The sequence below is a fragment of the Mesorhizobium sp. P2_D5 genome (assembly GCF_056404355.1).
The window spans coordinates 1-115,343 of the sequence record NZ_JBFUEE010000010.1 but is presented as its reverse complement, the minus strand read 5'-3'; the positions used below and the strand labels follow the sequence as shown (position 1 = coordinate 115,343).

Annotated in this window: 96 protein-coding genes and 8 pseudogenes (1 of these 104 running past the window's edge); 65 read left to right on the top strand and 39 right to left on the bottom strand. The window is 60.0% G+C overall.

All coding sequences use genetic code 11. The features are described from left to right. The 4 genes from AC1DYW_RS30515 to AC1DYW_RS30500 form a co-directional block, all read left to right on the top strand. On the top strand, positions 1–923 hold the 3' portion of the coding sequence (locus tag AC1DYW_RS30515) for an ABC transporter substrate-binding protein (RefSeq protein WP_126070459.1). 37 nt of this gene lie to the left of the window's left edge; 923 of the gene's 960 nt are visible here — the last part of the coding sequence; its start codon lies off the left edge, out of view; its stop codon occupies positions 921–923. After that, the gene (locus AC1DYW_RS30510; RefSeq protein ID WP_126070458.1) at positions 902–2,932 is read left to right on the top strand and encodes an ABC transporter permease; all 2,031 of its coding nucleotides are present in this window, start codon (positions 902–904) and stop codon (positions 2,930–2,932) included. The genes AC1DYW_RS30515 and AC1DYW_RS30510 overlap by 22 nt, the downstream gene beginning before the upstream one ends. A 156-nt stretch (positions 2,933–3,088) precedes the next feature. Further along, positions 3,089–4,129: an agmatinase gene (gene speB, locus AC1DYW_RS30505; protein WP_126071189.1), complete on the top strand. Its 1,041-nt coding sequence runs from the start codon at positions 3,089–3,091 to the stop codon at positions 4,127–4,129. A gap of 42 nt (positions 4,130–4,171) precedes the next feature. Further along, positions 4,172–5,602, top strand: coding sequence for an aldehyde dehydrogenase family protein (locus tag AC1DYW_RS30500; RefSeq protein WP_126070457.1), 1,431 nt, complete (start codon positions 4,172–4,174; stop codon positions 5,600–5,602). Between the two features lie 315 nt (positions 5,603–5,917). On the opposite strand, the gene AC1DYW_RS30495 is transcribed toward AC1DYW_RS30500, so the two are convergent. Continuing rightward, positions 5,918–6,814, bottom strand: coding sequence for a LysR substrate-binding domain-containing protein (locus AC1DYW_RS30495; RefSeq protein WP_126070456.1), 897 nt, complete (start codon positions 6,812–6,814; stop codon positions 5,918–5,920). A 128-nt stretch (positions 6,815–6,942) separates the two neighbouring features. Here AC1DYW_RS30495 and AC1DYW_RS30490 point away from each other — a divergent pair, with 128 nt between their 5' ends. The 3 genes from AC1DYW_RS30490 to AC1DYW_RS30480 are packed head-to-tail and all read left to right on the top strand — an operon-like array spanning position 6,943 to position 9,213. Continuing rightward, positions 6,943–7,782 carry an ABC transporter substrate-binding protein gene (locus tag AC1DYW_RS30490; protein WP_126070455.1) on the top strand — a complete coding sequence of 280 codons (840 nt, stop codon included), beginning with the start codon at positions 6,943–6,945 and terminating at the stop codon, positions 7,780–7,782. 13 nt (positions 7,783–7,795) lie between these two features. Beyond that, complete coding sequence (locus AC1DYW_RS30485; RefSeq protein WP_126070454.1) at positions 7,796–8,473, top strand: amino acid ABC transporter permease; 678 nt, start codon at positions 7,796–7,798, stop codon at positions 8,471–8,473. After that, positions 8,473–9,213, top strand: coding sequence for an MBL fold metallo-hydrolase (locus AC1DYW_RS30480; RefSeq protein WP_126070453.1), 741 nt, complete (start codon positions 8,473–8,475; stop codon positions 9,211–9,213). Before AC1DYW_RS30485 ends, AC1DYW_RS30480 begins: the two co-directional genes overlap by 1 nt. A gap of 524 nt (positions 9,214–9,737) precedes the next feature. On the opposite strand, the pseudogene AC1DYW_RS30475 reads toward AC1DYW_RS30480, so the two are convergent. From AC1DYW_RS30475 to AC1DYW_RS30445, 7 genes and pseudogenes are all read right to left on the bottom strand, one after another. Beyond that, positions 9,738–10,883: pseudogene (locus AC1DYW_RS30475) on the bottom strand (IS91 family transposase). A 3-nt stretch (positions 10,884–10,886) separates the two neighbouring features. Then, positions 10,887–11,785: pseudogene (locus AC1DYW_RS30470) on the bottom strand (tyrosine-type recombinase/integrase). A 621-nt stretch (positions 11,786–12,406) separates the two neighbouring features. Beyond that, entirely contained in the window at positions 12,407–14,362 is a 1,956-nt protein-coding gene (locus tag AC1DYW_RS30465) for an acetoacetate--CoA ligase (RefSeq protein WP_126070451.1), read from the bottom strand. Between the two features lie 165 nt (positions 14,363–14,527). Beyond that, on the bottom strand, positions 14,528–16,585 hold the full coding sequence (locus AC1DYW_RS30460; RefSeq protein ID WP_126070450.1) for an oxidoreductase: 2,058 nt from the start codon (positions 16,583–16,585) through the stop codon (positions 14,528–14,530). Beyond that, positions 16,582–17,832: a Tm-1-like ATP-binding domain-containing protein gene (locus tag AC1DYW_RS30455; RefSeq protein WP_126070449.1), complete on the bottom strand. Its 1,251-nt coding sequence runs from the start codon at positions 17,830–17,832 to the stop codon at positions 16,582–16,584. The genes AC1DYW_RS30460 and AC1DYW_RS30455 overlap by 4 nt, the downstream gene beginning before the upstream one ends. Positions 17,833–17,869: 37 nt before the next feature. Next, positions 17,870–20,344: an FAD-dependent oxidoreductase gene (locus AC1DYW_RS30450; RefSeq protein WP_135867236.1), complete on the bottom strand. Its 2,475-nt coding sequence runs from the start codon at positions 20,342–20,344 to the stop codon at positions 17,870–17,872. Further along, positions 20,344–21,828: an aldehyde dehydrogenase gene (locus AC1DYW_RS30445; RefSeq protein WP_126070447.1), complete on the bottom strand. Its 1,485-nt coding sequence runs from the start codon at positions 21,826–21,828 to the stop codon at positions 20,344–20,346. Before AC1DYW_RS30445 ends, AC1DYW_RS30450 begins: the two co-directional genes overlap by 1 nt. 275 nt (positions 21,829–22,103) lie before the next feature. Here AC1DYW_RS30445 and AC1DYW_RS30440 point away from each other — a divergent pair, with 275 nt between their 5' ends. From AC1DYW_RS30440 to folD, 7 genes are all read left to right on the top strand, one after another. Beyond that, entirely contained in the window at positions 22,104–22,898 is a 795-nt protein-coding gene (locus AC1DYW_RS30440; protein ID WP_224673600.1) for an IclR family transcriptional regulator, read from the top strand. Continuing rightward, on the top strand, positions 22,891–23,544 hold the full coding sequence (locus AC1DYW_RS30435) for an HAD-IA family hydrolase (RefSeq protein ID WP_126070446.1): 654 nt from the start codon (positions 22,891–22,893) through the stop codon (positions 23,542–23,544). Before AC1DYW_RS30440 ends, AC1DYW_RS30435 begins: the two co-directional genes overlap by 8 nt. A 12-nt stretch (positions 23,545–23,556) precedes the next feature. Continuing rightward, positions 23,557–24,912 (top strand): aspartate aminotransferase family protein, encoded by a 1,356-nt coding sequence (locus AC1DYW_RS30430; protein ID WP_126070445.1) that lies wholly within the window; start codon positions 23,557–23,559, stop codon positions 24,910–24,912. 78 nt (positions 24,913–24,990) lie between these two features. Continuing rightward, complete coding sequence (locus tag AC1DYW_RS30425; RefSeq protein ID WP_126070444.1) at positions 24,991–25,740, top strand: electron transfer flavoprotein subunit beta/FixA family protein; 750 nt, start codon at positions 24,991–24,993, stop codon at positions 25,738–25,740. 24 nt (positions 25,741–25,764) lie between these two features. Beyond that, complete coding sequence (locus AC1DYW_RS30420; RefSeq protein ID WP_126070443.1) at positions 25,765–26,691, top strand: electron transfer flavoprotein subunit alpha/FixB family protein; 927 nt, start codon at positions 25,765–25,767, stop codon at positions 26,689–26,691. Between the two features lie 18 nt (positions 26,692–26,709). Beyond that, the gene (gene purU, locus AC1DYW_RS30415) at positions 26,710–27,561 is read left to right on the top strand and encodes a formyltetrahydrofolate deformylase (RefSeq protein ID WP_135867232.1); all 852 of its coding nucleotides are present in this window, start codon (positions 26,710–26,712) and stop codon (positions 27,559–27,561) included. 10 nt (positions 27,562–27,571) lie between these two features. Further along, positions 27,572–28,453 carry a bifunctional methylenetetrahydrofolate dehydrogenase/methenyltetrahydrofolate cyclohydrolase FolD gene (gene folD / locus AC1DYW_RS30410; protein WP_126070441.1) on the top strand — a complete coding sequence of 294 codons (882 nt, stop codon included), beginning with the start codon at positions 27,572–27,574 and terminating at the stop codon, positions 28,451–28,453. A 30-nt stretch (positions 28,454–28,483) separates the two neighbouring features. Here folD and AC1DYW_RS30405 read toward each other — a convergent pair whose 3' ends face one another. From AC1DYW_RS30405 to AC1DYW_RS30395, 3 genes are read right to left on the bottom strand one after another with little or no spacing between them, the layout of a single operon-like run. Continuing rightward, positions 28,484–29,275, bottom strand: coding sequence for an SDR family NAD(P)-dependent oxidoreductase (locus AC1DYW_RS30405; protein WP_126070440.1), 792 nt, complete (start codon positions 29,273–29,275; stop codon positions 28,484–28,486). Between the two features lie 53 nt (positions 29,276–29,328). After that, entirely contained in the window at positions 29,329–30,336 is a 1,008-nt protein-coding gene (locus AC1DYW_RS30400; RefSeq protein WP_126070439.1) for a phosphotransferase enzyme family protein, read from the bottom strand. An 11-nt stretch (positions 30,337–30,347) separates the two neighbouring features. Beyond that, positions 30,348–31,631, bottom strand: coding sequence for an aspartate aminotransferase family protein (locus AC1DYW_RS30395; protein ID WP_477228707.1), 1,284 nt, complete (start codon positions 31,629–31,631; stop codon positions 30,348–30,350). Between the two features lie 212 nt (positions 31,632–31,843). On the opposite strand from AC1DYW_RS30395, the gene AC1DYW_RS30390 reads away from it, so the two are divergent. From AC1DYW_RS30390 to maiA, 7 genes are all read left to right on the top strand, one after another. Beyond that, the gene (locus tag AC1DYW_RS30390; protein WP_126070438.1) at positions 31,844–33,283 is read left to right on the top strand and encodes an APC family permease; all 1,440 of its coding nucleotides are present in this window, start codon (positions 31,844–31,846) and stop codon (positions 33,281–33,283) included. Between the two features lie 161 nt (positions 33,284–33,444). Then, positions 33,445–34,785, top strand: coding sequence for a homogentisate 1,2-dioxygenase (gene hmgA / locus AC1DYW_RS30385; protein ID WP_126070437.1), 1,341 nt, complete (start codon positions 33,445–33,447; stop codon positions 34,783–34,785). A gap of 65 nt (positions 34,786–34,850) precedes the next feature. Then, positions 34,851–35,867 (top strand): fumarylacetoacetate hydrolase family protein, encoded by a 1,017-nt coding sequence (locus tag AC1DYW_RS30380; protein WP_477228652.1) that lies wholly within the window; start codon positions 34,851–34,853, stop codon positions 35,865–35,867. 59 nt (positions 35,868–35,926) lie between these two features. Next, positions 35,927–36,877, top strand: a complete 951-nt coding sequence (locus tag AC1DYW_RS30375; RefSeq protein WP_126070435.1) for an MBL fold metallo-hydrolase — start codon at positions 35,927–35,929, stop codon at positions 36,875–36,877. Between the two features lie 32 nt (positions 36,878–36,909). Beyond that, entirely contained in the window at positions 36,910–38,529 is a 1,620-nt protein-coding gene (locus tag AC1DYW_RS30370; protein WP_126071186.1) for an FAD-dependent oxidoreductase, read from the top strand. Further along, positions 38,526–38,729 (top strand): DUF2783 domain-containing protein, encoded by a 204-nt coding sequence (locus tag AC1DYW_RS30365; protein WP_126070434.1) that lies wholly within the window; start codon positions 38,526–38,528, stop codon positions 38,727–38,729. The genes AC1DYW_RS30370 and AC1DYW_RS30365 overlap by 4 nt, the downstream gene beginning before the upstream one ends. Further along, the gene (gene maiA, locus AC1DYW_RS30360; protein WP_126070433.1) at positions 38,726–39,361 is read left to right on the top strand and encodes a maleylacetoacetate isomerase; all 636 of its coding nucleotides are present in this window, start codon (positions 38,726–38,728) and stop codon (positions 39,359–39,361) included. The genes AC1DYW_RS30365 and maiA overlap by 4 nt, the downstream gene beginning before the upstream one ends. A gap of 349 nt (positions 39,362–39,710) precedes the next feature. On the opposite strand, the gene AC1DYW_RS30355 is transcribed toward maiA, so the two are convergent. After that, positions 39,711–39,983, bottom strand: coding sequence for a hypothetical protein (locus AC1DYW_RS30355; RefSeq protein ID WP_126070432.1), 273 nt, complete (start codon positions 39,981–39,983; stop codon positions 39,711–39,713). Between AC1DYW_RS30355 and AC1DYW_RS30350 the strand changes: the two genes are divergently transcribed. From AC1DYW_RS30350 to AC1DYW_RS30330, 5 genes are all read left to right on the top strand, one after another. Next, a complete protein-coding gene (locus tag AC1DYW_RS30350) occupies positions 39,976–42,423 on the top strand; it encodes an FAD-dependent oxidoreductase (protein ID WP_126070431.1) in 2,448 nt (815 codons plus the stop codon). The two genes, AC1DYW_RS30355 and AC1DYW_RS30350, sit on opposite strands and share 8 nt — an antisense overlap. After that, positions 42,420–43,481 carry an NAD(P)-dependent oxidoreductase gene (locus AC1DYW_RS30345; protein ID WP_126070430.1) on the top strand — a complete coding sequence of 354 codons (1,062 nt, stop codon included), beginning with the start codon at positions 42,420–42,422 and terminating at the stop codon, positions 43,479–43,481. The genes AC1DYW_RS30350 and AC1DYW_RS30345 overlap by 4 nt, the downstream gene beginning before the upstream one ends. 4 nt (positions 43,482–43,485) lie before the next feature. Next, positions 43,486–44,772 carry an aminotransferase class III-fold pyridoxal phosphate-dependent enzyme gene (locus AC1DYW_RS30340; protein WP_126070429.1) on the top strand — a complete coding sequence of 429 codons (1,287 nt, stop codon included), beginning with the start codon at positions 43,486–43,488 and terminating at the stop codon, positions 44,770–44,772. Beyond that, on the top strand, positions 44,772–45,791 hold the full coding sequence (locus AC1DYW_RS30335; protein ID WP_126070428.1) for a phosphotransferase enzyme family protein: 1,020 nt from the start codon (positions 44,772–44,774) through the stop codon (positions 45,789–45,791). Before AC1DYW_RS30340 ends, AC1DYW_RS30335 begins: the two co-directional genes overlap by 1 nt. A gap of 178 nt (positions 45,792–45,969) precedes the next feature. Continuing rightward, positions 45,970–46,749, top strand: coding sequence for an IclR family transcriptional regulator (locus tag AC1DYW_RS30330; protein WP_126070427.1), 780 nt, complete (start codon positions 45,970–45,972; stop codon positions 46,747–46,749). A 10-nt stretch (positions 46,750–46,759) separates the two neighbouring features. Here AC1DYW_RS30330 and AC1DYW_RS30325 read toward each other — a convergent pair whose 3' ends face one another. After that, positions 46,760–47,551, bottom strand: coding sequence for an SDR family NAD(P)-dependent oxidoreductase (locus AC1DYW_RS30325; protein ID WP_126070426.1), 792 nt, complete (start codon positions 47,549–47,551; stop codon positions 46,760–46,762). A 424-nt stretch (positions 47,552–47,975) separates the two neighbouring features. Between AC1DYW_RS30325 and AC1DYW_RS30320 the strand changes: the two genes are divergently transcribed. The 9 genes from AC1DYW_RS30320 to AC1DYW_RS30280 all read left to right on the top strand — a co-directional run bounded on the left by AC1DYW_RS30320 (position 47,976) and on the right by AC1DYW_RS30280 (position 60,042). Further along, positions 47,976–49,361 carry an aminotransferase class III-fold pyridoxal phosphate-dependent enzyme gene (locus AC1DYW_RS30320; RefSeq protein ID WP_126070425.1) on the top strand — a complete coding sequence of 462 codons (1,386 nt, stop codon included), beginning with the start codon at positions 47,976–47,978 and terminating at the stop codon, positions 49,359–49,361. A 113-nt stretch (positions 49,362–49,474) separates the two neighbouring features. After that, on the top strand, positions 49,475–50,890 hold the full coding sequence (locus AC1DYW_RS30315; protein ID WP_477228651.1) for an aldehyde dehydrogenase family protein: 1,416 nt from the start codon (positions 49,475–49,477) through the stop codon (positions 50,888–50,890). Next, positions 50,887–52,572 carry a thiamine pyrophosphate-requiring protein gene (locus AC1DYW_RS30310; protein ID WP_126070423.1) on the top strand — a complete coding sequence of 562 codons (1,686 nt, stop codon included), beginning with the start codon at positions 50,887–50,889 and terminating at the stop codon, positions 52,570–52,572. The genes AC1DYW_RS30315 and AC1DYW_RS30310 overlap by 4 nt, the downstream gene beginning before the upstream one ends. A gap of 42 nt (positions 52,573–52,614) precedes the next feature. Next, positions 52,615–53,664: an ABC transporter substrate-binding protein gene (locus tag AC1DYW_RS30305; RefSeq protein WP_126070422.1), complete on the top strand. Its 1,050-nt coding sequence runs from the start codon at positions 52,615–52,617 to the stop codon at positions 53,662–53,664. 60 nt (positions 53,665–53,724) lie between these two features. Further along, positions 53,725–54,936 (top strand): ABC transporter permease, encoded by a 1,212-nt coding sequence (locus AC1DYW_RS30300; protein WP_126070421.1) that lies wholly within the window; start codon positions 53,725–53,727, stop codon positions 54,934–54,936. A gap of 2 nt (positions 54,937–54,938) precedes the next feature. After that, complete coding sequence (locus AC1DYW_RS30295; protein ID WP_126071185.1) at positions 54,939–55,766, top strand: ABC transporter permease; 828 nt, start codon at positions 54,939–54,941, stop codon at positions 55,764–55,766. A 30-nt stretch (positions 55,767–55,796) separates the two neighbouring features. Next, on the top strand, positions 55,797–57,461 hold the full coding sequence (locus tag AC1DYW_RS30290) for an FAD-dependent oxidoreductase (RefSeq protein ID WP_135867216.1): 1,665 nt from the start codon (positions 55,797–55,799) through the stop codon (positions 57,459–57,461). Beyond that, positions 57,458–58,924, top strand: coding sequence for an NAD-dependent succinate-semialdehyde dehydrogenase (locus tag AC1DYW_RS30285; RefSeq protein WP_126070419.1), 1,467 nt, complete (start codon positions 57,458–57,460; stop codon positions 58,922–58,924). Before AC1DYW_RS30290 ends, AC1DYW_RS30285 begins: the two co-directional genes overlap by 4 nt. Further along, positions 58,921–60,042 carry an ABC transporter ATP-binding protein gene (locus tag AC1DYW_RS30280; protein WP_348639803.1) on the top strand — a complete coding sequence of 374 codons (1,122 nt, stop codon included), beginning with the start codon at positions 58,921–58,923 and terminating at the stop codon, positions 60,040–60,042. Before AC1DYW_RS30285 ends, AC1DYW_RS30280 begins: the two co-directional genes overlap by 4 nt. Before the next feature lie 530 nt (positions 60,043–60,572). On the opposite strand, the gene hpaH is transcribed toward AC1DYW_RS30280, so the two are convergent. The 5 genes from hpaH to AC1DYW_RS30255 are packed head-to-tail and all read right to left on the bottom strand — an operon-like array spanning position 60,573 to position 65,233. Then, positions 60,573–61,376, bottom strand: coding sequence for a 2-oxo-hept-4-ene-1,7-dioate hydratase (gene hpaH, locus AC1DYW_RS30275; RefSeq protein ID WP_126070418.1), 804 nt, complete (start codon positions 61,374–61,376; stop codon positions 60,573–60,575). Then, entirely contained in the window at positions 61,373–62,251 is an 879-nt protein-coding gene (locus AC1DYW_RS30270) for a fumarylacetoacetate hydrolase family protein (RefSeq protein WP_126070417.1), read from the bottom strand. Before AC1DYW_RS30270 ends, hpaH begins: the two co-directional genes overlap by 4 nt. Before the next feature lie 34 nt (positions 62,252–62,285). Continuing rightward, positions 62,286–63,266, bottom strand: a complete 981-nt coding sequence (gene hpaD, locus AC1DYW_RS30265) for a 3,4-dihydroxyphenylacetate 2,3-dioxygenase (protein ID WP_126070416.1) — start codon at positions 63,264–63,266, stop codon at positions 62,286–62,288. Positions 63,267–63,280: 14 nt separating this feature from the next. Next, positions 63,281–64,795, bottom strand: coding sequence for a 5-carboxymethyl-2-hydroxymuconate semialdehyde dehydrogenase (gene hpaE, locus AC1DYW_RS30260; RefSeq protein WP_126070415.1), 1,515 nt, complete (start codon positions 64,793–64,795; stop codon positions 63,281–63,283). 30 nt (positions 64,796–64,825) lie between these two features. Then, entirely contained in the window at positions 64,826–65,233 is a 408-nt protein-coding gene (locus tag AC1DYW_RS30255; protein WP_407067897.1) for a 5-carboxymethyl-2-hydroxymuconate Delta-isomerase, read from the bottom strand. A gap of 138 nt (positions 65,234–65,371) precedes the next feature. On the opposite strand from AC1DYW_RS30255, the gene hpaR reads away from it, so the two are divergent. The 6 genes and pseudogenes from hpaR (at position 65,372) to AC1DYW_RS30225 (ending at position 71,493) form a co-directional block, all read left to right on the top strand. Next, on the top strand, positions 65,372–65,827 hold the full coding sequence (hpaR, locus tag AC1DYW_RS30250; protein WP_126070414.1) for a homoprotocatechuate degradation operon regulator HpaR: 456 nt from the start codon (positions 65,372–65,374) through the stop codon (positions 65,825–65,827). Between the two features lie 218 nt (positions 65,828–66,045). Next, a complete protein-coding gene (locus tag AC1DYW_RS30245; RefSeq protein ID WP_126070413.1) occupies positions 66,046–66,507 on the top strand; it encodes a hypothetical protein in 462 nt (153 codons plus the stop codon). A 289-nt stretch (positions 66,508–66,796) separates the two neighbouring features. Continuing rightward, complete coding sequence (ligD, locus tag AC1DYW_RS30240) at positions 66,797–68,875, top strand: DNA ligase D (RefSeq protein ID WP_477228650.1); 2,079 nt, start codon at positions 66,797–66,799, stop codon at positions 68,873–68,875. Between the two features lie 162 nt (positions 68,876–69,037). Beyond that, a pseudogene (locus tag AC1DYW_RS30235) lies at positions 69,038–69,558 on the top strand (ArdC-like ssDNA-binding domain-containing protein); the annotation flags it as partial. Between the two features lie 346 nt (positions 69,559–69,904). Continuing rightward, positions 69,905–70,417: a TrbG/VirB9 family P-type conjugative transfer protein gene (locus tag AC1DYW_RS30230; protein ID WP_477228649.1), complete on the top strand. Its 513-nt coding sequence runs from the start codon at positions 69,905–69,907 to the stop codon at positions 70,415–70,417. Then, on the top strand, positions 70,417–71,493 hold the full coding sequence (locus tag AC1DYW_RS30225; RefSeq protein WP_477228648.1) for a TrbI/VirB10 family protein: 1,077 nt from the start codon (positions 70,417–70,419) through the stop codon (positions 71,491–71,493). The genes AC1DYW_RS30230 and AC1DYW_RS30225 overlap by 1 nt, the downstream gene beginning before the upstream one ends. On the opposite strand, the gene AC1DYW_RS30220 is transcribed toward AC1DYW_RS30225, so the two are convergent. Genes AC1DYW_RS30220 through sdhC form a run of 5 tightly spaced genes read right to left on the bottom strand, consistent with a single transcriptional unit; the run spans position 71,441 to position 75,659 of the window. Next, on the bottom strand, positions 71,441–72,205 hold the full coding sequence (locus tag AC1DYW_RS30220; protein WP_477228647.1) for a spermidine synthase: 765 nt from the start codon (positions 72,203–72,205) through the stop codon (positions 71,441–71,443). The two genes, AC1DYW_RS30225 and AC1DYW_RS30220, sit on opposite strands and share 53 nt — an antisense overlap. A 24-nt stretch (positions 72,206–72,229) precedes the next feature. After that, positions 72,230–73,009, bottom strand: a complete 780-nt coding sequence (locus AC1DYW_RS30215) for a succinate dehydrogenase iron-sulfur subunit (protein WP_477228646.1) — start codon at positions 73,007–73,009, stop codon at positions 72,230–72,232. 48 nt (positions 73,010–73,057) lie between these two features. Beyond that, the gene (gene sdhA / locus AC1DYW_RS30210; RefSeq protein ID WP_477228645.1) at positions 73,058–74,851 is read right to left on the bottom strand and encodes a succinate dehydrogenase flavoprotein subunit; all 1,794 of its coding nucleotides are present in this window, start codon (positions 74,849–74,851) and stop codon (positions 73,058–73,060) included. Between the two features lie 11 nt (positions 74,852–74,862). Then, positions 74,863–75,255, bottom strand: a complete 393-nt coding sequence (gene sdhD / locus AC1DYW_RS30205; protein ID WP_477228644.1) for a succinate dehydrogenase, hydrophobic membrane anchor protein — start codon at positions 75,253–75,255, stop codon at positions 74,863–74,865. Beyond that, positions 75,252–75,659 carry a succinate dehydrogenase, cytochrome b556 subunit gene (sdhC, locus tag AC1DYW_RS30200; RefSeq protein ID WP_477228643.1) on the bottom strand — a complete coding sequence of 136 codons (408 nt, stop codon included), beginning with the start codon at positions 75,657–75,659 and terminating at the stop codon, positions 75,252–75,254. The genes sdhD and sdhC overlap by 4 nt, the downstream gene beginning before the upstream one ends. Before the next feature lie 233 nt (positions 75,660–75,892). Here sdhC and AC1DYW_RS30195 point away from each other — a divergent pair, with 233 nt between their 5' ends. The 11 genes and pseudogenes from AC1DYW_RS30195 (at position 75,893) to AC1DYW_RS30145 (ending at position 89,000) form a co-directional block, all read left to right on the top strand. Continuing rightward, complete coding sequence (locus AC1DYW_RS30195; RefSeq protein ID WP_477228642.1) at positions 75,893–76,207, top strand: helix-turn-helix domain-containing protein; 315 nt, start codon at positions 75,893–75,895, stop codon at positions 76,205–76,207. After that, positions 76,204–78,219, top strand: a complete 2,016-nt coding sequence (gene hyfB, locus AC1DYW_RS30190; RefSeq protein ID WP_477228641.1) for a hydrogenase 4 subunit B — start codon at positions 76,204–76,206, stop codon at positions 78,217–78,219. Before AC1DYW_RS30195 ends, hyfB begins: the two co-directional genes overlap by 4 nt. Next, on the top strand, positions 78,210–79,166 hold the full coding sequence (locus AC1DYW_RS30185) for a respiratory chain complex I subunit 1 family protein (protein ID WP_477228640.1): 957 nt from the start codon (positions 78,210–78,212) through the stop codon (positions 79,164–79,166). The genes hyfB and AC1DYW_RS30185 overlap by 10 nt, the downstream gene beginning before the upstream one ends. Further along, entirely contained in the window at positions 79,166–79,828 is a 663-nt protein-coding gene (locus AC1DYW_RS30180) for a hydrogenase-4 component E (protein WP_477228639.1), read from the top strand. The genes AC1DYW_RS30185 and AC1DYW_RS30180 overlap by 1 nt, the downstream gene beginning before the upstream one ends. Continuing rightward, positions 79,825–81,276, top strand: a complete 1,452-nt coding sequence (locus tag AC1DYW_RS30175) for a hydrogenase 4 subunit F (RefSeq protein ID WP_477228638.1) — start codon at positions 79,825–79,827, stop codon at positions 81,274–81,276. Before AC1DYW_RS30180 ends, AC1DYW_RS30175 begins: the two co-directional genes overlap by 4 nt. A 5-nt stretch (positions 81,277–81,281) precedes the next feature. Then, entirely contained in the window at positions 81,282–82,814 is a 1,533-nt protein-coding gene (locus tag AC1DYW_RS30170; RefSeq protein ID WP_477228637.1) for a hydrogenase large subunit, read from the top strand. Positions 82,815–82,824: 10 nt separating this feature from the next. Next, a complete protein-coding gene (locus AC1DYW_RS30165; protein ID WP_477228636.1) occupies positions 82,825–83,364 on the top strand; it encodes an NADH-quinone oxidoreductase subunit B family protein in 540 nt (179 codons plus the stop codon). A gap of 5 nt (positions 83,365–83,369) precedes the next feature. Continuing rightward, complete coding sequence (locus tag AC1DYW_RS30160; protein ID WP_477228635.1) at positions 83,370–83,861, top strand: hypothetical protein; 492 nt, start codon at positions 83,370–83,372, stop codon at positions 83,859–83,861. A 20-nt stretch (positions 83,862–83,881) separates the two neighbouring features. Next, entirely contained in the window at positions 83,882–85,072 is a 1,191-nt protein-coding gene (locus AC1DYW_RS30155; protein ID WP_477228634.1) for a recombinase family protein, read from the top strand. Positions 85,073–85,533: 461 nt separating this feature from the next. Beyond that, positions 85,534–86,686, top strand: a pseudogene (locus tag AC1DYW_RS30150) (IS30 family transposase). Between the two features lie 196 nt (positions 86,687–86,882). After that, complete coding sequence (locus AC1DYW_RS30145; RefSeq protein WP_477228633.1) at positions 86,883–89,000, top strand: sensor histidine kinase; 2,118 nt, start codon at positions 86,883–86,885, stop codon at positions 88,998–89,000. Positions 89,001–89,138: 138 nt separating this feature from the next. Here AC1DYW_RS30145 and AC1DYW_RS30140 read toward each other — a convergent pair whose 3' ends face one another. The 3 genes and pseudogenes from AC1DYW_RS30140 to AC1DYW_RS30130 all read right to left on the bottom strand — a co-directional run bounded on the left by AC1DYW_RS30140 (position 89,139) and on the right by AC1DYW_RS30130 (position 92,349). Further along, complete coding sequence (locus AC1DYW_RS30140; RefSeq protein WP_477228632.1) at positions 89,139–89,591, bottom strand: hypothetical protein; 453 nt, start codon at positions 89,589–89,591, stop codon at positions 89,139–89,141. Between the two features lie 762 nt (positions 89,592–90,353). After that, positions 90,354–91,547 (bottom strand): IS91 family transposase, encoded by a 1,194-nt coding sequence (locus tag AC1DYW_RS30135; RefSeq protein WP_477228631.1) that lies wholly within the window; start codon positions 91,545–91,547, stop codon positions 90,354–90,356. Positions 91,548–91,549: 2 nt separating this feature from the next. Then, positions 91,550–92,349, bottom strand: a pseudogene (locus AC1DYW_RS30130) (tyrosine-type recombinase/integrase). A 35-nt stretch (positions 92,350–92,384) separates the two neighbouring features. Here AC1DYW_RS30130 and AC1DYW_RS30125 point away from each other — a divergent pair. The 5 genes and pseudogenes from AC1DYW_RS30125 to AC1DYW_RS30105 form a co-directional block, all read left to right on the top strand. Then, positions 92,385–92,804: pseudogene (locus AC1DYW_RS30125) on the top strand (DUF1403 family protein); the annotation flags it as partial. Between the two features lie 5 nt (positions 92,805–92,809). After that, positions 92,810–93,502, top strand: a complete 693-nt coding sequence (gene scpB, locus AC1DYW_RS30120; RefSeq protein ID WP_477228630.1) for an SMC-Scp complex subunit ScpB — start codon at positions 92,810–92,812, stop codon at positions 93,500–93,502. Positions 93,503–93,526: 24 nt separating this feature from the next. Then, positions 93,527–94,135 (top strand): hypothetical protein, encoded by a 609-nt coding sequence (locus AC1DYW_RS30115; RefSeq protein WP_477228629.1) that lies wholly within the window; start codon positions 93,527–93,529, stop codon positions 94,133–94,135. Beyond that, entirely contained in the window at positions 94,105–94,548 is a 444-nt protein-coding gene (locus AC1DYW_RS30110) for a hypothetical protein (protein ID WP_477228628.1), read from the top strand. Before AC1DYW_RS30115 ends, AC1DYW_RS30110 begins: the two co-directional genes overlap by 31 nt. A gap of 493 nt (positions 94,549–95,041) precedes the next feature. Next, on the top strand, positions 95,042–95,422 hold the full coding sequence (locus tag AC1DYW_RS30105) for a hypothetical protein (RefSeq protein ID WP_477228627.1): 381 nt from the start codon (positions 95,042–95,044) through the stop codon (positions 95,420–95,422). Positions 95,423–95,702: 280 nt separating this feature from the next. Here AC1DYW_RS30105 and AC1DYW_RS30100 read toward each other — a convergent pair whose 3' ends face one another. From AC1DYW_RS30100 to AC1DYW_RS30090, 3 genes and pseudogenes are all read right to left on the bottom strand, one after another. Then, positions 95,703–95,924 (bottom strand): hypothetical protein, encoded by a 222-nt coding sequence (locus AC1DYW_RS30100; protein ID WP_477228626.1) that lies wholly within the window; start codon positions 95,922–95,924, stop codon positions 95,703–95,705. A 252-nt stretch (positions 95,925–96,176) separates the two neighbouring features. Then, on the bottom strand, positions 96,177–96,368 hold the full coding sequence (locus tag AC1DYW_RS30095; RefSeq protein WP_477228625.1) for a hypothetical protein: 192 nt from the start codon (positions 96,366–96,368) through the stop codon (positions 96,177–96,179). Between the two features lie 255 nt (positions 96,369–96,623). After that, a pseudogene (locus AC1DYW_RS30090) lies at positions 96,624–97,554 on the bottom strand (IS3 family transposase); the annotation flags it as partial. Between the two features lie 65 nt (positions 97,555–97,619). Here AC1DYW_RS30090 and AC1DYW_RS30085 point away from each other — a divergent pair. Then, the gene (locus AC1DYW_RS30085) at positions 97,620–98,672 is read left to right on the top strand and encodes an IS110 family RNA-guided transposase (RefSeq protein WP_477228624.1); all 1,053 of its coding nucleotides are present in this window, start codon (positions 97,620–97,622) and stop codon (positions 98,670–98,672) included. A gap of 238 nt (positions 98,673–98,910) precedes the next feature. On the opposite strand, the pseudogene AC1DYW_RS30080 reads toward AC1DYW_RS30085, so the two are convergent. After that, positions 98,911–99,174 (bottom strand): annotated as a pseudogene (locus tag AC1DYW_RS30080) (transposase); the annotation flags it as partial. Between the two features lie 77 nt (positions 99,175–99,251). On the opposite strand from AC1DYW_RS30080, the gene AC1DYW_RS30075 reads away from it, so the two are divergent. After that, positions 99,252–99,440: a hypothetical protein gene (locus tag AC1DYW_RS30075; RefSeq protein ID WP_477228623.1), complete on the top strand. Its 189-nt coding sequence runs from the start codon at positions 99,252–99,254 to the stop codon at positions 99,438–99,440. Between the two features lie 2 nt (positions 99,441–99,442). Here AC1DYW_RS30075 and AC1DYW_RS30070 read toward each other — a convergent pair whose 3' ends face one another. The 4 genes from AC1DYW_RS30070 to AC1DYW_RS30055 form a co-directional block, all read right to left on the bottom strand. Beyond that, on the bottom strand, positions 99,443–99,616 hold the full coding sequence (locus tag AC1DYW_RS30070) for a hypothetical protein (RefSeq protein WP_477228622.1): 174 nt from the start codon (positions 99,614–99,616) through the stop codon (positions 99,443–99,445). Between the two features lie 132 nt (positions 99,617–99,748). Next, positions 99,749–100,201 (bottom strand): thermonuclease family protein, encoded by a 453-nt coding sequence (locus tag AC1DYW_RS30065; protein ID WP_477228621.1) that lies wholly within the window; start codon positions 100,199–100,201, stop codon positions 99,749–99,751. Positions 100,202–100,809: 608 nt separating this feature from the next. Continuing rightward, positions 100,810–101,166, bottom strand: a complete 357-nt coding sequence (locus AC1DYW_RS30060; protein WP_477228620.1) for a hypothetical protein — start codon at positions 101,164–101,166, stop codon at positions 100,810–100,812. 157 nt (positions 101,167–101,323) lie between these two features. Then, positions 101,324–101,590 carry a hypothetical protein gene (locus AC1DYW_RS30055; protein WP_477228619.1) on the bottom strand — a complete coding sequence of 89 codons (267 nt, stop codon included), beginning with the start codon at positions 101,588–101,590 and terminating at the stop codon, positions 101,324–101,326. Between the two features lie 12 nt (positions 101,591–101,602). Between AC1DYW_RS30055 and AC1DYW_RS30050 the strand changes: the two genes are divergently transcribed. Both AC1DYW_RS30050 and AC1DYW_RS30045 read left to right on the top strand, forming a co-directional pair. Next, positions 101,603–102,031 (top strand): hypothetical protein, encoded by a 429-nt coding sequence (locus tag AC1DYW_RS30050; protein ID WP_477228618.1) that lies wholly within the window; start codon positions 101,603–101,605, stop codon positions 102,029–102,031. 54 nt (positions 102,032–102,085) lie between these two features. Beyond that, entirely contained in the window at positions 102,086–102,376 is a 291-nt protein-coding gene (locus AC1DYW_RS30045; protein WP_477228617.1) for a hypothetical protein, read from the top strand. 368 nt (positions 102,377–102,744) lie between these two features. Here the strand turns inward: AC1DYW_RS30045 and AC1DYW_RS30040 are convergent, their stop codons facing one another. From AC1DYW_RS30040 to AC1DYW_RS30030, 3 genes are all read right to left on the bottom strand, one after another. Beyond that, positions 102,745–103,554 carry an alpha/beta hydrolase gene (locus tag AC1DYW_RS30040; RefSeq protein ID WP_477228616.1) on the bottom strand — a complete coding sequence of 270 codons (810 nt, stop codon included), beginning with the start codon at positions 103,552–103,554 and terminating at the stop codon, positions 102,745–102,747. 928 nt (positions 103,555–104,482) lie between these two features. After that, a complete protein-coding gene (locus tag AC1DYW_RS30035) occupies positions 104,483–105,829 on the bottom strand; it encodes a chloride channel protein (RefSeq protein WP_477228615.1) in 1,347 nt (448 codons plus the stop codon). A gap of 453 nt (positions 105,830–106,282) precedes the next feature. Further along, a complete protein-coding gene (locus AC1DYW_RS30030) occupies positions 106,283–107,026 on the bottom strand; it encodes an ankyrin repeat domain-containing protein (RefSeq protein WP_477228614.1) in 744 nt (247 codons plus the stop codon). Between the two features lie 268 nt (positions 107,027–107,294). Here AC1DYW_RS30030 and AC1DYW_RS30025 point away from each other — a divergent pair, with 268 nt between their 5' ends. Next, complete coding sequence (locus tag AC1DYW_RS30025; protein WP_477228613.1) at positions 107,295–108,452, top strand: DUF4118 domain-containing protein; 1,158 nt, start codon at positions 107,295–107,297, stop codon at positions 108,450–108,452. Positions 108,453–108,530: 78 nt separating this feature from the next. After that, positions 108,531–110,453: a potassium transporter Kup gene (locus AC1DYW_RS30020; RefSeq protein WP_477228612.1), complete on the top strand. Its 1,923-nt coding sequence runs from the start codon at positions 108,531–108,533 to the stop codon at positions 110,451–110,453. 437 nt (positions 110,454–110,890) lie between these two features. Here AC1DYW_RS30020 and AC1DYW_RS30015 read toward each other — a convergent pair whose 3' ends face one another. Both AC1DYW_RS30015 and AC1DYW_RS30010 read right to left on the bottom strand, forming a co-directional pair. Further along, the gene (locus AC1DYW_RS30015) at positions 110,891–113,131 is read right to left on the bottom strand and encodes a relaxase/mobilization nuclease domain-containing protein (RefSeq protein WP_477228611.1); all 2,241 of its coding nucleotides are present in this window, start codon (positions 113,129–113,131) and stop codon (positions 110,891–110,893) included. Continuing rightward, positions 113,128–113,535 (bottom strand): hypothetical protein, encoded by a 408-nt coding sequence (locus AC1DYW_RS30010; protein ID WP_477228610.1) that lies wholly within the window; start codon positions 113,533–113,535, stop codon positions 113,128–113,130. The genes AC1DYW_RS30015 and AC1DYW_RS30010 overlap by 4 nt, the downstream gene beginning before the upstream one ends. Before the next feature lie 478 nt (positions 113,536–114,013). On the opposite strand from AC1DYW_RS30010, the gene AC1DYW_RS30005 reads away from it, so the two are divergent. Further along, positions 114,014–114,694: a nucleotide-binding protein gene (locus AC1DYW_RS30005; RefSeq protein ID WP_477228609.1), complete on the top strand. Its 681-nt coding sequence runs from the start codon at positions 114,014–114,016 to the stop codon at positions 114,692–114,694. Further along, entirely contained in the window at positions 114,691–115,098 is a 408-nt protein-coding gene (locus AC1DYW_RS30000; protein ID WP_477228608.1) for a hypothetical protein, read from the top strand. Before AC1DYW_RS30005 ends, AC1DYW_RS30000 begins: the two co-directional genes overlap by 4 nt. Positions 115,099–115,343: the final 245 nt, after the last annotated feature.

Below are 115,343 nucleotides of genomic sequence, written 5' to 3'. Positions count from 1 at the left end.
TGCTCTGCGCCAGTCTGTGCATTTCTTCCGGCGAGGCGCTCGCCGCCGCGCAATCCCAGGATCCGGTGCGGCTGGCGGTCGTTAGTGCGCCTGACGCGGACTTCATCACGAACGTGTTCGGGACCTTGCTCAAAAAGGCCGGATACAACATCCAGTACGTGCATACCGACTACACGGCGCAGTTCACGGCCATAGAGCTCGGCGACCTCGAGATCAGTCCCGCAATTTGGTCGTCTTCTCCCGAACTGATCGCAGCTGCGCTCGCGTCCGGCTCTGTGACGAAGGTGGGGTCGGTCGGCGTCAAGATCAGGGAAACCTGGTGGTACCCCAACTATGTCGCTGAGCTATGTCCGGGATTGCCGGACTGGAAGGCGCTCAAGAATCCTGCCTGCATCAAAGCGCTGTCCAACCCGGAGACGGACGGAAAGATCAATTATCTCGGAACACCGGCAGACTTTGATGCCGACGACGAGCGCCGCATCGCGGCGCTAGGCCTCGACGTCCACATAACGTTGCCGGGTACCATGGCGGCCATGGTCGCCACGATGCAGGGCGCAATCGAGAGGAAAAAGCCGATCATCGGATTTGGTTTCGTGCCTCACTGGCTGTACGGCTCCGGCGTGGGCACCTTTGTCGATTTCCCGCCCTATGAGGACGCGTGCCGCAGCGACCCCGCCTGGGGCGTCACCCCCGATCTCGTGGGTGACTGCGCTTTACCCACGGGAGATATCATCGAATTGATCAACAATGATTTCGCCAAGCGCGAGCCCAATGTAACGGATCTCTTGAAGAAGTTTGTTCTGACCAATGACGATGTTGCCTGGGGCATCCTCAAGCAGGATAAGGGCGGACTTACGCCCGAAGCTGCCGCGGCTGAGTGGATTTCCACCAACGAGAAAAAGTGGTCACCGTGGCTTCAATAACCTTCGGCGCGACATCTGTGGCGCCGCTCATCCGCCACAAATGGCTGCTGAGCAGCCGTTTGTGGGTGACATTCGGCCTCATTTTGCTCGTCGCTGCCTATGTTGGGCGGGAGGTGCTGCCCGAAGGGTTGTACGTCTGGCCGAAGCAATGGCTGCTGCCGTTGCTTAAGATGTCCAACGATGTGCTCAACCAGTTGCTTCGCCGATCCGAAATTTTTGGCGAGCCTCTCCGGGTCTGGACGCGTGCGGGTGGGGAGGCAGTCGGCCTTCCGATGCGGGGCCTGCAGAACCTTCTGACCACCGGCTGGTCCTTTCCGGGTCGCACTGCAGCCGAAACGGTTACTCTGCCGCCATTGTCGTGGGTGTCGGTCGTTCTTGCTGCAACCTACATGGGTTGGCTCGCCGGTGGGCGCCGCCTGGCTGTCCTGGCGTTTGCAACTTTTGCGTACTTTCTTGTTTTCAATCTTTGGGCTCAAGCGACATTGACGCTCGCTTCCGTGGCGTTTGCGATCGTCGTCGGCGTGATCTTTGGCCTGGTGCTTGGCGTGATGCTGTTTCGTTGGCGTTGGCTCGAAACCGTATTGAACCCCGTCTTCGACGTCATGCAAACGATTCCGCCATTTAGCTATCTGGTGCCAGTCCTGATCCTCTTCGGGTTCGGTCCCGTCGCGGCGTTGGTGGCAACACTGATCTTCGCCTTGCCGCCGATGGCGCGAGCGGTGGTGTATGGCCTGCGTCGGTTGCCGGACCATACGTTCGAACTGTCCAGCATGACCGGTGCCTCCCGCTGGCAGGGCACATCGAAGATCCTTTTGCCAAGCGCGAGGGACGACCTCCTTTTGGGCGTCAATCAACTGGTGATGATGGCGCTGGCTATGGTCATTCTGGCTTCCATGATCGGCGCAGGTGGTCTGGGAGCGGAAGTGCTTCGCGCGATCCAATCCCTCAAGATCGGTCGCGGGTTGGAGGCGGGGATTGCGATAACACTGCTGGCCGTACTGCTTTACGGCTACGGACATTCGATCGCCGTGCGTCGACCTTCTCATCTGTCTCGACCGCAACCGATAAGGCACCTCGCAATCCTGGCCGCCATCCTCGTCATTCCCACAGTCGGGGGAGTCGCAATCGCACCTCTGGCGCAATATCCGGTCGAGTTGACGATCTCGACCGCTGATTTCTGGTCACGCATCATCAGTTGGCTGAACGGCAACTGGGGCGATGGTTTCGAAACCGCCCGGCTGACCATCACGCTCGGCGTCATTCGGCCCTTGTTGACGATACTGAGAGATCTCGGCTGGGCGTCGATTGTTGCTTCCATGCTGTGTTTCGGCTTCGCGCTGCGGCGGCCTTCTCTTGCTGTCCTGTCTTGCGCCACGCTCATCCTGATCGCTGCCATTGGCTATTGGGACAAGTTGCTGATCACCTTCAATCTGGTGACGGTCGGAACGCTGCTCTCCCTTTTTGTCGGAGCGCCCTTGGGAGTATGGGCCGGATCTTCGCGCCGCGTGCACGCGGTGTCGGAGGTTGTCGTCACGACCCTGCAGACGTTGCCTTCCTTCGTATACCTGGTGCCCGTTGTCATGCTTCTGGGTCCCGGAGATGCAACCGCGGTGATCGCCATTGCGCTCTACTCCGTGGCGACGACGGTGCGATACACGGACCATGCCATCCGCAATGTCGATCCAACCACGATCGAAGCCGCGGTGGCGTTCGGGGCCACCCCACTTCAAACGTTCTGGAAGGTTCGTCTGCCTCTTGCCCGACCTGGTCTGATGCTGGGTCTCAACCAAACGATCCTCATGTGTGTTGGGATGGTGGTCATAACGGCGCTTGTTGGCTCACAGGGGCTTGAACTGGAGACCGTGGATGCCATCGCTCGTGTCGAGGCCGGCAGAGGATTGCTTGCAGGCCTTGCGATTTCCGCACTGGCAATCATTCTGGACCGCTATGTAGGCGCGGTCGCGGAGAAATTGAACGCCCCCGGCTCGCCCCGCGCCAAATCATCATGATCATCTATGTTCCGGCTGCCCGCTACGGCTGCGGAATTGTGAACATTGAGGGTGGCACGTTGAAGTCATTCAGGGCCTCGGCGGCGGGACGCGCCGTCGGCCAATTCCATGTCTTCTGATTCCAGGAACAACGCGACACAAGGAGAGGGTTTCGCAATGGTTGACTTTAATGAGCGCCTTGCAGCGCTGCGGGCGAAGTTCGCCGACAGTCTCGAGTTTCATGATCCGAAATTTCGCAAGGTTGGTGAGAAGATATTTAGCGGCGGAACCCGTCTGGCGCCGTATTCCGGCATCTCAACCTTTGCCGGCTTGCCATTGAAGACAATCGATTTCAAAGCACCCGACTTCGGCGATCTCCAGGTAGCGGTAGTCGGCGTGCCAATGGACCTTGGTGTAAGCAACCGACCTGGATCGCGTTTCGGGCCACGTGCGATACGGGCAATTGAGCGGATTGGGCCGTACAATCACGTCCTCGAATGCGCGCCTGCGTTCGATCTTAGGATCGCCGACATAGGCGATATTCCTTTCGCAAGCCGCTACCGCCTGGAGCAAAGTCACGATGATATCCAGGCGGCGATTGCGGCGGTCGTCGCTGCGGGCGTAATTCCCGTCTCGGTTGGAGGTGATCACTCGATCACTCATCCTATCCTCAAGGCCGTCGGCCGCGATCGTCCGGTCGGGTTGATCCATATCGATGCGCATTGCGACACGGGCGGCCCTTTCGATCAGACGAAGTTCCATCACGGCGGCCCGATGCGTAACGCGGTCTTGGACGGCGTGCTCGATCCCGCTCGGACAATCCAGATCGGAATTCGCGGCTCGTCGGAGTATTTGTGGGAATTCTCCTACGCCTCGGGCATGACGGTCATCCACGCCGAAGAAATTTCGGGCCTTGGAATCGAAGCCGTGATCCGCAAGGCGAGGGCGATTGTAGGCGACGGCCCGACCTACCTTTCTTTTGATGTCGACAGCGTCGATCCGGCCTTCGCACCGGGGACAGGCACTCCAGAGATTGGCGGGCTCACGACGCGCGAGGTGTTGGAGCTCATCAGGGGACTGAAGGGCGTCAATCTTGTGGGCGCAGACGTCGTCGAAGTGGCTCCGCAATACGACGCGACAACCAACACAGCGCAGGTCGGCGCACAGGTGCTCTTTGAAATTCTGGGCCTGCTGACGTTTAGCCCTTCGCTCGCATGAGCGAGGGTGTGAGCCTTATCCGAATTGGGAAGGAGCATCGTTATGCTCGATAAGCGGAAGTTCTATATCGGCGGCGAGTGGGTATCGCCAATCGCCGGGCAGGATCTGGAAGTTCTGAACCCTGCAACCGAAAAGCCGATTGCCGTCATTTCCATGGGTACGCCAGAGGATATCGCCAAGGCTGTCGTAGCGGCAGAAAATGCCTTCGCTTCCTACAGCCGAACCACTCTTGAAGAGCGCCTCCGGCTGCTCGAAAGATTTCTGGCCATTTACAAGCGTCGCTACGACGAGATGGCTGAAACAATAACGTTGGAACTTGGCGCCCCGATCACCATGAGCCGGCAGCAGCAGGCCGATGTCGGTGTTGGCCATCTGCAGGGGTTCATCGATGCGCTGCGTGATCTGAAAGCTCGCGAGGAATTGCCGAATGGCGATATCATTCTGCGCGAACCTATCGGCGTCTGCGGTCTAATTACACCTTGGAATTGGCCGATCAATCAGATCGCACTGAAGGTGGTGCCGGCCCTCGCGACGGGTTGCACATGCATCTTGAAGCCTAGCGAATTCACGCCCCTCAACGCCATGTTGTATGCTGAGATGATTGATGAGGCGGGGTTTCCCCCAGGTGTCTTCAATTTGGTCAATGGTGGCGCTGACTGCGGCGCGGCGCTTTCCAGACATAGGGACGTCGACATGATGTCCTTCACAGGCTCTACGAGGGCCGGGATCGCAGTTAGCAAAGATGCTGCCGACACTGTGAAAAGGGTAACCCTGGAGCTTGGTGGCAAATCTCCGAACATCGTTTTTGAAGATGCAGATCTCGATGAGCGGGTTTCCGCCAGTGTTGCCGAATGCTTCAATAACTCTGGCCAGTCCTGCGATGCACCGACGCGGCTGCTCGTGCAGCGCTCTGTCTATCAAAGGGCAGTCGAGGTAGCGCGTCGCGCTGGCATGGCCGCCGAAGTAGGGGACCCAATGAAGGAAGGCGCGCACATTGGGCCTCTGGTGAGCGAAATTCAGTTCGCTCGTGTACAAACCTTGATTAATGCTGCGATTGATGAAGGTGCGCAGTTGCTCGTTGGCGGCCCCGGCAAACCGAAGGGTTTTGAAGCTGGTTATTTCGTAAGGCCAACTATCTTTATCGACGTCGACAACGAGATGCGCATCGCACGGGAAGAGGTTTTCGGGCCGGTTCTTGCGATCATTCCTTTTGACAGCGAGGAAGAGGCCATCACCCTGGCGAATGACACGACATACGGCCTTGCCGCCTTTGTGCAAACCGGTGATCCGAAGAGAGCAGAAAGGGTGGCTTCGCGTCTGCGGGCCGGCATGGTGCATATCAACGGAGCGCCGCACCGCTATGGAAGTCCATTTGGCGGCTACAAACAATCCGGTAATGGCCGCGAGGGCGGAAGGTTTGGCCTTGAAGACTTTCAGGAAGTAAAAGCAATTCACAAACCTGACGTAGCCTAACGTCCCTTAGGCCTTTCGCAGCTGCCAGGTCGACGCTGCTACCGTCGATGGGCACCGAGAAGCCAACCATAACGCGGCCATGACTTGCACAAAGGTGGTGGCGATCATCCACGAAGATCGCTTTGAATGTCCGATTAAGTTCGGGAGCTATGACCAGATCGGCGAAGCATATCCTTGCTGGGCGGGCCGATCTCGGATCCCGAAGGTGCCCCTCGAGTTCGAACGGGCGCTCAGATCGCACGAAACTTATGCATCGTTCACCCGACCACCGTTTTTCAAAACAGATCTGCATCGAGGCACGGTGCCACCGTGCCGTCAGCCTGACGGTCGCGATGCCTGGTCGACCAACCAGTCGACGAACCGGCCGATCGCTGGATTAGCCAAGCCTTCCTCATGGCATATGCAGTAATAGCTTCGGGATGCCGCAACACTGAGCGTCAAGGGTTGAACCAGTCTGCCCTCATCCAGGTCCCTGAAGGAAATGATGTCGTTTGTCAGGGCGACACCATGACCATCGCGCGCGGCCTGAAGCACCATGGCAAAGTTGTCGAAATAGATATCGGACTCCACGGAATGGGGTACGCGTGCTTCCGTTAGCCAACGCCGCCATTGGTCGCCGTCGTCTTCATGGAGCAAGCGATGTTTGAGCACATCGTGAGGCTCGCGAATTGCATTTGGACCTCGCAGCAATTGTGGGCTGCACACTGGTGACGCGTAGATGCTGTGCAGCATCCGCCACCAGAATCCAGCCCAAGGTGGATTCCCATAGACGATGGCGACATCGACTTTTCGCCAGTCCACTTCCTCGAAGTCCACTGCTGTGTGCATCTGCATGCGAAGATCGGGGTTTGCATCGAGAAACCGAAAGATCCTGGCCGTGAGCCAGGTCGTTCCAAAGACTGAAGGCGCCGATACGCGCAGCTCCGCCCTGTCTGACGTGGCGTAGGCATTGGCCGATATGTCGCGGATCGAATCCGCAATCTGATGCATGGCCGTGCCGACGCTTTTCTGCAGCGTCGCGCCCCGTTCAGTCAGCACGAGGCGGCGGCCGCTTTTCCTGAACAGGTCGATGCCAAGCGAAAGCTGCAAGGCACGCAGCTGCTGGCTTATGGCGCCTGGCGTCACATGCAATTCGGCAGCCGCGGCCGCGACATTGCCGAGCCGCGATACGCTTTCGAAGGCTCGCAGAGAATGAAGGGACGGAACGGCCACGTATCACCTTAGTTTAGAAAAACTGCTCTAACTAAATGCTAAAGATTTAGCTTGTCTCATAGTAATTGCAACATATGGTCCTCGGCAGCCACAAAACGGCATCGCAAAAATAAAATGGGGAACTGGATATGCTTCACGAACGCACTGCCTTCGCAGCGAAAATCGCCTTTGGCGGACTGGTCGTCGCCACCCTTGTCGCCACCGCGCCGGCGGCGCAGGCCGGAGGTGCGGATCTTGTCCATAACGGCGTGCTCAGCGTCTGCACCGGCGGCGATTTTCCGCCCATGCAATATTATGAGAATCCAGGCGACGAGAAGCTTGTCGGTTTCGAAGTCGATGTCGTGGATGCCATCGCAAAGCAATGGGGCGGCACCACCAAATATGTGGTCGGCGACTTCAAGGGGCTGTTGCCATCGCTCGGCGCCGAGCGATGCGATCTCGTCGCCAGCGGCATCATGGTGACCAAGGAGCGCCTGCAGGCCTATGACGCCGTTCCCTACTTCGTCTCCAATGTGGTGCTGGTGACATCGGCTTCGGATTCAGAGACCAAATCGCCGCTCGACCTCAGCGGCAAGGTGCTGGCGATCGAGGCGGGCACCACCTACGAGAAGACAGCTGCGGAGCTGAACGCCGAGCTGACAAAAGCCGGCAAGGCGCCCGCGCAGATACAGACCTATCCGTCCGCCTCCGCCGTCATCGAGCAGATCCTAGTCGGCCGGGCTGCGGCGACGATCACCCAGGACACGACGGCTGCATTCCGCATCAAGCAAATGCCAGGGCGGCTGCAGGTGCCATACAACTATGGCGATGGTGAAACTTACGGGATCTATCTGAGAAAGGGCGGCGACAACCGCGAGGCCCTGGTCAATGCCATCGAGACCTTGCAGGCCAGCGGCGAGATGAAGGCGCTGTTGCAGAAATGGAACCTTCCCGAGGCCGCCGCAGACGTCAAGCACGCGACCAATTAAGGGACGTGCCGAGGTGTTCGACAGCAAGCTCTTCCTGACGGCCCTGTTCGGCTGGCCCCTCGCCAAGGGGGCTTTGCTGACCCTCGTGCTTTCGCTTCTGGTGATGACCGTTGCCCTGGCGATATCGCTGGCAACAGCAGCACTGGCCACGTCGAAGCGGCGCTGGATCCGCCTGTCGATCGCCGCGTTTGTCTGGCTTTTTCGCGGCGCACCCGCGCTGCTCGTGCTGCTGTTCGTCTGGAATGGACTGCCGCAGATCTCGGCGGTGTTCCGCTCGGACTGGTTCAGTCCGTTCGTCGCGGCGTTTCTCGCCCTGACCCTGATTCAGATTGCCTATCTGACCGAGATCCTGCGCAGCTCCTATGCATCGATCGGCAAGGGGCAATCCGAGGGTGCGGCGGCCCTTGGCCTGCACCGGGGTCAGATATTCTTCCTGATCATCCTGCCCCAGGCGCTTCGCGTCGCGCTACCGGCCCTGGTCAACGAATTCATTTCCTTGCTGAAGGCAACCTCGCTGGCGACGGTCATCTCCTTGAAAGAGCTCATGACCGTCACCCAGTTCGCCATCGCCACCAGCTTTCGGTTCTTGGAATGGTATGGCGCGGCGCTGATCTACTACATGTCGATGGTTTCGGTTCTGACTGTCGTTCAGATCAAGCTCGAGCGTCTGCTTGCGCGAGGACATCGTTGATGCCGCTCACCCCAACTGGCGAAGTGCATCGTGCTGCCGACTGGTTCTCACGCGAAACTCTGGGTAGGGGAATCACGCGGATATGGGAGCCGCACGTTCATCCCTATTTCAGAAGCAACGTCTATCATGTTCGCGGGCGCGACGTCGATCTTGTCGTCGATGGGGGCATGGGGCTAGTGCCTCTCAGACCCGTGCTGAACCTGCCACCTGGCAAGCCGGTAGTAGCCGTTGCAACGCACATCCATGTCGATCACGTCGGCGCATTAAGCGAGTTCGAGATGAGACTTGGCCATCGCGAGGAGTCTTCGTTTTTCGACGACATGGCGGATGAACACACATTGGCTCATCTCTTTCGCGCGCAGCGCGACGCCGTCAGCAAGCCTCCGCATGAGGCATGGTCGCTGCTGCATTTCCAGATCAAATCGGCGCCACTGTCCCGAATTCTCGACGAAGGCTGCACCATTGAGACCGGAGACAGGTCATTTCTGGTCCTTCACCTCCCTGGTCATTCGCCAGGGTCGCTCGGTCTTCTTGATGAACGCAACGGCGATTTTTTAGCCGGCGATGCGATTTATCGCGGACGATTGGTCGATGATCTTCCAGGTTCGGACGTGCACGTCTATCGAAAGACAATGCTGCGTCTTTTGGAGATAGAGTTCAACAGGGCATACTGCGGACACGGTGAGATAATCGACGAGAATGAACTGCGATCGATTGCAAGAAGTTATTTAGCGAGCTGAACGTTACGGGCCGCGCATTCTAGCCGTGGCAGTGCAGGTCCCGCGATCTGGCCATCCGCCAAGCTGGATGCTGCTCCAGTGCCCCATCTGGCAAAGCTCTGCCTCGCAACCACACTCATTGAGAACCGCTCCTTAGGGTCAACCCGCCTCAACCTCGGCTTCAGAGGTCATCTGCCGAATGGCAGCTTTCCGTCGACCTCGCCCCGATAGCGGACCGTCCGGTAGCGTGAAGAGTTTCGGGCGCCGGCAGGCGTACGAAAGTCCCCGAGGAAGGAACCCGTGGGCCACAGGCGATGGCTATGGGGATTTCGATTTGCGGCTGGTGTCGGCGACGGCGCGACCGCTGCTGGGAAGGGTGGGGATGGATGCGGGGAGGCCGCTTCGTTGTGCCTCCGCGCGGTTTAGCCGATCCCGCACGAGGCTCGTTGCGACGCTGTGGGCGGCGATATTGATGATGGACACGCGTGGGGCCGTTGCCAGAGGCGGGGCGCCTGCGGGTGAAGGTTCGACCATGCCATGCCGGGTCATGGAGTTGTCTCCCGGTTCGTCGCGGTTGCATCGGGCGGACCGCGTGGCTGCCTCCGGCGCTCGAACGTCTCGATGATGATCATGCGTCCGCCGCAGCAAGGGCATGGCGGGCGGAAGTCTTGGCTGGCCTTGCGGGCGGAGCCGGCGAGCAGGCCGTAGTGCCGGATGCGATGGAAGCCGCGCAGCAGGACATGGAGCAGGAAGCGGCGGATGAACTCGTCAGCCGCCAGCGTCATGACCTGCTGCCGATCAACGCCGTCGCGGCGATAGTCCTTGTAAAGGGGCGATAGTCCTTGTAAAGGAAGGTGACGCCGTCGTGGTCGAACGCGATCAGGCGGCGGTTCGAGATCGCCACCCGGTGGGTGTAGCGCGACAGATAGGCGAGCACCGCCTCCGGCCCGGCGAACGGCGCCTTGGCGTACACCACCCAGCGCTTCTTGCGGACCGGCGACAGGTGCCGCACGAATGCCTGCCGCGCGGACAGGTGCGCCATAGATCCGAAGAAGGCGAGCCGTCCTGCGTCGTGCAGCGCGACCAGCCGGGTGAGGAAGAGCCTTCGGAACAGCTTGCCGAGAACCCTCACCGGGAGCAGGAAGGCCGGGCGCGACGATATCCAGCGGCTTCCGTCCGGCGCGGTGCCGCCGCCCGGCACGATCATGTGGGCATGCGGATGGTGTCATCGCCGATCCCCAGGTGTGCAGCACCGCGGTGATGCCGATCCTGGCGCCGAGGTGCTTCGGGTCGGCGGCGATAGTCAGCATCGTCTCCGCTGCCGCCTTGAACAGCAGGTCGTAGACGAGCGCCTTGTTCTGGAACGCGATGTCGGCGACCTCGGCCGGCAGCGTGAACACGACATGGAAGTAGCCGACCGGCAGTAGGTCGGCCTCGCGCTCGGCCAACCACGTCCGTGCGGCCGCGCCCTGGCACTTCGGGCAGTGCCGGTTGCGGCAGGAGTTGTAGGCGATCCGCCATTGGCCGCAGTCCTCGCAAGCCTCGACGTGACCGCCAAGGGCTGCGGTGCGGCAATACTCGATCGCCGACATGACCTTGAGCTGGGCGAGGCTCAGGTGACCTGCATGGGCGGCCCGGAAAGCGGGTCCGGCAGCACGGAAGATGTCGGCGACCTCGATCGAGGCGCGCACGGCTCAGATGTCGGGCGACTTGAACAGGCCGAGCTTGTCGAGCGGGCTCGTCACGGCACGCACCGTCCGGGTCGCCACCTTCGCGTAAAGGGCGGTGTTGTTGAGCTTGGCATGCCCGAGTAGGACTTGGATGATCCGGATGTCGGTGCCGTCTTCCAGCAGGTGGGTGGCGAAGCTGTGGCGCAGCGTGTGCGGCTCGACCCGCTTGGCGATGTCGGCGCGGCCTGCGCCGCCTCGACGACGATGTGATAGAGCTGCCGCGTGCTGATCGGCTTCATCGCGTGCTGTCCGGGAAACAGCCAGCCGTCGCGGTGCATCACGCCCTGCTGACGTCCGACCTTCCACCACTCACGCAGAAGCGCGAGCAGGTCCTGCGAGAGCATGGCGTTGCGATACCGCCCGCCCTTGCCACGCTCGACGCGCAGCAGCATGCGCTCGCTGTCGACGTCGGCAACCTTCAGCATCGACACCTCGGCGACGCGCAGGCCCGCGCCATAGGCAATCGACAGTGCGGCCTGGTGCTTGAGGCAGGTGGTGGCGTTGAGCAGCCGGGCGACCTCGTCGCGACTGAGCACCACGGGCAGGTTGCGCGGATGCGACAGCCGGACGAGCCGGCGCGCCAGGTCCGGGCGGTTAAGCGTTTGGGTGAGGAAGAACCGTAGCGCCGACACGATGCTGTTCATCGTCGGCACGGGAACGCCGTCTTCCTGCTGGTTGATCTGGAACCGGCGCAGGTCATCGGCGGTCGCTGTGTCTGGTGAACGCCCGAGAAATGTCGCCAGGCGTCCGATGTCGCGGAGATAGTTGCGCTGCGTCTCGCGTGAGAAGCGCCGCATGTTCATGTCGTCGATCAGCCGCTGGCGCAGCGGGCTGACGGGTGCATCGAGAACGGGATGGTGCATGGTCAGGCTCCTTGTTGAAGAAGCCCGCCATGCTCTGCTCCAGCCGAACGACGCTCAACGCGAGCGCGACGACCGGTTCTTGATCTCTACCTCAACCGCAGGCACCCCTCCCGCGCAGCGGGTTCGTTCATCGGCCCTATTGTGGACGTCAGACGGTCTACAATTGACCATCGACTGGGGTTCCTGGAAGCTTTTCGAACTTGCTGTCTTGCGCCTCCAGTCGAAATGCGCGCTTCTGAAGGAGGTTAGGGTCCCTGGATCGCTGTGATGCAACCTTGATTCAACCACTGTGGGGTTCGAGTCGGTATCGCGCTACCGTCTTTCCCCCCGCGCATCGAACTGCCAGTTTAAGCTTCGCTTACGGCTGAGCGAAGAGAGCCTCCACTCACCGCGCCCGCTGAGGGCTCAATCCTCTGCAATCGGCTCATCCCTTGACCCACGACCGACGCGCCATTCGTGAGAAAGATTATGTCCGACTGCTGGCCGCCATGGCTCATGTCGCTCTCCTCCGTCACGCCTCTCTATCTCCCGATGTCCACGAGATCCCCTGGCGCCACACCATGTGTCGGCGCTCACGTTTGCGCCCGATGATCCATGCTGGGAGGTTGTTTGCCGAGTCGATCAACCTAACTCCGGCAGGTTCCTGAACAACTCCAGCGCTTCTGGATTGGCGAGCGCTTCCTTGTTCTTGATGGCGCGGCCGTGCACGACGTCGCGCACCGCGAGTTCGGTGATCTTGCCCGATTTGGTGCGTGGAATGTCTGACACGGCGACGATCTTTGCCGGCACGTGGCGGGGGCTCGCCCCGGTGCGTATTTTCGACCGGATGCGCTTTTCCAGATCGGCATCCAGCTGCACGCCGGCGGCCAACCGCACGAACAGCACGACCCGGACGTCATTGTCGAAATCCTGGCCGATGCACAGCGCCTCCAGAATCTCGGGCATCTGTTCGACCTGGTTGTAGATCTCCGCCGTACCAATGCGCACGCCGCCCGGATTGAGCGTCGCGTCGGAGCGGCCATGAATGATCAGGCCGCCATGCACGGTCCATTCGGCAAAGTCGCCATGGCACCAGACATTGTCGAAGCGCTCGAAATAGGCCGCCTGGAATTTCTTGCTCTCGGGGTCGTTCCAGAAGCCGATCGGCATCGCCGGAAAAGCCCTGGTGCAGACCAGTTCGCCCTTCTCCTGCCTGATAGGCTTGCCGTCATCGTCCCAGACATCGACGGCAAGGCCGAGGCCCGGCCCCTGGATCTCGCCGGTCCACACCGGTTCGATCGGCACGCCGAGCACGAAGCAGGAGACGATGTCGGTGCCGCCGGAGACCGAGGCCAGGTGCACATCCTTTTTGATGCCGTCATAGACGAAGCGGAAATCCTCGGGCGAGAGTGGCGAGCCGGTGGAGGAGATCGCCCGCACGCTCTGTAGATCATGCGTGCCGATCGGCTTGAGGCCGGCCTTGCGCACGGAATCGATGAATTTGGCCGAGGTGCCGAAGAAGGTCATCTTCTCGGCATCGGCGAAACTGAACAGCACATTGCCGTCGGGATAGAAGGGCGAGCCGTCATAGAGTAGCAGTGTCGCGCCTGACGCCAGACCCGACACCAGCCAGTTCCACATCATCCAGCCGCAAGTGGTGAAGTAGAAGAAGCGGTCGCCATCGAGCAATCCAGCATGCAGCCGGTGTTCCTTGACATGCTGGATCAGCGTTCCACCGGCCGAATGGACGATGCATTTGGGAATGCCGGTCGTGCCTGACGAGAACAGAATGTAGAGCGGGTGCGCGAACGGCAATCGTTCGAAGGTCACGGGTTTTGCAGCGAAGGGCGCCAGCGCGTCTTCGAGCGCCGCAGCCTTGTCGACGGTTTCGGCTACGTCGGCTGAGGTGCCGAGATAGTCGACGATCAGGATCTTGCGGACGGTGGCAAGTTTCGTCGCGACCGCGGCGATCTTGTCGGCGACTTCGATGGCCTTGCCATTGTACCAGTAGCCGTCCGGCGCAATGAAGACGACCGGTTCGATCTGGCCAAAGCGGTCGAGAACGCCCTGCTCGCCAAAATCGGGAGAGCATGACGACCAGACGGCGCCGATCGAAGCGGTCGCCAGCATGGCGGCGATGGCTTCCGGCATGTTGGGTATCATGGCGGCGATGCGGTCGCCCTTTTTGACGCCGAGCGACAGGAAAAGCTGCTGCAGGCGCGACGTCAGCGCATGCAGTTCGTTCCAGGACAGCCGACGCTCGACCTTGTCTTCGCCATGAAAGACGATTGCGTCGCCCGAGCCGGTCTTCTTCAGCAGGTTCTCGGCGAAGTTCAGGGTGGCGTCGGGAAAGAATGAGGCGCCGGGCATCTTGTCGCCATCGACGAGTACGCGCTCGCCCTTGTCGCCAACGATGCCGCAGAAGTCCCAGACGAGGCTCCAGAAGCTCTCGCGATCCTCGACCGACCAGCGGTGAAGTTCGGCATAGGAGGCGAAGGATGCATCCGCCTGCGCCGCAGCGGCTTTCAGAAAAGCCGTCATCGGCGCGGCGTCGATCCGGTCCCGCGTCGCGGTCCACAAGGGTGTGTCTGCGGCCATAATTGTTCCTCCCAAAACTGTCGCGATCAGGGCAGCTGGTTCATGTCGACTGCGCGCGAGATCTCATAGTCGGTGCTCCTGCTGGCGGGCCCGCGTCGGACTTGAGACGAGAGAAGAGGGCCCAGCCAGGCCGACGCTCCTTGTTTTGCTACTGGAGGCTTCGATTCAGATGAACAAGGTCGGGACCTCGCGCTTGAAGATGCGGTCTGCCGGCTCAGTTCCCAAATACTCCCTGGCAGCCTTGTGTCCAGAAAACACCGCCGCTTGAATGATCCCCGGCGCGACCGCGTCGCCGATTGTTGTGTGCGGAACACCGGCCTCGCAAAGCCAGGAGGACAGATCGTCTTGTGGAAGTCTTGACGTAACACTCAGCAAGGCCGCTGCGGGGATAGCCGGCAACGGTTCGTAAGTGTCCGACCGATTGATATGCAGCGCACCGTCCTTCCACTCCACGGCCGTCGTGTTCGGATACATCTTGACGCCGGCCGCCATCAGGGCGCTGAGGACACGAGGCTGTTCCAGCGTGTAGCCCATCCAGCCCGCAATCGCGGGCTGAGGACAGACGAGGTGAACCTCGTGGCCTTTCGCCGCGAGATGTTCTGCAAGGACATTAGCCATGTAGTAATGATCGTCGTCATAGATCACGATCGGACCGGACAGGCTCTCGCCGTCCAGGATGCTGTCGGGCGTGAAAGCGCAACCGGAGAAACCTGGGATCGGCGTGTACCGGGTGCGGCCAAGTCCGTCATCCCTCCAGCGCGATCCAGTGGCCACGAATATGTGGTCGGCGCCAAACTCGCAGGCAATCTCGGGTGTGATTTCGCTGCCTAGGAAAAGCTCGACATTCGGCATCTGCTGCATCTGGTAGAGACGGTAGTCGCGGACCCGGTTCCAGGCTGACAAGCCCTTCAGCCTGCTTTCCTTGGTGACGCGTCCACCCATCACTTCCGACTTTTCGGCGATTGTCACCTGGTGGCCTGCCCGCGCCAGGGTGAGGGCGCAGTCCAGCCCGGCAGGTCCGCCGCCGACGACAAGGAGGTTCTTGTTGGTCTGAGCTTTGGGAACGCGTTCAGGATGCCAGCCGCGCCGCCATTCTTCACTCATCGTCGGGTTTTGTGTGCAGCGCAGCGGGATCGAGTACGCGTCGGAGGCCACGCAGATGTTGCAGCCTATGCACTCCCTGATCTCGTCCACCCGTCCTTCGCGGATTTTTTGGGGCAGGAACGGATCGGCGATAGACGGCCGCGCGCCACCGATCAGATCGAGGACGCCACGGCGGATCTGGCTCACCATTGCGTCGGGGGATGTGAAGCGGCCGACCCCGACGACCGGCTTTGTCGTCACTGTTTTCACGAAGCTTGTAAATTCTTCCTGCGCGCCCTCGGGGTCAAAGCGGGAGGTTCCGGAGTCGCGGCTCCAACCCGAGACATTGACGTCCCAAAGATCCGGGATTTCCGCCAGGAGCTCGACCACGTCGCGCCCTTCGCCGCTACTCGATATAGCTTTGGGCCCGGTGAGTTCATGCACCGCAAAACGAATGGCTACGGCTATATCGTCGCTGGCCTCTTCCTTGGCCTCCTCCAGGACCTCGCGTAGCAGCCGAACCCGGTTGGCGAAGCTGCCGCCATATTCATCCGTTCGGTGATTATAGGCCGGGGTCAGGAAGTGCCACAGGATCGACGCGTCGTGAGCGGCGTAGACATAGACGATGTCGTAGTTCGCCTGTTTCGCCCGTCGAACCGCGGCGCGATAGTTCTCGCGTAGCAACTTGATGTCGCTTTTGTCCATGGCTTTGCTTTGGACCGGGACCTCAGGCTTGAGAACGGGGAGACTGGATGGGCCGAGAACCGGATAGCCATTTGCCAGGCCCCGCGAACGCATGCCGCTGTGGCCGATCTCGATGGCCGAAAGCGCGCCATGCTCGCGGATCCTCTCGGTCAGCCGTGCATGGCTCCTGACGTCGACCTCATCCCAAAATTTCTCGATCGGCAGGTTGGAGATATCGGATGACGGATCGATCTCGGAAAGCTGCATACAGACGGTGCCCCAACCGCCTTCCGCCTTCATCGCCCTCATGCCGATGGAGCCGTTGGGCATGAGGGGAGAGTGGCCCGTCGCGTGCGGCACAGCGAAGAATCGATTTGGCGCCACCTTCGGCCCGATCTTGACGGGTTCAAACAGAACCGCATAGCGAGCGTCGATCGGGGTGGCGTGTATCGTCATTGTAGTGCCTTCTTGACGATGCCTCGATCGACCCAATCGTCGAATATTCCAAGCACCGTTTCAGCAAACAGCGCGTCGTTTATGTGCGCGTCGATCTCGGTCAATTCCACCGGATGCCGTATCGCTGAGCGCATTTCATCGAGGAACGCTGCTAGTCCAGCCGGGTCATGGGCAGGTTGCCCCTCCCGGTCCCATTCCTCGATACCTTGAATAGGCAGGATCACATGCACGGGAGCCAAGGCTTTGGCCAACCGATGGCCGATCTCGCGGGCGGTCTCGCGCCGCTCTTGCGCGTTCAACGCGGCGGAGGAGATCAAACGATTGTGCGCGTGGCAGGGTCTGCCGGCGAAGCGGGCGGGGATATCTTGCCAACTGGGAAAGTCTATCAAGTCGACGCAGCCCGGAGCGACGAGTTGTGGGACCTTGTTCTGTCCGGCTGACACAAGTCGGTCCTTGCCACCGTTGACGATAGAGCCAACCAGAAGGTTCCCGAGCTCGGGAAGCGCGAAATCCATGACGGCGCAGAAATATCCTTGCGCGGCCAGATTTTCAAAAGCCATTCCGCCCATGCCAGTCGCATGAAACACCGCAAGTTCGAACCCTCGCTCTTCCAAGGGGCCCTTGAGTAGTCTCATGTAGGAAAGGCACGAGCTGCCAAGGCTCATCATGCCAATGATGGGACGATCCCGCTTCGGCGTTTCGACCGATTGCGCGGACCCCAAAACCGCGCCCGCAGCCTGGCTTAAAGACGACTTGCATATGGAGTTCAATCCGAAGAGGCCTCCCGCCCACAGGATCATCTGGATGTCGGGCGCTAGTCTGTCCGCGGGGACGAGGGGGGAATACGCGACTGTAGAAATCACATATTTCGGTACGCCGAGTGGCAAGGCACGAGCGCAGTCGAGAGCCAGGTCCGTGCCCATGGTGCCGCCCATGGCAATCATGCCGTCGATCTTGCCTTCCGCGTGCAGCCTCGCTGTCAGGATTGACGCGCCGCGCGCCATGATCTGCATCGCGGTGTTCTCGTCGCCGGACGCGATCGCCGTCTGGATCGACGACCCGCCAGCCTCGGCGACATCGTGCTTGCTGATGTCGGTCGGCCGCATGGGACCACCGAGAACGCTTACGTCCATCGTGAGCGCTCGGCCGCCCTGTGCGACAATCCTGTCAGCGAGATAGATCAGTTCGTCCGACTTCGTATCGAATGTACCGATAACAAGGATCGTCTTCGTTTCTTTCGTCGTCATGGTTCCCACTCATTTTTTGTTTTTTGGTTAGTCGGTCTCAGCCACGCATCCGCTCTCCCTGCGGGTCGTAGAGGGGCTGAAGCTGGACCTGGATCGGATAGCGTTTGCCGGCGATCTGGACCTCGAAATCACCCTCTTCGAGCCATGCCTTCGAGACGCCATCCTCACGATGCAGGCTTGCAAGCCCCAGCATTTTGCCAACGCGGTAGCCCCATCCTCCGGAGGTGACGTGGCCCACAAGGTCATCGCCTTTCCAGATCGGTTCATTGTGCGCGAGATAAGGACCTGTTCTTCCGAGGCCGTTGACGGAGACCGATACCGTCCTGAAGAGCGTGGCTGCACCGCCTGCCTTCTGCCTTGCGAGAGGGCCTTTGCCGATGAACTCGCTCTTGTTGAGATCAACAGCAAATCCTAGGCCGGTTTCGTAAGGTGTGTCCTCCTCGGTGATGTCATGCCCGAAGTGCCTGAAAGCCTTTTCAAGGCGGCAACTTCCCATGGCAAACATTCCCATATGCCGCAGGCCGAGTGGCGTTCCGACCGTCAGGATGTTCTCGTAGACACCGTGCGTGAACTCCGTCGAAATCAGCAGCTCGTAGCCAAGTTCGCCTACGAACGATCTTCTGATGGCCCAGACCCGTGCATGGGCAAGGTCGATTTCCCGCGCGGCACCGAACGGAAATTTCTCGTTGCTGAGGTCGTCTATCGTCAGGGCGGAAAGTATCTCGCGAGACTTCGGCCCATGGATCGTCAGCAGCGCGTAGGACGACGTGGCGTCGAAGATTTCGAACCGCCACTCCGGGTCCGCATGCATTTCAAGCCAGGCGCGGTCGCGAACCTGGCTGGGGTGCCCCGTAACCACGAGGAATTTCTGTGGGCCGATCCGCGTGACCGTCACGTCGGCCTCGATGCCGCCGCGTTGATTGAGGAATTGGGTGTAGACGGAGGTTCCGACCGCCACGTCCATCTGGGCACCGCAGACCCTGTTCAACATTTCGACGGCATCCGGTCCCTGCACCAGGAGTTTGGCGTACATGGACTGGTCAAGGAGCACCGCCGCATCCCGGGCGGCGGCACATTCGTCGGCCACCAGGGAAGACCAGTATTGCTCGCCGACCGAAGGTTTGTCCTGCCATCCCAAGCCGGACGGGTCGTAATACATTGGAATTTCCCAGCCGATGCGCTCGGCGAAAACAGCGTTTTGCGATTTCAGCCTGTCGTGCAGTGGTACCCGACGTACCCCGCGTGCCGTTTCGATCTGGCGGCCCGCCCAGTGGATGCCGTAATGGAATCCGACGGACTCACCGACCCTGTCGGCATTGTATGTCGAGTTGGATTGAAAGGGATGGGCGCGAGAAGCCAGCATGGAGTTCATGCTGCGGCTCGGATATCCGTCGATCAGCCACTCCGCCATCGTTAAGCCGACGCCGCCGGAGTTCAGGATGCCGTTGGAATTCATGCCGGCGGCAATGAACAGGCCTGGCATTTCCGGCGCGGGGCCGAGGTAGGGCCGACCGTCCGGTGTGAAACTCTCGGGGCCGTTGAAAAACGTCTTGATCCCCATCTCGGCAAGCGCTGGCATGCGGGCGAAGATCGTCTCAAGCATCGGTTCGGTATGTTCCATGTCGAATGGAAGTTCGTCGAACTCGAAACCGTCTGGAATGCCCTCTTTGCCCCAAGCCTTGCCCAAGGCTTCGAAACCACCGATCAACAGCTTGCCCGCGTCCTCCTTCCAGTAGGTCCGTTCTTCGCCGACGACAAGGCAGGGCAGGGTGCGCGGGAGGCCGGCAATCGCTTCGGTGACGATGTAGAAATGCTCCGCTGCATGAAGGGGCACAGTCACCCCATGTGCCTTGGCAAAGCGGCTTGTCCACATCCCGCCGGCGAGAATGACTTTTTCGGTGGCGATCACACCCTGATCGGTTTCGACACCAATCACCCGGCCGTTCTTCGTCAGAATTCTTGTGGCCGAAGTGTTCTCAAAAATCAGCGCCCCGTTGTTGCGAGCGCCGCGGGCCATCGCCTGGGTGACGTCCAGGGGATTGACCTGACCGTTGGAGGGAACGAAGAAGCCGCCTTGGACGCCCCCATAGTCCACCAGGGGCCAGATTTCTTTCAGCTCCGGGATCGAGAGTATGTGGCTTTCGATTTCCATTCGTCCGGCATGGTCATGGTTGCGCAGCAACTGGTCCATCCGGATATCCGACAATGCGAGATGCAGCGTGCCGTTCTGCTTGTAGCCCGTTGCCTGTCCCGTCTCACTTTCGAGTTCCATAAAGAGCCGTGCGGTGTATTTCGAGAGCGCTGTCTGCGAGCCAGACTCACGCAGTTGCCCGACGATTCCTGCCGCGTGCCATGTCGTCCCACTTGCAAGCTGTTTACGCTCCAAGAGCACCGCACCCGCCATTCCGCGTTTCGCAAGATGGTAGAGGGACGATATGCCGATGATGCCGCCGCCGATGACGACTGCAGGAGCCCGTTCTGGGAGTGACCTTGGGGATCTGTTTTCGGTCATCAGAGTTGAATCCACGCTGTCTTGAGATTGAGGAATTTATCGAGGGCATGCGGCGACTTGTCGTGACCGTTGCCAGACTGTCCGACGCCACCGAGCGGCACGGTGATGTCCGGCCCTCCATATGTGTTGACGTGGACGACGCCGGCCCTGATCGCCCTTACCATGCGATGGGCGCGCGAGAGGTTGGACGTCCAGACGCCGGATGCCAGCCCGTAAATCGTCGAGTTTGCGATCCGAACCGCGGCGGCCTCGTCGTCAAAGGGCGTGATCGCAAGCACCGGGCCGAACACTTCTTCCTGGGCAAGGGCGGCGTCTGGAGCGACTTGGTCAAACACCGTCGGCGCCATGAAGAATCCCCCTGTTTCCTCGCGGATTCGGGTACCGCCGGTAAGCAGCGAGGCGCCATCGGCTGTGGCCCGGGCCACAAATTCCAGGTTCTTGAAAAGTTGGTCGGCGCTTGCAATTGCGCCAGCCTCGGTTCTGACATCAAGGGGATCGCCCAACCGCATCTGTGAAGCAAATTCGGCCACTTTTTGCGCAAAATCAGCGTGAATCGAGCGCTCTACCAAGAGCCGGGAGCCGGCTACGCAAACCTGACCGGAGTTGCGGAATATGCCATAGGCCGCGACCTTGGCTGCCTGATCGAGATCCGGTGCGTCCGCGAACACTACGTTCGGCGACTTACCTCCGAGTTCGAGATAGACGCGCTTGAGATTAGATCGGGCGGAATATTCGAGAAGCCTCCGCCCTACGGGACCGGAGCCCGTGAAAGCCAGCACATCGACGTCATTGTGGAGTCCGAGTGCGGCACCGACGACGGAACCCTGCCCGGTGACCACATTGAAGACGCCGGCCGGCAGGCCAGCCTCCGAACAGATCTCCGCCAAACGCAGCAAGGTAAGTGATGCGACCTCCGCCGGTTTTACGACAACCGAATTTCCGGCCGCCAGCGCGGGAGCGATTTTCCATGCTCCGATCATCATCGGGAAGTTCCACGGAACAATCACGCCAACAACGCCGACGGGGTCATGATGAACCAGGCCGAGAACCGAAGCGGCCGTCGGTGCGATCTCGCCGTAGACCTTGTCGATCAACTCGCCGTAGTAGCGGAACGTGTTGGCCGCGCTTCCAGGCTCCGCCTTTATCGCCATCGAGATTTCGGTGCCGTTGTCGCGGACTCCGAGCACGGCCAGTTCCAGCGCATTCTTTTCGATGAGTTCGGCGATGCGGTGCATCACCTTCTTGCGTTCGGCCGGCGCAGCCCTCGACCATAATCCACGGTCGAAACTCGCCCTGGCACTCGCCACCGCCAGGTCGATATCGCCTTCTTCGGCTTCAGCGAGGCGCGTAAGGATTGACCCATCAAGCGGCGATATCACCTCGCGCGTCCCGCCTTTCAGGGCCTTGCGCGCTTTTCCGTCGATGAAAAGCCCTTGCTCCGGAACTGAAAGCCCCCGAAGCTGGTCGATCTGGATTTGATCCATTGGTTGTCCTTACGGTCGGTTCCGAGTCGTTCTCAGTCACGCTAAATCGGAATGGTGTCGCGGGCTGCCTTCAGCGGTCAGATAGACCGAGCCAGCGGGACGAGCGTTTTGAGGCAAATTCATTCGGATTTCCCATTATGGCTTGACCGTCGATTCGCGGTTCATTATTGTCACCATCAGTTTAAAAAGCTTGCATTAGGTTTGAAGTTCTGTCAAGTAGCACTCATCGAGGAGAGGAAATCGTGCCGAAATCCGGACCTGGGGAAACAGTTCCAATGATGAAAAGCGTCGATAGGGCGCTTTATCTACTTTCATATTTTACCGTGCAGGAACCGGAATGGGGCCTGAGCGACCTCGCCCGAAAGTCCAAAGTCGACAAAGCAACGACTCTTCGGATCCTTGTTGCGCTTATTCGCAACGGCTTTGTGGAACAGCATGCGGAAACCAAGAAATACCGCCTGGGGATTGCCGTACTCAGGCTGGCTCGGGTTAGAGAAGCTAGTTTCCCGCTCCTGTCATTCATCAATCCCGTGCTCGACAGGCTTGCCGAGGAGATGGAAGAAACCGCGCACGCCACACTGGCGGCCGAGACCGCAATGATCACGGTTGCGGTGACGGAGCCGAAGAGATCGACCCGTGTCTGGGTGAACCCGTCGCAATTGCTGCCTTTTCACGCGACCGCATCTGGTCTGGCGTTTCTGGCGTTCGCCGCGCCTGAGGTCCGCGACGGGGTTTTTGCCGAGGGAGAATTGGTCAGGTACACGAAAAATACCGTGGTCGACGAAGAGGAACTGCGGGCGCAATTGGACCAAATCAGGAATCGCGGCTTCGCCTTTGCGCCTGGGTCTTTTGAAGTGGAATCGAGCGGTGTGGCCGCGCCGATCTTTTCCAGCAGTGGCGACGCTTTTGGATCGGTGGCGATCGCCGGTGTCGCATCTCGAATGATGAAGGACAGGCAGTTGAAAGCCGCACGGCTCGTAGTCGGGGCTTCGGTGGAAATATCTCGCGCAATCGGCGCTGAACCTCATCCGAGCATCCTGCGTGCAACGAAGGATCTTCTTGATGCCTGAACGCCGTAGTGCGCTTGTCCTCGATTTCGGCGGTGTGATCTCGAAAACGGTCTTTGAAACCCAGCGCCTGAACGAGGCCGCCTTGGGACTGCCTGCAGGCACCCTTGACTGGATGGGCCCCTTCGACACCGATGGCGACGCGTTGTGGCAACAGATGCAGTCCGGGGCAATCACCGAACGGGACTACTGGTACACGCGGGCACGCGAGACCGGCAAGCTCCTCGGTGAGACCTGGGATGAACTCCCCGTGTTCCTCCAGCGCATCCGGGGTGATGATCCGCAGCTGATGATCAGACCAGAGGCGTTGCGCGCGATTGAGGTTGCCAAGGACGCGGGTAAGAAGCTTGCCATCCTGTCGAATGAGCTCGATCTGTTCTATGGCGCGGGATTTCGGTCCAAGCTTCCATTCCTTCAGATGTTCGACCTGATCGTCGACGCGACGTACACAAAAATCCTGAAACCCGACCCGCGCGCTTACGGGTTCGTCTTCGACGGGCTTGGCCTTGCCCCTTCGGATTGCGTGTTCGTGGACGACCAGGCCAAGAACGTCAAAGGAGCGTCGGACGTCGGGATGCACATCGTGCACTTCGATGTTACCGGGCCAGGCGAAAGCTATGCCCAGGCAATCAAGATGCTGGGAATTTGAGAGGAACAGAGGGTGCGAGAGACGAATTTCCTTGTTGAGAACAACGCCCGCCACATGTGGCATCCCATGGCGCATCCCGCCGAGATGCAAGCGAACCCGCCGCACATCATCAATGCGGCCGAGGGGGTTGAGGTCACCGATATCCACGGCAGGAAGCTGCTCGATGCCGTCGGCGGCCTTTGGAATGTCAACCTCGGCTATTCTTGCGAGCCGGTGAAAAAGGCGATCCGCGATCAACTGGACCAGCTTCCCTATTATTCCGCGTTCCGCGGCACATCGCCGTCGCCGGCGATCGAGCTCTCATACGAGCTGGCGGAATGGTTCAAGGAAGACGGCCTCGTGCGTGCGTTCTTCACGTCGGGCGGTTCGGATTCGGTCGAGACCGCTTTGCGTCTGGCGCGTCAGTATCACAAGATCAATGGCCAACCCGAGCGCACCAAGTTTGTTGCCCTCAAGAAGGGCTACCATGGCACGCATTTCGGTGGCGCATCGGTCAATGGCAATGCCAACTTCCGCCGCAACTACGAGCCGTTGCTACCTGGGGTTTTTCATCTCGCCGCACCTTATGCCTACCGCAATCCCTTCGGCACCTCTGATCCGGCGGAGATTGCCCAGGCGATCGCTCGCCAGTTCGAGGATGAGATCGCCTTCCAGGGGGCCGATACGATCGCTGCCATGATCATGGAACCGGTGCTGGGGTCGGGTGGCGTTATCGTGCCGCATGAAACCTTCATGCCATTGATGCGTGCCATTTGCGACAAGCACGGCATTTTGCTGATCGCCGACGAGGTGATCACAGCGTTTGGACGCACGGGCGCCTGGACCGGCTCGCGTGGCTGGGGTGTCAAACCGGACTTCATGTGCACGGCCAAGGCAATCAGCAACGGATACTTTCCGTTCGGCGCGGTGATGATCTGCCAAAAGGTGGCAACGGTATTTGAGGCCTCCAAGGGCGCCATTGGCTCGATCGGCCACGGCTACACCTATTCAGGTCACCCAGTTGGAGCCGCCGCAGCGCTCGCGACGCTCGCCGAAACAAAACGTCTCAACGTCGCCGCGAATGCAAAGGCCCGGGGAGCGGAGTTGCTTGTGGGCCTTGAAGGCCTCAAGGAGAAGCATGAGCTGGTAGGGGACGTGCGGGGTCTCGGTCTGATGTGCGCGCTTGAACTGGTGTCGGACCGCAAGACGAAATCGGCAGCGGCCAAAGACGTCGTGCAGAAGGTTTTCGACACCGCATACGAAGAAAGCGTAATGGTCCGCACTTCCGGTGCCAACGTCATCATCTCACCCCCGCTCGTCATCACGGCGGCAGATGTGAAGCGGATCGTCGCCGCACTCGATGTGGGCCTCGCGCAAGCCGGGCGATAATTGATTGAGATGGAATATTGCCTGGGCCATGTGGTCCCGGAATAGGGAAACTCACCCCGAAAATAAGGGCACAATCAAGTGAAAATCCTTGTACCCGTGAAGCGAGTTGTGGATGCGAACGTCAAGGTTCGCGTCAAGGCTGACGGTTCGGCTGTAGAACTCGCCAACGTCAAGATGGCGATGAACCCGTTTGACGAGATCGCGGTCGAAGAGGCGCTCCGGCTGAAGGAAGCCGGCAAGGCGGAAGAGATCATCGTCGTCTCTATCGGACCGCAGCAGGCGCAGGAAACCTTGCGCACCGCGCTCGCCATGGGCGCCGACCGCGCCATCCTGGTCAAGACCGATGAGCAGACCGAGCCGCTCGGTGTCGCCAAGGTGCTGAAGGGCGTCGTCGACGCCGAACAGCCTGGCCTCGTCATCCTCGGCAAGCAGGCGATCGACGACGATTCCAACCAGACCGGCCAGATGCTGGCAGCCCTTCTCGGCTGGGCGCAGGGCACTTTCGCCTCCAAGGTTGTCATCGACGGCGACAAGGCCAAGGTGACGCGCGAAGTCGACGGCGGCCTGCAGACGGTGGAACTGAAGATGCCGGCGATCATCACCGCCGACCTTCGCCTCAACCAGCCGCGCTATGCCTCCTTGCCCAACATCATGAAGGCCAAGAAGAAGCAGCTCGACGAAAAGAGCCCGGCCGACTACGGCGCCGACGTCAAGCGGCGGCTGAAGGTGCTCAAGACCGAGGAGCCCAGCGGCCGCAAGGCGGGCGTCAAGGTCAAGTCGGTGGCCGAATTGATCGACAAGCTCAAGAACGAAGCCGGCGTGCTGTAAGCGATCGGAAAAGGAGACAACAACATGGCTATTCTTCTGATTGCCGAACACGACAACGCAACCCTTTCCGACCAGACCGCCAAGGCGCTTTCCGCGGCCCTGCAGATCGGTTCGGACGTGCATTTGCTGGTCGCCGGCAAGGGCGCCAAGCCGGCGGCGGATGCCGCAGCCAAGCTCAAGGGCGTCACCAAGGTGCTGCTGGCCGATGCCGATGAACTGACCGAGCGTCTCGCCGAACCGCTGGCGGCGCTGGTCGTCTCGCTGGCCGGCGCTTACGACACCATCATCGCGCCTGCGACCTCGTCGGGCAAGAACGTCGCGCCGCGCGTCGCCGCCCTGCTCGATGTCGCGCAGGTCTCCGAGATCATCGAGATCGTGTCGCCCGACACCTTCAAGCGGCCGATCTACGCCGGCAATGCCATCCAGACGGTGCAGTCAACCGACGCCAAGAAAGTGATCACCGTGCGCACCGCATCATATTCGAGCGCCTCCCAAGGCAATGCGGCTGCCGTCGAGCTTGCCTCGCCGGCAGCCGACCCGAGGCTCTCCATTTTCATTGAGAACAAGCTTTCCGACACCGACCGTCCGGAACTAACCTCGGCCAAGATCATCATCTCGGGCGGCCGTGCGCTGGGTTCGGCGGAAAAATTCAAGGAGGTCATCCTGCCGGTCGCCGACAAGCTCGGTGCGGCTGTTGGCGCTTCGCGCGCCGCGGTCGATGCCGGCTATGCGCCGAACGACTGGCAGGTCGGCCAGACCGGCAAGGTGGTGGCTCCCGATCTCTACATCGCGGTGGGCATCTCCGGCGCCATCCAGCACCTCGCCGGCATGAAGGATTCCAAGGTCATCGTCGCCATCAACAAGGACGAGGAGGCGCCGATCTTCCAGGTAGCCGACTACGGTCTCGTCGCCGACCTTTTTGATGTCCTTCCCGAACTTGCCAAAATTTGACACGAGGGGAATGAAAACGTGCCGCAATCCTACACGATTACCCTGTCCTGCGACGACCAACCCGGCATCGTCGCGGCGGTCGCGACGGAACTTTCCGCCCTGGGCGCCAATATAACCGAGAGCAACCAGTTCTGGGACCGCCTTTCCAACCGCTTCTTCATGCGCATCGCCGTCGAATTCAGGCAGCCCACAACCAAGGAACAGGTCGAACACGCCGTGAAGCCCGTGTTGGACCGCTTCGGCATGAAGGCCGATGTCGTCGACGCCGGCCGCAAGCTGAAGATCATCATCATGGTTTCCAGGTTCGACCACGCAATGTTGCATCTGCTCTACCAAATCCGTGTGGGATGGCTGCAGGTCGAGGTTGTAGCTATCGTGTCGAACCACGAGGACAGCCGCCGAACCGCAGAGATAGAGGGTATCCCCTATCACGTCTTCAACATCACCAAGGACAACAAGGCGGAAAAGGAGAAGGTGCTGCTCGATCTCGTCCGGGAGACGGAGGCAGATCTCGTGGTGTTAGCCCGATACATGCAGGTGCTCTCGGACAACCTCTCCACCCGGCTGTTCGGAAAAGTCATCAACATCCATCACTCGTTCCTTCCGTCGTTCAAGGGAGCAAAGCCTTATCATCAGGCCTTCGAACGCGGCGTGAAGCTGATTGGCGCGACAGCCCACTATGTGACGCCTGATCTCGACGAAGGGCCGATCATCGAGCAGGAAACGGAGCGTGTGACGCATACGATGACCGCCGACGATTTCGTCGCCACGGGCCGGGATATAGAAAGCAGGGTGCTGGCCAGGGCGGTGAAGATGCACCTGGAGCGTCGGGTCATGCTCAATGGCCACAAGACAATCGTTTTCGCGTGACCAGGGCCAGATGAGAGAACCAGTCATCATCTCTGGAGCAATCGTGGCGGCTTCAATACTCGAACGAGTAAAACTCGAAACTGAGGCCTTGAAGAGTTCCGGCATCAATCCTGGTCTTGCCGTGGTTATCGTCGGAAGTGATCCAGCCAGCCAGGTTTACGTCTCCTCGAAGGGGCGGAAGGCCGAAGAGTGCGGCTTCCTCTCACGAAAGTATGAATTGCCCGAAATCACGTCCGAGAAAGAACTTCTTGGCCTGGTGCACACATTGAACGAAGACCCGAAAATTCATGGACTCCTTCTGCAGTTGCCTTTGCCAAAACATCTGGATGCAGGAAAGATTATTCAGGCGATATCGCCTGACAAGGACGTTGATGGGTTCCATTATGTCAATGTGGGTATGCTGGGAACTGGCGAACTCGAGGGCGCGCTCGTCCCGTGTACGCCAGCAGGGGCGATGCTGCTGATTGAGTCGGTCCGGGGCAAGGACCTGTCAGGTTTGACGGCGGTGGTCATCGGGCGGTCCAACATCGTCGGCAAACCGATGGCCAATCTGCTGCTCGCGTCGAACGCGACCGTAACGATCGCGCACAGCCGAACAGCGGAAATCGAACAGATCTGCCGAGGGGCCGACATCCTGGTCGCCGCTGTCGGCAAGCCGGACTTCGTGAAGGGAGACTGGATCAAACCGGGTGCCACGGTTATCGACATCGGTATTAACCGACTACCCGCAGCCGATGGCACCGGAAAGGGACGTTTAGTCGGCGACGTTGATTTCGAGGACGCTTGTCGAATTGCCGGGGCAATCACTCCCGTGCCCGGCGGCGTCGGGCCGATGACGATCGCGATGCTCATGGCCAACACCCTTAAGGCCGCCCAGCGCAGCGCTCGGTGAAGAAGACTCTAGCAGCGACCAATCATTGCCTCAGCCTTGGTCGAATTCCACGAGTCCTCGATTGACCACGCTGCTGCCTCCGTCGACGTTGATCAGGGCGCCGTTGACATACGAGGCTTCCGGCGAAAGGAGAAACGCGGCGACATTTGCTATTTCGCTCGCGTCAGCTGCCCGCCGTTGCGGCACGAGCCGCGTGACACGGCGATATCCCGGCTCTGGGTCCCCGCCTTCGGTCAGCATGCTCATTTCCATATCGGCCATCTCCGTTCGCACCCAGCCCGGGGCAATCACGTTGGCGCGAAGACCATGGCGAGCGTATTCAAGGGCTATCGTCTGGGTTAGGAGCGTCACACCGGCTTTCGACGCACTGTAGGCGGCCAGCCCGGCACCGGCCGTTGCGCCCGCAACGGACGAGATGGTGACGATCGCTCCTTTTGTCCGCAGCAGATGCGGAATTGCAGCTTTCGCCATTACAAACGGCGCGGTCAGATTGACGTCGATTTGGGTTTGCCAGTCGACAATGGACATCTCCGAGACGGATGCGGCGATGACAGTGCCTGCGTTCAGGACCAGCGAATCCAGGCGACCGAAATGGGCAACGACCTTTTCAACTACGGCTGCCGCGTCAGCGGGCACGCTTATATCAGCCGCAATCGCCAGTCCGCCCGTCTGGTTGGCGACGGTTTGCAGGATTGCCTCTCTTCGCCCGCAGATTGCGACGAAATGCGTGGACGCCAATTTCAATGCGATGGCTGCACCGATCCCGGTGCCTCCGCCTGTTATCAGGGCTACAGGCCTGCTTTCGTCGACTGCCGAAGGCATCTCCGATTACCCTTTCCTAAGCCACCAAATTGCAGAAGGAACCGCGTTCAAGATCACCAGCCTGTGCCAAGATAGTCGTCCGCAAGACCGTATGAATCGTCGAGGTAGCGTGACAAGCGTGCGCCATTGTCGGCCAATTCCGGGCGTTCTCCGATCCATCCAATGTAAGTAAGACTACGCAGAAGCAGGAAGAGCGGCAGCAGCGATTCGGAACGTTCAGACAGTTCCCTGCTTTGCCTATAGCCATCGAGAACCGCCTTCTTGATTGCCGGGTAGTGGGGCTCCTTGCGGTTGCGCAATAGCGTCGTTGCGATATCGAAGACACGCCACCCGTAACCGGAGTCATCGAAATCTATGAACTGGACGGAGCTTGGCGTCACCAGGACGTTCTCCCTGACGAGGTCTGCATGGATCAGGCCGAAATCAAGGTTCTGGACGCCCTCGAGTTTGGACGACAAGATACCGCGAAGCCTACCGAGTTTGTTTTGGTCTGCCACCGACAGAGCGTCGAAATCCCAGAAACGTCCCCATAGAGGGGTCTCCCCGAGCAAACCGTCCTTGTCCCAGGATGGACGGTCGAAAGCACCGCCGCATACCCAGGCGTCGCTGATGTTGTGGAGATCGGCCATCTTGTTGCCGAGGGCGCTGAACAGGCGAACGAGATCTTGCGGTTCGTGCTCAAGCATCACGCCCGACTGGCCCAGCGGCGCTCCGGAGAGCCAAGACACGATGTCGGCGTTCTGTTCGGGAAAGTCCACGCTCGACGGCAGCGCTATATAGTCGCCGCCGTTGAGAGTGGGGAGAGGCGTCGGGACCTCGATTCCGCCTTGCCTCAGCACCTTCATCCACTGCAGCTCCGAACCAAGGGCCGCGGCGCTGTGGTATCCAGGACGGTGGAGCCTCAGGACCGCGGGGCGCCCGTCCGAAAGTGCAATCCTGAAGACTGCATTCTCACGGTACTTCAGAAGCTCCGGCTGCTGGGGCGAGAGTCCCCAGTGAGCGAGTGCTTCCTTGGCTCTGAGTGAAAGACGTGCAGATAGCGCCTCGGAAATGTCTCCCACGACAAATCTCCCTAGAGCGCTGTCAGCACGTCATCGAGGGTGCCGATCAACAGGTCGGCATTTTCCGTAGTGAAGGGCATCGGCGGGCGGATTTTCGTCGCGCACTGGTGGATGCCGAGCTTGCCCATCAAAACCCCGCGCTTGCGCATTTCGTTGATGAGCCGCGTTGCGAGTTCAGGCGCGGGCGTCTTCTCCGCCCTGTCGAGCACAAGTTCCGCCCCGAAAAACAGTCCGTTGCCACGCACGTCGCCGATGACGGAATGCTTTTGCGCCAACCGCACGAGGCCGTCCTTGGCATATTTGCCGACGTTTTTTGCGTTTTCGACCAGTTTCTCGTCTTCCAGCACGTCGAGTACGGCCATGCCCGCAGCACAGGAAACCGGATTGCCGCCAAAGGTGTTGAAATATCGAAACGCCTTGCGGAATGCGTTCAGGGTCTCCGATCCCGCCACGACGCCAGCAATGGGATGTCCGTTTCCCATCGGCTTGCCCAGCGTGACGACATCGGGAACGATGCCGGCGTGCTGATGTCCCCACATGTTGTCGCCAGTCCTGCCAAACCCAGGTTGGACTTCGTCGGCAATTAGAAGACCCCCAGCCTTTCGCACCGCTTCGGCCGCTCCCGTCAAGAATCCCTTGGGCAAATCGGGGAAGCCCTCGTTCGCGAAGAACGGGTCGACGATCAAAGCCGAGAACCCGTGTCCGCTCTCGTCAAGCGAACGGATCGCCTTCTCTACCTCAGCGGTGAAAGCAGCTGCAAACGGTTCGCCCGCAACCCCACCCAGTGGCCGGTAGCTGTCGGGTGCCGATACATGACGGACATGGCCGCCATAGCCTCCGACAGGTGGCATACGTGTCGACAGCTGGGAAACGGCCGTCGTGTTTCCGTGGTAGGTGAAGTCTGTTGCGATCACCCCCGTCTTTCCTGTGACGGCTTGTGCCATCCGAAGAGCGATGTCGTTCGCCTCGCTACCGGTACAGGTCAGGATGGCGGCATCCAGCGAATCGTCGAAGTAACCCAAAAGTCGTTCTACGTAGTTCAGGATGCCTTCGTGGAGATACCGGGTGTGTGTGTTCAGCGTTGAAGCCTGTCGGCAGATCGCATCCACTACATACGGGTGGCAATGGCCGACATGGGGCACGTTGTTGTAGCAGTCTAGATAACTCTTGCCGTCCGCGTCCCACAGCCAGACACCCTCTCCGCGGACGAGATGCACAGGATTCTCGTAGAAGATCGAGGTGTTCTTTCCGAGCAATTTCTCGCGCCTGGCGAGCAGAGCCTGCGTGTCGTCCATCATCCAGCCTGTTGTGGTTTGTTTGACCATCGGTTCATTATTGTATCCATCAGATAGATTATCGGTCCGAGGCTTGATCGATGTCAAGTATGCCATCGCAAAATAGCGTTGCTGCAGGCCGGTTGACATTTCCAAAAAAAATCACATGATAAAGAACCATCGGTGATAATAATGAACCAATGACGCCGATGAACTCTAGAAGGGGAATTTGGATGTCAAAGGAACAAACCTCAGCTGATCGTGGGCTGCGGGCAGGGACACTGGGAGCAGCGGCCATCACGTTGATGGTGGTGTCTGCCGTAGCCCCGCTCACCAATATGGCGGGCGTCTTGCCCGTCGCCATTCTCTTCGGCAACGGCACGGCGATCGTCCCGGCCTTCATGCTGATGATGATACTGGTACTGATTTTCTCGGTGGGCTACGTGACGATGGCCCGCCACGTGCACAATGCGGCTTCGTTCTACACCCTGATTACAAGAGGACTAGGAAAGACCGCCGGCGGAGCGGCCGCCATTGTGGCGCTTCTCGGCTACAATTGCATGCAGATCGGCATGTCGGGGATGTTCGGCCCTGTCTGCACCGATCTGGTCAAGACATTCACCGGTGTCACGGTGCCGTGGTGGGCATTCAGTCTTTGCGCGTCGGCTCTGATCGGGATCCTTGCCTATCGACGCATAGACCTTTCCGCGAAGGTGCTCGGTATTCTCGTCATCGCCGAATTCGCGGTGGTTTTGATCCTTGACCTGATGATCGTCTACAAAGGCGTTCCTGGTGGGTTCAATCTCGCCCCGCTTTCGCTGTCGGGTATGCCAAGCACGTCCGCACTGGGTGTCACATTCGTGTTTGCCTTCGGCTGCTACATCGGCATTGAAGCCACAACCCTCTACAGTGATGAGGCGAAAGATCCGAAGCGGACCATTCCGCTCGCCACATACGCGGCAGTCCTCCTGATCGGCGTTTTCTATTCCATCTCGACCATCTGGATCGTCGAGGCTGCGGGCACGTCAACGATTGTCACCCAGCTGCAGAACATCGGCGACCCGATCCAGTTCGTGTTCAACATCGCAAATCAATATGTCGGCAACTGGCTGGCTGTGTTGATGCGCGTGTTGTTCGTGACCAGTGTTTTCGCTTGCCTGCTGGCCTTCCACAATCATGTCGCCCGGTATTTCTACTTCCTCGGCAAAGAAGGTCTTGTGCCGGCCTGGCTCGGCCGCACTCATGACACCTATCAGAGTCCTCATCGCGCCACGATCGTGCAGACGGTTATCGCACTCGCGGTGATCTCGGTCTTCGCCATCGCAGGCCTCGATCCGCTACTTACCCTGTTCGCATGGATCGCGAACGTGGCCGTCATATGCATCATCCTTCTGATGCTCGCGGTCTGCCTCGCAGTCATAGCATTCTTCAACAAGAACCCGGAACTGGAACCGAACCAGCCGATCAAGACGAAGATCATGCCTGCTCTTGCTGCTGTAGGCTTTGCTGCCGTGGCATACTTCGGCATTAGCGGTTTCGACATCCTCACGGGCACTCCGGGCCCGTTGGCTGTCGCGCTGCCGTCCACGATCCTGGTGGCTGCCGTCATTGGGGCGGTGAGGGCAATGATGCGGCCTGGAGCCGTCGCTCGGTTAAACGCCGACAGAGTGTAACAACTTCAAGACAAGACGAGAGGGCTCGCCTAATCGGCTGGCCCTTTCGACCTCAATCGCGCCGGCTGCCAGCCCAGGTGCGACCGAGCCCTGATTGGTTCCAAACGTGACGGTTGGCAACGCTACCAGATTAGAATTTTCGCGGAACGGAGATTTCGAAAATGGCCCAGGCACGGATACACCGCGCAAACACTCCAAAATACATGCCGGGCTTCGGTAACGACTTCGAGACGGAGTCTCTTCCGGGCGCGCTGCCGCAGGGCCAGAATAGTCCGCAAAAGTGCAACTTCGGACTGTATGCCGAGCAGTTGTCAGGCTCGCCCTTTACCGCACCCCGTGGCACGAATGAGCGATCCTGGCTCTACCGCATCCGCCCCAGTGTGCGGCACACGCGCCGGTTTTCCAACGCCAGCTACCCGTTCTGGAAATCGGCGCCGTGCCTCGATGATCATTCCCTGCCGCTCGGCCAATTGCGCTGGGACCCGATCCCGGCCCCAACGGAAAAACTCAACTTTCTTGCCGGCATTCGCACCATGACGACGGCCGGCGACGTCATGACCCAGGTCGGCATGGCGGCGCATGTCTATGTTTTCAATGACGACATGGTCGACGATTATTTTTTCAATGCCGACGCCGAACTGTTGGTTGTGCCGCAAGTCGGCGCTATTCGCGTTATCACCGAAATGGGCATCATTGATGTTGAGCCTTCCGAGATCTGCCTGATCCCGCGAGGCATGATGTTCAAGGTCTCACGGCTCGGCGAGGGCTCCGATTGGCGCGGCTATGTCTGCGAAAACTACGGTGCCAAGTTCACCCTGCCGGATCGCGGCCCTATCGGCGCAAACTGCCTCGCAAACCCGCGCGACTTCAAGACGCCGGTCGCTGCCTATGAGGACAAGGAAACGCCATGCCGCGTGCATGTGAAATGGTGCGGCAAATTCTATGTCAGCGAAATCGGGCATTCGCCGCTCGACGTTGTTGCCTGGCATGGTAATTACGCGCCGTTCAAATACGACCTGCGCACCTTCTCGCCGGTCGGCGCGATCCTGTTCGACCATCCCGATCCATCGATCTTCACGGTGCTCACGGCGCCAACCGAGGAATCGGGAACGGCGAATGTCGATTTCGTCATCTTCCCGCCTCGCTGGTTGGTGGCCGAGCACACGTTCCGCCCACCTTGGTACCATCGCAATATCATGAGCGAATTCATGGGCCTCATCGAGGGCCAATACGACGCCAAGGAAGAAGGCTTCGTACCGGGCGGCATGAGTCTGCACAATATGATGCTGCCGCATGGCCCGGATGCCATGGGCTTCGAGAAGGCATCCAGCGTGGAACTGAAGCCGGTGAAGCTAGACCACACCTTGGCCTTCATGTTCGAGACCCGGTATCCGCAGCAACTGACTCGCTACGCCGCCGAGCTCGAGACTCTGCAGGATGACTACCTTGAATGCTGGGATCATCTGGACCGGAAATTTGACGGAACCCCAGGCATCAAATGATGCCTCAACTACGCATCAATTCATGAATCCTGATGCCACGTGGTGAAGAAGGACGGTTTGGCGGAATGAAACTCGCAACGATCAAAGACACAACCAGGGACGGAAGGCTTGTCGTCGTCTCAAGGGATCTAAGCCGCTGTTGCGAGGTCGGTCATATCGCGCGCACTGTTCAGGCAGCCCTCGATGACTGGCGAAATGCTGCTCCCCGACTTCGAGAGATCGCCGAAGGCCTCGAGGCAGGTTCGCAACCCTCTACGCCGTTTTATGAAGGTGACGTCTGCTCGCCACTTCCGCGTGCTTACCAATGGGCTGACGGCTCGGCTTACGTCAATCACGTCGAGTTGGTGCGAAAGGCCCGCAACGCCGAGATGCCGGAGAGCTTCTGGGGCGATCCTCTGATGTATCAGGGTGGCTCTGACAGCTTTCTTGGCCCTCGCGATCCCATCGTCATGGCCGACGAAGCTTACGGGATCGACATGGAAGGTGAGGTGGCCGTGATTGTGGATGACGTCCCAATGGGCGTGTCCGTCGATCAGGCCGGTGAAGCCATCCGCCTTGTAATGCTGGTCAATGACGTCTCTTTGCGTGGTCTCATTCCCGCGGAGTTGGCCAAGGGCTTCGGCTTTTTCCACTCAAAACCCTCGTCCGCTTTCTCGCCAGTAGCCGTGACGCTCGATGAACTCGGGAGCGCCTGGAGGGATGGGAAACTACACCTCCCCTTGCTTGTTGCCTTGAATGGCGAACCGTTCGGCAAAGCCAACGCGGGCATCGACATGACCTTCGACTTTCCTCAACTGATCGCCCATGCCGCCAAGACCCGGCCGCTCGCCGCAGGAACGATCATCGGCTCGGGGACCGTGTCCAACAAGCTGGACGGCGGCCCCGGCAAGCCTGTGTCCGAGGGCGGCATGGGGTATTCCTGCATCGCAGAGATCCGCACTATCGAGACTATTCAGAGTGGCGCCCCGAAAACCCCCTTCATGAAGTTTGGCGACACGGTGCGTATCGAGATGAAGGACATGGCAGGACAGTCGATCTTCGGTGCGATCAAGCAGAGCGTTCAGAAACGAGTTCAAACCTGAGGCGAGGTTACCGCCTTCCTCCACCAGCTCTCTACGAGCAAAAACAAGGAATTTTGACTATGGCAAAAGCATTTGCTTCGCAGGGCGACCTTGCGGAAAAGAAGATTTCCTTCACCGAAGTCGGTAAGGACCTCTGGGCGTTTACGGCCGAGGGCGATCCGAACACCGGCGTGATTATCGGCGACGACGCCGTGATGATCGTCGATGCGCAGGCCACCCCACGGCTCGCCGGCAAGGTTGTCGAGAATATCCGCCGCGTCACCGACAAGCCGATCAAATATGTCGTGCTCTCGCACTATCATGCTGTCCGGGTTCTCGGTGCCTCCGCCTACAATGCGGAGCAGATATTCATGTCGGAAAAGGCGCGCGGCATGGTCGCCGAGCGCGGCAAGGAAGATTGGGATTCGGAGTTCCAGCGCTTCCCGCGCCTATTCCAGGGACACGAAAGCATTCCGGGCCTGACCTGGCCAACCATGACCTTCAAGGAACGCATGACGGTCTATATGGGCAAGCGCCGGGTCGACCTGATGCATCTTGGTCGCGCTCACACCGCGGGTGACATCGTAGCCTATGTCCCCGACCAGAACGTCATGTTCACCGGTGACATCATCGAATATCACTCTGCTTGCTACTGCGGCGATGGTCACTTCAGCGACTGGCCGGCAACGATCGAGGCGATCCGTGCATTTGACGTCGACGCGATCGCGCCGGGGCGCGGCGACGCGCTGACCAGCAAGGAGCTGGTGAAAAAGGCTCTCGACAACACTGTCGACTTCGTGCGCTCGACCTATCGACCGATCGCCCGCGTTGCCCAGGGCGGCGGCACGCTGAAGGAAGCGTGGGACGCCTGCCGAGCCGAGTGCGACCCGAAATTTGCCGCCTACGCGATCTACGAACACTGCCTGCCATTCAACGTCGCACGCGCCTACGACGAAGCGCTCGGCATCGACACTCCACGGATCTGGACCGCCGAACGCGACCGCCAGATGTGGGACGCCCTGCAGCGATAAATGCTGTCGAAAGGTTCGATTGGGAGGCACACATCACCAAGATCTTCGAAACACCGCTCTATCCCTACCGGCGATCGTCTGACCAGGACGCCGAGAGACCCGTGCGCCGCCCTGTCGCCATCGTCGGGGCGGGGCCTGTGGGCCTTGCTTTGGCGATCGACCTGGCCAGTCAGGGCATTGCCGTCGTTGTACTCGACGAGAATGACAAGGTGAGCTTCGGTTCGCGTGCCATCTGCTTTGCCAAGCGCTCGCTGGAAATCCTGGATAGGCTCGGCTGCGCGGCTCCGATGGTGGAGAAGGGCGTGCAGTGGAGCGTCGGCAAGGTGTATTTCGATGAACGACAGGTCTTCGAATTCAACCTGTTACCCGAAGGTGGTCACAAACAGCCGGCTTTCATCAATCTCCAACAATACTACCTCGAGCAGTATCTGGTTGACCGTGCCTGCACGCTGGAGGCGGAAGGGCGACCGATCGAACTGCGCGGCAAGAATCGCGTGACAGGCGTCAATGATACCGGAAACGGTGTCCGTGTCTCCGTCGATACGCCGGATGGCCCGTATGATCTGATCGCCGACTGGTTGATCGCCTGCGATGGCGCAGGTTCCCCCGTGCGTAAGGCACTCGGCCTCGATTTCATCGGCAGGATCTTCGAGGACAACTTCCTCATCGCCGACATCGTTATGGAAGACAGTCCTGCTTTTCCGGTTGAGCGCCGCTTCTGGTTTGATCCGCCCTTCAACCGCGGCCAGTCCGCGCTTTTGCACAAGCAGCCTGACAATGTCTGGCGGGTCGACCTGCAGCTTGGCTGGAACATCGACAAGCAAGCGGAATCGACGCCGGCAAAGGTGGTCCCGCGCTTAAAGGCGTTTCTCGGCGAGCACGCGCAGTTCGAACTCGACTGGGTCTCGATCTACACGTTCCAATGCCGGCGCATGGAAAAATTCCGCCATGGTCCGGTGATCTTTGCCGGCGATAGCGCGCATCAGGTCTCGCCCTTCGGCGCCCGCGGCGCCAATTCGGGCCTGCAAGACACTGACAATCTTGCCTGGAAGCTCAAGCTGGTGATCGACGGCAAAGCGCCTGCGAGCCTGCTGGACAGCTATGACGCCGAGCGGGTGCAGGCAGCTGATGAAAATATCCTCAATTCGTCGCGCTCGACAGACTTCATCACGCCGAAGTCCGAGACCAGCCGCCTCTTCCGCGACGCCGTGCTCGATCTTTCAGAGCACCTTCCAGCCACGCGCCCCATGGTCAACTCAGGCCGCCTTTCGGTTCCATCGACCTATGAGGGCTCTCCGCTGAACGGGCCCGATTGTGACGGTTTGCCGATGCAAACCCGGCCAGGTTCGCCGGCTGTGGATGCGCCTGTGGGCGGAGGCTGGCTACTCGACCACCTTGGTGGCGGCTTCCAGCTTCTTACCATCAATGCCGGGGCGCCTGAGATGCTGGACATCGACGGCATTCCGATCGAACGCGTCGTCGTGGCCGCGACCGGCGACGACACCGAGGCTTTTCGCGCATGTTGGCTCGGGACCGCCACGAGCGCCGTTTACCTGCTTCGTCCAGATCAGCACGTCGCTGCCCGCTGGCACGCATTCGACGAGACAGCGGTGCGGAGGGCGTTGCTGAAAGCCATCGGGAGATTGCGATGACGGCACTGACAACCATGCCCAACATAGCTCGACCCGATGATTTCTATGCGGAACTGCTCGACGCTCATGAGGGGTTGAGCAAGGCTGAAAGCGATGCTTTGAACGCCCGTCTTATCCTGCTGCTCGCCAACCATATCGGTAACCGAATGGTGCTGAGTGAAGCGCTCAAAACCGCGTTACACTGCGGCAAACCGACGTGAGCGAGATCGTTCTCTATGATTACTGGCGCTCGTCTGCGAGCTACCGTGTGCGCATCGCGCTCAACAACATCGGCCTCGCTTATCGAGCAGTCCCCGTAAACCTCCTGGACAAGACCCATAAATCGCGGGACCATCTGGCACGCAATCCGCAAGGTCTCGTACCCGTGCTCGACATCGACGGCGTGGTGCTGACCCAGTCGCTGTCGATCATCGAATATCTCTGCGAAACCCGCGAGGCCACATTGCTGCCGAAAGATCCGCCCGGCCGCCAGCGCGTTAGGGCTCTCTCCCACGCGATCGCCATGGATATTCATCCTGTGTGTAACATGGGCGTCTGCGCCCATGTCATGGAACTCACTGGAGGCGGCGACGCAGTCCGCACTGCTTGGATGCGTAAGTTTATCGGGGAGGGGCTTCGCGCGTTTGAAACCCTGCTCACGCATCCGTCAACTGGCAGATTCTGTCATGGAGACAGCCCGACTATGGCAGATTTCTGCCTTGTGCCGCAGGTCTACAATGCTGAGCGATGGGGTGTCGATCTCAAGGACATGCCCCGCATTCGGGCCATCGATTCCACTTGTGCGGAACTGCCAGCCTTTCGCGCGGCCCATCCGGAAGCGGTAAAGACATGATTGCGAAAGTGCGCCCCGTGCACCTAGGGCGACCACTTGAACGCCAGCTCACGACATAAAAAGCAGCCCGATAGCCTTCCCATGAAGGCCGGTGCCGCGTCGGTCGCGGGCGCGCTGTCACAGGGCCAGAACTGAGCCTCACCAAAAACTTCTCCGGACCGGTGCGTCCGATTTGGCCTGCTTCGCCGGTTTCGGCGTCGGCAATCCTGCGCTTTGCAATTCTTCGCGTAAACACCGAACCGACATCGCATTGCTGGTCTGACTTCGCTTGCGCCGAGTTCTATCGGACGTCACCGCCGGCCGCAGGCTGACGAGCCTGATAACCGAGGCCGTGCAGAGGCGCTCTGGGTCAACGGCTTTGCACGACGGTCCAGCCTTCAATCGACTCCTTCACTGCTGGACGGGCATTGACACTCGCGTTTGCGCCGGAAATAGTAATGAAACGGCGTTGCGATATAATCAACGATTCACGATCGTATCGAACAAGCGTCGCGTATGGACCGATAGGCGGCAAGACAAACGCGGAGGGCTGATGCCTGAAGGCGATCACTTTTCCATCTTGTTCGAGCTTATCCAGATCGGCTTGGAAGCCGCTTTTTGAGGGGAGAAAGTCAGTGTCCAAGCAAATTCCCGCACGCGCCGATGTCGTAATTGTCGGGGGTGGAATCGTCGGAACCTCGATTGCCTACCATCTGCCGAAGTTCGGAAAACGTGACGTCGTCTTGCTGGAGCGCAAGAAACTGACATCCGGAACGACGTGGCACGCGGCCGGCATTGTCGGTCGACTGAGGCCGTCGCGATCAATGGCTGATTTAGCGAAATATTCGATAGATCTTCTGCGCCGCCTCGAAGAAGAAACCGGGCAGTCCACAGGATTCAAGCAGAATGGCGGCTTTATGATCGCCCTCGACGAAAATCGGCTGGAACTCCTGAGGCGCTCCTCTTCCTATGCCCAATATATTGGCGTTCTGGCCCCCATGGTGACGCCAGAAGAACTTCAAGAGGCGTGGCCGCTTCTGAACATTGATGGCATCCTAGGGGCGCTTCATATTCCCGAAAATGGTCAGGTCAATCCTGTGGACTATACCATGGCCCTGGCCAAGGGCGCTCGCCAAGGTGGCGTCAGCATCTTCGAGGATACAAATGTCACTAGACTCCTCAAACGCGGCGATAGGATCGTCGGCGTCGAGACTGAAGACGGGCAGATCGAGGCGAACACGGTTGTTCTGGCCTGCGGCATGTGGACTAGGGAACTGGCGCGCAAGGTCGGCGTGGCTGTGCCGCTTCACGCGGCCGAACACTTCTATATGGTTACGGAACCGATCGCCCAGCTCGACTCAAAAACGCCCATTCTGGTGATTTCGGAAGAACGATCTTACTACAAGGAGGACGCAGGCAAGTTGCTTGTCGGAATTTTCGAGGAGCGTGGCAAGGCATGGGCCACGCACGGCATTCCGGAGGAATTCGAGTTCGATAGTCTGCCGGGGAACTACGAGCACTACGAAAACGAACTTGCCATGGCAACAAAGCGCGTGCCGCGTCTAGAAAGCGCTGGTGTGCAGACCCTTTTCGTCGGGCCGGAGAGTTTTACCGCAGACGGCCGCTATCTCATAGGGCCGGCCCCCGAGGTCAGCGGATTATTTGTATCAGCTGGCTTCAATTCCAGCGGCATTATGTCATCAGGCGGCATGGGCAAAGTCGTGGCGGAATGGGTTGCCTCAGGCAACAGCCCGGTCGATATGCATGCGTTCGCCCTTACCCGCACAATGCCATTCCAAGCCAATCGCCACTTTATGGCCGAACGAGTGACCGAGTCGATTGGCATCTGGTCAAACATGCCTTGGCCCGGCAAGCAAATGAAGAGCGCTCGCGATGTGCGTCGGATGCCATTGCACCATGAACTGAAAGCGGCTGGTGCGCACTTTGGTGAGCGCGTCGGCTGGGAAATTCCGCTTTGGTACGCACCCAAGGATTCCAGCGAGTTCCGATACAGATTGGGGCGGCAGGATTGGTATCCGTTTGCGCGCGAAGAAAGCCTGGCTGTCCGCGACAATGTCGCGCTGATTGACCAATCGGCCTATGCCAAATTCGTCATCTCCGGTCCGGATGCACTCCGCGATCTCAACAGGCTCTGCGCAAACGAAATCGACGCACCGGTCGGAAAAGTGGTTTACACAGCTTGGTTGAACGAGAAGGGTGGGTTCGAGGCGGATCTCACGGTCACAAGATTGGCCGAGGATCGCTTCCTGGTCATTTCTGGTTTCGCCGATCAGAGGATCGATCTCGCGTGGTTGGATGCTAAATTGCCGAAAGGCGCGGCGACTGTCGTTCAGGATGTCACAAGTTCTTTTGGTCTCTTGGCTATAATGGGCCCCAAGAGCCGGCAGTTGCTACAGAGTCTGAGCGATTCTGACCTTTCGAACGATGCCCTCAATTTTGGGTATTCCGACGAAATCAACCTGGGACATGTAACAGTTCGCGCTTCTCGCGTGACCTTTGTAGGTGAACTCGGGTATGAAATCCTGGTGCCTACCGAGATGTGTGGCTATCTCCACGACCTGATCGTTGGAGCAGGTGCCGGCTTCGGATTGCGCTATGCTGGACTCTATGCGGTAGCGGCGTGTCGCCTGGAGCGCGGATATCGCCTGATGGGCTTGGACATCACTGCCGACGAAACACCGGTTGAGGCCGGTCTCGGCTTCGCGGTGGGCTGGCACAAGGTGGGCGACTTTATCGGCCGGGAAAGGGTCGAGGCGCAGCGGGGGCGCCCCCCAGAATCTCGGCTCGTTCAGTTCGCCTTGGAAGGCGACGACGCACCGATCCTGATCGGCAACGAGATCATCTGGCGCAACGGCGATCGGGTGGGCACCATCACCTCTGGTGGCTGGGGCTTTCGCATCGACCGATCGCTCGGCATGGGTTACGTATTCGCCCCCGGCGGTGCTTCTGCTGATTGGCTGAAACAGGGAAGCTTCGAGATCGAGGTGGCAGGTGCGAAATTTCCTGCCGTGGCTCAATTGGCTCCATTCTACGATCCGACTGGCGAACGGACACGTATGTGAACCCCCAGATGCCACGTTCGAGTAAGATAGAACCGTCGCGATTTGTGGTCGCAGTGCCGGAGAGCGCGATTCTGCGCGATGCACTCGATCATGCTCGAGCGATGGTGAAATCCGCCGGCCACGAAGTGGTTTCACCACGATTGCCACCGGAAGAGTGGGGAGACCTCACCACCCGCATCGACATTCTGGTGCTGACGCCGCGGGGTCGTTTCCCGGTCGCCTTGATGAAGAAGGCAGGGAGGTTAAGAAGCATTGTTTTTCCGACGATCGGCGTCGATCCACTCGACGTCAAGACGGCAACGCTCGCCGGCATAGCGGTCGGCCATGGAGCACCGGCTGAGAGTGTCTACAGCATGGCGGAAGCAACGGTGATGCTCATTGCGAGCTTGATGCACCGTGTTGCAGAAAAGCAAACGGTGTTGATGAATGGAAGTTGGCGCGAGCCGTTGGTGCTTGGCCGTATGCTACGAGGAAAGACAGTAGGGCTGGTCGGATTTGGCCGCATCGGTCGAGCGGTGGCTGAGCTTTTGGCGCCGTGGCAGGTGAGAATCCTTGTCGCCGACCCCGCAGTGACGGATGCAGACCTGGACGCGACCGCAGTGCCTCTAACAAATCTCCTTCGTGAGAGCGATGTCGTATCGCTCCACATGACGTTGACCGGTGCCAGTCGTAGCTTGATTGGGAGAGATGAACTTGCTCTGATGAAACCAGGCGCCGTGATCGTCAACACGTCACGAGGCGCGTTGATCGACGAAGATGCGCTGGCAGACGCGCTACAGGCAGGTCGCCTCGGCGGGGCGGCAGTTGACGTCTTCGCAATCGAACCCCTGCCAGCCGAAAGCCGGCTGCGTCATTGTGCCAACGCAATCCTCACGCCGCATAATGCGGGTCACACCGTTGAACTGATGCGCGCACTTACGGAGTCCTTGATCGACAATCTGCACGACTTGCTGGCCGGTAACCCTCCGCGCCATTTGTACAATCAAGAAGTCGCTGCCAATTGGCAAGGGCGCTTCGGCTCGGCAGCGCCCAAACTGCATACAACCGTTGACAGATAAGAACATGGCCCAGCAATCCGATCTGGTGGCGCGACGCGCCAAACTTTTGGGGGCCAAGTCTCAGCTCTTTTACGCCAATCCGATCCACCTCGTGCGTGGGGAGGGTGTTTGGCTTTTCGACTCGGACGGCAGGCGCTATCTTGACGCTTATAACAATGTGGCCCATGTCGGCCATTGTCATCCGCATGTCGTAGAGGCGATGCATCGACAGGCGTCGCTGCTCAACACCCACACTCGCTATCTGCACACGACCATTCTCGACTATGTCGAACGTTTGACAGCGACGTTCGCTCCGCCGATTTCGACAGCGGTTCTTGTGTGTACCGGCAGCGAGGCGAATGATATCGCGCTACGAATGGCGCAAGCTATTACCGGGCGCCTGGGCGTTATCGCTACGGACGCGACGTATCATGGAAACACCGCCGCGGTCTCACAGCTAAGCACGCGCATGCCGCCGATCGGCGGCCATGCTCAACATATTCGGCTCGTACCGGCACCGGATAGCCTTAGGCCAGGGGATGGGCAGGAAGGTGAGCGGTTCGCTGCCGACGTCCGCGAAGCTATCGGGTCGCTGCAGGCCGCTGGAATAGGCATGTCGGCCTTGATCGTGTGTCCGATGCTGGCCAATGAGGGATTTCCAAGTTTGGTCAACGGCTTCTTCGATGGCGCCATCGAAGCCGTGCGCTTGGCTGGTGGACTGGTGATCGCCGACGAGGTGCAACCTGGATTTGGTCGCACAGGCACGCATTTCTGGGGCCACCAGCGCGTCGGCTTCCTGCCCGATATCGTAACCATGGGCAAGCCGATGGGTAATGGCCACCCCGTTGCCGGCGTCGCGACATCAGAAGCGATTTTGGCATCGTTTCGCGAGGCCTTCCGCTACTTCAACACTTTCGGCGGCAATCCAGTGTCGTGTGCGGCAGCCAACGCGGTGCTGGACGTGCTAGAGGGCGAGAACCTCATCGACAACGCACAGCGAGTAGGTGAAGCGTCGCTGGCACTGATGCGCCCCTTGACCGAGAGTCATAAGTGCGTCGGTGATATCCGAGGTACGGGGCTGTTTTTCGGGCTGGAACTGGTCCGTAACCGCGCTATCCGCGACCCAGCGCCTGACTTGGCGACCGCCGTCGTCGATGAAATGCGCGAACGTGGCGTTCTGATAGGCAAGACCGGCATTCACGGCAACGTTCTAAAAATAAGACCACCAATGCCTTTTGGCATTGAGAATGCGACATTCCTCGTTGGTATCCTTGATGAGGTTCTTGCCGACCTTGCCTGCGAGGCGCTCTGATGACCGGGCATCAGAACAACGCCGATGAAGCCGTCGCGATGAAGAATCTGGCTCGTCAGGCGCTGATAGCCTGGGGGGTCGAAGACAGCGATCCAGTATTGCTCAAATACCGGGAGAACGTCGTTTTTCGTGTCGTCATGCCAAGTGGCCTGCCTGCGGCATTGCGTATCCACCGGTTTGGCTACCATTCCGACGCCGCGTTGCGATCGGAGTTGCAGTGGATGAACTACCTGCAAGCCAGTGGCATCCCGACGCCCCGGCCGATTGCAGCTTTGTCGGGTGAGTTGTTCGTGCATGCTCGGACGGAGGCTTCCTCTCAGTCGCGGCAAGTTGACTGCATGTCCTGGGTGGAGGGGCGGCCGCTTGGCCAGAGTGGCGTCCCGCTAAACATGTCAGGTGACGAAGCGAAGCGTTCTTTCTCAGCCTTGGGACGCACGATCGCGCGGATGCACAATCTGACTGAGGCGTGGCCTCTTCCCTGTGATTTTGAAAGGCACGCATGGGACTTCGGAGCTTTCTTCTCCGAAAATCTATTGTGGGGGCCTTTTACCAACTCGCCTCTGCTCGATCATGCCTTGCGTGACCTCGTATCGAAATCTCGGGAAAAGGCGATGGGTGCTTTAGTGGGTTTCGAGAAAAGCGCCAGGACTTTCGGATTGATACATGCAGACCTTGTGCGCGAAAATATTTTGATGAGCGAGGACCACTCGGCCCAAGTCATCGATTTCGATGATTGCGGCTTCGGATGGCGTATGTACGACGTTGCGGTGAGCCTCTATCAGAATCGAGAGGATCCGCTCTTTGACGTCATCGAATGCGCATTGCTGGAGGGGTATGCCTCCGAAAGGACGTTGACAGCGCGTGACATCAAGGCACTGCCATTGTTCACCGCCTTACGCGCTTTTGCAATGATAGGGTGGATGCAAAGTCGAGCCGACAGCGATGCGGCGCGTGAGACCGGAGCCAGAATGTCAAAGAAAGCGGCCGAAACGGCAACTTGGTATTTGGATCATGAATAGAAACGACAGGTTGGTTCGCATCGCGGTCATATTGGTTTGTGCGGCTCCGTCCGCACCGTGCCTTTTTCAAAGCCTGCTCTTTCCAACCGCGCGCTCCTGGTCCCATCGCACCATTGCAGCTACTTGACCGAGAGGTTGCGAGGGGACTAGTCACGAGGAGCATTTAAGTCAGGGCGCTATGAAAACGGCAAAGCTTACGATCCGATTGCTTCGAGAATTTAGTGTTCAGCATCCCGAACTCGGGGTCAGCGAACTCGCCCGCCGGCTGGTGCTCGACAAGGCAACAATACATCGACTCCTGCGATCGCTGTGCGAAGAAGGCATTATTGAGCAGAATTTGGCGACCAAGAGGTACCGCCTAGGGTTGGCGATTTTGGATTTGGCGGCTTCGCGTCTTCAGGCGCTTGGCTTTGTTGAGCTCGCCGCAGGCGAGATGCGCAGCCTTCGCGAAGAGGTTGGTGAAAGCGTTGGCCTACATGTACGAGATGGCCGCGATATGGTTTGCGTACACTATAACGAAGCGTCACACCCGCTGACTGTTCGTTTCACTTTGGGTGAGCGATCACCGGTCCACGTCACGGCTACAGGGCTCATCAGTCTCGCGGAGATGTCGGCGCAAGATTCGGCGAGCGTGGTCGAGGAGGCAGCCCGCGCATATCCGGCATTTCCCGCGCCAGACATCAACGATTTTTCGGAGAAGCTGGCCAAGGTACGGCAAGAGCAGCTGTCAGTTGCCGACCAAAGTTACCAGAAAGGCGTGCGGGGAATTGCGGTTCCTATTCGCGATGGGGATGGTTCGCTGGTTGCCACGCTTAGCATAGTTGCACCGGCCAGCCGGCTCTCGACAGTGGAACTGCTCAAGCACCGATCAGTGTTAACTGAAACGGCCCGGAGAATTGGTCGCAAAATTCCAGTCGGAATGGAGGTGTTGGCGGCGAACGCGGTGCAGACGTCCTAGTCAAGGCTTTCTAGACAGCGCTTCTACCGCCTTCGCAAGGTAAAATAGCGCCCGTCGTCCAGCGCGATTCATCCGACAACAGGAATAGCGCTGCGCGAGCCATGTCCTGAGGGTGCGCTACATAATTCATCGGGAATGCCTCTGCGAGTTGCTCGCGGTCCTCTTCAGATGGCTTCCAAGCATCGAACATTTCCGACCGCGTCGGGCCAGGTGCGATGGCGTTGACGCGAATTCCATCACGGGCATAGTCAAGCGCGGCGCAACGCGTTAGCGCGGTCAAGCCCCACTTGCTGGTAGCGTAGATGCTGTTGCCGGCGGCGCTGATCATGCCAGCAATGGACGAGGCATTGACGATCGACCCACCTCCCGATTGAAGCATAGTTGCGGCCTCGTGTTTCAAGCAAAGGAATACGCCACGCAGGTTGGTTTGCATGACCCGATCGAATTCCTCCACTTGTGCCATGTGAATTGGCAGCCGCGCGCCGCTCACTCCTGCACAGTTGAAAGCGCCATCCAGACGACCGAAATGTTCTGATGCGAAGCGTACGGCGTTCTCCACGGACACTTCATTACATACGTCACAGGCGACCGCGGCAGCCTGCAACCCCTCGGCACGCAATTTGGACATAGCGTCTTCAACACGTTCGGTACGTCGGGCCGCTGCTACGACTTTGGCGCCTTCCCGAGCGAAGAGCTCAGCCGCTGCTGCGCCAATGCCGCTCGAAGCGCCCGTTATGAAAATGACCTTGTCTTGCAGTCGCGTGTAGCAAGTCTCAAGTGGCGGTGGATTGAGATATCCCAAAGAGTTCCTCCGATTTTAGTTCTGTCGCTCGAACCACCCGAACCAGCTTTGCTGGTGCGGCACTCCTGGCGTTGATTTCGCGAGAGAATGCTCGCGGCCGCCGATGCGTTGGCGCACTACGCCGGTGATGGTGTGAACTCCTGTTGATACAGCGTTGACTTATTATCAATGACGTCTCGCGCGCAGAATGTAAATCATGCAATTGTTTAGGGAAAACTTCAGGCGTTCAGCCGGCACGAACGCCGTTCGCATGACGGTTTGGGATTTCGCCAGATAACAGCGCAGCCCCTAAGCCGAGCCCGTGGCAACGCGCCCGACAAAGTGGGCTCGATCCCCCGCCAGCTTTGTTGACACGAACTGCTTTTGACCATAGCGTATCGATATCGACACCGGTGTTGATTTATTTGAAACGAGACAGAATGCGATGAGCCCGGATTTCAAAAACTATGCTGCCTTCATCAAGGCCAACAACGCGCGGCACATTCTGCATCCGATGATTTCGCCTCAGGAGACGGCCAGGTCGGCGCCGTTAATCATCAGCAAGGGCAAGGGCGTGTTCGTCGAGGACATCGACGGACGGTCCTATCTCGATGCGGTCGGCGGTCTCTGGAACGTCAACATCGGCCATGGGCGTGAGGAAGTGAAACACGCAATCGTCGAGCAACTCGACCGCATCGCCTACTACACAACCTTCGGCAAGACCTCGAACCCGCCGCAGATCGAACTGTCGACGCGTCTGAGTGAAATGCTCGCGGCCGAGCAAATGGCCAAGGTGTTATTTTCATCCGGCGGCTCGGACGCAGTCGAGACCGCGCTCAAGCTCGCGCGCCAATATCATAAGCTGACCGGGCAGCCGGAACGCACGAAGTTCTTCTCGTTGAAATACGGCTATCACGGCGTCCATTTCGGCGGATTGTCGGCCGGCGGCAATCCGCCGTTCCGGCAGGCTTTCGAGCCGCTGATGCCTGGTTTCTTTCAGGTCGACAGTCCATTCCTGTACCGCAACCAGTGGACGACCGACCCGCAGGAACTGGGACGGATCTGTGCAGAGCAGTTGGAGCGTGAAATCGTCTATCAGGGCGCCCATACCGTGGCGGCCGTGATCGCCGAACCGATCCAAGGTGCCGGGGGCGTAATTGTCCCCCCAGAGAACTACTGGCCGTTGCTGCGCGATATCTGCGATCGTCATGGTGTGCTTTTGATCGCCGACGAGATCGTCACCGGCTTCGGTCGCACTGGCGAGATGTTCGGATGTCGGCTCTGGGGCGTAAAGCCCGACATCATGTGTTTCGCCAAGGGCATCACGGCAGGCTACATTCCCCTGGGCGCAACAATGGTCAGCGCCAAAGTCGCGGCGGCGTGGGATAACCCGGCCAATCCCGCACCGATCATGCATGGCTATACCTATTCTGGCCACGCGCTGGCCTGTGCGACGGCGACCGCGGTGCTGGACATCGTGGTGCGTGAAAAGCTTTCTGAAAACGCAGCCGCGCGGGGAGTTGAGCTCATGGACGGGCTCAAGGCCGTTGCAGAGCAGTCGACGATCATCGGTGATGTGCGCGGCCGCGGGTTGATGGTGGGCGTGGAACTGGCGCGCGACAAGGATACCAAGAAGTCTTTCGGGCCTGCTGATCCAGAGATGAGGGTTTTTGCCGAGACCTGCCTCACCAAGGGCGTCATCGTTCGGGTCATGGCCAGCAAGGTTATCCTGTCGCCGCCACTGACGATCAACGCCGAGCAGGTCACGACTATCGTCGAGACGATCGGTCAGGCAGTTGCCGCCGTAGAGCGGGTCCAGAAAGCCGCTTGATGAACACGAACCCCGATTTTCAACAACGCATCAATGCGGAAGCCGCCAAGTCCCTTTCGCCGGCCATGTCATTCGTGGACGGAAAGTCCTGTGAGGCCATTAGCGGCCAGCGCATGGACAGCATTTCGCCAATCGACGGACTGAGACTTACCGATTTTCCCGAAGGCGACGCGGCCGATATCGATGTCGCGGTTGAGTCGGCGCGGCGGGCCTTCGCGGGCCGGCGCTGGGTCGGGCTCGGTCGGCGCGAACGCAAGAAAATCCTCCTGGGGTTCGCCGATCTGATCGCCCAGCATCAATTCGAACTGGGTGTTCTGCAATCCAGAGACATGGGCATGCCGGTCGGGATGGCCATCCATATGGATGCCGGCGAAGCTGCCGGCACCATCCGCTGGTATGCCGAGGCGCTCGACAAGCTCAGCGATGAGATGCTGCCGATCTCGGATCGCGAGACCGGGCTCGTCGCCAAGATCGCGCTCGGAGTCGTCGGCGTCATCGTTCCATGGAACTTCCCGTTGATGATCGCAGCCTGGAAGTTGGGTCCGGCGCTGGCCAGTGGCAATTCCGTAGTCCTGAAACCAGCCGAAGACGCCTCGCTGGCGATCATCCGGCTCGCCGAACTTGCCAGTGAAGCAGGGGTACCGGACGGCGTTTTCAATGTAGTGACCGGGCGCGGCGACAAAGCAGGTCGCGCGCTTGCACTCCATCCCGACGTCGACGCGATCGCTTTCACCGGGTCGGGCCGGGTGGGCGGACGGATTCTACGCTACGCAGGCGAAAGCAATCTCAAGCGGGTCAGTCTCGAATGTGGCGGCAAGACCGCCAACATCGTGCTGGCCGACGCACCGGATCTGGAAGAGGCCGCCCAGACCGCCGCTCGCGCTATCTTTCGCAACCAGGGACAAATCTGCAATGCACCGTCCCGCCTCCTGGTTGATGCCGCCATTCACGATGACTTCGTCAAGCGCATCACGGAAATCGCCGCAACGCTGAAGACCGGATCCCCGCTTCATCAAGGCAATGATCTCGGCCCGGTGGTCAACGCTCGGCAGCTCGATGGCATTACCCGGGCAATCGCTGTTGCCGAGGGACAGGAGGGCGTGAGCCTGATGCTTGATGGACGCAAGGCGCAACGGCCTTCCGAGGGCTGCTTTATTGGACCGACGATTGCCGTCGGTGTCGAACCCGCCTCGAAGCTGGCGCAGGAGGAAGTGTTCGGGCCGGTGCTCGCCGTAATGTCTTTCACGTCGCTCGATGAAGCCATCGCGATCGCCAATGGCACACGCTACGGCCTTGGTGCCGCTGTCTGGACACGTGACATAGACAAGGCACTCCACGCCAGCGAGCGCCTGCATGCCGGCAGCGTCTTCGTCAACGCCGCCGGAGGCGTGAACATCGAAATGCCGTTCGGTGGCTTCAAGGAGTCCGGCTTCGGTCGCGATCGCTCGCTGCACGCCTTCGACAAGTTCACGGATATCAAGGCGACGCTCATTCGCCGTTCTGCCCGCGCTGTCGGAGCCGTCGTATGATCGTCGCCACGCAACCGGTGAAAGCGACGACTGCAGCCACGGCCTTTCTCGAAGCATTGAAGCGGCGTGGAGTCGACTACCTGTTCGGCAATGCAGGAACGGATTTTGCCGCGATCATCGAGGCCTATGCGACGCATCCCCAGCCATCCGCCCTTCCTCGACCGATCACCGTGCCGCACGAAAATCTTGCGGTGGCCATGGCGCACGGCGCCTATCTTGCCACTGGCAATCCGCAAGCGGTCATGGTGCACGTCAATGTCGGGACGGCTAACGCAATCTGCGGGCTCATCAACGCCTCTCGCGAACAGGTGCCGCTCATCCTTTGTGCCGGCCGCAACCCGATCACCGAAACGGGTTCCCTGGCATCGCGCAACGCTTTCATCCACTGGGCTCAGGAGATGTTCGACCAGGGCGCCATGGTTCGCGAGGTCGTCAAATGGGACTATGAGCTACGTCGGGCAGATCAAACCGACCTTGTCGTCGACCGGGCGATAAGCATTGCCACGGCCCATCCACGTGGTCCGGTCTATCTCACCTTGCCGCGCGAGACCTTTGGCGAACCCGTGTCTGTTGAACCGGCACGGACTTCACCACAGGTGGCGCCGCCCGCTCCTGACGAGAACGCCATCAACATTGCTGCAAAATGGCTGGCTGAAGCGAGGCGTCCACTCATCGTGACCGGCGCGCTTGGTCGTGAGGCGCGCGAACGCCAAGCATTGGCGGCCTTTGCCGGAGCCCACTCGATTGCGGTGGCGGCGCACCGCCCGCGCTTCATGCCGCTTGATATTGATAATGCAAGCTTCGTTGGTTTCGAACCCGGGCCCTTGGTTGAGGAAGCCGACCTGATCATCGTTGCGTCCTGCGACGTGCCGTGGATTCCCCTGCATCACAGTCCTGGTGCCAGGACGCGCGTGATCCACCTGGCCTTCGATCCGAACTTCTCGCGGTATCCCGTGCGTGGATTTCAGGCCGACCTGGCGATCGATGGCGATGTCGCCACAGCCATGCGTTTGATCCAGGCCGCAAGCCACGCCGAGGCAGATGTGGTCGAGGAAAGGATTGCCTGGCTCGATACCAAGCGGACTGCGTTCAGGACCCTGAGAGAACGAGCCGTAGCCGACGTCGAACTGCCAAGCTATGCTCAAGTGGCACGTTGCCTGGCCGACGTGTCGGGGGAAGGCGACACCATTCTCGCCGAGACGGCATTCCCGACTGAGCTTCTCGCACTCGATGGCGGTGGGGGCTATTTTGGCGCGCCAAGCTCCGGCGGTCTTGGCTGGGCACTCGGCGCGGCTCTCGGAATAAAACTGACCGCGCCGGAAAGACGCGTCATCAGCCTGGTTGGCGACGGCGCCTACATGTTTGGCAACCCGACCCCTGCCCATTTCGTTTCCCGGGCAAATCAATTGCCGACGCTGACCATCATAATGAACAACAGCATGTGGGCAGCAGTTCGGCGCGCCACGCTGTCCGTCTACCCGGACAGCGAAACCAGATTGAACAGAAATGCGGTCTTCACGTATCTCGAGCCAAGTCCCGAATATGAAAAGATCGTCGAAGCATCCGGCGGCTACGGCGAGCGGGTCGAGCAGGCGAAAGACCTGCCGGCAGCGCTTCGCCGTGCCCTGCATGCCGTAGAGCAGGAGGGACGTCAGGCCGTCCTCAACGTGTTGGTTGCCTGAACATAAAACCGGGGAATACTCAACAAAACGGAGGACTAAAAAATGTTCAAATCTCACATCAAGGCACTGTGTCTCGGCGCCGCTCTGGTCACAGCCACCGCCCTAAGTGTCAGTGCTCAAGAAAAGCAGATCACCGTCGCCAACTTCGGCGGTCTCGTTCAGGACATGGTCCGGGAGCTCTATTTCAGCCCCTTCGCGGCCACTGGCGTGAAGCTGGTGGAAGACAGCCGTGACTATGGCATCGGCGTCATCCGCACCCGCATCGAAGGGGGCAACAACACGTGGGACGTTGTTGCCGCGGAAGATGTCGAGGTGATCCAGGGATGCCAGGAAGGGCTCTTCGAAAAAATCGACTATAGCAAGATCAAGGAAGCCGCCAAGCTGATCCCGGATGCCAAGCTCGATTGCGGCCTTGGTGAGGTCCTCTACAACATGTCGATCGCCTACGATCCCGCCAAGACCTCAGAAGCACCTCAAAATTGGGCCGACTTCTGGAACGTCAAAAAATGGCCTGGCAAGAGATCTCTCTATCGCGACCCACGCGATACGCTGGAGGCAGCGCTGCTTGCCGATGGAGTTGCGCCGGCCGACGTCTACAAGACGCTCGCCACGCCGGAAGGCCAAGATCGCGCCTTCGCCAAGGTCAAGGAACTGATGCCCAACATCATCTGGTGGACCAATCCGGGACAGTCGCGGCAGTTTCTGGCAAGCGGCGAGGCGGTGTTCATTGCCACCTACGACAGCGGTATCAACGCCACCAATCTCGGCGAAGGGCTTAAGAACAAGGTCGTCAACAACAATTCGATCCGCCACATCGACTACTGGGCGATCCCGAAGGGGGCGAAGAATCTCGATACGGCCTATAGCTTCCTGAATTTCGCGACCGAAGCGGAGAGACAGGCGCAACTGGCATCCAAGATGGGGATCTCGGTTCCGAACACCGATGCTCTGCCCTTGGTCAAGCCGGAAGTGCTGCCGTTGTTGTCGGCCAATCCTGACAACATCAAGACGGCGATCCAGTCCAATGCAAGCTTCTGGCTGGACAATTACGATGCGCTGAACCAGCGCATGACGACCCTCATCGGCCAATGATAGAATGACACAGTATGGGCGCCTCCACAGGGTGCCCATACTGTGTGCATGTTCGGTTTCATGTTTACCAACCTCGCAAAGATAGCGGCCCCTCTCAGGCGGCTCGGGAACGCGCAGGCCCTTATCCTGGTCGCGCCGCTGTTCCTTTTCCTGCTCGTCACGTTCTTCGTGCCGATAGCGGCGACGCTGTGGCAGAGCGTTTCGGATCCGCTGGCCCGGCAGGCACTTCCGCGCACGATTGCCGCTCTTGGCGAGTTCGACGGAAGTTCGCTGCCGGACAGCCCAGCATTCGCCGGCTTGCAGCACGACCTAAAAACCACCGCTCCGGAAACACTGGCCAAGGCAGCCGTCCGCATCAATTCGGATCTGCCGGGTTTCCGGTCACTTCTGTTCAAGACGGTCACCGCCGTGTCGGCCGAGCCCGCTACGCTGACGGGGCCGGACTTCGTCGCCATCGACGCGCGGTGGGGCCAGATCGCGACGTGGGCGGCAATCAAGCGCGCCGGCGGTCCGCTGACGGACGCCAACCTACTTGCCGCGCTCGACTTGAAGCGCACCGATCAGGGCGCTATCGCCAAGGTGGCGCCTGACAAGGCGCTTTTCGCCGGCATGCTTGTCCGTACGGTGGTCATGGCCGCCTGGGTGACACTCATCTGCCTGATCGTCGGCTTCCCGCTCGCCTATTTCATAGCCAGCTCACCGCCACGGCGGGCCGGATTTCTGATGATCTTTATTCTCCTGCCGCTGTGGACATCCATACTCGTGCGAACCCTGTCCTGGACCGTCCTCCTGCAACGCGAGGGCATCGTCAACGCCGTGCTTGCGGGGCTCGGTGCAGGTGGCGCGCCGTTCGACCTCATGTTTAACCGTATGGCAGTCTATGTCGGAATGACGCACATTCTGCTGCCGTTCATGGTCCTTGCCATCTTCAGCGTCATGAAAGCGTTCCCCGACGGCTATCTGAGGGCGGCATCCTCGCTGGGTGCCAAGCCGTTCACGGTGTTTCGCCGCGTCTACCTGCCCCTGGTTATGCCTGGCGTGGTGTCCGGCTGCCTTCTCGTCTTCATCCAGGCTCTCGGCGCCTATATTACGCCGGTGCTGCTCGGCAATCCGAACGACCAGACGATCGCGCCGATCATCGCCTTTTACGTGACGAAGAGTTCCAATTGGGGGCTGGCTGCAGCTCTCTCGCTGATACTCCTTGTAGCAATCGTGCTGCTGTCCAGCGTCTATCGCTCGATTGCTGGCGGCAAAACAGTCGGGGTGGTCTGACCATGGCACACGGCATCCGGGCCACGCCACTGCAGATTGCCTGCCGATGGGGAGTTCCTGTCGTAGCCACGCTCGCCTGCATATTTCTTGTCGCCCCGATCCTGATTTTCCTGCCGCTGTCCTTCAACTCCGGCAGCTTCTTTCGCTTCCCCCTCGATGGGTTGAGCTTGCGCTGGTATCAGGATCTGTTCACCTCACCCTTCTGGATACGCTCTCTTTTCAACTCATTGCTGGTCGGCGCGTGTGCGACGGCGCTTGCCATGGCTCTGGGCGTGCCAGCGGCCTTCGGCCTGTGGAAAGCGACATTCCGCGGCAAGAGCCTGCTGGTCGGACTGCTGATCTCGCCCATGATGGTGCCGGTCATCATCACCGGCGTTTCTGTCTACTACGCGTCGGCACCGTTCCTGCTCAACAACACCTACATCGGCCTCATTCTGGCGCATACGGCGATCGCGGTGCCCTTCGTCATCGTGACGGTCTCGGCCAGTCTTTCTGGATTCAATCCGGATTATCTGCGTGCCGGTGCCAGCCTCGGCGCGCCGCCCCTGCTCATCTTCCGCAGGATCACCTTGCCACTCATTCTTCCGGGCGTGGTCAGCGGCGCACTGTTTGCATTTTCCGCTTCGTTCGATGACGTCGTCATCGCGCTGTTCATGGCCGGACCCGAACAGCGCACCCTGCCGCGCCAGATGCTCACCGCCAGTGTCGACGGCTTTCGCCTTACGATCACGGCGGCTGCCTCGCTGATGATCCTGATTTCGGTCGCTTTAATGGCTGTGATCCTGATGCTGCAGCGCCGCAGCCAGCGTCTGGCGGCGAAGATCGCCTGATCACTTCAATCCCATAGGTATTCATTCGCAATGACACGAACGATAGAAACACAGGTGCTTGTCGTCGGCGGCGGCCCGGTCGGCCTCACCCTCGGCATGGATCTCGCGTCGCGCGGGGTGGAGACGCTGTTGGTGGAAATGCGGCATGAGGGGGAGCCGCCGAGTGTCAAATGCAATCACATAGCAGCTCGTTCGATGGAGATTTTCCGCCGCTTGGGCGTTGCCGGAAAGCTGCGGCAAACCGGCTTGCCGGCCGACTATTCCAACGACATTTCCTACCGAGTGAGCTTCACCGGCAAGGAATTGTCGCGCATCGAAATTCCGTGCCGGAAGGACCGCTATACGGCGACCGGCGGCCCTGACACATGGTGGCCGACGCCGGAGCCGCCGCACCGGATCAACCAAATCTATATCGAACCGGTGCTGTTCGCCCATGCCGCGGCGATGCCGAATCTCTCCTTGCTCAACCGTGTCCAGATCAATGATTTCACCCAGGATGACGATGGCGTTCAGGCAACGGGGCGGCTGCTCGATACGGGCGAGACCATCTCCATTCGCGCTCGCTATATGGTTGGCTGCGATGGCTCGCGTTCCGGCGTGCGTAAGGCGATTGGCGCCAAGCTTTCCGGTACGGCGGTCGTGCAGCGCGTCCAGTCCACTTATATCAGAGCGCCGTCGCTGCTGTCGCTCAGCAACCTGAAGCCCGCTTGGGCGACATTCTCCCTCAACCCGCAGCGTTCCGGCAATGTCTATGCGATCGACGGCAAGGAGAAGTGGCTGGTTCACAACTATCTCAGGCCGGGCGAGGAAGACTTTGAAGCCATCGACCGCGACTGGGCGTTGCGAACCATCCTCGGCGTCGGTCCTGATTTCGCTTACGAAATTCTTAGCAAGGAAGACTGGATCGGTCGGCGCCTGGTAGCCGACAAGTTCCGCGACAGGCGCGTCTTTATCTGCGGCGACGCGGCCCATCTATGGGTGCCGATGGCCGGGTACGGCATGAATGCCGGCATCGCCGACGCTGCAAACCTCGCCTGGCTGCTCGCCGCTCACCTGAACGGCTGGGCGCCGGCATCCATTGTCGACGCCCATGAGAAAGAGCGGCTGCCCATCACCGAGCAGGTGTCGCATTTTGCGATGAACCATGCGCTGGCGTTGTCGAAGCAACGCGGCGACGTTCCTGACAACATCGATGATGACGACGCCGAGGGCCAGCGAGCAAGAGCCGCGCTTGGCAAACTCGCCTATGACCTCAACGTTCAGCAATATTGCTGCGGCGGGCTGAACTTTGGCTATTTTTATGACCAATCCCCCATCATCGCCTATGACGGAGAAAAACCACCTGCCTACGGCATGGCCGACTTCACACCGTCCACGGTTCCGGGCTGCCGGACCCCTCACGTCTGGCTCGACGATGGCCGCTCGCTCTACGACGCGATGGGTCCCGATTACACGCTGCTTCGCTTTGATCCTTCGATTGACGTGACCACATTCTTGGCCGCAGCGGACGCGATCGCTGTTCCTGTCCGGTTGCTCGATGTCACGGCGGAGGACGCTGCTGGCGTCTACGACAAGGCCTTGGTCCTCTCGCGGCCCGACCAGCATGTCGCCTGGCGGGGTGATACCGCACCGACTGATCCGCTCGGTCTTATCCAGCTTATTTGCGGAATGGCCATACAGCACGAGGCAGCATGACCAACAACCCTCAGAGGACCGTTTCAGCGGTTCAATCCTATCCCGATCTGCGCTTGCTGATCGGCGGCGAATGGCATGAGCGAGGCGATCGTGAGTCAATACCGGTCTTCAATCCCGCGACCGAGGCCGTTCTTGGCAACCTGCCCGTGGCAACTCAGGACGACATGGACGCCGCTCTAGCGGCGGCGGCAACCGGCTTCGAGCTATGGCGGAGACGTTCGCCCCTTGACCGTTCCGATATCATCCGCCGCGCGGCCGCAATCGTTCGGGAAAGGGGTGAGAGCATCGCGCGTCTGATCACGCTCGAAGAAGGCAAACCTCTGGCCGAGGCCCGTATCGAGGCGGAAGCCGCTGCGCAGACTCTGGAATGGTTTGCCGAGGAGGGGCGCCGGGCTTACGGCAGGATCATACCCTCGCGCATCGAAGGGATGCAGCAATTCGTGGTCAAGGAACCAGTCGGCCCGGTGCTGGCGATCGCGCCCTGGAATTTTCCAGCCGTTAATCCGGCCAGAAAGCTCGGCGCGGCATTGGCCGCGGGTTGCTCGTGCATTCTCAAACCACCCGAAGAAGCGCCAGCCAGTGCCATGTCGATCGTCCAGGCGCTCGACGATGCAGGGATTCCCAAGGGCGTGATATCCATGCTGTTCGGTATACCTGCCGAGATTTCATCGTATCTGATCGCCTCCCCGATCATACGCAAGGTATCGTTCACCGGTTCGGTGCCCGTCGGAAAACATCTGATGGCGCTCTGCGCCGCAGGCATGAAGCGGACAACGATGGAACTCGGCGGCCACGGTTCGGTCATTGTCGACCGTGATGTCGACATCGATGCCGTCGTGCGGCTTTCAGCGATGGCGAAATATCGCAATGCCGGCCAAGTGTGCGTGTCGCCGACCCGCTTTTATGTCCACAAGGCGATCTATGTTGAGTTTGTCGAACGCTTCGCTGCCATTGCGGATGGCGTTGTGGTCGGCGATGGCTTCCTGGAAGATACGGCCATGGGACCTCTTGCCCATTCGAGACGCGGGTCTGCGCTGGATGAACTCGTGGCCGATGCCGAAAAGCACGGCGCTAACCTGCGTGCCGGCGGCCATCGGCGTAACAGCCCCGGTTACTTCTTTTCACCGACGGTGTTGTGCGATGTATCAGAACATGCGCGTGTCATGAATGAGGAACCGTTTGGCCCCGTGGCTCTGATCAATCCGATCGACTCGATCGAAAGTGGAATCAAGCAGGCCAATCGGCTTCCCTACGGTCTGGCCAGCTATGGTTTCGGCGCGACCGCAGACGCGGCGAAGGCATTTTCCAGCGGGCTCGAAACGGGGATGGTCGGGATCAACAGCTTTACCATTTCCTTTCCCGAGACGCCGTTTCTGGGCATTAAGGACAGCGGACACGGGGCCGAAAACGGTGTCGAAGGCCTTGAGACCTGTCTCGTCAGCAAATTCGTGAGCCAGATATGATGAGCGACTTGTCGGCAAATCCCGCGCGAGCCCATGACGAGACCGCACTGGTCCGGTTCATCAATGTACAGAAATCGTATGGAGGCCTTGGCCTCGTCGTCAAAAACCTCAACCTCGACGTACTCAGGGGCGAATTCCTCACCTTGCTCGGCCCGTCGGGCTCCGGCAAGACGACCACCCTGATGATGCTTGCTGGCTTTCAGGATGCCACCTCAGGAGAAATCCTGCTGGACGGACGGCCAGTGACCCAGACGCCGCCGCATGAGCGCGGCATCGGCATGGTGTTCCAGAGCTATGCACTGTTCCCGCACATGACCGTGGCACAGAATCTCGCCTTTCCCCTTGAGGTGCGCCGCGTCGCCAAGGCCGACATCGCCAACCGGGTCAAACGCGCGCTCGATATGGTTGAGCTGCCCAATTTCGCAGGGCGACGCCCCTCGCAGCTTTCCGGCGGCCAGCAGCAGCGCGTCGCGCTAGCGCGGGCACTCATCTTCGAGCCGACAGTGGTTCTGATGGATGAACCGCTGGGCGCGTTGGACAAGCATTTGCGAGAGCAGATGCAATACGAAATCAAGGCGCTGCATGACCGTCTCGGCATCACAATGATCTACGTGACCCACGACCAATCCGAAGCCCTGACCATGTCGGACCGGATAGCCGTGTTCAACGATGGCATCATCCAGCAGCTTTCGACACCGCAGGACCTCTATGAACGTCCCGCCAACGCGTTCGTCGCCCGGTTCATTGGTGAGAACAATACACTGACAGGGAAGGTCGCCAAGTCCGGCAAGGACGGACTGTACGATGTTGCCTTGTCAGGCGGTGGCGTTGTGCGTGCAGTCGCCGATGAGTCTCTCGCGCCAGGCGATGGCGTGATAATTTCGGTCCGCCCGGAACGCTGTCTATTGGGCCATGACTTTCCAGACCCGATGAACCAATTCGATGGCAAGGTGCTCGATACGATTTATCACGGCGACCATATTCGGGTGAAAGTTCACGCGGCGGGCTCGGAGAACTTCATCATTAAGACAGTCAACGCAAGATCCGACCTGCCACTGCGGCCTGGCGTTGATGTGAAGATAGGCTGGGACCCAAAAGACTGCCGCGCCTTTCGGTGAGGTCTCTGTCAGCAAGCTACCGTCGTTCTTCGCTTCGACTAACAGCAATGTCTCCCCAGCATTTAATCAAAGCACGGGTAGAGACACGCGTATCGGATGCAAGGCGTGCGCCCAGGAAGTCCGCACTTTGTCCGGGCTTCAATTTCTCTCGCTCGTTCACGATCGGCCATATTCAAGTCCAGGTGCTGGGACTCCGAACGATCTCCGTCCGTTCATGCGGCGATTGGCGGCAAATACGCGTCATTCGGAGCCATTCTGCCTGACGTGGTCGCCCAGATGCGACGAAGGATGACCGCGAGCTTTCGGGCGAGTGCGATCTTGGCTTTTGCCGATTGGCGGCCTCACGGCCCAGACGCGCGGACCATCGACCATTCGTCTCATATGTCGTTTGCCACTTCTTAAGGTGAGGGCGGTCCGCACCATCTCGGCTTTGGCCTTGCTAATGCGGCCGGTGCGGACGAGTTCGACCGACTGAAGCTTGCTCATAGGCTGAAGTGACGAGGCACAGCGAGTCTGTTTCAAGCGCCGCTCTAGCGGGCGAACGCGATGCGGATTGTTCCATGAGGGCCGAAATCGGCGACGATGCTGTCGCCGTGGCGGGCTTCGACCGGGCGCACGAACGAGCCTGACAGCACGACCTGTCCAGCAGCGATCTGCATGCCGTATTGGTGCAGCCGGTTGGCCAGCCAGACGATGCCTTTGGCCGGATGATCGAGCACGCCGGCGCCAAGGCCGGTTTCCTCGACCTCGCCATTGCGCGAGACGATGGCACCGATCCAGCGCAAATCGGCTTCGCGCGGCCCGGCTGCGCGGCCGCCAATGACGATGCCGGCATTGGCGGCATTGTCGGAGATGGTGTCGAAGAAGGTCCTGACCTTGCCGGTCTCCTTGTTGATGCGCTCGATGCGGGTGTCGAGGATTTCAAGGGCAGGCGTGATGTAGTCGGTGGCGTCGAACACGTCGTCGATCGATACGTCAGGGCCTGCCAGCGGCGCCTTCATAACGAAGGCGATCTCGGCCTCGATGCGCGGCTGGATGAAGCGGTCGCCGGGAACGATGCCGCCGTCGTCGAAGAACATGTCGTCGAACAGCACGCCGGAATCGGGAATGTCGATGGCGAGCGCCGATTGCATGGCCTTGGAGGTCAGGCCGATCTTCCAGCCTTTGATTGTCAGGCCTGACGCGACCTTCCGCTTCACCAGTGCTGCCTGCACCAGGTAGGCGTCATCCATCGTCGCATCGGGAAAATCGAGGCTGAGCAGCCTGATCTGGCGACGGTTGCGTTCGGCCTCGTACAGCCGCGTGGCGGCGTCCTCGACTTGCTCGGGGATCATTGCGCTGTCCCTTCGTCGACGACGCCGTTGCGCAGCAGGCCAATGCCGTCGGCCTCGACCTCGATGACATCGCCCGGCTTCAGCCAGATCGGCGGCTCGAAACGGGCGCCGGCACCGGTCGGCGTGCCGGTGACGATGACGTCGCCGGGCACCAGCGTGGTGAAGGTCGAGACGTAGTTGATGATCTTGCGGAACGAAAAGATCATGCGGCTGGTGCGGTCCTGCTGCCGCAACTCGCCATTGACGCGGGTGGTCAGCGCGATGTCGGCGATCTGCGCCTCGTCGGTGTATGGCACCAGCCAGGGGCCAATGGCGCCGGTGCGGTCGAAATTCTTGCCCTGGGTGACATTGAACTTGGCGTGGCGGACCCAGTCGCGGATGGTGCCTTCATTGCACAACGACAGCGCCGCGATGTGGTTCAGCGCTTCCGTCTCGGCGATCCGCCGTCCGGCCTTGCCGATGACGATGACGATCTCACCCTCATAATCGAGCTGCGGCGATTCTGGCGGCCGTACCAACGGCGCGCCATGGCCGACGAAGGAGCGCGGGAAGCGGATGAACAGCGACGGGTTGGAGGGGGCTGCCTGGCCGTCCTTGTACTCTTCGTTGCGGTCGGGAAAATTGACGCCGACGCAGATGATCTTTTCCGGGGAGGGGACCGGAATGTCGTAGGCGATGTCGTCGAGGGAAAAGTCGGCAGCAAAGGCTTCCGCCTCTTCCGCCAGATGCTGCAAGGCGCCGGCCTCTATCACTTCGCGTAGCGTCGGCCACTGGCTGTGGCGCGCCGACAGGTCGACGACGCCCTTGCCGGTGATCGCGCCGTAGCGCTTCTTGCCGCCGACGGTGAAGGTGGCGAGCCGTGCCTGTGCCGTCATGCTGATTTCCCCATCACGCCTGTTCCAGCCATCGTCATGGCGCGATGATCGGCGAGGCAGAGAGATCGGGCTGGCGCGGCTCGATACCGGCAAAGACGCTGCCTTCCTCGAACCAGCTTTTGGGCGCCGGAGCGCCCCACAGCGTCTGCCGCTGCGGATCCTTGAGGTCCCACTTGATCGGCTCCAGATCGGGATCGACCGTCTGGTAGTCCGAACAATAGATCTCGATGCGGTGATTGTCGGGATCGCGGATGTAGAGGAAGAAGGCGTTGGAAATGCCGTGCCGGCCGGGACCGCGCTCGATGTTTGCGAGGTAGCCGGTCGTCGCCATCAGGTCGAGCAGATCGATGATGTTGAGCGGGGTCGGCACCCAGAAGGCGAGGTGGTGCAGGCGCGGTCCGACACCGTTGGTGAAGGCGATGTCGTGGACGCCACCCTTGCGGTGCGTCCACGCCGCCCACAGTTTTCCACTGCTGGCATCCTCGGTGTACTCGGTGACACGAAAGCCGAGCTCGTTGTAGAACGCCACCGATTCATCGACGTTGGGCGAGAAGCAGTTGAAGTGGTCGATGCGCAACGGCTTGACGCCCTTGTAGAGCGCGTATTTCTGGTGAATCGGCGGCAGCCGCTCCATCTTCGAGTAGAACTCCAGCGGAATGCCGTGCGGGTCGCGGGTGCGGAAGGTCCGTGACTGGTACGGCCGCTCGACCCATTCCACCGGCAGGCCTTTGCCTCTCAAGAAGTGCTCGGCCTTGTCGAGATCCTCGTCGGAGAACAGCTTGAAGCCGAGGTCGCGGGCTTCCGGCTTGGCAGCCTTCCGCAGCACGATGCAATGGTGGCCGCGCTCTTCCAGCGCGCGCAGATAGATCGCGTCCTTGCTCTCGTCGGTCACCTGCAGGCCGAGCGTGTCGACATAGAAGGCGCGTGATTTTGCGAGGTCGGTCACTGCCAGTTCGACATGGCTCAGCCGCACGATGTTGAAGGCCGGGTAGAGGTTGGGTGTGGGCAAGGGCATCTTGATGTCTCCGGTCAGCCGCCGAGCTTCTGGATCGAGTGTGGCGCGGTCGCGAACGCGATGTTCTTGGTTTCCATGTAGAAATCGAACGACCAGTCACCGCCGTCGCGACCGATGCCCGAACTCTTGACGCCGCCGAACGGCGTCGGCAGATGGCGCACATTTTCTGAGTTGACCCAGATCATGCCGGCGTCGAGCGCGTCGGTGAAGCGGAAGGCGCGGGTGACGTCCGAGGTCCAGAGATAGCCGGTCAGGCCGTACTGCGTGTCGTTGGCCAGCGCCAGCGCCTCGGCCTCGTCCTTGAACGGGATGGCGGTCAGCACCGGTCCAAAAATCTCTTCCTGGGCGATACGCATGCGGTTGTTGGCGCCGGTGAACAGCGTCGGGCTGACATAGCAGCCGCCGCCAGGACCATCGAACTTGCCGCCGCCGGCAGCGACGATGGCGCCTTCCGACTTGCCGATCTCGATATAGGACAACACCTTTTCCTCATGCACCGGATGGATCAGCGGACCGACCACGGTTTCCGGGTCGAGCGGATGGCCTATCTTGATGCGCCTTGCCTTCTCCGCCACCAGCGCGGTGAACTTGTCATAGACGCTTTCCTCGACCAGCAGGCGCGAAGACGAGGTGCAGCGCTCGCCGTTCAGCGAGTAGATCATGAAGACGGCGGCGTCGGCGGCGCGCTCCAGATCGGCGTCGGCAAAGACGATGACCGGGTTCTTGCCGCCAAGCTCGAAATGCACGCGCTTCAGCGTATCGGCGCCTTGCTTCATGATCATCGAGCCGGTGCGGCTTTCGCCGACGAAGCCGATCGCCTTGATGTCAGGGTGTTCGGTCAGCGCCTTGCCGGCATCCTCGCCAAAACCGTTGACGAGGTTCCAGACGCCCTTGGGCAGGCCGGCTTGCTCGGCGATCTCGACCAGCAGCCGCGCCGTCAGTGGTGACAGTTCCGCCGGCTTGTGGACGATGGTGCAGCCAGCGGCGAGTGCCGGCGCGATCTTCCACGTCGAAAGCATGAAGGGCGTATTCCATGGCGTGATGACGCCGACCGGGCCGATCGGCACGCGCGTGGTCATGTTGACCTGGTTCGGCGCGCGGATCGTGCGGCCATCGCGCGCTTCGGGCGCGCGATCTGCGTAGAAGCGGAAGTTCTCGGCACCACGCAACGCTGCCTTGGCCATGAACTTCAGCGACTGGCCGGTGTCCATGCACTCGACAAAGGCGATCTCCTCGGCGCGTGCGACGATGGCGTCGGCAATCTTGTGCAGGAGTTTCTTGCGGGCGTCGCCGGCAAGCGCCGCCCAGTCGCGAAAGGCCGCCTTCGCCGCCTTGGCGGCGCGGTCGATATCGGCTGCCTTGCCGCGCGCAACGGTGGCGATCGGCTTCAGGTCGATCGGCGAGATCGTCTCATAGATCGAGCCGTCGGCAGCGGGTACCGCCTCGCCGCCGATCTGGTTGAGCACGCCGCCCTTTTTGAAGCGGTCGAGATAGGCCTCGGCCTTCTTCAGATTGTCGTCTAGAGCCATGAGGTCTTTCCTGTCACTTGCCACGCCCTGTCACTTGCCTCGCAGGCGCGGGTGGATGGCATTCTTCTTCCAGCTCAGTTCGGCGTCGATCTCGCGGATCTCCAGCGACAGCGCGAAATGCGGCGTCGTGAACAATGAAGCGAGATGCTCGGACACTGCCGCGAAGATCGCTTCGCCGGTGCGTTTCTTCTCTTCGTCAGTGCGGCCCTTGCCGATGCGGAAGTTCAGGTCGATGAAACCGTTCTCGGGCAGACGGTCGGCGATGGCATAAGCATCAGCGCGAAAGGCGCGCACCCTGACCGCGCCCGGCTCGAACAGACCGGTTTCGAGGATTGTCCGCGAGACCAAAGCGCAGAGCTCCGTCATGTCGACCCTGGCGTCGAGATTCGCCGAATAGTCGATCACCATGTGCGGCAAGCTGTCGCTCCAGTCGGACATATACGCTGTCTTTAATTAACGTGCGTATTACATTTTGTTGATGTATTGTCAATTGCTTTGCAGTTGGGTCAACATCCTTTCCCGTGCGCTCGACATCCTAACTTGGCTGTGAGTTCGCGGGTGATTGCCAATGGGCTCATGCGCGCCTTCGTGGAGTCTTCCTTGCGAATAACGGAAACCAAACGCTCCCTGCCAATGGCCCTGCTTCGTGCCCGTGAAGTGATCATGGCGCACTTTCGACCGATGCTTGCCCGACACGACATCACCGAGCAGCAATGGCGCGTGCTGCGGGTGCTTGCCGAAACCGGGCCGCTCGAAGCAACCGAACTCGCCAATCGAGCCTCGATCTTGCCGCCTAGCTTGACCCGCATCATCAAGGCGATGGAGGAGCGGCAGTTCATCACCCGCAACAGGGTAAAGGATGATGGGCGTCGGGCACTGATCGCCATCAGTCCGGCCGGGCTGGCACTGATCGAGGACCTGTCGCCTGAGCGTGCCGCGATCTATGAGGCGATCGAGCAACGCTACGGTGCCCAGCAGCAGGACCGGCTGCTTGATCTGCTAGAAAGCCTGATCCAATCGGAATCCTCTTAACCACCGAAGCTACCAGTGCAGTCGGCAGCAAGCAGTTGCGACTGACATAGAGCAATGCCGCCTCTGCCTCCTATGGCCATTTCCGCCAATAGTGAACAAAAAGAGAACAAAGAGTCAAGCATGCCCCTTGACGGGGGAGGAATATGTTCCTTATTTCAGCGTGATCTGAAGCAGAAAAGGACCATGGCTCGGCGTCAATCGCGCTGGCCGGCGAAGCTATGGCAAAAACAGCGGAAGACAATTTTCGGATCGAGGTATGGGATCGAGAGGAGCAGGCCCTATCCGAAACCATTTCGCGTTCCCCCGATTCAACGGTGAGTCAGGCAGCCTGGCAAGCTGCCATCCGGCGCCGGCCAGGCATGTTGCTGATCCACTACAACAGTCGGCATGTGATGGAGAAAATCCTGACACCAGGCGAGGTCAAGATCCCACCGCAGGCCATCATTGATGGTAGCGTTCATGCGGGCCTCGACGTGGCGCTCGGCGATCTTCGCGAATGGCATGTGTTGCGGGCCTGGTGCAGATCCTGTTCGCACCATGCGACGGTAAAGCCTGCCGGGCTCATCGAACGCTATGGAAAAGGCGCTCTGTTCAGTTCGGTCGAGCGAGCGCTCTTCTGCACGAGTTGTGACAGGGGAGGGCCTGTCAGGCTGGAAATTCACAAGCTGCCACGCAATTGAGGGGCGAACGGATGCAAGACCTCATCGAATTCGTCCAGGCCCACTCGGCACTGGTTGGACAATCCTATCGCATCGTCGCCGATCAGCGGCCGGACTGTCGAGAACCGGGAATGCGAGCGGTCTCCGCCGGTCGGCTTCGACGCAAAACATGCGGACCACCGCGGGCGGGGACAGTCGGTCCCGCATCCCGTCCTGCGGCCGGCGCTATGCTGACGCTCCTACGGCTGGCCCGTTCACCGCCCGCGGCGGGGGCGAATTTCCTCCGTCCTACGTGCGACAATGATCCGCGGTGCGGACGCGCGCAGGACTGCGGCGTATACGCCGTTCTTCCTTAGAGCGCCGACGGTCGCCGGCGCGGAGATGCTTGGACATGGAACCGAATCCCAGGCAGGGTATTGAATCGGACTATGTATCCGAGTTCCGCATGTCGGCTGTAGATGGCACCCTCGGCATAAGCAAAAGGCGCACACGGCACCGAGACTCGGAATCTATCCCTAGATATCCGCTGCCGGGATTTCGGTCCTTCCAGCTCTGCACATTGACAGACCACATACCGGTCGGCGGGGATTGGCTCTTCGAGATGAAGTTCGACGGCTATCGTGCCCAAGTCGCCATCTCCGGCTCGAACGTCGTCGTCTATACCCGCAATGGCCACGACTGGACCCGACAGTTCAAGGTCATCCTGCCGCCGCTTCGGAGACTGACCAAGGGCGCGGTGCTGATCGACGGTGAGATCGTCGCCATCGACAGCCAGGGCCGCACGAACTTCTCCATGCTGAAAACCGGCATTGCCGCGGGTATGCCGCTCAAATTCTATGCCTTTGATCTGCTTGAATTCGATGGCGAAGATCTGTCGAACCAGCCGCTCCTTGAGCGCAAGGAGCGACTTGAGTCCCTGCTAGGGTCGCGCCGCCCTGAAGACAGCCTGCAATTCTCCAGCCACATCCTCGACCAGGGCAAAAGGGTGTTCGACGCCATGTGCGCGGGCGGCCACGAAGGCGTTATCGCCAAGCGCGCCGACAGCTCCTACGTCGGCGACCGCAACAGAAGTTGGCTCAAGATCAAGTGCACGAAGCGACAGGAATTCGTTGTCGGCGGTTATCGCCCAAGTGACACAGGACATGGCATGGCCTCGCTGATCCTCGGCACTTACGACAATGGCAAGCTCATCTATCGCGGCCGCGTCGGCACTGGGTTCACCGCAGCTATGCGCAAGGACATCCTCGCGAAGCTCGAGAAACGCCATCTTGAGAAACCGGCTTTCGCCTCCGTTCCGAGAGACATTGCCCGCCGTGCCCGGTGGGTGAAGCCCGAGCTTGTCGCCGAAGTCACCTATGCCGAAGTGACACCGGACGGCAGCTTGCGACATCCAAGCTTTGAGGGCATGCGCGAAGATAAGCGAGCCGACCAGGTAGTGATGGAAATGCCGAAGGCGCCGGCAACTCTTGGCTCCCCCAATCTCGATCCGGGAATCGGCAAGGAGATCGCCGTTGCTGTCGGCGTCAAGCTGACGCATCCGGACAAGGTCATGTATCCCGGGACCAAGGTGACCAAGGCCACGCTTGCCGCCTACTACGCCGTGGTCGCCGAGAAGATGCTGCCGCACATACAGGATCGGCCGCTGTCGCTGGTGCGCGATACCGACGGCGACCTGCAACAGACCTTTTTTCAGAAACACAGACTGCCAGGCATGCCCAAGGCCATCCATGACGGCCAGTTGGAGAAGATGTCTGGGAAGGAAAGCCGGATCTTGTGGATCGATGACCTGGCTGGGCTGATCGCAGGCGTCCAGATGAACGTGCTCGAATTCCACATCTGGGGAAGCCTGCGCCAGCAGCCGGATCTGCCACACCGCATGATCTTCGACATCGACCCCGACGAGGGCTTGGGCTTCACTGCCGTCAAGCAGGCAGCCCTCGACGTTCGGGGCATCCTGGAAGCGCTTGGACTGCAGTCGTGGCCGTTGCTGTCCGGCGGCAAGGGCGTTCATGTGGTCGTGCCGCTCGTCCCGGAGGCAGACTGGGACGAGGTCAAGAGCTTCTGCCAAGACTTCGCCGAACTGCTGGCCCGTACAGATCCGTCGCGCTTCGTCGCCAACATGAGCAAGGCCAAGCGCAAGGGCCGGATGTTTCTCGATTACCTACGCAACGGCCAGGGATCCACTGCAATCTGTCCCTGGTCCACTCGGGCACGCGAGGGGGCGGGGTGTGCGGTGCCCGTCAGCTGGGAGGAGTTGCCCTCCTGCGAAAGCGCCAACGGTTTCGATGTTTTCGCCGCCGCCGCGCGGGCTCAGCTGCCGGAAGCCTGGGAAGGCTATTTCGACGTCGAACAAACGCTTACCGAGCGCATCCGCCACGCAGTCCGGTAGGAATAAGCATTTGGCGCGGACCGCCTTTGCCCAAAATTCGAGAGCGTCCCTCTTCTGCGGGAGGCCCCCGCAACGCCGTCTATAGTGAGAGTACGGACCAGTTTGCCGTGACGGGTTGAGAGCTGGAGGAGAGGCCTCCGGCGCCCGTCGCGGAGAACCGCGATGTCCAGACATTACGCTCGCGCCGGCGCTGACCGGTCAAGCCTCTATGACGATATCACCAGCAAGATCATCGCCGAACTGGAAGCAGGGCGCTTTCCCTGGGTGCAGCCCTGGGGCACGGCGGCGGCGCAAGCGCCCCTTGCTATGCCGGCCAATGCCGCGACAGGCCGCGCCTATTCCGGGATCAACGTGCTGATCCTGTGGGGTGCGGTCGTCGAGCATGGCTTTCCCATCCAGGGCTGGCTGACTTTCCGCCAGGCGCTATTGCTGGGCGGCCATGTCCGCAAGGGCGAACACGGCACCACCGTCGTCTATGCTGACCGCTTCATCCCTGACGACGCGAAGAATCGCGCGCGGGAAACCGGCGAGGCGGCACAGGCCATACCGTTCCTGAAGCGCTTCATCGTGTTCACGTGGCGCAATGTGAAAATCTGCCCGACGATCTGGCCGCGGCTCCGCCTGCACCAGAACCCGGACTGATCGAGCCTACGGTCGAGGCCTATCGCTTAGCAAGTTCCATAAGATAGATTATGCGACTTTTATCAGTAATGGCAACTATTTTTCACGCTCTAAAAAAGTAACGAAACGGCTCAAGTAGAGCTTTAGTGATCCTCATCAAGGGACAATAGCCCCACCTCCTAACAGTAACGCCTACTCGACGTGTTGATTTGACAGACATGCGCTACTTAAGGCTGCGCCCGTCCTTTTTGATTAAATTTGACCGGAGACTCTCAACTCTTCTGAGCAGTCGGGCAGGCGTTCCAGATCAGGTCCTTCGTTCGCCTCCCCTCTCGGCGCACTCACTTGTGTGGCATGCAATAGACCCCCTCGGATTCCATCAGAACCGCGCCCCCCTTCAACGTCAACGTGGTCACCAACCGGCGCGTCTATTCCCTGCTGCTGCAGGCAACTGACAATAGCCGCGACCGGGCATCCTTCCAGGTCCGGTTCAAATATCCGGACGAGGATATCAACGCGCGCCTGCTCTCACAGGCCAGGGAGAGCGCCGCCGATCCGGATTTGAAGGACCTGAACTATGCCGATCTCAATTATGACTATGCGTACAAAGGCGATGACAGCTTGAAGCCGCGCACCGTATTCGACGACGGCACCAAGGTGTTTCTGGAGTTCAAGGGTGACATTCCGGCGATTTTCGTGGTCGACGACAAGCGCCATGAGTCGCTGGTCAACGTTCGCACTCAGGGCAAATACACCGTCATCGACAAGGTCGCACGGCAATTCACCTTGCGGGCCGATGGCAAGACGCTCTGCCTGTACAACCGGGCGCGACCCAACGCCATCGACCCAGTCGAGCAGGTCTACGGTCCAAAAAAACTGACACGCGGTTCCACCCTGTTCGGATCCAGCGGAGGACGGTGATGACGCAGATCGACTATAACCAGCTGGACGGCAGCCCGTCTGTCGCGCGCCGCGGTGCGGGCGTGGGAACCAGGATCGCCCTGGCCGGCCTCGCTGTGGTGCTGGTAGGCGCGCTGATATGGCTGAACTGGCCTCGGGAGCCGGTATCGCGCGATCTTCGCAGCGATGGCGAGGAAAACTTCAACCCGCCGGAGTTTCGCACGCCGGCGTTGAACGACCCGCCGCAACCTGCCGACGGCACGATCGACCAGATTGTTGTGCCGCCACCGGCCGCCGACCAGAGCGGCACGCAGCAAGCCGATAATGTCGATCAGACCGTGCAGGAGGGTGCGGATCTCGATGCGCAGCGGCGCGCACTGGAGGCGCAAATGGCGGCCGAGGAAGCTCGCCGCAAGGCCGAGGCGGAAGAAGCCCGCCGTAAGGCCGCGGCTGAGGACGAGGCTCGTCGCAAGGCTGAGGCCGCCGAGCATGAAAAGGCGGTGTGGGAACGCCTGCGGTCGAACCAGATGGTGACGAATGATGAAAATGGATCGACGAATGCCGGCGCCCAGGCGGCGCAGGTAGAAATCGCGCCCGACGGTCAGACCATCCCGATCCCGGGCGCCGACACCGATCCCAACAAGGCTTTCCTGGCACAGTCAGAGGCGAGTTCTTCTAGTATTGTCAAAGCCAGGGTCTTCCGACGCACCGATGCGTTGATCCCAGAGGGAACGATCCTTCGCGGCTATTTGGAAACCGCTGTTAACACCGACCTTCCCGGTGCCGTGCGCGCTGTCGTGCGTGATGATGTCTTTTCGCTCGACGGCAGGCGGATTCTCATCCCGAAAGGGTCGCGCCTGACCGGGGAATACCGCTCGGGGCTTGCGCGCGGTCAGAAGCGTGTTTTCATCGTCTGGAGCAGGGTCATCCGCTCGGACGGCATTTCCGTCGATATCAAGTCACCCGGTGCAGACGCGCTCGGTCGCGGTGGCATGGGCGGTCGTGTCGATAGATCATCAGTGTTTTCGCGCCAACCGCAGTATGTCAAAAGCCCGCTTTGCTTTGCTCCTCGCGACGAGGCAGGTGCCAAGGTCTGAACGCGAGTCGATTGAGATCCCAAGCGATTTCATCCGCGCCGACCAAGGGCGGCATCAACATTCTCGGCAGCACCAGTTCGCGAACATTGCCAGCCATCACGATGGCATTGCGGTCTGGCACACCGCGAATATCAAGCAATCTTACGTCACTCCAAACAGAGCTGAGCCTGGCAGCAACGCTATCCGGCAACGAATCCAAATCGTGGCGAGCATGAATATTTCCTATCAAGCAACCGGAAGAATTCTTTAGACGGCTACGCGCCAATCGAAAAAATGTTTCAGTCCGCAGATGCTCTGGGATCCGCTTTCCAACATAGGCGTCCAGGACGATTGCATCATAGCGTTGGCGTTCGGTTCGTAAAAAATCCTCCCCGTCGGCAACGCAACAGTCGACATGGCGGGGAAGCCCAAAATGTCGTCGGGCGATCTGAAAAGCCTGGGGATTTATGTCAACGATCGTCACCCGCGCTCCAACTCGATCGAGCATCGTGCCCAAGCTGCCGCCGCCGCCGCCGATCATGAGCACGTCGGTCACCTGCTTTTGAGCGAGAAGACCGAAGATGGCATGGACATAAGGCACGACGCTCACGCCGTCCTGGTCACACTCGCTTTGAAAGCAACCACCCTGACGGTAAATGAACGAGCCGGTGTCCTTGGCACGAAAGACTTCTATGTTGCCGAAATCGGAATGATATTTCGCAATTCGGATCATGATTTCATCACTGTGGCCAAGTTTCTAAATCCGCCGTTCCACCATCATGGTCTTGATCGCTGCAATAGCCTTTGCCGGATTAAGACCCTTGGGGCAGGCTTGGGTGCAGTTCATGATGGTATGGCAGCGGTAGAGGCGGAAAGGATCTTCAAGGTCGTCGAGACGGTCTCCCGTCATTTCATCACGGCTGTCGATCAGCCATCGATAGGCCTGCAGGAGCACCGCGGGTCCGAGGTAGCGATCACCGTTCCACCAGTAGCTTGGACAGGAGGTCGAGCAGCAAGCGCACAATATGCACTCATAGAGACCGTCAAGCTTTTCCCGGTCCTGATGACTTTGCTTCCATTCTCCCTGAGGCTTTGGCGTTACGGTCTGCAGCCAAGGTTTGATTGAAGCGTACTGAGCGTAAAAATGCGTCAGATCGGGCACTAAATCCTTGATCACTTCCATGTGGGGCAACGGGTAGATCTTCACATCACCAGCCACAACTTCGATGCTTTTGGTACAGGCAAGCGTATTGGTCCCGTCGATGTTCATGGCGCAGGAACCACAGACGCCTTCCCGGCAAGACCGTCGGAATGTCAGCGTCTGGTCGATCTCTTCCTTAATCTTGATCAGCGCGTCGAGCACCATCGGTCCGCATTTGCCAAGATCGACTTCATAGGTATCTATTCGTGGGTTCTGGCCATCGTCAGGGTTCCAGCGATAGATGCGGAATCTTTTGACCTTGGTGGCTCCGTCATCGTTCTTGAAAGTCCGCCCCGCAGTGATCGTGGAGTTTTTCGGCAATGTGAGCTGAACCATCGTCTCTTCCTTTGAAAACCCGTCATGCACCGCGACAGATATTGCCCATCAGTAGACGCGGGTTTTGGGTTCGATGTATGCGATGTCCGCTGTGAGGGTATATGCGTGGACAGGGCGATAATTCAGGCTGACATGGCCCTCGCCGTCGCTCCTGGCCAACGTGTGGGTCATCCAGTTTTTGTCATCCCTCTCGGGGAAGTCTTCGCGTGCATGAGCGCCACGGCTTTCGGTGCGCGCGAGAGCGGAATCGACAAGTGTTGTTGCCTGGAGAAGAAGGTTTTCGAGCTCAAGCGTCTCGACCAAGTCGGAATTCCAGATCATTGAGCGATCTGAAACGCGCAGGTCGGACAGGCCGTCCCACACCTCCCTCAGTTTTTCCTTGCCTTCTTGCAGGATCTCAGCCGTGCGAAACACGGTGGCATAGCTCTGCATGGTTTGCTGCATCCTGGCTCTCAGGCGAGGCGTCGGCGTGCCACCCTTGGCATTGCGCAACTTGTCGAAGCGGTCGAGGGTGGCTTCGCCTGCGTTGGATGGCAGCGCCGGCTGCGCGGCGCCAGGCACGAGGAGTTCGGCGCAGCGCAGTGCGGCAGCACGCCCAAAGACCACAATGTCGAGGAGCGAATTGCAGCCGAGCCGGTTGGCGCCGTGGACGGACACGCACGCCGCCTCACCGACGGCCATGAGACCGGCTACAATGGCGTCCGGATTGCCGTCGGCTCCGCTGATCGCTTCGCCGTGGTAATTTGCGGGAATGCCGCCCATGCAATAGTGGGCGGTCGGCAGGACCGGTATCGGCTCGCGCGTCACGTCGACCCCGGAAAAGATTTTGGCCGACTCCGATATGCCGGGGAGGCGCTCGTGCAGCATCGCGGGGTCGAGATGATCAAGGTGCAGATAGATATGATCTTTATTCGGCCCGACGCCCCGCCCCTCCCGAATTTCGACCGTCATTGCTCGAGAGACAACATCGCGGGAGGCGAGATCCCGGGCAGATGGCGCGTACCGCTCCATGAAGCGCTCGCCTTCTGAATTGACCAAATAGCCGCCCTCGCCACGCGCACCCTCCGTAATCAGGCAGCCCGCCCCGTAAATGCCGGTCGGATGAAACTGCATGAACTCCATGTCCTGGAGCGGCAAGCCGGCACGCAGAACCATGCCACCGCCGTCGCCCGTGCAGGTGTGGGCGGATGTGCAGGAATAATAGATCCTGCCGTAGCCTCCAGTCGCCAGGATGACTGTCTGCGCACGGAATCTGTGCAGCGACCCGTCGTCTAGAGACCAAGCGACGACGCCACGGCATTCACCATCCACCATGATGAGATCGAGAACGAAATACTCGATGAAGAACTGAGCGCCGAAACGCAGGGCCTGCCCATGGAGCGTATGAATCAGGGCGTGCCCGGTGCGATCTGCCGCGGCACAAGCCCTTGGCACGGGGCGCTCGCCAAAGTTGCTCATGTGGCCGCCGAAAGGACGCTGATAGATTTTCCCGTCCTCGGTACGCGAGAACGGCATGCCGGCGTGTTCCAGCTCCATGACCGTCGGAACAGCCTGGCGGCACATGTATTCTATGGCGTCTTGATCGCCCAGCCAGTCCGACCCCTTGACCGTGTCGTACATGTGCCATTGCCAGCTATCGTCGCCAAGATTGCCAAGGCTGGCTGCAATACCGCCCTGAGCCGCGACGGTATGACTGCGGGTCGGAAATACCTTGGTGATGCATGCCGTCTTTAGACCGGCTTCGACAGCGCCTTGCGTGGCGCGCAAACCAGCGCCACCGGCGCCAACGACGATCACGTCATAGGTATGGTCGGTAAACGTGTAAGCATTTGAAGGGCCCATTACATTCTCATTCACATAAATTGCGGGCTGAGGCTGATCTTCAACACCGCATAGAGGCACGTGACAGCGATCGTTGTCGAAAAGAGAATGTTGAGAATGAGCATAACAAATTTAATGCCCGGCCCATGCACGTAATCCTCGATGATCGACTGCATGCCCAGGCACATGTGCCAGACGCCGGAAAGAACGAGCAGCAAAAGTGGAATCGCCACCAACGGGTTAGCTATCGAGCTTCGGGCGGTTGCATAGTCTGCCTCGATGCGCGTCAACAACAACGCAATGAGGAAAAGCACGAGTGGCACGTTGGCCACCGCCGTCAAGCGCTGAACCCAGAAATGACCAGTACCGGCACCAGCCGACCCTGACCCGCGCACACGTTTCATCGGCGTTTGCATATTGGTCATGTCGCTCCCCCAATCAGGTGGCCCGCCACCCAGATCGCAGCGGTAAATGAGAGCGAGCCTATGAGGGTTGCGCGCGCCATGAAGTTTGCCGCTGGCACATCAAACCCCTTCCCCATGTCCCAGACAAAGTGCCGAAGGCCACCCAACAAGTGGTGAAGAAGCGCCCAGACATATCCAAGCAGGACGATCTCTCCGGCTGGGGAGCCGATGAAGGACCGAAAAGTGGCGTAAGCCTCCGGACTCCACGATGCCGCAACCAACCACCAGGTCAGCAAGAGCGTACCTAGATAAAGAGCGATCCCCGTGAGCCGATGAAGGATGGACATCGTCATGGTCATCGTCAGCCGGTAGATCCGCAAATGCGGTGCAAGAGGCCTTCGCGTCAGGCGCACGGTCGGCTTCATCCCATGTCTCTTCCAATCGAACCAGCTCGGACGGAAGCCCCGAAATGGCTACGCCAAGGCCCGTAGGCTCCGTGCATGCACCCTGGAACTGAGCACACTACGACAGACGGCATATCGAGATAACATCTATCAATATCGATATCCTACATATCAGTTATTGACCCTAGCACATTTTAATATATGCTGCAACGTGTAGAGATCATATCCTAAAGCTGACAAGGAGGATGCGACACGTGATAACTGCTCCACAGTTGCGCGCCGCGAGGGCGCTCCTTGGCATCGAGCAGCGCAAGCTTGCCGAATTGTCCGGCCTTTCAGTGCCGACAATTCAACGTATGGAGGCCAGCGAGTGGATGATCCGGGGCAATGTCGATTCCCTCGTGAAGTTGATTGGGGCGCTTGAACTCGCCGGCGTCGAACTGATTGCGGACGGCGCGCCAAGCCAGATCGGCGGGCGAGGTGTGCGGCTGAAGGCTGACTTCAATCCAGCCAAGATTTCCGGCACCGGCAATTCGGAAACCAAACTGAGCTTGGGGAATGTGGCGTGATCCCAAATGCCGCGGTTCTTCTATGGGGCGTCGCCGCGCTTTTAGGAACTGTCTTGCTCGCCATTTCTGCCAGTCGCCGCAACGCGGCAACGCGCCTGATTTATGGCGCAACACTTGGCATCTCAGCCATCTTGTTGGAGCTTGTCCTAACCCACTTCGCAGCGGATCCGGGCGTGTCGGTTGTCACGCTGCCACTCGGATTGCCTTGGATTGGGGCTCACTTCCGTCTGGATGCGCTCTCGGCTTTTTTTCTCGTCGTTGTCAACCTAGGCGGTGCACTCGCCAGTCTTTATGGACTCGGTTACGGCCGTCATGAGGCTTCCCCGCACCGGGTACTGCCGTTCTTCCCCGCCTTCCTTGCAGGCATGAACCTTGTGGTGCTTGCAGATGACGCCTTCACGTTCCTGCTTTCCTGGGAATTCATGTCCCTGACCTCGTGGGCGCTGGTCATGGCGCACCATCGCGAAGAGGGTACGACGCGGGCGGGATACATTTATCTTGTCATGGCAAGCTTCGGCACGCTGGCGCTGCTTCTCGCCTTCGGTCTGCTTTCCGGCTCGAGTGGAAATTACGCATTCGAGGCGATGCGTGCAGCCGAGCCCACCCGGTTTGTCACGGGTGCCGTTCTGGCCCTCATGTTGCTCGGGGCAGGTTCCAAGGCCGGTCTCGTCCCGCTGCACGTCTGGCTTCCACTCGCTCATCCTGCAGCGCCAAGCCACGTATCTGCCCTCATGAGCGGCGTCATGACCAAGGTCGCCATCTACGGCTTCATACGCGTTATTTTCGACTTGCTCGGCGAACCGCCATGGTGGTCTGGCGTCGTCGTGCTTTCCCTCGGAGGCATGACTGCTGTTCTCGGGATCCTGTACGCGTTGATGGAAAAGGATCTCAAGCGGCTCCTTGCCTACAGCACAATCGAAAACATCGGCGTCATCTTCGTCAGTCTCGGCCTCGCACTCGCCTTCAAGGCGAACGCGATGCCGTCGGCCGCCGCGCTGGCGCTCACAGCCGCACTCTTCCACGTTCTCAACCATTCCTTTTTCAAGAGCCTGCTGTTTTTCGGGGCTGGCGCCGTACTGACAGCGACCGGCGAGCGCAACATGGAGAAACTGGGCGGTCTCATTCATCGCATGCCGCTGACCAGTTTCGTCTTTCTCGTCGGCTGCGTTTCGATCTCCGCGCTGCCGCCCTTCAATGGCTTCGTCTCCGAATGGCTGGCTTTCCAGGCGATACTGCAGAGCCCGGATCTGCCGCAATGGGGCCTGAAGGTCATGGTGCCCGCTGTTGGTGGCCTGCTGGCGCTGTCGGCGGCACTTGCCGCCGCCTGTTTCGTAAAGGCGTTTGGGATTACATTCCTCGGCCKGCCACGGACCTCGGTGGTGGAACACGCGCACGAAGTTGACCGCTACGCCCTGGCGGCAATGTTCATCCTCGCGGCCCTTTGCCTGCTGGCAGGAATTCTGCCGGGCGTCGTGATAGACGGCCTTTCGCCGGTGACGCTTTCGCTCATCGGCAATCGCATGCCGGTGCAGATGGCACAGCCCTGGCTGTCGATCGTGCCGATCGCCGAGAGCCGCAGCTCCTACAATGGCCTGCTGGTGTTCCTGTTCATCGCTGCTTCCTCATCGCTTGCCGCACTCGTCATCCACCGCTTCGCCTCACAGGCGCTGCGTCGTGGTCCCGCCTGGGGCTGTGGCTTCCCGGACGTAACGCCGGCCGCACAATACACGGCGGTGAGTTTCGCGCAGCCCATCCGCCGCGTCTTCGGTACGTTCGCCTTCCGAGCCACGGAAAACGTGGATATGCCGGCGCCCGGCGCTACCGGTCCGGCGCGCCTGACTGTCGAAGCCCACGATGTGATCTGGGAGGCGCTTTATCAGCCGATCGCCGGGATTCTCAGTTTTGCAACCGAGAAACTCAACCATCTGCAGTTCCTGACAATCCGGCGCTATCTGACCCTCGTCTTCCTCTACCTCGTCACCTTGCTTCTGGTGCTTGCGCTATGGCCCTGATCCTACAACTGGTTGTCCAGGGTGCGCAGATGATGCTGGTGCTTTTGCTGGCGCCGCTGCTGACCGGCTTCGTGCGCAAAGTGAAGGCGAGACTACTGCGGCGCCAAGGACCTTCCCTGATCCAGCCCTACCGCGATCTCCTGCGGCTTATGCGCAAGGAAGTCGTCCTGGCCGACAACGCATCCTGGCTGTTTCGCGTGACACCTTATCTGATCTTCGCCGCCACTTGGGTGGCTGCCGCGCTTATCCCGACATTCGCCACCGGCCTCACCTTCAGCTGGACCGCTGATCTCATCGCCATTGTTGCCTTGCTTGGAAGCGCGCGCTTCTTCCTGGCGCTGGCGGGGATGGATGTCGGCACGAGCTTTGGCGGCATCGGCGCAAGCCGCGAGGTGATGATCGCCTCACTGGCCGAGCCGGCCATGCTCTTGATCGTGTTCAGCCTGGCACTGGTCGCTGGAGCGACGCAACTCTCTACGGTCGCTGCTTTCATGAGTTCGTCCGATGTTGGCCTGCGGGCATCGCTCGGGATGTCCCTCATTGCTTTGGTCATCGTGGCGCTCGCCGAAAACGCTCGAGTACCCGTTGACAACCCGTCAACCCACCTGGAACTCACCATGGTTCACGAGGCGATGGTGCTGGAATATTCCGGTCGCCATCTGGCAATGATCGAGTTCGCCGCCTTCCTCAAGCTACTGCTCTATATGTCGCTTATTTCCTGCGTCTTTGTTCCCTGGGGTTTGGTGACCGACGGGGGCGGACCAAAGCCGTATCTACTGGGATTGGTCGCCTATATCGGCAAACTGGCCACGGGTGGCGTCCTTCTCGCCCTGTTTGAGACAGCCATCGCCAAGATGCGTGTATTCCGCGTCCCGGATTTCCTGGGCGCAGCACTGATGCTGGCCCTGCTCGGCACGCTCCTCCTGTTTGTATCGCGGAGCCTGTGATGCACGGCCTGATCTTTGACATCGCCCATTTGCTCGCAGCTGGCCTGGTCTTGATCAGTTTCATGATGCTCTATCAGGATCGCCTGTTTGCGCTGATCAACGTTTTCGCGCTTCACGCGGTCGTCCTTGCCCTTTCCGTGGCCTGGCAGGCCTATATTCAGGACGCCCACCATCTCTACATCACGGCGGCGATCGCCCTCGTGTTCAAGGGGATCATTATTCCCGTGGGCCTTCACCGCATCATTCAGCGCCTCGGTATTCATCGCGACATCGAGACAGCCGTCGGGATCGGCCCAACCATGCTTGCGGGAATAGGCCTAGTGACCCTGTCCATGGTGCTGATGCTCCGGATTACTCCCGAAGCCGACCCGCTGGCCCGCGAGGATCTGGCCTTCGCCCTGTCCATCATCCTGCTCGGCCTCCTCGTAATGGTGACCCGCAGGAATGCTGTCAGCCAGGTTGTCGGGTTCATGTCGCTGGAGAACGGCCTGGTCCTTGCCGCCACCGGCGCCAAGGGAATGCCGCTGGTTGTGGAAATCAGCGTCGCATTTTCCGTCCTGATTGCGTTCATCGTCATCGGAGTCTTCCTCTTCCGTATTCGCGAACGGTTCGACTCGGTCGATGTCGGCGCGCTCGACGACTACAGGGGAGAACGCCGTTGACCGGGTTTTCCTTCGACGCGGTGGCCGCCATCTTGCTGATACCACCCTCGGCTGCCGCACTCATGGCCGTGCTGCCTAACTATCGGGTAACGGCACGCCTGAATGTCGTCGCCAGCTTCCTGACCATGCTCGCCGCACTGTCGCTTCTTGTCATCGACCGGCCGCCGCCGGGGCAGTATCTGCTCGTCGACGATCTCAACATCGTCTTCATAGTGCTCAATACATTCGTTGGCTTCACGACGAGTGTATTCAGCGCCTCCTACATTGCGCATGAGCTGGATACCGGCCGGCTGACCGCAACCAACTTGCGGTTCTACCACGCCATGTACCAGATCATGATGTTCGGCATGAATCTCGCCTTCGTCTCGAACAATATCGGCTTGATGTGGGTGGCGGTGGAGCTTGCCACGCTGACCACTGTGCTGATGGTCGGCATCTATCGCACGCATGAAGCGCTGGAGGCGGCCTGGAAATATTTCATTCTGGGAAGCGTCGGCATTGCGCTTGCCCTCTTCGGCACCATCCTCGTCTACATGGCCGCGCAACCGGTCGTCGGCGAGGGTACGAACGCCATGGTGTGGACCGTGCTTATCGAAAACGCGGCACGTTTCGACCCGGCTTTGCTCAACGTCGCCTTCGTCTTCCTGCTGCTCGGCTACGGCACCAAGGTCGGCCTTGCCCCCTTGCATGCCTGGCTGCCTGACGCGCACGCGGAAGGCCCGACGCCGATTTCGGCGGTGCTGTCGGGCTTGCTGTTGAACGTCGCGCTCTATGCCGTGCTCCGGTTCAAGCTGCTGCTTGCCGCAAGCCCGCTGGCGATAGCGCCTGGGCCGCTGATGATCACCATGGGGCTAACTTCGCTCATTTTCGCAGGCTTCATGCTCTACCGCCGCCGCGATATCAAACGCCTGTTCGCATATTCCTCGATCGAACATATGGGCATCATCGTCTTCGCCTTCGGCATGGGCGGCCCGCTCGCCAACTTTGCAGGCTTGCTGCACATGGTGATGCACAGCCTGACCAAGTCGGCGATCTTTTTCGCAGTCGGTCACATCTCCCAGGTCAAGGGCACGCAAAAGATCGCTGATATCAGCGGCCTGACGGAAACTCATCCGGGCCTCGGGTGGGCTCTGGTCATCGGCGTCGTCGCCATAGCCGGCCTTCCGCCGATGGGCATTTTCATGAGCGAATTCCTGGTCGTGAGTTCGACATTCGCGAGACAGCCGCTCTTGGCGATCCCATTGGCATTCGGGCTTCTGCTCGCGTTCGGCGCCTTGCTGCTGCGGTTGACCGGAGTCGCTTTCGGTGAGCCGCGTGGCAGTCTCGCGCCAGTCGAGGCATCCTACGCGCCGCTATACGCTCATCTGAGCCTGGTACTGGTCGCTGGCGTCTATTTACCGCCGCCGCTGGTCACGTGGTTCCAGCACGTCGCAAACCTGCTGGGATGAAGCAGATGCCTAAGGAAAAACCTGTACCTGCGCTGATCGACGTCATCCTAGCTAGCGGCCGCGTCGAGCAGCACCTTCCTTGGGTGCGTGCCGTGGTGGCTCCGAAAATGTGGAACTTCGCAGCCGAGCAGCTGGCTGCAGGTCGCTGGACCCTGCTCGGCCTGTGGGGCGAGAGGGCTAGCGTGCACATGGCGCTTCTGGACAAGAATGCTCCCGAACCCGGCGTCCTCAGTCTGGAATGCCCAGGTGGCCGCTACCCATCGGTCGGCCAGTTGCATCCGCCCGCAATGCGCCTCGAACGCGCGGCCGCCGACCTGTTCGGTCTGTTGCCGCAGGGTGCACCTGATACGCGGCTGTGGCTCGATCATGGGCAATGGGGGTTTAGCAGTCCATTGGGCGCGCGTGGTCCAGCGTCAACAGCAGCTTCCTCATACCGGTTTCTTCCTGCCGAGGGCGAAAGCCTGCACGAGATAAGGGTTGGGCCTGTGCATGCAGGCATCATTGAACCCGGACATTTTCGATTTACGGCAAGTGGCGAAACGATCGTTCGGCTGGAGGAACGTCTCGGATACGCGCACAAGGGCATAGAAGACTTGATGGCAGGCTCTGATCTCGACCGTGCGGCCAAGCTGGCAGGCAGAACGTCGGGTGATAGCACCGTGGCGTATTCGTTCGCTTTTGCGCGCGCCGTCGAAGCGGCGTTGGCTGTCGAGGTTCCACAACGCGCCGTCTGGTTGCGCGCACTAATGGCCGAACTGGAGCGTCTGGCCAATCATCTGGGCGATATCGGCGCAATCTGCAACGACGCCGCTTTCTCCCTCATGCATGCCCACTGTGGCGTGCTGCGTGAGCGTGTCTTGCGCGCCAGCGATGCGGCCTTCGGCCACCGCCTGATGCGTGACCGCGTCGTGCCAGGCGGAGTAGCAAGCTATCTAAGCGATGACGGGATGACAGCAATTCGGTCTCTCATCGCAGAAATCGGGCAGCAGTTCCCTGCCCTGGTCGAACTTTACGACAACACTGCGTCACTACAGGACCGGACTGTCGGCTCTGGCCGGCTCAAGGTGGAACTCGCGCAACAGTATGGTGCGGGCGGCTATGTCGGCCGAGCCTCCGGTCGGGACTTCGATGTCCGGCGCGATCTCGCCTATCCTCCCTATGATGAGCTCGCTTTCGATGTGCCTCTCCTCCAGGAGGGCGACGTGAACGCCCGCGTCTGGATTCGCATCCATGAGGTCAAGCAGAGCTTATCTCTGGTCGAACAGATTCTGGAACGGCTGCCGCAAGGCCCGATCCGTGTCGACGTTGCTCAAACAAACGGTGCGCATGAAGGCATGGCGCTCGTCGAAGGTTTCCGCGGCGACATTCTGGCTTGGCTCCGTATCGCCGCAAACGGCACCRTTGAACGCTGTCACCTTCGCGATCCCTCTTGGTTTCAATGGCCGCTGCTCGAGGCCGCGATAGAGGGCAATATCGTCGCCGACTTTCCGCTCTGCAACAAGTCGTTCAACTGCTCCTATTCGGGCCACGACCTTTAAGGCTGCCGCTATGCGAATGCTCCTTCTAAAAGGCCTGTTTCAACCGCCGCTTACCGAGTCATCACCACCGGCAGGCGATGCGGCGATCAACGAACTCGCGCGCACTCTCGACAGAGCAGCACACAAACGGCTGGGCCGAAGCCTGTCCATCCGCGCGGTCGACGCCGGATCCTGCAATGGCTGCGAACTCGAAATGCACGCCTTGAGCAACGCCTTCTACGATATCGAGCGGTTCGGAATCCGCTTCGTTGCCTCGCCACGCCATGCGGATGTGCTGCTCGTAACCGGGCCGGTCACCAAAAATATGCGCGAGGCGTTGCATCGAACCTACGAGGCCACCCCCAATCCCAAATGGGTGGTCGCCATCGGCGACTGCGCCCTGAACGGCGGGTGTTTCGCCGGGAGTTATGCCGTGATGGGTGGGGTGTCTAAGGTGTTGCCGGTCGATCTGCACATTCCCGGTTGCCCACCACCCCCAATCGACATTCTACGAGGCTTAATCGCGTTGCTTGAGGGAGTGAACGTAAAGACAGGTGCTTCCAGAGGTTGAATGGCATGCTGCGGCTCTTTCAGGCTGGCATTTTCGCCGCATGCATCCAATGCATGGCCGCAGGGTTGGTAACCTTTGTCATCTTGCTGTCGGTACGACAGGTACCAATCGTTCTGGTACCTCCGGACGCCGGTGCTGACACCGAATCTGAATTCGACGCGCTCCTCCCCATTCTGCGGTGCATCTATCTCGCGATGGCCTTGGTGATAGCCCTGACCAACAATCCGGTTGTCTATTTCACGGCTGAGCGTATCCGCTTCGCGTCGTACTTGATGCGTCCGAGTGATCCGGATTATGCGACAAGGAGCCTGCTGACCCAGCTTACGCTAGCCTGGATCGGATTTGCCGTCTTGGCGCTTCGCCCGCCGCCGGCTCTATTGCTCGATGCCGTCTCCGATGGATGTGCCTGGGCCGCCTCAGTCACCTGGTCAGGCGTGATGAGCATCGCTGTGGCGGGTTTTGGCGCCAATGCCCAAGCGGCAAGGCGGGCGCTGTGAATACGCCAACGGACAATCCCATGGACGGCGCATCCCGTCTGCGAATATCCGATCATTTGACGCCCGAGGAGCAAGAAGGCGAAAGACCCACTCTCGTTGTCGCCACGCGCCGAGGGCTGCTTGGACGCTGCCCCGACTGCGGAAAAGGCCGGCTGTTTGCCTCATACTTGAAGCAGCTCTCGCGGGCGCTCACCGACTTTTCTCGGCTGGTCGAACTGTTCGAGGCGAACTGCGTCACCTTCGTATCCATTACTCGGAGCTTCAACACGACGACCTCCATCGGCAGACTGACTTTGAACATCCTGCTTTCCTTCGCCCAGTTCGAGCGCGAGGTGATCGGAGAGCGCATCAGGGACAAGTTTGCTGCATCAAGGCGAAAAGGCATGTGGATGGGCGGCAACGTCCCCCTCGGCTATCGGGTGGAGAACCGGAAGCTTCTGATCCATGATGAAGAGGCTGCCATTGTCCGCATGATCTTCGAGCGATTCCTACAAGTAGATTCCGCGACCATTTTGGCACGAACCCTGAAAGCGGAGGGCCTCAGGCGCACGAACGGGAAGGCCTTCGACAAAGGCCTGCTCTACAAGCTGCTCAGCAACCGGGTGTATATCTGCGACGCCGTGCACAAGGGCACGAGCTATCCCGGCGAGCACCAGCCGCTCATCTCGCAGGATCTCTGGGACAATGTCCGCTCGATCATCGCAGAGCCACCGCGCAAGCGTGCAGGGCACTGCCGCAGGCAGACGCCGGCATTGCTCAGAGGCTTGATCTACGCACCCAATGGTTATGCCATGACCCCGGCACACACGCGTAAGAAGGGCCGCCTCTACCGCTACTACGTCACCACCAGCGTGCAAAAGCTCGGGCCGGAAACCTGCTCGGTAAGGCGCCTGCCTGCCGGCGAGGTCGAGGCCGCAGTCATCGATCAGGTCCGCGTCCTGCTCCGGTCGCCCGAGATAATTGTGAAGACTTGGGCGGCCGCCCGCAACAACAGCGACGAGATCAGCGAGACCGAGGTGCGCGACGCCCTGGTTCAGTTCGATGCTCTTTGGGAGGAACTTTTTCCCGCCGAGCAGGCGCGCATCATCCACTTAATCGTCGAGCGCATCGACGTCGATGTAGACGGCATTTCCATTTGCCTGCGCACCGAGGGCATAGCCAGTGTCATCGCCGAGCTTCGGCAACGACCGAACCTGGATAGGGCTGCCTGATGAGCAATCGCGAGATCAGCCGCGACGGCACCTTGCTGAGACCGTCTCCATCCCATTGGCGATCCGAAAGCGCGGTGGCCGCAAACTTGTCGTGTCCCCGCCTGGAGCAGAGCCTTGGGCACCGTCGCGACCGCACATCGACAACACGCTGCTGAGAGCTCTCGTCCAGGCATTCCACTGGCAGCATGAGCTGGAGTCGGGGAAACACGCTACGATCAGCGAACTCGCTGCGGCTGAGAAACTCGACCGGTCGTTCGTCTCCCACATGCTTCGACTGACGCTCTTGGCGCCGGACCTGGTTGAGGCAATCCTCGACGGGCGACAGCCTCGGACGATGCAATTGCAACCGCAGGTACGCGGGTTTCCCGTTGAGTGGGAGCTGTCCGCGTTGCGATGGCAGCAATGCGCCGGTGGGTTCAACCGGTCGTCGCAACACCTTTAATCTGAGAGGATGGGGAGGTGTGACGTCACGGGTTTGGTTTACGTCAGAACAGAAGGCCGAGCTCTGGGAGCGATGGAAGCAAGGCCAGAGCATTTCGTCGATCTCGCGGGCACTGGAGCGGCGGAACAAGACCGGCGTTCAGCGGATTGTATCCTTACACGGCGGTATTGCTCCGTCAGCAAGGCGTAGGGCGGCTCGGCGCTCGGGCTGGCGGAGCGCGAAGAGATCTCTCGCGGGATTGCGGCAGGTCTCGCAATACGCGCTATTGCACGAAGTCTGGGGCGCTCCCCATCAACGATATGTCGGGAAATCTCTCGCAATGGCGGTGCACAAACGTATCGCGCAACCCGGGCCGACAAGCAGGCTTGGCAGCGAGCGCTGCGCCCGAAGCAGTGTCGCCTGGCGCGCTCTGGACGGCTACGGTGGCGGGTGGCGCAAAAGCTGGTGCTGCAATGGTCGCCGGAGCAGATTGCGGGCTGGCTGAGGCGAGCGTACCCAGGCGATCCAAGCATGCGGATATCTCATGAAGCGATCTATCGCAGCCTATTCATCCAGTCGCGAGGGGTGCTCAAGAAGGAACTGACAGCGCATCTGCGCACCAAACGACAGATGCGCCTCGGCAAAGGTGCACAGAGCCGAACGGGGCAAGGTCAAATCCTCGATATGGTCTCCATCCGCGAGCGTCCCGCAGAGGCGGAGGATCGTGCCATCCCAGGCCATTGGGAGGGTGATCTGCTCACCGGAGCGAACGACACAAACATCGTCACCCTCGTCGAGCGACACAGCCGGTTCACGATGCTTGTGAAGTTGGCGAGAAGGGACTCGGCGACCGTCGTGGCGGCTCTCGCCGAGAAGATCGGCACTTTGCCCCAAGAGCTGCGGCGCTCGTTGACATGGGACCAGGGCAAGGAGATGGCTCGTCATAAGAGCTTCACCGTCGCAACCGATCTCCAGGTCTACTTCTGCGACCCGCGCAGTCCCTGGCAACGCGGCAGCAACGAAAATACCAACGGTCTGCTCAGGCAGTACTTCCCGAGAACAACCAACTTCTCGCAGGTCTCGCAGGCCCAACTCGACGGCGTCGCCCTGCGGCTCAATCAGCGCCCCCGAAAAACCCTGGACTTCGAAACGCCCGCCGATAGGCTACAGAAGGTGTTGCAGTGACCGGTTGAACCCACCGCCCAATTTCGGTCATTCCATAGGCTATCGCCGTCCACCAAAAGCCGACATCGGTTGTCCAAGCACTAACGGCTACTTCGCGCCAGAAACGGACATGCGGGCCGCCCAGCACCGGAGGTCTATTTTAGCTAATTTTCGACCTTTCTACACGCTCCTGTTGGGGTCGCATCTCCGCCTTTCGGACAATGGATGCCCACATCGCCGGGCTCGGTCTTGCCAATGCTCGCCAATAGCGGCAGTCTCAGTCTCGACTGGCTGGTCATCGGGTGCATGGCAGTTACCTTGGATGCTCGCGAAATCCTAGACGGACTGATCGCGACCCATCGAGGCTGCATAGAAGCATGGGACACATCGAGGATGAGGCGGCTGGTCAATATGTGGATCGCCGCCGCCGTCATTCTTTTGACCTCAATTGGCGAAACTGCCGCTCAGATCCGATCCTGCAGCAGGTTCGTCTTGCCGCTCGCCATGAGGCTGCGCGCCAACCTCCTGATTGCCTGCGCGAGCTTAGCCATATCGATAGCTGGCTGTTTGCCGGTGTCGGCTGCCACGCGGAATATCGTTCTGCTTTTTGACGAACGGGTCGAACTGCCTGGTCTATCGGTGTTGAGCGCGGAACTAGTCCATACACTGCAGTCCAACTCCACCGAGCCAATCGAGGTCTATCGCGAATCGATGGATTTGTCCCGATTTGGCTCAGATTCTTACAACACGCTGCTGCGGGACTTCCTCCGTACAAAATATGCCGAGAAGAAGATCGACGTAGCAGTTGCCGTCATGGCCCCTGCGCTTAATTTCCTTTTGAATTACGGTGATCAGATATTTCCGAACACACCAATTGTGTTCTGCGGGCTTGATCGAGGACAACTTGGCACGCGTGCGCTCCCACGCAACGTGTTCGGCGTTCTTGTAAAGAGGCAGTTTGCGCCGACACTTGAGGTTGCACTTCGTCTCCAGCCCGCGACCGAAGGCGTTGTTGTCGTTTCCGGCACGACGGACTTCGACAAGAGCCTTCTCGCGGCGGCGCAGAAAGAATTCCGTCCGTATGAAAACAGGGTTTCGTTTACTTACCTGTCCGAACTCCCCCTGGAACAGCTTCTMGCGAGGCTTTCGCATTTGCCGCACGGAGACATCGTCCTGTTCGTCTCGATGTTTCGAGACGGCAGCGGCCATCCCGTCGTTCCCCATGAGGTCGTTGAACGTGTTTCCAACGCGGCAAGCGTGCCCGTCTATGCCTTTGTCGATCAATACCTCGGTCGCGGGATCGTAGGGGGAAGCCTGTATAGTTTCACCGCGCATGGCGCTGAGACAGCCAAGATGGTTCTGCGGCTGCTGACAGGCGTGGTGCCTCAGCAAAACTTTTCCGAAGTCTCCAGCAGTAAGCTAATGTTCGACTGGCAGCAGATGCGGCGCTGGGGTATCAGCGAGGCCCGTCTCCCTCCAGACAGCCAGATCTACTTCCAAGAGCTAACCGAATTTGAACGGTATCCCTGGCAAATTGCCCTTGTGACTGCGGTTGTTCTGATACAGGCCGGGCTTATTACAGTCCTGCTGCGTGAGCATCGTCGGCGTCAAGTGGCCGAAGTCCAGTCCCGGCAGCGCATGGCAGAGCTTGCTCATGTCGGCCGCGTCTCGACCGCCGGCGAGCTGACCGCCTCCATTGCCCACGAAATAAACCAGCCGCTCGGCGCTATTCTGATGAGCGCCGAATCCGCGGAATTCATCCTGAAATCGCCGAGCCCCGACATCCCTGAACTCGGCGACATCGTGAGCGATATCTTGCAGAATAACCGGCGCGCTACCGACGTCATCCAGAGGATGCGCAGCCTCCTGAAAAAGGCACCCTTCGAACTGAAAAGCCTCGACCTCAACGACCTCGCACGGGAAACCGTCGAATTTCTTTCGGCGCTAGCAATCGGCCGAAAAGTCGAACTCCTCAGCGTGATCACACCGTATGCGCTTCCGATCCTCGGCGACCGCATTCAACTTCAACAAGTCGTTGTGAATCTTGTCGTGAACGGGATCGACGCGATGAACGAGACGCCGAGCGAAAATCACACCATCAGCATCCGGACTTCGCGCGTTGAACAGTTTGCCGAGTTGTCCGTGTCTGATCGCGGACCGGGCATTCCCGAAGACAAATTGGAAGAGGTCTTCGAACCATTTTTCACCACCAAGGCGGAAGGCATGGGCATGGGGCTGTCCATCACGCGCACTATTATCGAGGCGCACAATGGACTGATATGTGCGAAAAATCAGGATCACGGCGGTGCGTCGTTCCGGATCAGACTTCCTCTTGTCCGATAGTTGGTGATGCCTCGCGCGTCCAATTCGAGTTCGCAATGCATCAAAGCGGACATCTGCCGACGGCCATGAATTTATGGTGGTTCTGGTGCGTTAGAGGTTTGCCCGCGCATTAACGCCGTGCCGGGTCAATAGCCGTTTCTAAGGGCGAATAAGGGCAACCGTGCTGGTTGGTTCAATCCTCTGCGGTGGTGCTACCTCGACCGAGGCAGTTAGGGTTCCGTCGGGGTGAACCTCCCAGACGAGCTTGGCATCCTCATCTTCCATGACCGGGTCAACTGAAAGGCATTGTGCGTAGACCTGTTCGAATTGCCCAGTAAAGGCTCCGAGCGAGTCTGGAAGTTGCTGATCGCAATCCTCCTTCGTTTCGAAGATGGAAACCGGGGCGGGCAGTTCATGGCATTGGGAAAGACCATCCGAACAACCGACGATCAGAAGCAAGGCGGCGATGTCTTCAACGGGCGGGGAGACGTCCTCGTCCGCCAAAGGTGCAGTCACGTGATCCGCCAGCGGGAGAGTCATCAGCACCAGCACAGCCAAGGCAAGAACTTGGCTCGATAAGCGGCGTCGCTTCGGCAAGACAGCGATCTTCATGGCTGATTTCCCTCCACCTGACGTAGGGGCAGCAGCCATCATCCTCCGAATTTCGTATAGCCGATATTGGCCCTACGGCCATTGCACGTGCGGACAGAAGTTTCCGACGCGGCATCGTCCTATCTCAATAGTGCATGGTTTGGCGTGTAAACCGCAAGCCATATTACTGGAGAGAATTGTGCCAGACTGGATACCCTTCATGGCGATCTTAGGGATTGTGGCCGGCCTGGCGGTTGGTGCGTATCTGCTCGCCGGTCTGGCTGGTTTCCTGTCCTAAGAACGATCAGTGATTTAAGCTGATTTTTTGGATTGATGAAACGCATCCTAGGTCGGTCCCGAACCGAAAGCGGCCGTTTTTCTTGTGATCGGGAATGTCATGATTGGGTCAACTGATGACATCGGACATTGGAAGTTCAACGTCCGCTATCGTTGTTCCCTCCACCACAAGCGGACCTACTGCTTCCGTGAAGAGTTTCGGGCGCCGGCAGGCGTACGAAAGTCCCCGAGGAAGGAACCCGCGGGCCACAGGCGATGGCTATGGGGATTTCGATTTGCGGCTGGTGTCGGCGATGGCGCGACCGCCGCCAGGAAGCGGCGGGTTTGATGCGGACGGACCGCTTCGCCTTTCAGCCAGGCGGTATTGTCGGCTCGTCGCGCGGCCGGACGCGACCCGTTCGGCGTCGATGATCACCATAGAAACGCGTGGGTCCGTTGCCGGAGGCTGAGTGCCTGCGGCTGAGGGTTGGACCATGCCATGCCGGGTTATGGAGAGTTCTCCCGGTTCGTCGCCGTTGTGTCCGGCGGTCCGCGCGGCTGTCTCCACCGTTCGAACGTCTCGATGATGATCATGCGTCCGCCGCAGCACGAGCATGGCGGCCGGACGTCAGTCGGCTCTACCGAGTTGTCGTCCTCGGACGGCGCAGCGACGTTCAGCAGTTCGCGGGCGCGTGCGAGGCTGGTATTGCGAGCGGAGCCGGCGAGCAGGCCGTAGTGACGGATGCGATGGAAGCCACGTGGCAGGACGTGGAGCAGGAAACGGCGGATGAACTCATCGGTTGCGAGCGTCATGACCTGCTGCCGATCGGCGCCGCTGCGGCGATAGTCCTTGTAGCGGAAGGTGACGCCGCTCTCGTCAAGGCGGATGAGGCGGCTGTTCGAGATCGCGACCCGGTGGGTATAGCGGGACAGATAGGCGAGCACCGCCTCCGGCCCGGCGAACGGCGCCTTGGCGTACGCCACCCAGCGCTTCTTGCGGACCGGCGACAGGTGCCGCACGAATGCCTGCCGCTCGGACAGGTGCGCCATCGATCCGAAGAAGGCGAGCCGTCCTGCGTCGTGCAGCGCGACCAGCCGGGTGAGGAAGAGCCGGCGGAACAGCTTGCCGAGCACGCGCACTGGCAGGAAGAAGGCCGGCCGCGACGATATCCAGCGTGACCCGTCCGGCGCAATGCCGCCGCCCGGCACGATCATGTGGACATGGGGATGGTGGGTCATTGCCGAGCCCCATGTGTGGAGCACGGCGGTGATGCCGATGCGCGCGCCGAGGTGCTTGGGGTCCGCCGCGATCGTCAGTATCGTCTCCGATGCCGCCTTGAACAACAGATCGTAGACCAGCGCCTTGTTGTGGAAGGCGATGTCGGCGACCTCGGCCGGCAGCGTGAACACGACATGGAAGTATCCCACCGGCAGCAGGTCGGCCTCCCGCTCGGCGAGCCATGTACGCGCGGCCGCGCCCTGGCACTTCGGACAATGCCGGTTGCGGCAGCTGTTGTAGGCGATGCGCCACTGGCCGCAGTCCTCGCAGGCTTCGACATGGCCGCCAAGGGCTGCGGTGCGGCAGTGCTCGATCGCCGACATGACCTTCAGCTGATGCAGGCTCAGATGGCCGGCATGGGCCGCCCGGTAGGCGGACCCCGCGCTGCGGAAGATGTCGGCGACCTCGATCGAGGCGCGCACGCTCAGCTGTCGGGCGAGATCTCTCCCGGCTTGAAGAGGCCAAGCTTGTCGAGCGGGCTCGTGACGGTGCGCACCGTGCGGGTTGCAACCTTGGTGTAGAAGGCGGTGCTATTTAGCCAGCAAGGTGGGTGGCGAAGCTGTGACGCAGCGTGTGCGGTCCGACCCGCTTGGCGATGTCGGCCGCCTGCGCTGCGTCGACGACCACGCGATAGAGCTGGCGGGTGCTGATGGGCTTCATCGCATGCTGCCCCGGGAACAGCCAGCCGTCGCGATGCATCACGCCCTGCTGGCGTCCGACCTTCCACCACTGGCGCAGCAGCAAGAGCAGGTCTTGCGACAGCATGGCGTTCCGGTATCGCCCGCCCTTGCCGCGCTCCACCCGGATGAGCATGCGCTCGCTGTCGATGTCGGCGACCTTCAGCATCGCCACCTCCGCAACGCGCAAGCCGGAGCCATAGGCAACCGACAGTGCGGCCTGGTGCTTGAGGCAGGTGGTGGCGTTGAGCAGACGGGCAACCTCGTCGCGGCTGAGCACCACCGGCAGCTTGCGCGGGTGCGCCAGCCGCACGAGCTTGCGCGCCAGGTCCGGGCGGTCGATCGTGTGGGTGAAGAAGAAGCGCAACGCCGACACGATGCTGTTCATCGTCGGCACGGGAACAGCGTCGTCCTGCTGCTCGATCTGGAACCGGCGCAGATCATCCGCGGTCGCCATATCCGGCTTGCGGCCAAGGAAGGTAGCGAACCGGCCGACATCGCGGAGGTAGTTGCGCTGCGTCTCCTGGCTGAACCGGCGAAGGGTCATGTCGTCGATTAGCCGCTGGCGCAACGGGCTGATCGGCGCAGCGGCTAGGCTGGACGCATGTAATCCCTTTGTTGGGCGGCGAGGCGGCGTTAGCTGTGGGTATGGGCCGGGCGCGTCGACCAGTGGCTGCCGCTCTGGCCGCAGGTGCCGAAACGGAATCCGATTGGGCCAAAAGCCTGCTGGCCGCGCAGGCGCGCGCTGCGGTGCGCGCCATTGATCTTTCCGCCGAGCTCGAGCGCCGCGCGGACCGGCTGCTTGCAGTTGCGCCAAAACTCAGGGCCAAGGCGGCAGACATGGTCGTCGAAAGACTCCTGTCCGACGACGCGATCGTCGCATCCGAAAAAATCGCCGGCATGAGCGACCGCGGCCTGCGCCGGCTATTCGACCGGCTGGTCGAACTCGGTGCCGTGCGCGAGCTGTCGGGCCGCCCAACCTTTCGCATCTACGGGCTGTGACGACCATGGTGGAAGCGGTGCGCAGACGCGGAAAGGATCGGCCAGATGACCGTCGATCAGCTGACCAGCTGTTTGACCGCGAACTGGATCACCTGCCGCCGGAGGCGCGCTGGCGCGAATGGATGAACCGTGTCGAAGCGACCATCTTCGCCGCCAACGAACCGGTCGGCCGCGAGACGCTCGCGCGGATCGTCGGAAAAAACTGCAGCATCGATCTGCTGATCGACGACATCCGCGAGGAGCTGCGCGGTCGACCCTATGATCTGGTCTCGGTCGCCGGAGGCTGGAAGCATCTCACCCGCCCGGCCTATGCCGATGCCATCCGCTGTGCAGTCGGCGGTAACGAACGCGCGGCAGACCTCACGCAATCTGAAGTGCTGGTGCTGATGTGCATCGGCTACTTCCAGCCGATCACCCGCGCCGAACTGTCGTCTTTCTTCGGCAAGGAGATTAGTCGCGATTTTATAGGTCATCTGCGCGGTGCCGGCCTGATCGCTTCCGGTCCGCGCAGCCCAACCCCGGGCGCGCCCTACACCTATGTGACGACAAAAGAATTCCTGCTTGAGTTCGGGCTCGACACGCTGCGCGACCTGCCGGATTTCGAAGCGCTCGAAGATGCAGGGCTGTTATCCAAGGCGAAGCTGCTGGCCGGTGACATTTCACCAGTTTTCACGGGTGACGATGCCGGCAGCGAATAGGGTGAGGGCAAACGAATGGGGAAGATGAAAGAGCTGCAGATCGAGACCCACAACCTCGCACGAGATTGGGAAGCGTTGTTAATTAGAATCCTCGCGCAAGAGGAGGTCGGGCGGGCCGCTGGAACGAGGCCGGACGAAGAGCCTGCAGACGAAGACGAATGGGCGGTGTATCGCTCGCTTCCAGACCTGACGTTTACGCCGAACGCCGCCACCACAACATTGGCGGTAGAATTCAAAATGTTCCGCTGGCAAACGGATTGGCGGCGCCGCGTTAGGGATGCGATCGCGCATACCCACGAAGTCATCAAGACCAATGGCCTCGACGGTGGAATAGTCATCGTTTCGCTCGACCTCCCGGAGGAGATCCTCGCTGAACTCAAGTCGCCGGCGGCGCCTGACGTTGAAATCTGGGGACTGGCAAAATTGAGATCGTTGGCCGCGTACGATGACGAGCTTGCAAACGAACTTGAAGAGCTCGTGTCTGAGACAGTGCTCGATGGCGATTCCGGTACCAGTTCGGACATGAGCTCGGCCACGTGTGTGCCAACAGCTGGCAGCCGGATGCCAAGCCGGCGACGCCCTGCCAGTGGCTCGAAGAAGCCATGGTTGAAGCATTCTCGCTGCGAGGCCTAGGGCGCCTGGCGAAGGACTGGAAGGAAAACCCGCCGTTCGGCGGCGACAATGCTTTCGGCGATGCCATTGCCGCTTACCGCGAGAATATCATCCGAGGCTATTCCGCGCTCGCCGACAGCCAGGGGCTGACGCGCGAAGCCGCGGCGTGGTTCGCCGGCCATCGTGGCGAGATCGAGATGCCCGCCCTCAATCCGTTCGCCCGGGCGATGTCTGTGACCATCCTTGCCGAATACGACAGCGCGCCGGACTGTGTCGAGGCGCTGGGCGCACTCAACCGCTGGCCCGGCCGCAGCGGCCTACCGATCGCCGAATATCTCGGGCGATGGGAGGCGAGCTGCGCCGAATTGCTCGCTTCGCCCAGATTGCCGATCCGCCTGCGTGATCTGCTGCACGTTCCGCAATGGGCCAAGTAAAGACCAGCAGGTCGTGTCCACCGATTGCGCCCCACCAGTGCGCTCACTCTTCAGGGGGGAGCCTTCAATGGCCATCCGTCCGTCTTCAAGAAACTGGATGCAGCTTAAAAAGGAAGCTCGCCGCTGAACTCTGTTCCCACATGTCGCCGGATTCCTTCCTATGGCGCGCCCCTTTCAGGCAACCTCCAGCGTTCGCACCGTCATCCAAAAGGCTGCATTCCAACAACTCTAGCGGGAGCGATACACTTACTACTCGGCGCCGTTTCCCTCAAAGCGTCGCCGGTAAAGGCTCGGCGCCTTGCTGGTTTGTTCAGTGTCAAAAGTGGGGTGCCGGGCCGCAGACCTGCTTTCGCGATCCAGATTAGCGATCAGCGCTTCACCTTCGGCGTGATAACGCAAACAACATCGCAGTTCCCTGGCGGAATGACTCGCTACCATACTGGATAAGGCGCATGCTAACTCCTGTCGCTGGCCACTGTACGGGCGCTGGCGCTTGGAAGAGTCGATCACGCTTTCGCCCCCCACAAAGGGAAAAGCAATGCCACACCGCAACCCAATAGAATCCGAGCAGCTTACAATGCTGGCCTCGGTTCTCGACGACTACTGCAACGAGGCTGGAATTCCAGAATGGCACCCGGCAAGGGAGCACTTCGGACGGCGGCTCATGAGCCTGTTCCAATCCGGGGTAATTGAGCCTGACGCTCTGAAAGCCAAGATGAACGATGGTTATGACGATTGGCTGGGCGAGATCGGCGCGACCGGTCCTTTCATACCGCCCAAACTATCGTCCGAAGACCGTCTTGTAGGCGACAATATCTTGCCAGGATCGGACCGCAGAGGCAGACCAGCTGTCCGCGAAAACACAACGACTTAGCTGACTTCCTAGAGGATCATTGAAATGCGTCGGGTCCGCTGTCGACGGCTCCAAAAGCGCGAACGTTGCGCAGACTGGACACTTCCGGGAGACAGCGAACTCAAACTAGGGCCAAGAGGGGCAAGGCCCTTTATGATCCCTATGCGGGGATCATGGCAATAACACCGGGCGGGTACAAACGTTCCGTCGGCTGAAAGATATATCCAGCCGCAAACCCGTCGGAAAGTTCCCAGGACGGAAGGCCAAACCGCGCGTGCTCGGCCGGCGCCATTGGCGTTCCTTAATTGTGGGTGTCCAACAAGAGGGCAAGCTTTCTGGCTGCGGCGCCTTCTACAATCAGTTCCTCCAAACCGCTGTCGCCGACCCGCGATTTGTTGACGCGACGCCTGATTACACGGAGCGCTTCATATATCGAAACTGCGGTGGTCTTCGCGTGATCATCCAGATATCGGCCCACTTCAATCACGGCATCTGCATCGATGTCGAATGGCAATTCTCGCATGGCACACCCTCCCGTGGCACCCGAACCTTGCTTCCCGAATTTATCGCACTGAAATGACTGAGACCACTATACAACTGCAAGCCGAAACACAGCATCATCAATAAGAAGGATGCCCGCGCCTTCCGCCTCGCGCCTCGCGATTGCCGAAGGTTGGTTAGCGCTTCTTCGGCGTACCCACAAAAAAGGCCCATACCCAAACGACGGGCCAATCTACGGGCACGAGCCAGTGAAGAGGTGGCATCTACCGGCTGGTTAGGAAACGACGCCCCTGGTGCTTTCGTTGCCGCGCCACGCGTCTTGAACGCGCCGCTCGATCCGCACCTGTTCGCCTATTTCCTTTGCCTTGGCCAGAGCCTTGTTTATGTCCGTCGTGGTCAGGACAGTCCGCCAATGCGGCTTCTCGAACACGCTCACGATGTAGGTTGTGACAGGCTTTTCAGACATCGGATTTGGTCCTTCATCCTTTGTTGACCATATTAGCCCACGATAATAATCGGACATGGTAGGTAGTGCGTACATGCCGCAAAGGCCCCGGCGCATTCACCCTGGCGCCGGGGCCTTTTTAGTCGGTAGGTCCGCTTGTCCTGCCCGCAAAAACCGTACATTAGAATTCCATTGAATCCGCCATCAGACGCATTATGAATCGCCCGTCACCATTCTGTCTTCAGCCTTTGGTTGGGATGACGTTGCCCCTAGTTTTTATCCAGTTTTGAGTTCGTTTCCGGCGTGGGTTGTGCCCTGCTGGGCGGGTGAAGCGACGGGCGCTGGCACGGAGCCTTTGGCATAGCGCAGTGCGAGTGACCGTCGCGGATTGAAGGTGCTGGCGAACTCGGCCGGTGTCTGCCAGGCGATTTGGGAGTGCGGCCGCGCGGTGTTGTAGTCGGCGCGCCACAGGGCGATGGCTACGCGCGCCTGAGCCAGCGAGGTAAACAGCGTCTCGTTGAGCAGTTCATCTCGCAGTCGGCCGTTGAAGCTCTCGATGAAGCCATTCTGCATCGGCTTGCCGGGCGCAATGTAATGCCATTCGACGCGGTTCTGATCCGCCCAGGAGAGGATGGCGTTCGAGGTGAACTCGCTGCCATTGTCGCTGACGATCATCCTCGGCCGGCCGCGCTCGGTGATGAGCCGGTCCAATTCGCGGGCAACCCGCATGCCCGAGAGAGACGTATCAACGATGAGTGCCAGGGCACTCTCTCGTGCAGTCGTCGACGACGGCCATGATGCGGAAGCGGCGCCCGTCGGTGAGTTGGTCGGAGACGAAGTCGAGCGACCACCGCTCGTCGGGACGCAGCGGCACCAGCATCGGCGCCCTGGTTCCGATCGCCCGCTTGCGGCCGCCACGACGGCGAACGGCGAGCTTCTCCTCCCGATAGAGCCGGAACAGCTTCTTGTGGTTCACGACCAGGCCCTCCCGCCTCAGCATCACGAGAAGACGCCGGTAGCCGAACCGGCGACGCTCCTGCGCGATCACCTTCATCCGCTCGCGAACTTCGCGGTCGTCCGGCCTGCTGGTCTCGTAGCGAACCGTCATGCGGCAACAGCCGATGGCTTTACACGCCCGCCGTTCGCTCATCCCGAAGCCTTCCTTCAGGCGAGCCACAGCTTTCCGCTTGGCCGCGGGCGTCACCATTAATGGGATGGTCCGCCCCGTCCTCCCGCAGCATCATCCGGGCGGTCCCACCAAAGGAGGTTGCAATGTCCCTACGCAATGCGCCGCGCCCTGCGGCAGTCTATGGAGTCGATATCGGCAAGAATATCTTCCACGTCGTCGGCACGGACAGCGGCGGCGAGCCCGTCCAGCGAGCTCGCTTCCGACGCGACACGCTGCTGCAGTTCTTTGCGCGAGCAGCGCCGGCGATCGTCGGGATGGAATCGTGCGCAGGATCACAATGGATTGCCAGGAGACTGCAAGCGCTGGGGCACAAGGTGCGCCTGATCCCGGCGCAGTTCGTGAAGCCCTACGTGAAGTCAAACAAGAGTGACATTATCGATGCCGAGGCCATCGCCGAAGCGGCCACTCGGCCGACAATGCGGTTCGCTGCGATCAAGAGCGAGGAACAGGCTGACCTCCAGGCTCTGCATCGGGTGCGCGACCAGATGATCGGAACGCGAACTCGTCTCATCAACCAGATGCGGGCGTTTTGCCTGGAATACGGCATTGCATTGAGACAGGGAGCGGGCCTGTTCAAGCTCGACTTGCCGCTGGTCCTCGACGATGCGTCGAACGACCTCTCGCCGGCGATGCGTAAACTGCTCACGGATCTGTTCGCCGACCTGCGCCGGCTGGAGCAGCGCATCGACAACGTGACGAGGGAGATCGCCGCGATTGCAGATCGAGAGGATGTTGCCCGCCGGCTCATGACGATCCCGGGGATCGGAGCACTGGGCGCTACCGCGCTACTGGCGGCCGTCGGCACCGGATGCCAGTTCCAGAAGGCTCGCGACCTGGCCGCATGGCTGGGGCTGGTCCCTCGAGAATACTCGACCGGAGGCAAGCAGAAGCTCCTCGGCATCAGCAAGCGCGGGAACCGCTACGTCCGCAAGCTCCTTGTTCATGGCGCGCGATCCTGCTTCCGACATCTGGACCGAACACGGGATCGTCTTGGAAGCTGGCTCGATGGCCTGCAGAGCAGAATGCACCCGAACAAGGCCGTTGTTGCACTCGCCGCCAAGATGGCGCGCATTGTCTGGGTTGTCCTGACCAAGCCGGGAGCGCTCTACGAACGCAGGGATCCTGCATTCGCCTGACCCTCTCGGCTCGATTGCAAGGCTCGGGAATAGCGATGACGAAACAGTGGATCAGCATGCCGTAAGCCCTGTGCAAAAAAGCGGGCTTCGTGCCCGAACCATTTATTGGGAACGGCGTGCGCGGATCTCATCATGGCCTGGCTGCAACAGCAGCCCACTCGCGAGAGGCCGGATACATTTATGCAACTGGAATCGTCATCGGCGATGTCGCGAACCCTTGCACGGACGGGGCGGACCATACATTCTTTCCCACAAGATCCTTCAACGCGGCATTGTCGAGCATGGCGTCGGCCAGAAGCCGCTTCAGCCGCGTGTTCTCGTCCTCCAGCGCCTTCAGTCGCCGAGCCTCGGAGACATCCATCCCGCCGAAGCGGGCCTTCCAGTTGTAGATCGAGGCGTCGCTGACCCCGTGCCTGCGGCACAGATCGGCAACCGATACCCCAGCCTCGTGTTCCTTCAAAATTCCGATGATCTGCTCTTCGGAGAAGCGGCTACGTTTCATGTCCTGGTCCTCTCGATGGGCCAGAACGAACTTCAAACCGGATTAGATCAGAGGGGCAAGGTCAGGGAGGTTGCACTATGGACAAACTGGGTGTTTCGGTATCGGCATTCGACTGCGATATCATTCGCAGCGCCTTCATTAAATCCGTCATCGAACAGAACATTCCCGAGGACCAATGGCGGGCGAAAGCCACGCTTTTGATCGCCGACTTTACCGGCAGCGATGCCATTGATCCCGACTTGCTGGAATGGATCGTGCGGAAGTAGGTCTAGCCTTGTTGGGCGGCCATAATGCGGGACTCCCTCACAAGCGAAGACCAGTTGTTGAGCCCTAGGAAGGCGATCATCTCGCGGGCCTGGTTTTCGGTAATGCCCGTTTCGCCAACCAGCCGGCGCACAACAAGGCTATAGCCCGCGTACGGCTTGCCTTGTTCCTCAACCATTTTGGATACACTCCCGGTTAGGCCCGAACCCGCGGAACGGGGAATGGTTCCGTTGGCGCTACCCTACCGTAGGGGGGCGCACCGAACACCCTTCGTGCCACATGTGAAAGGGTAGCCGCCATTGCGCCGGAGCTATCGGCGTCCACCCCGTCTATATTCGCCGGGATCGATAAAGTGCCCTGCCCACAAGTTGCGTTTGGCAATGCGGGCTTCGCGCTCTTCGGCAACGTATCGAGGCGCTTGTTTGTCGGCGACCGCCAATCCGTGTTTCACCAGGTCGCGTGCGAGATCGATGCCTCCCACGAAGCACACACCGACATCGTTGTCATAGCGGTCCTTGCCTTCGATGGTGCAGGATACATCCCCGGAAGCAATGAGATGGCGAATGTGGTCACGCGCATACCTGCCGCAGGGCCAGATTTTGTCAGCGGCATCAAAACACGCCTGCGAAAGTTCGGGGGCATCGATACCGACCAACTGAACTCGTTTCTTGTCATGCCACAGTGTATCGCCGTCATGAGCAAACCAATGCTCTACTGCGGACGCGGTGCCACAGGTGAGCACGAAGGCGAGAGCGAGGGTCAACCTAAACATGGCCGAGCAATGTGCCAATGCGGCTTCTCGAATACGCTGACGATGTAGGTTGTGATGAGCTTGTCGGTCATTGTTGGCGGCCTTGTGATGACGTTGCGCCGTCTCGACGAATGGGCTGAGGAGGCTCCGTTTTTTCTTCTATTTTCTTCGTTGGGCGTAGATAGAACAGTCCGAATGCCAACAGCAAATATCCAACCTGCAATATGATCAACGCGAGGAAGGTCCAGGCAGTGGCCCTCCAGAACGAACCCGTTGCCAGGAAAGTCCAGATCGCCACCACGCCGACGTGGCGAACATCCCCACTAGGAATTGCGGAAAAAACATGGCCTAACCCGCTTTGCCGTTCCCCAACGGCTCCCTCCTGCAAAAATCTCATTATTTTAGCAAGTCCGCAAGTAATCGCGGTCGGGTCAGACCCGCCACCCCATTTGCGAAGCCACGGGTCCTCACCCCAACCCCACATCTGTCGATGCAAATAAGGTGCCAAACCTATTGACCCGTTATGGGGCACGTGGGCCTTTGCGATCGAAGGTCGGCTTCCAGTCGCGATTGCTCGCAGCTTGGGATGCGCTCATAGTGGGGAACGACGGGGGCGGCCCTCAAGGTGCGAAAACCACGACGTAGCCACACTCGCCGCATTTGAACAAATCGTTCTCACCCCTGCCTTGGTCACGCATAGGCTCATGGCTTGCCCGCCATATCCAGCAGCGCGGGCATTGCGGCGTATCGTCTACAAGGGGCTGATACGTATCTAAGCGGGCACCGGCAGCGACCTTATCGTTCAGATCGGATTCCAGTTTTGCCTTTGCCTCATCGTGCAGAGCGAGTTTGTGCCTTAAGTCTTCGGCCTTCTTCTGCTCGCCGCTAGAGAGTCCTTCGGCGAGGCGTATTAGTGTTTCCCACTTCGGGCTCTCGTCCAACTCAAGGTTGCGTAGCCTCGACGCGAAAGGGACCATTCTAGGCCCTCCAACATTCTGGCGTTCATGTCGCCGCGCGGAAGTGATGGAAGCTATGGGCATATTAGCAACTGCGCAACTAAGCCTATTGGCGGGACTAAGACTGAAGTCCCAACTTAGGGGGCTGGTTCACGGCCCTCTTCCCCTCGGTGGCGTCTTAGCGTTGTCGATCGAACGTCGGCTTCCACTCACGATTGCTCTTCGCCTGACGACGGTGAGAACACCGGCCGGCTCGGCCCGCAGCCTTGCAATCCGAGCAGCCAAACAGCCCGACCAAGTCCCAATGCATGGAACCGTGATCCGGCCCGAGCCGGTCAATCAATGCCTGGATGTCGAGCTTTGTCATTTTGCAGCATGCCGGGTGCCCGCAATTGACGTACATCCTTTCGCGGGCGGCCAGGGTATCGGCGAGGGTCTTGGACATTGGCGATCTCTGTTGAAGGGTTCGCCGCAACGGAGGAATATATTCCCTGTTTTGATGAAGCTTGCCAGCACGCCTGGATTGCACGCTGGTTTTGCCAAAAGGAAAGGCGGGGCGATGAAGCGCGTTTGCCTGGCAGCACTATTCGCAACGGCGGCTCTATCTGCTCACGCCGATGTGCGCTGGAGCACGATGGCGGAGTGCGAGTCGGCAGTCAGCATGATAGTCAGGATCAACTTGGGAGTCGGGATCGTTCGCCCGGATTTCTATCGCTTCCTGCATGCCGAGGACGATTTCGCCCCGCGTACCGCAAGGATTGAGTATGCGACCCCGGACGATCACGGCACATTCGTCCATCATTCGGCACAGTGCAATTTTTGGCATCGCCGCCTGAGTGCGATGAGCATCGACGGAGATGTCGAGGGACATATCATCATAGACTGACCCAGCGGCCTGCCGGCTGTTGCCAGACGAGTAAAAGTCCGCGAGCATCGGTGGATGTCCCGTTTATCCATTGCCGAGGAACTTGAGAGCGCCGCCGACCGCATTGCGGACATGTCGCGGGCGGATCTGCAGATCATCCTTCGCCGCGCTGCCTTGATGCTTAGGAACGTGGCTGGCGTGCCTCTGGATCCGCCGACCGAAGACGCGCTCAATTCCATAGCCGCCGAGATGAAGATTGGCCGGTCGGATTTCATTGAGATTTTGCTGCGCGAGTGGCTGGAAACGAACGCCTATCTGCCGGTCCGAATGATCGATGAGGAAAGCGAGACGGACGGGAGTGCATAGGCGGTGTTATGACAGGAAAGTCCGCCGCTCCATTTGCGAAGCGACGGACACTCGTCACACCCGACCCCAACAATCCTATCGGAGCAAATTTCGGTGCCAGACGGAATGACCCATTTCGGGTCACCCACCCGCGACCCATTGGCTGGCCATCATCCAAAAGGTCGTATTCCGACAACTCTAGCGAGAGTGCTACGCCCACGGCTCGGCGCCGCCTCCCTCAAAGCGCCGCCGATAAAGGCTCGGCGCCCCTCTGGTTGTTCAGTGTCAAAAGGAAGGTGCCGGGCCACAGACTGCGTCCTAGACCCGGAAATAGCGATCAGCGCTTCACCTTCGGCGTGATCTTTTCAACCCGCACCGAGGTCAAATTTCTATTGCAGGTCCTTGAGCCAGGATATCACGACATCTTTGGACGCCTTGAGGGTGCCCAGGTGGTCGGCCTCCACCTTGACGTACTTGTTAAGAAGATTTTCCGGAGCTTTTGAGAATGCAAACTCCGGTCCATCCTTCTGTGACGGGTCGGCGGAGCCGGCCACCCACAACAACGGAGCACGGAGCTTGGCCGCATTTACCTGCCCAAATCCCGGCGAATCAGGGCCGTTGAAGCTTAGGTAGATCCGAGCGGTCAGCTTTAGCTTCATCCAATCCTTCCCGAATTCAGTGAACTCGGCCTTCTCGTCGGCATGACCCGCCTTCACCATCGACTGAGCGAGGGCAATGCTGTCTTGAGTTTCCGCGCGTTTGGAGAAATAGTCCGGGAAGTGAGCCAGCGCTATAGCAATTACCCCTTTCAGGTCGTCATGGGTTGCGCCATAAGCGATAGCAGCGACGCCACCCATGCTATACCCGGCCACCACGAACGAGGTCGCCCCTGCCTTTTTCAACTTCGCAATGGCACCGTCAATTTCTTCCAAACACTCATTGTAGACCTTGTCGTAGAAGCGCTTTAGCGACCAGCACGTCTCAGGGCGCTGGACTAAATATCCAGCTCTCGTCAGTGCGTTGCCAAGCGCCGTGACTTCCTTCGGGCTACCCCCACCGCCATGCAGGATGACGACACCGAGTGGCTTTCCTTGGGTCGCGGCGAGAACACTTGATTGCAAGAAACCACATAGAGAACAACCGAGGGCAAGTGCGAGGCTTGCGAGCAAGCGTTTTACGAAGCGATGCTGCTCAAACATTTGGTTCCCTCCCTCAAAGACAGTCTGCAAGCAATATGCACCAACTATCGAGATGGGGCCACGACAATTGGCGGAGGGTGGCCGGCTTGTCGGTCATCTCTTCCCCTGATCGAAGAAAGCCCACGCCAATAGTGAGGGCCAATGACGCGGGCCTGCTCGTGCGCGCAGCCTTCAGGAAATCGGTACGCGAGCTAAACCTGGCTGAAGAGCACTGGTCGGAACACGCCAAACTGCTCTTGCAGGAATTAACAGGCCACGAGCCTGACCAATGCATGATTGACCGGATCATAGAGCGCTAGACCGTCAGCAAGGCAAGGCGCATAACCGCTTATGAAGCCTCCCGTAACGCTCGACCTCGCCAACGACAATGGCAAGCCGGAAGATCGCCTAGTCGCCGCCACAGCGGCCTTGCACAAGGCTATGCGAGGGCTGAACGCCCTCTTGAATTGCTTGTGGAGGCTTTGGCCGTCAAGCCGCCTGTAGGCGCTACCCAGCCGTAGCGCACACACGGCCATTTGAATTGCGGCACGGGCGGTGACTGATTACCTGCCTGCCATGAACCGAACGAAACTCGCGCTCTGGATAGCTGTGGCGGTGCTGGTAGTGCTGGTGTTGGTCAGCACCTATCTGTTTATGGCAGCGGATGCGCCAGACTGGTCAACGCGGCTTTGAGAGGAGCGCCGGGGACAGGCCGGCCAGCTACGGGGACCACGGCAGTCCGGCGCTCAACGGCGCGATTGTGGAGGAACTGCGCCGGGAACAACTTTAGCACAAATCATCGCGTAAGCGCGCTACCCAGCCATAGAAGGCCGCACCGAGGTCTGTGTGTTCCATTGAATAAACTGCGCATCCAGACGGTTAGGCCCCGGCGGATCACCAACAGGCCCAGAGCAACAGCTAGCGAGGTCAAACAATGTCATGTCATGGTTCATCCCAGTCTCTCAGATATGATCCGCCGCCGCCGGATCGCCTCGGCGATGAAGACCCGCGACAGCGCGTGATAGAGCGGCTCGTGCGAGATCATGCGCGCCGTGCCGTAGCCCAGCATCGAGGCCAGCATTAACGCGATGACATTGTCGTGATTGCCCGTCATCTCCAGGATGATGACGAAGGCCGTCATCGGCGCCTGCACGACCCCGGCGAAATAGCCGGCCATGCCAAGCAGCGCTGCAGCTCCGGTGCTGACGCTTAACAGCAGTCCGAGCGAACTGCCGATGCCGGCGCCGACCGCCAGCGAGGGCGCGAAGATGCCGCCCGGAATGCCCGAGATCATCGACAGCAGCCCGGCCAGAAATTTCTCCGCAAAGAAGAACAGGGGCAGCGGCGTCCCTTCGACTGCGCCGCGCGCCTGCGCGTAGCCGGTGCCGAAGGTCAGCCCGCCCGAGGCGATGCCGATCACCGCCACCAATAACCCGCAAATGGCAGCCACCAGCAGGGCACGCCGCAGCGGCTGCTGCGTGTTCCAGCGCCGGATGCGCCGCGTCGTCTTCAACGCCAGCAGCGAGAACAACGCGCCAAGACCGCCGCCGATGATGCCGCAGGCGATCACCAGCGGCCACTCGGCTGCAAACGAGATGGTGTCTCTGGCGACACCGAAATAGGTGTAGTTGCCCAGCAGCCCAAGCGAGGCGAGACCGGCCAGGATCACCGCCGTCAGCACCAGCCCATTGGTGCGCGCCTCGTAGGTGCGGCCCATCTCCTCGATGGCAAAGACGATGCCGGCGAGCGGCGTGTTGAAGGCCGCAGCAATGCCGGCCGCAGAACCGGCGAGGATCAGGCCACGCGCCTGCGCCATGCCGCCCCAGCGTGCAGCTTGCAGCATCAGCGACGCGCCAACCTGCACCGTCGGCCCTTCGCGGCCAATCGAAGCGCCGCAGAACAGGCCAACTATGGTGAGCGCGATCTTGCCGACCACGAGCCGCAGCGACAGGATGTGGCTGCGATCCTCGTCGTCGCGCAGGTGGCGGGCAGCGATCGCCTGTGGAATGCCGCTGCCTTGCGAGCCGGGAAAGAAGGAATGAGCCAGCCACGCGCACACAACGAAACCGATCGGCGTAATAGCAAGAGGCAGCAAACTGCGCCAACCGCCGCCGTCGCCGGTTATCCGATGGAACAGCGCCTGCGCTTGGTCAGCCATAACCGCAAACAGAACACTGATCAGGCCAATTGCGATGGCACCTGCCCAGAATACCAGCCGAGGCTGCCAGACGCGCCGCGACCCCCACATGGCACGCGAGCGCCGCAGCATGGGATACTTTCGCGATGTGCCAGCCATGTCCAGCTCCAGTAACTGGGCGAGCCCTAGCATATCAATAAGGCGCATCACATGCGCTCAATCGCCCTGCCTCGGCTGATCCTCTATTACTCGGGTGACATTGCGGGCTAGCTTGGGTCATCACTGAGGGACATGATCCAGCCGAACGTCGTCGGCGCGACGATGTTCCAACGACAAGCCAAGCATGATAGAGCCGATTGCACTCCTATGAGCGATGAGCCGGCCAGACTTGCCGAAGGTATGACACCGGTCCCGCGTGAGCGGGCGAGGATCGAGAACCACGTTTGCGAGCATCCCGGATGCGGTTGCGGCGCGCCGTTCGGCTTCGCCAGACCAAGGCGACCGTCCCATTGGTTCTGCCTCGCGCACCGCGCCGACCGCGATCAGTATCTTTGACGGCGAAGGCATGCGGCCAGCATCGTTCAGAATGATGATCGCGCGAGACCGACCAAATCACTCCTTGGCAGCGAGAGTGCGAAGCAAAGCAGCGATTTCCGAACGGCCTGTGCTCTCCGCAATCGTCAGCGGGGTCATGCCCTGACGGGTTTTCGCGCTCAAATCGCCCCCTCGTTCGACGAGAAGCTCGACAACCTCTCGTGATCCTTCCCTCGCGGCAAGGTGAAGCGGGCTTTCCCCTGTCGGCGCGGCGTTGACGTCGGCCGAATGGCCGAGGAGCAACCTCACTATCTCCTTCTTGTCCGTCAGAATTGCGAAATGCAGCGCCGTATACTTGGCATGCCCATCGACTGCGTCCACGTCAGCGCCGCTATCGAGGAGCAGTTTGGCTATGTCGGCGTACCCCAGCCGCGCCACAAGATGGAGGGGCGTCCGCTCCTCAAAATCTCTTCCATTTGCCTGCGCTCCTCGTTGTAAAAGGAAGGCGACCATTTCCGGTTTGTCGTAGCTCGCTGCAATATGCAAAGGCTTGTAGCCGGCCGGGGGCTTTACAGCTTCGATATCGGCACCTTTGTCCAGCAGGAAGGCTGCCATTGAAATATCGCCCTGGAGAACGGCCGCGTGCAGCGGCGTTCCCTCGTCACCTTGTTCGTTCACATCTGCGCCGTTCGTCACGAGGCTTTGGACAAGCACCAGATTGTCCGCCATCGCAGCGTCATAAAGGTCGCCAACCTCGGCGCCACCTGCGGCGCACCAAGTCAGAACCATGCCGGCGGCGATCGGAAGTTGCCATCTAATCATAGCGTCCTCCTAGCCTTGTTCGTTATATCACTCTTCGCGAAAATCTTGCAGCGAGGCGTGCCGCAAATCTTCCTCGCCGCGCAAGTGCTTCACGCGGCCGATCAAGCCCGGCTTGACCCACTGCGTCGCCGGCCGCTTGATGCCCTTCGGAGGTGGCCCGGCGTGTTCCTGGACGCGTTTCCAAAGCCGGTCACGGATCGCACCACGCGCGTTGTGAAAGCCGAGCTGACATAACGGCGTCGCAGAGGCCGTCTGCTGGAGGCCGTCGGTGCCGCTCCTGCCTTTCGCGCGGCCACACGGCCATGTCGGCAGCCTCTACGCCGTGCAGCAGATCCTCGATAGCGTCGGCACGGACTTCGACTGGCCGAATCCTGTCGGGCACGCGAACGCGCGGTGGCTTGCCAAAGCCTCCTCGGCGACGCCCCCTTTCGCCAACATTGTGTGCAGGGAGTTCCCCGATCCGCCGCTTTTCGACTATGGAATCTTTATATCTTGGGCCTCCCGCACGAATGGAATCTTTATGCGTATCGGCCTAGGTTTGGGTCATGCGGCAATCCCGGCGGGGAGCGATGCGATGAGCGATGTCAATCCGAGGATGCAACGGGACATCACATCGTCGCCAGGTGCCGATACGCTTTTCGGCTTGGCGCAGGCTCCCGCGACGGTACGCTATCTTGCTTCGTTTGCAATGACTGCCTTCGCGACGATCGTGGCTGTCGGTGTCGACACCCAGGTGGCGATCCCGAACATCTCACTCATATTTGTGGTGCCGGTGATCATAGCGGCCGTAGGCCTAAGCCTGGGCCCCTCGCTCTTTTCGGCGGTACTTGGTGCACTCGCCTACAATTTCTTCCTGACCGAGCCCCGCTACACTCTGATCGTCGATGACCCGGCAAACGTCTGGGCGATTGCACTGCTTTTTGTCGTCGGACTTATCGTCAGTGGCGTTGCCTTTACCTCCCGGCGCCGCGCAACTGAAGCGGCGCTTCTGAAGAGGCAGACAACAATGCTGCAAACATACAGTCGCGATGTCGCGGGGATCGACAATGCAAAGGCGATCGTCTCGATCACTTCCCACACTCTTGCAGCACTTTTTCAAGTTCCTGCCGTCGTCATTCTCGTTTTGGACGGCAAGGTGGTTTCCGTTGAGGAAGTCGGCAACGTAAGGCCCCAGGAAGCCGAAATCGAGGCGGCGCGCTCGTCGTTGGCAACGGGACTTGTCGTGAGCGCCGGAGTTTACCCGGCGCTGACCTCGCGCTTCGACTTTTGGCCCGTAACGACAACGGCAGGCGGCCCGCGCGCCGTCATTGGGCTCGCATTCGACCCCGATGAACGGCCTGCGGCGCCTTCGATGTCAGTCGATATCGTGGGGCGCTTCCTGGCCCTGGCCCTTGATCGTCAACATTTCCGGCATGCTCGACCGTAAAGACCCGGGAGGGCGATAGTCAGCAAACGGCTGCCAGGACAACGAAGAAACGTTTGCTCTAGCCGGAGGAGCAGGTTCATGAGCAATGCCGATGCAGGCGACGGCGAGGCTGCAGCAGCACAGTCCGCTGCGCATGACGTCCACTCCCAGCAGAGCGTGCGAATACTGGTTCTGGGCGCTCTCGGCATCGTTTATGGCGATATCGGAACAAGTCCTCTCTACGCGTTTCGCGAAGCCCTGTTTGTTGCGGCATCGGACGGATCGGCGACACGTGAGGATGTGCTTGGCATTCTTTCGTTGATCATTTGGGCGCTAACCCTCATCGTAACGGTTAAATACGTCTCATTTGTTCTCCGGGCGGACAACAAGGGCGAGGGCGGCACGCTGTCCCTGATGTCCCTGGCCGGCAGTAGTCTTCCGGCTCGCTCAGCTGCCATTTTGGTCTTGGGCGTGCTTGGCGCGGCGTTGTTTACGGGCGACTCTATGATCACGCCAGCGATCTCGGTGCTCGCTGCAGTGGAAGGTCTTGAGACCGTCACGCCAGCCCTTGAGCCATACGTCTTGCCAGTCACGCTTGTYATTCTTGCTGGGCTCTTCGCGGTCCAACGATTCGGGACCGGCGCCATTGGGGGCGTTTTCGGGCCGATTACATTCGCATGGTTTCTCGCGCTAGGGGTTTCCGGAGTAAGCCACATCGTCACCAATCCCGGAGTGTTGTGGGCCGTCAATCCCTACTATGCCGTCCACTATCTCGTGGCCAATCCAGCACTTGCGCTCGGTACAATCGGCGCTGTTTTTCTAGCTGTGACCGGCGCTGAGGCGCTTTACGTGGATCTTGGCCACTTCGGCCGCAGACCGATTGTGATGGCTTGGCTGTGGATCGTGTTCCCGTGCCTTCTGCTCAACTACATTGGGCAGGGCGCCTTTGTTTTGAATCGCACCGAACTGCCGGAGAATGTTTTCTTCGACATGCAGCCTCGCTGGGCGCTGGTGCCGATGGTCGCCTTGGCCACCGCGGCTACGATCATCGCCAGTCAGGCTGTCATTTCCGGGGCGTTTTCGCTGGTACGCCAAGCTGTCCAGCYGAATCTTCTGCCGCGATTCAGCATCCTGCACACCTCCGAGACGCAAGAGGGTCAAATCTATCTTCCGAGGGTCAATTGGTTGCTCGGCATTGGCGTCATGATGCTGGTTCTTGGGTTCCAAAAATCGGGCAATCTCGCCTCAGCCTACGGCATCTCGGTCACCGGCCAGATGGTGGTCACTGACCTGCTTCTCTTCATTGTTATGCGACGAATCTGGAGCTGGTCTCTCACTGGTGCCCTTATGGCGTCGGCACTCTTCCTGGTCGTGGACCTGGTATTCCTCGGCTCGAACGTCATTAAGGTGATCGAAGGAGGCTGGGTTACGCTAACCATTGCGTTGGTCATGTGCCTCATTATCTGGACCTGGGTGCGCGGCGGCCGCTATCTGTTCGACAAGACCCGCCGCAATGAGATCCCGCTCGATTTCCTTGCCGGCAATCTGTTGAAGAAGAAGCCCCATCTCGTATCAGGTACGGCAGTGTTCCTGACCAGCGATCCCTTGAGTGCTCCAACCGCGCTGATGCACAGCCTGAAGCACTACAAGGTGCTGCATGAGCAGAACGTCATCCTTTCAGTGGTGACGGCGCCGCAGCCAGTGGTGCCCGACAGCGACCGAGTCAGGATGGAGACACTCAACGAGCTGTTCATGCGGGTGACACTGACCTTCGGCTACATGGAACAGCCCAACATCCCGCGCGCACTGGCGATCTGCCGCAAGCAGGGTTGGAAATTCGACATCATGTCGACATCCTTCTTCCTGTCGCGACGTTCGCTCAAGGCCTCGCCCAATTCCGGCATGCCGGTGTGGCAGGACCGGCTGTTCATCGGCCTAGCGCGGACAGCGGCCGATGCGACGGAGTATTTCCAGATCCCGACTGGGCGTGTGGTGGAAATCGGAACACAGGTGGTGATCTAATCCGACTGGGTTGCTCCCGTCGAATGTGTTTCTGGCCTCGTGAAAGGCGCGTACTGCCCTTGCACGCGCCCGATTGCCACTTTCGACGGCGCTTGAAAGTTATCCGCTCTGCCGGATGCTTGTCGGCCCGTCCTAGGTTTCCATCATCGAGGGCGAGTCGGACGTTCGCTACACAGAACTTACTGGATGTTACGATCGCCCTAATCACGCAACTGTCCAAGGTTTAGAGCCAACTATCTGCCCTGCTCCCGGTCAGTGGGCAGGCACTCAAGCTGCCTTTGCAACTCTGTCGAGGGGACCCCGGCAACGTCCGCTTTCCGGTTACGGTGAAATCAGCCTGAATGACCGAGATGCGGCGCTTGCCCTGCAGCCTGATCATTCTGTGACGAATTCGTCGTCTGCAGACCACCGCGCGAGGACGCTAGGTCGGCCCTTGCTCAGCGCTCGTAATCGTTATCGTTCGAGCGCTGAGTCTTGCGGTCCTGCTCTTCAGTCTGCTGAGTCTTCTGCTTGTTTGCGTCCTTCTGCTTGGCTCTTATCTCCTGCTCRGTGCCGGTGCGTGGCTGCTCCGGTTGGCGGGGATCATCCCGGGTTGGAAGGTCTCGCCCACGCGCCTCGCGCTCGGGGATCGGCTCRCCACCGCCACCACCACGACGCTGCTGCTGCCGCTCGAATTGCAGCCGCGCGAGACGGTCGTGCATCTTGTCATTGACCTCTTCACGATACTGTTCGAACTGTCCTTGATGCGCCGGCGGCAGCGTCTCACGCATGTTGCCCAGAGCCTGATTGACGCGGGCCATCTGACGCCGCATTTCCAAGGGGGTTTGCGCCATGTTCAAATCTCCTATCAGTGCATTCAATTCTCTCATACCGGGATGGGACAGGAAAGACTTCTGCCCCAATTGATCAGCTCCACGACCCGCGGCAAGACCTGGCTGCCCCTCCCCTGTCCGCTCGCGACGGAACTGCAGAAAATTGTTGCCGATCGACTCCGCTGCCATGAGAGCCTGACCGACAACGCCCGCGGTCCGCATCGTCGTTACAGTCTTTTGCCATGCGGCAGCGATTGCATCGCCATTCACGACAAGGGATTGTCCATCCAAACGGCGTTGCCGCTTGGCCTCCACCCGCTCGATCGTCCTGGCGCTGACCTGGTAGCGCGGATCGCTCTGGGCGCGGCTGTAGGCTCCGGCATGCTCCTTCGTGAACGGCCGCGTCATCGCATGATCCATCCGCCGCGTCGCCACCATCGCAATGCCGTTCTCGCGTGCTTTTTCCGCAAAGGTCTCGCGCCAGGCTGCGAGATCCGGCTTGTAGAATTTCAGGCGCTCGCCATCGGCTGACCGTGCCTGCACCATCGCATGGATATGGACGTGCTTGGTGTCCTTGTGATGCGCCAGGACGAACTTGTATCCTGGCGCTCGCTCCTCGAGCACGGCGCGCGCCGCGGCCATGACGGCGTTGGCATTGGTGCCGGCCCTTGCAGAGAAAAGCAGGTGATAGGCATTGCGGCGTTCACGCCCCGAAAACTGCGGGCGCCATTGCTCATAGACTGAAGCCGCAGCCTTGGTGGAATTCTTCACCCCGGGTACAGGCTCGCCGTTTGCGTGGCGAACCTGGCTGTGGGTGCGGATGAACTTCTGCAGGAAATATTTGGCTTTGGGTTCATGGCTGACGGCCGCCGTCACCTCTGCCTTGGCTACCACCCCCGCCGCGCCCATGGCTTCAGACAAGCGCGCCTCGATCTTGTCGAGCGCCTTGCTGCGCGAATTCTCCCGACCGCCGGCAAGGACCCTCGCAAGTGGTCCGGCCCGCTCATCGGTGTGCGCGTACACCTGCACCGTCGGTCCATCCTGCGCATAGATGAACGGTTTTGCGCCGAAGGCCTTGTTCAATGCCTCGCTCAAGGCGGCATCGGTGACCTCGCCGGCGAGCTCGAAACTAACCTCCAGAAAATTGGTGTTTTCCAGGGGCGGTTCGAACGTCTCGCAAAATGTTTCCAGGAACGCTTTTCGTGCGCCGCCTGCCGCAAGGACCTGCCCATCCTCGTCAAAAATCTCGATGTCGTGTTTCTCGCCTTTTTCGTCCTCGCGCTTGCCGATGTAATTGAGCAGCCGCGCGGCGGCTTCCCTGGTCGACGGCGGATTGGGCATGACCTTGAACACGGCGGGCTGCGCACCCGCCGCATAGCCTGCCCGTGCCGCCACTGCCCGCGCCTGATAGCCCGCCCGCGCCGCTCGCCCTGTACCGCCAGGGCGGTCAGCACCACGGCCGCCGCCGCCGCGCCGCTTCCAGTCTTCCTCCTCCTCCTCTTCCGACCGGAAACCGGCGAGCGTGGCGCCATAGACCAGGATCGGCGCGCTAGTGGCCTTGTGCGAGCTCGCAGCAGTAGTAGCCTTTGGAGCCCCGCTGGACATCGAACTCCCCGACGCCCCCAATCCTCCTGGCGACGAACGAGGGGCGTTCCTGCGCCCACCTGGCGTCGCGCCGGCCTGTCCTTGCACGAGGCGCCCGCCGCCACCAGTCACCTCATGACTTTTCATCGCCTGGAATTCACCGGCCGCGCGTCCGGCTCCCGTCACGGACTTGTTGTCGTCCAACTCCTCACGCTTCACGCCGGACCCGCCCCGCAGATAGCGTTCGATTTCGGCCGCGTAGCCAGCAAGACGACCGCTCATGGCCTGGCCTCCCTCGCCTTGCGAGACCCGACGGTCATCGTTTTCAGTTCCTCTCGAAACTGCCGCACGAGGTCGCCCACCGCGATCAGCGCCTTCTCAAGATCCTCATCGTGGGCAACACGGCCGTCGTTCATGGCGCGCACCGCCTGATTGAAATTGATGCCGACGCGCCGCAGCTGATCGGTCATGTCCACGATCGTCGGCCGCAACGCCTCTGACGCGATAGGCAGATGCCCGACCTCTGCCCGCACCAGACGCCGGACGACCTCGCTGACGGTAACGCCATCCCGCTCCGCAATGGCTTTGAGGTTGGCCAGCTCGTCAACCGAAAACCGGATGTGCGTCACCTCCCCATAGCGTCGTGACGCCTTCTTTTCCGCTGCTTTCTGGGCGTCTGCATCCATCTCTAAGCCCGCTTGCGGGCGCTAAGACCCACCAGGGCCGCGCCGCCTATTTTGTGTGTATCACAAAATAGGCTATCCTGCCAATAGGAGGAGGGCGATAAAAGCGGCAGGGGACGTCCCTCCCAGCTAGCCCAGTTTTCAGCTCCAGACCGCAGACGCGTAACGTCGTAATGTTTCCATCGCGATTTGTTGTGATGTGTCCATGTTGCGCTGAAGACTTGTCTCCATGTTAACATGGAGACATTCGAGCGATTCGCAGGCGGGGATCGGCCCACCGGATCCGCTCCTCACTGAAGATAGCAGCGCGCAAAAATTGCGCCTGCGATCGAGCCTTTATGATGCGCGCCTGGGTTGCCAAACCGGCCTGACCCGTTGACTATGTCACCAAGTTTCGACCGTGACATTGTTCCATGTGTCAGTGATGACTTGTTTCCATGTTAACATGGAAACAAGGAGCCGACGCCGGAAGGAGGCCCCCATGATCATCTCCGCTGCAATCCCCAAGGGCGGCACTGGCAAATCGACGATGCTGCGCACCCTCGCATCCGTCGCGTTGCATCGGGGTTATTCGGTCACTCTTATCGATGGCGATCGGCGGCAGAACATGAACCGCTGGTTCCAGATGCTGGGTGACGCTGGCAATCGTCCTGACAGCCTGCAACTGGTGAGCGCGATGACCCCGCAGGAAATCCTTCGCGCGGCAGCCACTCACAACGGTGAGCGCTCCGTCGTCTTGATCGATACGGAAGGCACCACGAATGACAACCTCATGGCCGGGCTCTTCGCGGCCGATATTGTCGTCGTGCCGGTCTATTTTGCCCTCGACGACGTGACCGCCGCCATCCAGATCACCGACCACTACATCCCGCTTGCGGTCGAAAGCCGGGGTAGACCGCTGCCTGCGATATTCGTGTTGACCAAGCAGACCATCATCGATGGCAGGGCGCGAGCCCTGACCGAATTGCGCGCCATTATCCAGACCAACGGCACGCCGATTGCAGAACACGTCCTGCACAATCGTGTTGCCTACCGCGATCTGCAGACCGGGCAGACCCTTTACAGCCCCGCGGTGCCCGACGCGAAGGCGGTTGCCGAGAGCGAAGGGGTCTTTGACGACCTTCTGCAAACCTTCATCGAAGCCACAAGGAATGCGGCATGAGTGAAGAAACCGCACCGAAATCCGCTGACGACAAGAAATCCCGCATGATGAAGGCGATCTCCACGCAGCCGCCGGCGCTGCCGAGCCTGTTCATCACACCGAAGGTCGAGACGTCAGGGGCCAAGGAGCAAGCTGCGCTGCATATGCAGGAACCGACAAAGCCGTCTCCGGCAGTCGGGCCCGATTTTCGCAAGCTGTTGCGGCAGGGTCAGAAAAAGGACCCCATCGCCGGAAAGAAGATTCGCGAGGAGGAGATGATTCGCTGCGGCTACTACCTGACGGCTGCGGAGCAGCGCCAGTTCAAGTTGTTGGCGATCAGCAACGGGCACAGCATGACCGAATTGCTGCGAAAGGCCGTGCAGGATTATATCCGCATTCATAAGCACAAACTGCCGAAGGAATAATCGGCGGGCTGGAGTCGCTATCGCATGTTGCGATGGGTGATGTTCCTGGCTTTGCGACGCGCAAAAAAAGGGCCCGCGACGGAGTACTCCGTCGCGGGCCCTAGACGTGCTTGCCTACTTGGGTTGGTTGAGCTGCTTCAGCAGTTCACCGAGGATGCCGTCGCGCGCCGGACGCCCGCTGGCTGCCGCTTTGTCGTCGACCAGCTTTGCGGTCAATTCGTGCGGCAGCGGCAYGAAGTCGTAGC

Bases quoted from the DNA above. Each gene is read 5' to 3' on its own strand.
- speB (WP_126071189.1), top strand. From the start codon at position 3,089: ATGGTTGACTTTAATGAGCGCCTTGCAGCGCTGCGGGCGAAGTTCGCC.
- AC1DYW_RS30500 (WP_126070457.1), top strand. From the start codon at position 4,172: ATGCTCGATAAGCGGAAGTTCTATATCGGCGGCGAGTGGGTATCGCCA.
- AC1DYW_RS30490 (WP_126070455.1), top strand. From the start codon at position 6,943: ATGCTTCACGAACGCACTGCCTTCGCAGCGAAAATCGCCTTTGGCGGA.
- AC1DYW_RS30480 (WP_126070453.1), top strand. From the start codon at position 8,473: ATGCCGCTCACCCCAACTGGCGAAGTGCATCGTGCTGCCGACTGGTTC.
- AC1DYW_RS30465 (WP_126070451.1), bottom strand. From the start codon at position 14,362: ATGGCCGCAGACACACCCTTGTGGACCGCGACGCGGGACCGGATCGAC.
- AC1DYW_RS30460 (WP_126070450.1), bottom strand. From the start codon at position 16,585: ATGACGATACACGCCACCCCGATCGACGCTCGCTATGCGGTTCTGTTT.
- AC1DYW_RS30455 (WP_126070449.1), bottom strand. From the start codon at position 17,832: ATGACGACGAAAGAAACGAAGACGATCCTTGTTATCGGTACATTCGAT.
- AC1DYW_RS30450 (WP_135867236.1), bottom strand. From the start codon at position 20,344: ATGACCGAAAACAGATCCCCAAGGTCACTCCCAGAACGGGCTCCTGCA.
- AC1DYW_RS30445 (WP_126070447.1), bottom strand. From the start codon at position 21,828: ATGGATCAAATCCAGATCGACCAGCTTCGGGGGCTTTCAGTTCCGGAG.
- AC1DYW_RS30440 (WP_224673600.1), top strand. From the start codon at position 22,104: ATGATGAAAAGCGTCGATAGGGCGCTTTATCTACTTTCATATTTTACC.
- AC1DYW_RS30435 (WP_126070446.1), top strand. From the start codon at position 22,891: ATGCCTGAACGCCGTAGTGCGCTTGTCCTCGATTTCGGCGGTGTGATC.
- AC1DYW_RS30420 (WP_126070443.1), top strand. From the start codon at position 25,765: ATGGCTATTCTTCTGATTGCCGAACACGACAACGCAACCCTTTCCGAC.
- folD (WP_126070441.1), top strand. From the start codon at position 27,572: ATGAGAGAACCAGTCATCATCTCTGGAGCAATCGTGGCGGCTTCAATA.
- AC1DYW_RS30405 (WP_126070440.1), bottom strand. From the start codon at position 29,275: ATGCCTTCGGCAGTCGACGAAAGCAGGCCTGTAGCCCTGATAACAGGC.
- AC1DYW_RS30395 (WP_477228707.1), bottom strand. From the start codon at position 31,631: ATGGACGACACGCAGGCTCTGCTCGCCAGGCGCGAGAAATTGCTCGGA.
- AC1DYW_RS30390 (WP_126070438.1), top strand. From the start codon at position 31,844: ATGTCAAAGGAACAAACCTCAGCTGATCGTGGGCTGCGGGCAGGGACA.
- hmgA (WP_126070437.1), top strand. From the start codon at position 33,445: ATGGCCCAGGCACGGATACACCGCGCAAACACTCCAAAATACATGCCG.
- AC1DYW_RS30380 (WP_477228652.1), top strand. From the start codon at position 34,851: ATGAAACTCGCAACGATCAAAGACACAACCAGGGACGGAAGGCTTGTC.
- AC1DYW_RS30375 (WP_126070435.1), top strand. From the start codon at position 35,927: ATGGCAAAAGCATTTGCTTCGCAGGGCGACCTTGCGGAAAAGAAGATT.
- AC1DYW_RS30365 (WP_126070434.1), top strand. From the start codon at position 38,526: ATGACGGCACTGACAACCATGCCCAACATAGCTCGACCCGATGATTTC.
- AC1DYW_RS30340 (WP_126070429.1), top strand. From the start codon at position 43,486: ATGGCCCAGCAATCCGATCTGGTGGCGCGACGCGCCAAACTTTTGGGG.
- AC1DYW_RS30335 (WP_126070428.1), top strand. From the start codon at position 44,772: ATGACCGGGCATCAGAACAACGCCGATGAAGCCGTCGCGATGAAGAAT.
- AC1DYW_RS30330 (WP_126070427.1), top strand. From the start codon at position 45,970: ATGAAAACGGCAAAGCTTACGATCCGATTGCTTCGAGAATTTAGTGTT.
- AC1DYW_RS30320 (WP_126070425.1), top strand. From the start codon at position 47,976: ATGAGCCCGGATTTCAAAAACTATGCTGCCTTCATCAAGGCCAACAAC.
- AC1DYW_RS30315 (WP_477228651.1), top strand. From the start codon at position 49,475: ATGGACAGCATTTCGCCAATCGACGGACTGAGACTTACCGATTTTCCC.
- AC1DYW_RS30310 (WP_126070423.1), top strand. From the start codon at position 50,887: ATGATCGTCGCCACGCAACCGGTGAAAGCGACGACTGCAGCCACGGCC.
- AC1DYW_RS30305 (WP_126070422.1), top strand. From the start codon at position 52,615: ATGTTCAAATCTCACATCAAGGCACTGTGTCTCGGCGCCGCTCTGGTC.
- AC1DYW_RS30300 (WP_126070421.1), top strand. From the start codon at position 53,725: ATGTTTACCAACCTCGCAAAGATAGCGGCCCCTCTCAGGCGGCTCGGG.
- AC1DYW_RS30295 (WP_126071185.1), top strand. From the start codon at position 54,939: ATGGCACACGGCATCCGGGCCACGCCACTGCAGATTGCCTGCCGATGG.
- AC1DYW_RS30290 (WP_135867216.1), top strand. From the start codon at position 55,797: ATGACACGAACGATAGAAACACAGGTGCTTGTCGTCGGCGGCGGCCCG.
- AC1DYW_RS30285 (WP_126070419.1), top strand. From the start codon at position 57,458: ATGACCAACAACCCTCAGAGGACCGTTTCAGCGGTTCAATCCTATCCC.
- AC1DYW_RS30280 (WP_348639803.1), top strand. From the start codon at position 58,921: ATGATGAGCGACTTGTCGGCAAATCCCGCGCGAGCCCATGACGAGACC.
- hpaH (WP_126070418.1), bottom strand. From the start codon at position 61,376: ATGATCCCCGAGCAAGTCGAGGACGCCGCCACGCGGCTGTACGAGGCC.
- AC1DYW_RS30270 (WP_126070417.1), bottom strand. From the start codon at position 62,251: ATGACGGCACAGGCACGGCTCGCCACCTTCACCGTCGGCGGCAAGAAG.
- hpaD (WP_126070416.1), bottom strand. From the start codon at position 63,266: ATGCCCTTGCCCACACCCAACCTCTACCCGGCCTTCAACATCGTGCGG.
- hpaE (WP_126070415.1), bottom strand. From the start codon at position 64,795: ATGGCTCTAGACGACAATCTGAAGAAGGCCGAGGCCTATCTCGACCGC.
- AC1DYW_RS30255 (WP_407067897.1), bottom strand. From the start codon at position 65,233: ATGTCCGACTGGAGCGACAGCTTGCCGCACATGGTGATCGACTATTCG.
- hpaR (WP_126070414.1), top strand. From the start codon at position 65,372: ATGCGCGCCTTCGTGGAGTCTTCCTTGCGAATAACGGAAACCAAACGC.
- AC1DYW_RS30245 (WP_126070413.1), top strand. From the start codon at position 66,046: ATGGCAAAAACAGCGGAAGACAATTTTCGGATCGAGGTATGGGATCGA.
- AC1DYW_RS30225 (WP_477228648.1), top strand. From the start codon at position 70,417: ATGACGCAGATCGACTATAACCAGCTGGACGGCAGCCCGTCTGTCGCG.
- AC1DYW_RS30220 (WP_477228647.1), bottom strand. From the start codon at position 72,205: ATGATCCGAATTGCGAAATATCATTCCGATTTCGGCAACATAGAAGTC.
- AC1DYW_RS30215 (WP_477228646.1), bottom strand. From the start codon at position 73,009: ATGGTTCAGCTCACATTGCCGAAAAACTCCACGATCACTGCGGGGCGG.
- sdhA (WP_477228645.1), bottom strand. From the start codon at position 74,851: ATGGGCCCTTCAAATGCTTACACGTTTACCGACCATACCTATGACGTG.
- sdhD (WP_477228644.1), bottom strand. From the start codon at position 75,255: ATGACCAATATGCAAACGCCGATGAAACGTGTGCGCGGGTCAGGGTCG.
- sdhC (WP_477228643.1), bottom strand. From the start codon at position 75,659: ATGAAGCCGACCGTGCGCCTGACGCGAAGGCCTCTTGCACCGCATTTG.
- AC1DYW_RS30185 (WP_477228640.1), top strand. From the start codon at position 78,210: ATGGCCCTGATCCTACAACTGGTTGTCCAGGGTGCGCAGATGATGCTG.
- AC1DYW_RS30180 (WP_477228639.1), top strand. From the start codon at position 79,166: ATGCACGGCCTGATCTTTGACATCGCCCATTTGCTCGCAGCTGGCCTG.
- AC1DYW_RS30165 (WP_477228636.1), top strand. From the start codon at position 82,825: ATGCGAATGCTCCTTCTAAAAGGCCTGTTTCAACCGCCGCTTACCGAG.
- AC1DYW_RS30160 (WP_477228635.1), top strand. From the start codon at position 83,370: ATGCTGCGGCTCTTTCAGGCTGGCATTTTCGCCGCATGCATCCAATGC.
- AC1DYW_RS30155 (WP_477228634.1), top strand. From the start codon at position 83,882: ATGGACGGCGCATCCCGTCTGCGAATATCCGATCATTTGACGCCCGAG.
- AC1DYW_RS30140 (WP_477228632.1), bottom strand. From the start codon at position 89,591: ATGAAGATCGCTGTCTTGCCGAAGCGACGCCGCTTATCGAGCCAAGTT.
- scpB (WP_477228630.1), top strand. From the start codon at position 92,810: ATGGTGGAAGCGGTGCGCAGACGCGGAAAGGATCGGCCAGATGACCGT.
- AC1DYW_RS30115 (WP_477228629.1), top strand. From the start codon at position 93,527: ATGAAAGAGCTGCAGATCGAGACCCACAACCTCGCACGAGATTGGGAA.
- AC1DYW_RS30110 (WP_477228628.1), top strand. From the start codon at position 94,105: ATGGTTGAAGCATTCTCGCTGCGAGGCCTAGGGCGCCTGGCGAAGGAC.
- AC1DYW_RS30100 (WP_477228626.1), bottom strand. From the start codon at position 95,924: ATGCGAGAATTGCCATTCGACATCGATGCAGATGCCGTGATTGAAGTG.
- AC1DYW_RS30095 (WP_477228625.1), bottom strand. From the start codon at position 96,368: ATGTCTGAAAAGCCTGTCACAACCTACATCGTGAGCGTGTTCGAGAAG.
- AC1DYW_RS30085 (WP_477228624.1), top strand. From the start codon at position 97,620: ATGTCCCTACGCAATGCGCCGCGCCCTGCGGCAGTCTATGGAGTCGAT.
- AC1DYW_RS30075 (WP_477228623.1), top strand. From the start codon at position 99,252: ATGGACAAACTGGGTGTTTCGGTATCGGCATTCGACTGCGATATCATT.
- AC1DYW_RS30070 (WP_477228622.1), bottom strand. From the start codon at position 99,616: ATGGTTGAGGAACAAGGCAAGCCGTACGCGGGCTATAGCCTTGTTGTG.
- AC1DYW_RS30060 (WP_477228620.1), bottom strand. From the start codon at position 101,166: ATGGTCCCTTTCGCGTCGAGGCTACGCAACCTTGAGTTGGACGAGAGC.
- AC1DYW_RS30055 (WP_477228619.1), bottom strand. From the start codon at position 101,590: ATGTCCAAGACCCTCGCCGATACCCTGGCCGCCCGCGAAAGGATGTAC.
- AC1DYW_RS30045 (WP_477228617.1), top strand. From the start codon at position 102,086: ATGTCCCGTTTATCCATTGCCGAGGAACTTGAGAGCGCCGCCGACCGC.
- AC1DYW_RS30040 (WP_477228616.1), bottom strand. From the start codon at position 103,554: ATGTTTGAGCAGCATCGCTTCGTAAAACGCTTGCTCGCAAGCCTCGCA.
- AC1DYW_RS30035 (WP_477228615.1), bottom strand. From the start codon at position 105,829: ATGGCTGGCACATCGCGAAAGTATCCCATGCTGCGGCGCTCGCGTGCC.
- AC1DYW_RS30030 (WP_477228614.1), bottom strand. From the start codon at position 107,026: ATGATTAGATGGCAACTTCCGATCGCCGCCGGCATGGTTCTGACTTGG.
- AC1DYW_RS30010 (WP_477228610.1), bottom strand. From the start codon at position 113,535: ATGGATGCAGACGCCCAGAAAGCAGCGGAAAAGAAGGCGTCACGACGC.
- AC1DYW_RS30005 (WP_477228609.1), top strand. From the start codon at position 114,014: ATGATCATCTCCGCTGCAATCCCCAAGGGCGGCACTGGCAAATCGACG.
- AC1DYW_RS30000 (WP_477228608.1), top strand. From the start codon at position 114,691: ATGAGTGAAGAAACCGCACCGAAATCCGCTGACGACAAGAAATCCCGC.